Origin of the sequence: Pseudomonas sp. ANT_J28 (assembly GCF_008370005.1) — a bacterium.
Taxonomy (GTDB): domain Bacteria; phylum Pseudomonadota; class Gammaproteobacteria; order Pseudomonadales; family Pseudomonadaceae; genus Aquipseudomonas; species Aquipseudomonas frigoris.
Genome location: NZ_VOBM01000019.1, coordinates 1 through 110,872, shown reverse-complemented (window position 1 = coordinate 110,872; position 110,872 = coordinate 1). Strand labels below are relative to the sequence as shown.

Sequence of the window (110,872 nt, the reverse complement as noted above, 5' to 3'; positions counted from 1 at the left end):
AAGCCGAAGACGGCTTCTTCGAATAGGCCTGATACATAGATGCAACGGGGCGGCGGTTTTTCAAAAGCGGGTAGACAGTGGGGGCGAGTCCATACATAGCAGCTGCCGAGCCTGCGAGGCTGCGTTCGGCTGCGAAGCAGTCGTGAAATCATGCACCGCGGTCCGTCAGTTACACCGTGCATTCAGGGTTTACGACTGCTTCGCAGCCGAACGCAGGCTTCGCCAGCTGCTACAGGGATCGTTTACCGGAACAAAATCAGTGTCAGCCCCACAACAGTCGCCAACACCAGCGCCCAGCTCAACATCAAGCGGCGCCACAGTCGCGGTGCGTGGCGCATCTCCATGAAGCCATCGGTGATCAGCCACGCCTTGCCGACTGCCACCAGCAAGATGGCAATCGACAACAACCACGTCGCACCGGCCTGGGCCAGCAACACCGTGCACACGCTTAACGTGGCAAGCGCTGCCCAACAGACGAGCAAAACCCTGGAAACAGTCATGAGAACCTCGTCAACTCAGCACGTAGACCAGCGGAAAAAGCATGACCCAGATCAGATCGACCATGTGCCAATAGAGCACGCCGGATTCAAAGCCACTGCGCTTACTGACGTCATACAGGCCACGGCGACAGCGCTCGGCCAGCCATCCGAGAATGACCATACCGAGCACTACGTGGAGAAAATGAAAACCGGTGAGGATCCAGTAGAGGGTGAAAAAGGTGTTGTGCTCCATGCCCAGCCCCGAGGCCAGCAAGTGCCGGTATTCCTTGAGTTTCAGCCCCACGTAGAGACTGGCGGCGAGCAACGCCATCAGCAGGAAGACGGCGCCGTAACGGGATCGTGAGCGCCTGACTTGCTCCTGCGCCAGCGCGGCGAATAGGCCCGCGGTGAGCAGGCTCAGGGTCATCGCCAGCCCGGTTGAGGTGTTCAGCAACAGACGGCTTTCACTGAACATCTGCGGCTTGAGCGCTTGGGTCACGGCGAACGCCAGAATCAGGATGGCGAACACCGACAGCTCGGCCAAAATGAAAAACCACATCGCCAGATCGCCCGGCAAGTGGCGTTGCGAAACGCCCTTGGACTCAGCCGAAGTGGACATCAACCACGTCCATCAGCGCGGCAACGGTCAGCGGATCATCACTCAGCGGCTCGGCCAGGCAGGCCATGCACGCCTCGCGGGGGCTCATGCCGGAGCGGATCATCCGCGCGGTGAAAATCAGCAGTCGCGTTGAGGCGACCTCCTCCAGATCATGTTGATCGAGCCGGCGCAGCGCCTGGCCCAGCCGCACTACTTGCGCTGCCAGCGCGCTGTCCACCTGAGCCTCGCGGGCAACGATGCGTTCCTCATCGGCCACCGGCGGATAGCCGAAACGCATCGCCACGAAGCGTTGGCGAGTGCTGGGTTTCATGCCTTTGAGCAGGTTCTGGTAACCGGGGTTGTAAGACACCACAAGCATGAATGACGGCGGCGCCTTCAGTACTTCGCCGGTGCGTTCCAGGAACAGCTCCCGACGATCATCGGCCAGTGGATGCAGTACGACCACGGTGTCCTGACGCGCCTCCACCACTTCGTCGAGGTAACAGATGCCGCCTTCACGCACCGCGCGGGTCAGTGGCCCGTCCTGCCACCAGGTGCCCTGGGCACCGATCAGGTGACGGCCGATCAGGTCGGCCGCGCTCAGATCATCGTGGCAAGCCACGGTGTACAGCGGCAGTTTCAGCCGATGGGCCATGTGCTGGACGAAACGAGTTTTGCCGCAGCCCGTCGGGCCTTTGATCAGCACCGGCATGCCATGTCTCCAGGCTTGTTCGAACAGCGCCTCCTCATTATTCAGCGGTTGGTAGAAGGGTTCGATCGGGTGTTTGCAAGACTGGGTACGGTCCATGAGCTGCCTGTTCCAAAAGCGGATTCAAGGAACACGCTACGGGCCCCTGCGACAACCTGGCAAGTGAGATGGCCGGCAAACTTGATCTTCGTCAAGCGAACATTGGCCTGCTCGGGCATAGCCTTGCACGGCACTAAGAACCTGCGTTCTGCGCTGCCGTTTCAGCACATCGCAAAGGTCTTGCCTGAGGAGAAATGGAATGCTGATCAGCAATAGAAAAACGTTTGCCCTGACCCTGACCACGCTGTGTTCGGCACTGGCCCTGGCGGTGAGTCATGCCGCCAGCGCTGAAGAGCCCGCCGCCGCTGCGGCCAACCCGCCCATGGTCAAAACCGTGGGTGCTCCCGACATGAGCCAGGCCGAGTTCGACTCGTCCAAGGAAATCTACTTCCAGCGCTGTGCAGGCTGCCACGGTGTGCTGCGCAAAGGCGCGACCGGCAAACCGTTGACACAGGACATCACCCAGAGCCGCGGGCAACCGTATCTGGAGGCCTTGATTACCTACGGTTCTCCGGCGGGCATGCCGAACTGGGGGACGTCCAATGCGCTGACCAAGGATCAGATCACGTCAATGGCCAAGTTCATTCAACATTCGCCTCCGACGCCACCGGAATGGGGCATGGCCGAGACGCTGAAAACGTGGAAAGTGTTGGTCAAACCCGAGGACCGTCCGAAGAAACAGCTGAGCAAACTCAACCTGCCGAACCTGTTTTCGGTGACGTTGCGCGATGACGGCAAGATTGCCCTGATTGATGGGGACAGCAAGAAAATCGTCAAACTCATCGAGACCGGTTACGCGGTGCACATCTCGCGGATCTCTGCCTCGGGTCGCTACCTGCTGGTGATTGGTCGAGACGCACGGATCGACATGATCGACCTGTGGCCGGTCGAGCCGACCAAGGTCGCCGAAGTCAAAGTGGGCATCGAGGCGCGCTCGGTCGAGACCTCCAAGTTCAAGGGCTACGAGGACAAATACACCATCGCCGGTTCTTATTGGCCGCCGCAATTCACCATCATGGATGGCGAAACCCTGGAGCCGAAGCAGATAGTCTCGACCCGTGGCATGACCGTCGACAAGCAGGAATACCACCCGGAGCCTCGGGTCGCGGCGATTATCGCCTCCCACGAATGGCCGGAGTTCATCGTCAACGTCAAGGAAACCGGCAAGGTGATGCTGGTCAATTACCAGGACATCAAAAACCTCACTGTCACTTACATCGATGCCGCGCCCTTCCTGCATGACGGCGGTTGGGACAGCACGCATCGCTACTTCATGACCGCCGCCAACAACTCCAACAAGGTCGCCGTGATCGACTCCAAGGAGCGCAAGTTGACGGCGTTGGTGGACGTCGGCAAAACCCCTCATCCGGGTCGCGGCGCCAACTTCAACCACCCGACCTACGGCCCGGTCTGGGCCACCAGCCACCTGGGTGATGACGGCATCTCGCTGATCGGCACCGACCCGACCAAACACCCGCAATACGCCTGGAAACAGGTCGCCTCGCTCAAGGGCCAGGGCGGCGGATCGCTGTTTATCAAAACCCACCCCAACTCCCGTCACCTGTACGTCGACACCACCCTCAACCCGGACGCCAAGCTCAGCCAGTCGGTCGCGGTGTTCGACATCGACATACTCGATGCCGGCTACACCGTGCTGCCCATCGCCGAATACGCCGGCATCAAGCAAGGCGCGATGCGCGTCGTGCAACCGGAATTCAACAAGGCCGGCGATGAAGTCTGGTTCTCCGTGTGGAGCGGCCAGGCAGACGAGTCGGCGCTGGTGGTGATCGACGACAAAACACTGAAGCTCAAGTCAGTCATCAAGGACAAACGACTGATCACACCCACCGGGAAGTTCAATGTCTACAACACCCAACACGACATCTATTGAGCTCCATCAATGCAAGGAAACACCATGAAAAATACTCTGTTCTCACTGTTCGCCCTGACCGCTGCGCTGAGCGTGCAGCCGGCCATGGCCCAAGACGCGCTGGAGCTGTTCAAAAGCAAACCCTGCACAGCCTGTCACTCCATCGACACCAAGATTGTCGGCCCGGCGCTCAAGGATGTAGCGGCCAAGAACGCTGGCGTACCCGGGGCCGTGGACACCTTGGCTGGCCACATCAAGAACGGTACACAAGGCAATTGGGGCCCGATGCCAATGCCGGCCAACCCGGTGACTGAAGAGGAAGCGAAGATTCTCGCGACCTGGGTCCTGACACTCAAATAACCGCCTGGAGGGCGTCAAGATGGTTTATCGACACGCTGTGATTCTGGCGGCCCTCCTCCTCATTTGCGCAACTGCGGTTGCGGCGCCGGACGCCCAGCGGCAGGCGCAACTCGAACACCTGCTGACCCAGGACTGCGGCGCCTGCCATGGGCTGCACCTCACCGGTGGGCTGGGCCCCGAACTGACCCGCGCAGCGCTGGCCGGCAAGTCACGGGACAGCCTGATTGCCACCGTCTCCCAAGGCCGGCCCGGCACCGCGATGCCCGGTTGGGCCCCGTTGCTCAACCCCGGCGACATCCAGTGGCTAGTCGATCTTCTACTCCAGGGATATCCCGCACCATGATCCGTTCAATCCTGCTGTCAGCGGCGACCGGGCTGTTGTTGTCCGCTTGCGTTCAACCACCGTTGCGCGGCACTGGCGATCTGGGTGTGGTCGTGGAGCGCGCCACCGGTAGCGTGCAAATCATCGAAAGCGATACCCACACCGCGCTGGCCCGACTCGAGGGTTTCGGCGACCTGTCCCATGCCTCGGTGGTGTTCTCGCGTGACCAGCGCTACGCCTATGTGTTCGGGCGCGACGGCGGGTTGAGCAAAATCGATTTGCTGACCCGGCGTATCGACCATCGCGTCATCCAGGGCGGCAACAGCATTGGCGGGGCCATCAGTCAGGACGGCAAGTTGATCGCGGTGTCCAACTACGTGCCCGGCGGGGTCAAGGTGTTCGATGCCGACACCCTGCAGCAGGTGGCCGATATTCCGGCCACGCCGCTCGCCGACGGCACCAAGCGCTCCCGGGTGGTTGGCCTGGTCGACGCACCGGGGCAACGTTTTGTGTTCAGCCTGTTCGATACCGGCGAGATCTGGACCGCCGATTTCAGTCAGGGCAACACACCGCAGATCAGCCGTTTCACCGGCATCGGTGAGCAACCTTACGACGCCCTGATTACCCCCGATGGGCGCTATTACATGGCCGGCCTGTTCGGTGAAGACGGCATGGCGCAACTCGACCTCTGGCATCCAGAACGCGGCGTGCAGCGGGTACTCGGCGACTACGGACGCGGCCAGGCGAAACTCCCGGTCTACAAGATGCCGCATCTGGAAGGCTGGGCCGTCGCCGACAATCAGGCCTTCGTACCCGCCGTCGGCCGTCATCAGGTGCTGGTGATGGATTCGCGCACCTGGCAGCAGACCGCTGTGATCCCCGTCGCCGGCCAACCGGTGTTCGTCACGTCGCGCCCGGACGGTCGGCAGCTATGGGTCAACTTCGCCTACCCGGACAACGATCGGGTTCAGGTCATCGACACCGAAACTCACGCCGTGGTCGCCGATCTGCACCCGGGGCCAGCGGTGCTGCACATGGAATTCACCGCACGCGGCGACCAGCTGTGGCTGTCGTTACGCGACGGCGATCAGGTTCAGGTCTGGGATCCATACAGCCTGAAGCTGCTGAGTACCCTGCCAGCCTCCGCGCCAAGCGGCATCTTCTTCAGCAGTCGCGCGCAGAAAATGGGGTATTGAAATGGACCTTGAACTGCTCAGCCGCCAACTCATCGACCGCTTCCAGCACGGCATGCCGCTGTGTCCGGCACCGTACAAAGAGATGGCGCGGATTCTCGGGTGCCGCGAATCGCAAGTGATGGACTGCCTGCAAGAAATGGATCAGGCCGGCACCCTCTCACGGATCGGCCCGGTGTTCGAACACAGCCGCGCCGGGGCCAGCACCCTCGCCGCCCTCGCCGTGCCCGCCGAACGCCTGCAACAGGTGGCCGATCGCGTCAGTCAGTACCCGGAGGTCAATCACAATTACGCACGGGAGCATTTCTACAACCTGTGGTTTGTGCTGACCGGCCCTGATCGCCAACACATCGACCGTGTGCTCAAGGAACTGGAGGACGACACCGGCCTCATGCCGCTGGACCTGCCGATGTTGACCGCCTACCGCATCGACCTCGGTTTTGCCCTGGGAGAAAACTCATGAAGCCTGGATTGAGCCCCAAACAAGCGCTGGCGCTGCGCCGGCACCTCGAAGGTGGGTTGCCGTTGGTAGCGCGCCCTTATCAGGAACTCGCCGAACGGATAAACACCGACGAAAACCAGGTGCTCGAACAAATGCGCCAGTGGAGCGAGCAAGGGCTGTTTCGCCGTATCGGCCTGGTGCTGCACCATCGCGCGCTGGGTTTTACCGCCAACGCCATGCTGGTGCTGGATATTCCCGATGCGCTGATCGACGAAGTCGGCCAGCGCCTGGGGCGAGCGCCCGGCATTAACCTCTGCTATCAGCGGCCCCGGCGCTTGCCGCAGTGGCGGTACAACCTGTTTTGCATGGTGCACGGACGTCAACGTGGCCAAGTGGAGGCGCAGATCCACGCGTTGCTGGAAGAGCATCTGCTGAGCGACCTGCCCCATCAATTGCTGTTCAGCACCCAGGTCTTCAAACAGTGCGGCGGCCGATTTGCGCCCTCGCGCACAGGAGCACCGACCCATGGATGACCTCGACCGTCGCCTGATCAACCGCTTGCAACTGGGCCTGCCGCTGGTGCGCCACCCCTGGCGGGTATTGGCTGCCGAACTGCAGAGCAGCAGCACAGAACTGCTCGACCGACTGCATGCCCTGCTCGATGACGGCGTGCTCACACGCTTCGGCCCGATGTTCGACATTGAACGGCTGGGCGGCGCCTTCACCCTCGCCGCACTGGCTGTCCCGGAAGAGCGTTTCGACGACGTCGCCGAGCAACTGCATGGCCTGCCTGAAGTGGCGCACAACTACCGACGCGAACACGCCTGGAACATGTGGTTCGTGCTCGGCTGCGCGACCGAACACGCCATCGCCGAGACCCTGCACCGCATCGAAACCCTGACCGGCCTGCCGCTGCTCAACCTGCCCAAAGAGGAGACCTACCATGTCGGTCTGTATTTCCCGGCCTGAAGACACCCTCGTCCAGCGTCTGATCGTGTTGACCCAGGCCGGTCTGCCGCTGCTGGACGACCCGTGGGCGTGGCTCGCCGAACAGCTGGGGCTGAACATCGAAGCCACCCTGGATCTGCTCAAGCGCTTGCAAGCCGAGGGCGCGATTCGGCGGATTGCCGCCGTGCCCAATCACTACCGACTGGGCTATCGCCACAACGGCATGACGGTCTGGGATGTGCGCGACACCGAGATGCCGCGCCTTGGCGCGCTGATCGGCGCGCAACCCTTCGTCAGCCACTGCTATCGCCGCCCACGCCGAACCGACTGGCGCTACAACCTGTTCGCCATGGTGCATGGCCGCAGCAGCGATGAAATCAACAGCTACCGCGAGCACCTGCGCTACTTGCTGGGCGACGCCTGTGGGGCCGACGAGATGCTGGTGAGCAGCCGCATCCTGAAAAAAACCGGCTTGCGTTTAATTCCGGTCAGTTCAACGCATACCTTGTAGCAGCCGGCGAAGCCTGCGTTCGGCTGCGCAGCAGTCGTGAAATCAGGCAGTGCGGTATGTCAGACACACCACGCACACAGGTTTTACGACTGCTTCGCAGCCGAACGCAGCCTCGCAAGCTCGACAGCTGCTACGGGCATCAGGCTTGCGTTTGCCTATTGCTTCCCGCTGAACACGCCCTGACTCAAGGAGAGTTGCATGTTGAGGATCAGCCAATACCTGCGCGCGCTGGACGGCCAGGCACCTGCGCCCAGAACCAGTCCACCAGGCACCCACCGGCCGCCGGTGGTGATCTGGAACTTGCTCAGGCGCTGCAACCTGACCTGCAAACATTGCTACGCCACCTCGGCCGACAGTGTCTTTCGCGATGAACTGGATACGGCCGCTGCGCTGACCGTGATCGACGACCTGCACGATGCCGGGGTGAAGGTGTTGATTCTTTCCGGTGGCGAACCGCTGTTGCGCGAGGATCTGTTTGTGCTCAGCGCCTACGCCCGGGCCAAGGGTTTCTTTGTGGCGTTGTCCACCAACGGCACGCTGATCGATAAGCAGAACATCGCACAGATCAGTGCAGCGAATTTCGACTACGTCGGGATCAGCATCGATGGCCTGGAAGCCACCCATGACGCCTTCCGCCAACTCAAGGGCAGCTTCGCCCGTTCCATGCAGGCGATCCGGCTCTGTCGCGAACAGGGCATTCGCGTCGGCCTGCGCACCACCCTGACCCAGGAAAACCATGCGCAACTGCCCCAATTACTCGCGCTGATGCGCGAGTACGACGTGCAAAAGTTTTATCTGTCGCACCTCAACTACAGCGGTCGCGGCAAACGCAGTCGCAAACTCGACGCGCACCAGCAGATGAGCCGCGAGGCCATGACGTTGATCTTCGAGCGAGCCTGGGCAGACATCCAACAGGGTCGCGACAGCGATTTTGTCAGCGGCAACAACGATGCCGACGCCATTCTCCTGCTGCAATGGGCAGGCCTTCGTCTGCCAGAGCATTACCCGCGCCTGGAAAACATGCTCCGCGCCTGGGGCGGCAACGCGTCGGGCAGCGGCATTGCCAACATCGACAACACCGGCGAAGTGCACCCGGACACCTACTGGTGGCAGCACTCGGTGGGCAATGTCCGGCGCACGTCGTTTCGCACGCTGTGGCTGGATCAGCCGGATACCCTGCTGCTGCGCCTGCGTGAGCATCCTCGCGCCGTCGGTGGACGTTGCGCGCAATGCCGCTGGTTGCCCATCTGCAACGGCAACACCCGCACCCGCGCCTGGGCCGAGGGAGATCTGTGGGGCCAGGACCCCGGCTGCCACCTCAGCGATGACGAAATCGGTATGCCACCGTCAACGACCATCCCTTGCATCACCCACTGAATAGCCCGTCCGGCCAACCACCTGACAAAGGCTGGGGCCGGCCAACCTGATGAAGCACCAAGGACGTCCCATGCCTCCATCAATTGCTATACCGACCTCACTTGAGTCCCCGTTCCGACCGGGCGAAGTTGCCCTGGTCGGCGCCGGCCCCGGCGATCCACGCCTGCTGACCCTGCGCGCCTGGAGCCTGCTGATGCAGGCCGACGCCGTGGTCTATGACAGGCTGATCAGCCCCGAACTGCTGTCGTTGATCCCCCTCACCTGCGCCCGCCATTACGTCGGCAAGGCCAGCGGCTGCCACAGCCTGCCCCAGGAACAGATCAACGAACTGCTGGCCGACCTCGCCGATCAAGGGCAGCGCGTGGTCCGGCTCAAGGGCGGCGACCCGTTCATTTTTGGTCGCGGCGCCGAGGAGCTGGAGTACCTGCTGCAACGCGGAGTTGACTGCCAGGTGGTGCCGGGCATTACCGCCGCTTCGGGCTGCAGCGCTTACGCGGGCATACCGTTGACCCACCGCGACCTGGTCAACTCCTGCCGCTTCATCACCGGCCATTTGCAACGCGATGGCGAGTTATCGCTGCCCTGGAGCAGCCTCGCCGACAGTAGCCAGACCTTGGTGTTTTACATGGGGTTATCGAACCTGGGGATCATCGCTCAACGCTTGATCGAAGCCGGGATGTCAGCCGATACGCCGGCGGCCTTGATCAGCAACGGCACGCGTCCCGACCAGCACGTCGCCCGTGGCAAGCTGCACCAATTACCGACCCTGGCGCTGGATTGTCCACCGGGCATTCCGACACTGACGGTGATCGGCACAGTGGTCGATCTGTTTGGCGCAGAACAACTGGAATACCCGGCGCGGCTTTACCCGGCCCAAGCACTGCAACGCCACGCCAAGGTGGCGATATGAGGCGAATGATCTTAGCCCACGTTTTATGGGTCAGTGCGGCCCATGCTGGCGCATCAGTTCCGGCACTTGAGCAAGCCGCGGAAAACTATCAGCAGCATTGCCAGCGCTGCCACGGCGCCAACCGTTTCGGCGCTGCGGGGCCGGCGTTGTTGCCGGAGAGTCTCAGCCGAATCAAACCTGATGAAATCCGCAGCGTGATTCAGAACGGCCGCCCCGCGAGCCAAATGGCCGGCTATGCCACTGTGTTCAGCCCCACGCAGATCGACGCGCTGGTGGATTACCTTCAGCAACCGCCCGCCACCCCGCCCACCTGGAGCAATGACGACATTCTCGGCAGTCACTCGATGCTCGCGGATCTCAGCAAATTGCCCACCACGCCCCAGCATGGCGCCGACCCGCTGAACCTGTTCGTGGTGGTGGAAGCCGGTGACCATCACATCGACATCCTCGACGGTGACCGCTTTGAGGTGCTGGCGCGGTTTGCTTCGCACTTTGCCGTGCATGGCGGGCCGAAGTTCTCACCCGATGGGCGCTTCGTCTACTTCGCCTCCCGTGACGGCTGGATCAGCCTGTATGACTTGCACAACCTGAAGCTGATCGCCGAGGTCCGCGCTGGTCTCAACACCCGCAACCTGGCGGTGAGCAAGGATGGACGCTGGGTGCTGGTGGGCAACTATTTACCCGGCAATCTTGTAGTGCTCGATGCCCGCGATCTGTCGCTGGTCAAAACCATTCCCGCCATCGGTCAGGACGGTACCGCGTCACGGGTCAGCGCGGTCTACTCCGCCCCGCCACGCGACAGTTTCATCGTGGCGCTCAAGGACGTGAAGGAAGTCTGGGAACTGTCCTGGGCCGGCACACCGGATTTCAAACCACGGCGGATCCCTGCCGGGGATTTCCTCGACGACTTCTCCTTTTCACCGGACTACAAACAGCTGCTGGCCACGTCGCGCAAGGCCCAGGGCGGTCAAGTGATCGACCTCGACAGCGGCAAGGTGGTCACCGACATACCGCTGCCAGGCATGCCGCATTTGGGCTCGGGGACCTATTGGAAACGCAACGGCGAGTGGGTGTTCGCCACGCCGAATATCAGCAAGGGGCTGATCTCGGTCATCGACTTCAAGACCTGGAAACTGATCAAGGAAATCCCGACCCTGGGGCCGGGTTTCTTCATGCGCAGTCACGTCAATTCACGGTATGCCTGGAGCGACGTGTTCTTCGGGCCCGACAACGATGCGATCCACCTGATCGACAAACAGACGCTGGAGATTGCCCACACCTTGCGCCCGATGCCCTGGAAAACCGCCGCTCATGTTGAGTTCACCCGTGACGGCCGTTATCTGCTGCTGAGCATCTGGGCCACCGACGGTGCGCTGATCGTTTACGACAGCAACACCCTCAAGGAGATCAAACGTATTCCGATGAACAAGCCTTCGGGCAAGTACAACGTGGGCAACAAGATCGAGTTTGCTGAGGGGACTTCGCACTAGGCCTTGGGTGTATATCCGTTTCTTCGGTAACGGCGGCTGACGGTTTCGCTTTTACAGCGAGTCACTTGGAAGAGCCCCAAGTAACCAAGGGCTTTTGCCCCTTTCGTTCGGTGCCTCGCCTAGGCTCGCCATGCCCTCGCTCCGGTCCTGCTCCGTGGGCCCGCCGCCATCGGCCATCCATGGCCGGGGGCGGCTAACCCGGCCGGCCTATCCTTCAAGCACACGCATTCCCCCTGTGGGAGCGGGCTTGCTCGCGAAGGGGCCGTGTCAATCGACATCAATGGCGGATGCCAGTCCGCCTTCGCGAGCAAGCCCGCTCCCACATTTGGATTTTTGCCTGGTGCGGGTTGGGTGTACGCCGCCGATGATCTGCGGGAGCGGGCTCGAAGGATAGGCCGGCCGGGTGGGCCGCCTCGCTTTTGATTTTGATCTTGATCTTGATCTGCCCCGTCGGAAGGCCGAGTGCAGGTTCTGCGCAGTGGGCACCGCGGCAAGGATGCCGCGGTAGCCGCCCCCGGCCATGGATGGCCGATGGCGGCCGGCCCACGGAGCAGGACCGGAGCGAGGGCATGCCGAGCCTAGGCGAGGCACCGTACGTCAGGGGCAAGAGCGTTTGGTTACTTGGCGCTTTTCCAAGTGACCCGCCGTAAGGGCGGAACCCTAAGTCGCCGTTACCGCAGCAACGGATATGTACTCCGAACGTAAATATTTCCCCTTCAGCCCAAGGTGTACCCGTTATCGACCTTCCAGTCCTGACCGTAGACACCTCGGGCGCCTTGAGACAGCTGAAAGATAATCACGTTAGCCACTGCTGCTGCATCGAGGAAATGACCAGGCAACAGACGTTTACCAAGAGTGTCAGCAACATCGCCAAGCTCCCCCTCGCTCAACCCCAGGTTGTCCCACATCGAGGTAGCAGTCGGTCCCGGAGAGACCAGATTAATACGCACATCAAAGCTCGCAAATTCCACCGCCAGCGTCCGCGCCTGAGCCGCGAGCGCAGCCTTGCTGGCAATGCAGGCGGCCAACCCGGGGAAGCTCGAACCGGTCAGAAAACTCCCGACAAACACCACCGAAGCAGGGCTCGCCAATTCACCCCGCAACGCCGCCAGCGTATTCAACGCCCCGGCACCGTTGACCGCCCACTGGCGCTGGAAGGCCTGCATGTCCAGGCTGTCGGCCATTTCGGCGACACCCGCGTTGGGCACCAGATAGTCCACGGGACCCAACGCCGCAGCGCGCTCGGACAGCTCGCGCAGGTCTTGCTGGCTCGTGACGTCCCCGGCAAACCACTGCAATCGCTCGCCGTAGATCTGCTGCAAGGCCGGCAATTCACCGAGGGTCCGTGACATCGCCAGCACCTTGACCCCGCGCGGTAACAGCGCGGCACACAGTGCCAGGCCAATCCCGGAGCTGGCACCCGTGACCACCGCCAAACGATCCTGAAACTCGGTTTTCATCATTTACTCCTGGGCATCACGGATGCCAAGCACTGGGGACATAGCGAGTCCCTATCTTTGAACAGGAGAAGAAAAAACGACTTGACGGCGATCAGATTTTTTCGACGTCGTTAGTGTTGCTGCAAAAGCGCCGGAGTGATCTCGCTGAACCGCAGCAAGCGACCGCCCTGTTCAGCAGCAAGCTTTTCAGCGGCCTCGCGACTGGAGAACGACGCCAGCACCACACCCATGGCGCCTTTGAGTTGGGTGCCAACCACGTAAAACGCGTCTTTGGCATCGATCAGGTGGGCGTCATCCGGCGCGTTCCAAGGGCTGCGGCCCATGTCGTGGACATACAGTTTTGCATCGCCATGATGATTTTCCGGCTGCAACCACCAACCGATCATTTCCGCCGTGGAGCAGAACTTCTTGACCCCGGCCCGCTCGACGACCTCGCCCTTGGGCCCGGGGAATCCGTTGATGATCATCCCGCAGACGTGGCATTCATCACTGGGATGAAAGGCTGCGGCGGCGTTGCTATAGGTGGCTTGTGCCGGGTTGTCACAGGCCGTCAGCAACAGACACATCATCAGGCCCACCACAGCGCGGACTGTCGCCAGATAAAACGTACTCATCGTCAACTGCTCCAAAACTATCAAAGTGGAAATTCATGTCGCCCGGCGACGAAACAACAGCCAGGCCGAGCCCAATGGCAGCGCCACCCAGAGCGACAGGCACAGCCAGAGCATCGAGCCCGGCATCGGCAAATCGCTGCCCAGCGTCAGCACACCCGTGGTGCCCCCGCCGGGCTCAAAACCGGAGAGGTTGATCAGGCGGTAGATGTCAGCGGGGTTGAGCAGCAGCAACCAAGGCAGCACTTTCGGGTTGAACTGCCCTTCGCTGAGCACCAACAGCGCCAGCAATGCCAGATCGAACACCAGCACGAAGAAGAACCAGACACCCAACGCCAGCCCGGCCGCCGTGGATTTCTCGGCGGACACACTGCTCAGCACATAGGCCAGCCCCAGAAACCCCCAACCCAGCAACGTCGACGACGCCATGAACCGGCCAAAAGCCCAGAGCAGCAGGCTCAGTTCGACATCGTCCACCAGCACGGCGATGGCCAGCATGGCGCAGCCGAAACCGATCAGTGTCGCCAGCGCCAGGATCAACCCGTGGCCGACGAACTTGCCGAGCAGAATCTGCCCGCGACCCAACGGGTACGTCAGCAACAGCAGTAAAGTGCCGCTCTCGTCCTCGCCGACGATGGCGTCATAGGCCAACAGCAACGCAATCAACGGCATCAAAAACGTCGCCAGACTGGCGAGGCTGGCGATGGTGGCCGGCACCGAGGTGAATCCCAATTGCCCAGAGGCCGCGGCGCCCAGCCAGGCGATGCCGATGGCCAGCACCGCGAACAACACACTGATCGCCAGCAACCAGCGATTGCGCAAACCGTCGCTGAATTCCTTGCGGGCCATGTTCCAGACAGCGTTCATACGGCCTCCCCGATCGGCGCCGCACCGGCCCGGCTCATGTAGTAGCGGTAAATATCTTCCAGAGACGGCTGATGGATTTCCACGTCGGCCGGTTCGTCTTCATTGAGCAGTTGGCGCAACAGCCCAAGCTTGCTGCCATTGAGCGCGGCGACTTCAAGACCTTCGACGCCCCAGCGCTCGGTGACGTGCCCGGCGTTGTTCCAGCGTTGCTGCAAGGGCCCGGCGTGCTTCAGGCCGTTGGCGCGAATCAGCGTCGGCAACCCGGCTTCCTCGCGCAAACTGTGCAGACTGCCCAGAGCCAGCAGGCGGCCCTGGGTCAGAATCGCTGCGCGGTTGATGTGCGCCTCGACACCCGGCAACACGTGAGAACAGAGAATGATGCTGGTGCCCTGGCTGCGCAGGCGATCGAGCAAGCGATAAAGATCCTGGGTGGCGATGGGATCGAGGCCGACGGTCGGCTCGTCTAGCAGCAACAAACGCGGCTCGCCGAGCAGCGCTTGCGCCAGCCCCAGGCGTTGGCGCATGCCTTTGGAGTAGGTCTTGACCCGTCGATGCGCCGCACCGGCCAGGCCGACCTCCTCAAGCAGCACCTCCACCTGAGCGAACGCGGCACCTTTGAGTCGTGCGAAATGACGCAAGGTCTCACGACCGCTCAGTTGCGGGTAAAACGTCACGTTCTCCGGCAGATAACCGAGCAGGCGTCGCACGTGGGGATCACTGGGCAAACGGCCGAACACCCTGACCTGCCCTTCGCTGGGCTGGAGCAGGCCAAGCACCAGTTTCATGCTGGTGGTCTTGCCCGCGCCGTTGTGCCCGAACAAGCCCAGCACTTCCCCTTCCGCCAGGCTGAGGTTGAGCTTATGCAACACCGTAGTGGAGCCATAGCGCTGGCTGACGCCTTCGATATCGATGACGTTCATGAGGTGGGCTCCTGGGTCAGGGTTTGAGTGGATGACTTCATCAGCGGATGGCTGTCCAGCACCCCCGGCGACTTCATCACCGGAAAGGCCCGTTGCACCCAGCGCAGCAACTCGATACCGGGGCTGTTCATCAACAGCCGCACTTGCGGGTACAGCCACAGCAAACGGTCGACGTTGTCATTGGGTTCGTAGACGATATCGCCGAGGCCGTCGTTGTTGCGGTCCCAGCCCAGGTAGTCGCTCCAGTAATTGCCCCGGCCATCCGCCGACCATTCCTGCAAGCGGGTGGCGACATACTTGACCTGTCGCTGGTTGCCGACGAAAGCGTTGTCGGCGATGCGGTTGTCCTCCGAGCCGGCGGTGAGGTGGATGCCCACGGCGCTGTGCTCGAAGTGGTTGTGTTCGATGCTGTTGAACAGCGAGTTGTAGATGAACAACGCCTTGCCCTCGGCGCCGCTGATCATGCTGTCGCCGGTCGAGCCGTCGCGCACGTCAGTGACGAAGTTGTCACGCAAGGTTGAATAGGTGATGTAGTTCATCAGGATCCCGTAGTTCTGATCCTGTTCGGAACGATTGCCAATCACCGTGAGCTTGCGGCTTTGCATCAAGGCGTAGCCGGTACGGGTACGGCGGGTGATGTTGCCGATCAGTTGGTTATCGTTGGCGAACATGTAATGCACGCCGTAGCGCAGGTCTTCCAGGGTATTGCCTTGCAGCAGGTTGCCGTTGGAGGTGTCGATGTAAATGCCGTCACGGGTGTCGCGCACCTGATTGCCAATGACCTTGGCGCCATGCACGGCATACAGATGAATGCCGTTGCCGCGATCCTGCGAGCGCATCGTCGGATCACCCTGAATGCGGTTGTCGATCAGGCTCACATCCTGAGTACCATCGACCCAGATACCGAACCCCTGGCCTTGCAGGCGATTGCCTTTAATCACCGCCCCATGGGCCTGGGGCTGGATAAACAGCGCTGCATTCATGGCCGTGAGGTCGTGCCCCCAATTCAGAAAGGTGCAGCCCTCGATGCCGACATCCGGCGCACTGATGATCAGACCGTTGCCCTGCCCCTCGCCCTGAAATACCGCACCCGGCTCGCAGACAATCTGCATCGGTTGATCGACGCTGAACGAGCCACGGTATTCCCCCGCCGGCAGGTGCCAGCGCTGCTCGGCGTCCACCGTCAACGGCAGCGTGGTGATGGGTTGCACCGCCAGCGCACTGCCGGACATCAGCAGGAGCGCAAACGCAATGACCTTCACCGGGTTTCCCTTGCTATCAGTCATTGCTTGGCTCCTGTCGATGGGCAATGCTCAGGCCTTCTCGACCTTCATGCGGCCGACCATTTCCATGTGCAGCGCATGACAGAACCAGCTGCAGTAGTACCAATGCAGGCCAGCCTTGTCGGCGGTGAAGGTGATCGATGAGGTCTGCTGCGGGCTGATTTCCATGCTCACGCCATGGTTGGTCATCACGAAGCCGTGGGTCACATCTTCGATCTGGTCGATGTTGGTGATGGTCACGGTGACTTCGTTGCCCTGCTTGACGGTGAACTCCGGCAGGCCATAGGCCGGGGCCATCGAGGTCATGTAGACGCGGACTTTGTTACCGTCGTGGATGACCTTGTTGTCGGTCTCCAGCTTGATGCCGTCCTTCGCGGCGATTGCCACGGTCTCGGCGAAAAACGGGTCGTTGCGGTCCCAGATCTTCTTGGTCTTGATCTGGTCGCGACGAGCCATGACGCAGTCGTGGGGTTCGGCGAAGGCCGGGCCGTCGTGCACCAGTTTCATTTCTTCGCCAGAGATATCGATCAACTGATCGTTTTCCGGGTGCAGCGGGCCGGTCGGCAGGAAGCGGTCCTTGGAAAACTTGCTGAGCACCACCAGCCACTGGCCGTCGGCCTCACGGGTTTCGGTCAGCGACGCATGGTTGTGGCCCGGCTGATACTGCACGTCGAGTTTCTGCTTGATGTAGTTGACCTTCTCGCCGGTGTAGGAGCGAACGGCCTCCTCCACGTTCCACTTCACCACCTGGCTGTCGATGAACAAGGTGGTGTAGGCATTACCGCGGCCGTCGTAGGTGGTGTGCAGCGGGCCCAGACCCAGTTCCGGCTCGCCGACCACCGCGTCACGCGGGTCCTTGAGTTTGTCGTCGAACAGATCATCCAGCTTCGCAGTGGCGATGATCGTGCAAGTGGGCGAGAGTTTGCCGGCGGCAATGAAGTACTTGCCATCGGGCGTCATATTGATGCCGTGTGGGTTCTTCGGCACCGGGATGTAACGGGTGAACGCGCTGTCCTTGCCGTCGTTTTTACGGCCGTCGACCACCGGCACCTTGGAGTCGCCGACAGTGATGAACTTGCCGGCCTTGATCGCCGCTTCGATGCGCTGGATGTTGAACACCACCACCCAGTCGCGCTCGTTACGCATCATGCCGCCCAGGTCGTAGGCCTTCTCCGAGTTGTAGCAGGTAGAAGCCGCGTACTTGCCGGTGTAGTCGGCGTCGGTGTTATCGAGGTTACCGTCAACGATGACCTGGAACGCCATCTCCATTTTCTCGGCATCAATGGCGTTGAACATGGTGTAGCTGTTCTTGTCCTGCAGGTCGAAGGTGCTGCCGTCATTGGGGTGCGGAATGATGAACTCGGCATTGGCGAACACGTACTTGGTGTGCGGGACTTTTTGCAGGCGCAGCCCGTGAACGGCCTGCACATTGGGCACGGTGAGCATCTTGTCGCACTTCATGATGTCCAGACGGATACGCGCAACGCGGCTGTTGGCCTTGTCGTTGATGAACAGGTACTTGCCGTCGTACTTGCCATCGGTCATCGACAAATGCGGGTGGTGGCAGTCGCCATTCCGGAAATGCGCGCTGTCGCCCATGACCCGTTTGCTTTCGTTGGTCAGGCCCCAGCCAGTGGCGGAATCGACGTTGAACACCGGGATGCGCAACAACTCACGCATCGACGGAACGCCCATGATCCGCACTTCCCCCTGATGGCCGCCGCTCCAGAAACCGTAGTACTGATCCAGTTCGCCCGGCCCGACGTGGGTTTTCAGTTGTGCGTCCTTGGCCGCTGCCGCCCATGTCTCACGGGTGAAGACCGCGCCACCGATGGCCGAGGCACCGGCCAGTACCGCCCCGGTCACCGCGCTGGTGCCCAGGAAGCCGCGACGACTGAGGCCTGTCGGTTCCGGCACTTCAGTGGTTTTTTTGGATTCTGTGTCGTTCATCAGGTGTTTTCCTTGAAGGGATAAAAACGGTCACTGCGCACAGGCGCTCGCGGGGTTCATTCCAGAGCGGTCACTTCCACGACAGGTATCAGTTGCACAGCAGCGGGTGCCGGTTTGCCGCGCTTCTTGCGCTTGTTGATCAGCGGCGGGCATTTGTTGTCGTTCTGGTACGTCATCTGGCAATCGAGGCAGTAGTGGCACTCGTTGGCATTGATGTGGCCATCCGGGTGAATCGCCTGGATCTCGCATTCCTTGGCGCACAGTTGGCAGGGTGTGCCGCAGTCCTTGCGGCGTTTGAGCCAGTCGAACAGGCGAAATTTGCTCGGAATCGCCAGCGCCGCCCCCAAGGGGCAGATGTAGCGGCAATAGACTTTGCGCGTGAAGATGTTGATGACCAGCAGCGCCACCGCGTAGAGCACGAACCACCACTGGCGGTCGAACCTGAGGGTGATGGCGGTCTTGAACGGTTCCACTTCGGCGAACAGTTCGGCGGTGGACATCGACTCCAGGGAGATGCCGAACAGCAGCAGCAAAATGATGTATTTGATCGCCCACAGCCGCTCATGGACCGCGAACGGCAATTCGTATTGGGGGATTTTCAGCTTGCGCGCGGCTTCGTTGATCAACTCTTGCAAGGCCCCGAACGGACACAGCCAGCCGCAGAACACACCGCGGCCCCACAGCAGAATGCTCGCAGCGGCGAAGACCCAGAGCATGAAGATCAGCGGATCGGTGAGAAACAGCTCCCAGCGAAAATGCTCGAACAGCGCATGCACAAAGGTCAGGACATTGACCACCGACAACTGCCCCAGCGTGTACCAACCGAGAAACACCACGGTAAAGAACAGGTAACCGCGGCGCAGCCAGTGCAGAAAATGCGGCCGGCGGGTGAACTTGTCTTGCAGGAACAGGATGGCCGTCAGCAGCAGCAACGCGGTCCCGAGTACGCCGATCTGGAAGTGTTTCTGGTACCAGATGGTCAACCACATTGGCCGACCGGCTTCCTCGATGGCGGCCAGTTCTTCGGCGCTGGGCAGTGGCCGTTCAAGGTACGGCTCGGGCAGTTGATAAGGCAGTTCGAAGCTGCTGAACGTGCCACTGACCGGCCCGGTCTGACGACGCACCAGCAACTCCAGGGACCAGGGCGATCCCGGATCGAACTTCGCCGGTTCGCGCACAATGAAAATCGACATCTCAGTGAATTCCGGCATGCCCTTGGCAAACACGTCGGAGAGCCGCTGATGGTCCATGTCGCGAAAACTGATGACGTTGCCGAACTGGCGCAATTGCACCCGATCGAAAATCCCGCCGCGCACATACCCCGAGCCTTTATAGGAAAACAGCCCACGACCCAGCACCGCGATGGCCTGTTCGCCAGGCTTGAGGTCTTGCATGAGGAATCGATATTGATTGTCGCCCAGCAGCGCGCGGCCGATGGTCGGCGGATTCAGGTCGGCGGTGTAGAGCTCGATAAAGGTCTCATCCACCTGATCGGCGGCGGCGTTTTCCACGCCTTCGGCGTCGGTGCCCTTGAAGGCGGCGTCGACCTGGCCACGAGTCAGGTTCAAGCGGCGGATGGCGCCGTTGCCGGTCAGTTGTTCCCAGGTGGCAGGCTCGAAAAAGTCCTGGCGTACGGTGGCGGGCTTGTGCGCCACACGGGCAGTGTCCTCGACCAGCTTGAGTGATACGGCCACGTCGTGTGCGGCGCGCATGATGATCTCGTTGACTACCATCGCCGTGACGGTAGCCCCTGCAATCGCATCGACGGTGACCGCGTTCGGGTCACTGGAATGGCCGACGACGACCCGCTGGCTGACCTTGACGCCTTTGTATTTGGCGCTGAAGCCGTGCAGTTTTGCCTCAGGGATGCCTATCAGCAGAATCGGCTCGTGGTGCTCCAGCACATAGGCATCCTGAATCATGCCGGTCGTGTCGAGAATCACTTGGGTGTTGATCGGTTTGCCCGAGTAGGCCGGAATATCCACCACGTCCAGGCTCTGGAACACATAACCGAGCACCTTGCCGGCGGCGGACAGTGTGCGCACCTTGACCCGGCCTTCGGGGGCGGAAACGGAATCGGTCTGAGGGAAGGTTTTCTCGATGCGCTGCTGCTCGATGTCGCCGTACTGCTTGGCCTGCACCCCGTCGAAGGTGGCGAGCATCAGCATCAGCAGGACCACCAGCCCGACGCCCCAGGCGCGCAGGTTGCCGTGTATCGAAGGCTGATGGATTGTCATGGGTTCGCTGATTTCAAAAGGGCTTTCGGTCATGTTAGGGAGCGTTGCGCCCCCTGCCCTTGATTGAAATCAACTTGAGTCCATAGAGGACACGCAGTCTCAAACCGTGCGTGAAAACTGTCCTTTTTGCTCACCCCCCAGATAGGCGTCAAACGCCATTGCGGCACTGCGCATCATCAAATGCCCTTGTGGCAGCAGCACCAATTCGTCGCGGTGAATCTGCAGCAACCCATCACGCACATGCTCGCCCAGCTGCGCCAGCGCCTCGGCAAAATACTCGGTGAAGCGAATGCCATGACGCGCCTCATACTTGTCGAACGCGATACGGCCATGGCACATCAGGTCGCTGATCACCTCGCGGCGCAGCAGGTCGTCGGCGTTCAAGCGATAACCCCGATGCACTGGCAACAACCCTTGATCGATACGGGCGTAGTACTGCGAAAGCTCCTTGACGCTCTGGCTGTAGCTGTCGCCGACCTTGCCGATCGACGACACCCCAAGGCCGATCAAATCGCAGTCGGCATGGGTGGAATAGCCCTGAAAGTTACGCTGCAAGGTGCCATTGGCCCGGGCCAGCGCCAGCTCGTCCTCCGGCAAGGCGAAATGATCCATGCCGATGTAGACGTAACCAGCCTCGGTCAGACGGCGGATGGTCAGCTCGAGCAATTCCAGCTTGCGCTCCGGTGGCGGCATGTCGGCGGGGCGAATCAGCCGTTGCGCGCGGACCATTTCCGGCAAATGCGCGTAGCTGTAGGCGGCAATCCGGTCTGGACGCAGCGCGATGATCTTGCTGAGGGTGACGTCGAAACTCTGCACGGTTTGCAGTGGCAGACCGTAGATAAGGTCGACGCTGATCGACTTGAATTGCGCCTCGCGCGCCGCAGCGACCAGCGCATAAATCTGCTCTTCACTTTGCAGGCGATTGACCGCTGCCTGCACGTCGGGGTCAAAGTCCTGCACGCCGAAGCTCAGGCGATTGAAGCCCAACTGGCGCAACGACTGAATCTGCTCGGTGCTGATGGTGCGCGGGTCGACCTCGATGGAAAACTCATGGTCATCGCTGTCATCCATGTTGAACGCCTGGTGCAGGCAGTCCATCAGGTCCGCCAGCTGTTCGCTAGTCAGATAGGTCGGCGTGCCGCCCCCCAGGTGCAACTGGGTGAGTTTGCGGGTGTTGTCGAACAAGGCCGCCTGCATCGCGATTTCACGCTTGAGGTACTTCAGGTACTCGACGGCGCGATGGGTTTTCTGGGTAATGATTTTGTTGCAGGCGCAGTAGTAACAAAGGCTTTTGCAGAACGGGATGTGGATATACACCGACAACGGTTTCGGCGCGGCCACCTGATTGCTGTCGCGGGCGGCACGCTGATAGTCGTCAACGGCAAACGCCTGGTGAAACTGCGGTGCCGTGGGGTAAGAGGTATAGCGCGGCCCCGGGTGGTCGTACTTTTCGACCAGGGCGCGATTGAAATCAAATGTCGTGTTCATGATCGATCAACTCGCAATGGGCCCGCCCAAATCCTTTTCAAACAGGTTGCAGATGGCATCCACTTCCGGCCGACCGGCGGGAAGGATGCTGATGAAACGGTCTGACAACTCAATCAACCCATCCCGGCTCAATTGCTCCAGCACCGGCCAGACAGAGGAAAAGTACTTGGAAAAAACCAGACCGTAGCGCCTCTCGATAGCGCGGATATCCAGTTCCTGATCACAGGCCAGACGCTCCATGACCATGTGCCTGATCTGATCCCCCGCCTCGAAGCGCCAGCCTCGATACGTCGGCAATTGCCGCATGTCCAGTTGCTGTTGATAGCGTTCAATCTCGTCGGTGTTTTGCGTATACAAATCGTCGATCTGGCTGATCGCACCCAAACCGAATCCGACATGATCGCAATAGCCGTGACGGGAGAAACCCTCACAGGTACGGCGCAACCGGCCGCGCTCCTGGGCGACCGCCAAATCATCATCAGGCCGGACAAACTGCCCCAGACCGATGTAGTGATAACCCGCACAAAGCAGTTGCTCGAAGCAGATCTGGCGCATCGCGCCTTTATCGTCCGGGCTACACAGTTCCCTGATTTTGTCACCGAGTGCCGGCCGATAGCGGCGTGGTGGCCGGGCATAATCGAACACCATCAGCCGGTCCGGCTCCAGCTCGATAATGGTCGCCAGCTTCAGCGCAAAACTGTCTGGCGTCTGCCAGGCGTGGCCAAAACCCAGATCGACGTTGATGGATCGAAAGCCAAAGGTGCGCGCGGCATCCATGAGCGACTGAATCGGCGCCGGGTTCTGGTAGCAGGCCACCGACCTGTCACAGTCGGCGTCGATATCCGGAACGCCGATGCTCACATGATTGAAACCTTGGTCGCGCAACAACCTCATGGTCGACCAGTCGGTATGGTGAAGGTCCACCTCGACGCTGTAGTCGCCTACTTCATGTTCGAGAAAGTTGAACCGGCCACGCAGGTGACTCATGAGCCGCTCCAGATTGGCAGGCGCGGGTGTTCCGCCCCCCAGATGAAACTGCTCGACCCGTTGCTCTGCACCGAGGTGACAACCGACGAGGTCGATTTCCCGCTCCAGATGCTGAAGGCACTGCTCGATACCGTTGTACTCGCTGGCGATATCACGTGGGGCACAGGAAGACGGCTTGAGGCTGGAAGGCAGTTGCACGTTCAGGGACAGCGGACGGCACTTCTGGCGGCTGACGCGCAGTGCACGAAGCAGATCCAGAGAGCCAACACCGTCATGAAATTTTTGCGTGTCGGCATGACAGTTAGGGTCAAGCACGCCTTGATCGCACCGATCGATCTCGCCTGGGTTGTGAAATAAATCGAGCATGACCGTCTCCGAGACTGGCTGCGGATTTTCAGTCTCCCGGTTTAACCATCCATGCTCCTTGATTTGCATCAAGCGCAAGCCAAGTGTCTGCACAACGGACCACCGGTCAAACCCGATTACCACGTCAGGTAAAACATGCCCTTGGCCAGCAGCACGATGACGATCATGTGGCAGAACAGGCTGCCATGGATGAAGTGCAGGTATCGCGGGCTCATCCGGCCGCTTTTGAACAACAACATGGCGCCCAGGAAATGCAGCAGCACACTCACGGCCACCGCGATTTTCAACGCCAACAATGTGCCGAACGATGAGGCCAGTGGTGAGGCAAGGGCTGGCAAGTAGCGCAACCAGACCATGCCCAGCCCCGCACCGAACAACACCAGCAGCACCCACGGCATCAGCGAGCGGGCCCGGCGACCGATACCCTGCTCTACCAGCAGCATCACTCTGGCGGGTAACTGTTTGCGGATGCTTTCCAGGAACAGGACTTCGAAGAACACCGTGCCGATGAAGATCAGCGCGGCAAACAGGTGCAAGGTCAGAATCAGCGGATAGATCATGGTGTTTTCGCCTTGGGTCAAGGCAACCCGCGCTACGGCGAACATTGGGGTGAGCGCACTGGCTGTCGGTCTCTTGAGACTACAGAGACTGCCTGGGTATTCGGTTGATACCGATCAAGAAAGCCGCAAAACACTCAAGCTTGTGTGCATATCCATTTCTGCGGTGATGGCTGATTACGGTTTCGCTTTTACAGCGAGTCACTTTCGAAAAGCGCGAAAGTAACCAAAGCGCTTCTGCCCCTTTCGTTCGGTGCCTCGCCTAGGCTCGGCACCGAACGAAAGGGGCAAGAGCCCTTGGTTACTTGGGGCTTTTCCAAGTGACTCGCTGTAAAAGCGAAACCGCCAGCCGCCGTTACCGCAGAAACGGATATGTCCCCCAACCTTAACTGAACAGCGTGGCGCCGACCCGTTCAGTGCCCACGAATGTAATGCTCCAGTTGCCGAATCAGATCCGCCTGTTCGACGATGGCTTCCTTGACCAGATCCCCAATCGATAACAGCCCGATCAGTTCTCCATCGTCCACCACCGGCAGATGTCGCAAATGACTGTCGGTCATGACCGCCATGCAACGCTCGATGCTCTGCTGACTGTCAGCGGTCACCACGGGCGCGCTCATGATGTCGCGCACCGGCGTACCGACCGAAGAGCGCCCCTGCAGCACGACCTTGCGCGCATAGTCGCGCTCGCTGATCACGCCGACCACCTGCCCGGCCTCGATCACCGGAAGCGCGCCCACGTTCTTTTCGGCCATGATCCTCAGGGCTTCAAGCACCATTTCATCGGGCGCGATGCTATGCACCTGGCGGTTTTGCACGACCTTGAGTTTCAGCAACTGTGCGGCTGTTTTCATCAGTGCCTCCGATACCGTTGCGCGATCCTGTTGACCATCTTCAAGCCACCCCGACTTGCACCGCACCGGCGTTCAAGCGCACAGGCCAGACACGCAGACGCTGTTGTGGGTACTCCAGGCAGCTACCGTCCTCAAGGCGGAAATGCTGTTTGTAGATTGGCGATGCAACGACCAGATCACCCTTGATGCTGCCGACCAACCCGCGACCGATCACATTCGCCCCGGATTGCGGGTCATGGTTGTCGATGGCGTAAAGGGTCTTGCCGTGAACATTCGGCAGGTAGAACAGCGCCACTTGCGCGCCGTCGAGCCAGACGACAACGCCGGAGTTGCTGACCAGATCCTGTTGCTCGCACACCGTTTGCCAGGCCTTGGGGTTTTCCAGGGAATCGATGCGTTGGGTATTGGACTGGCTCATCAGGCAATCTCCTCGATAACAGGGATAAGGTTGAGTTCGGCGGCCATGATCGGGCGCCGCTGGCCGCGTTCCTGGACAAAATGGATGTCCGGGTCCGGGCGTTTGTCGTTGACGAAGGTACGGAAACGCTTGAGTTTTTCCGGGTCTTTGAGGGCGTTGGCCCACTCGCACTCATAGCGATTGACCACCAGTTCCATCTGCGATTCGAGCTCTTCACCCAGCCCGAGGCTGTCGTGGATGATCACGTCCTTGAGGTAATCGAGGCCGCCCTCCAGGCTTTCGCGCCACACCGAGGTACGCTGCAATTTGTCGGCGGTGCGGATGTAGAACATCAGGAAGCGGTCGATGTAGCGGATCAGGGTTGCATCGTCGAGGTCGGTTGCGAACAGTTCGGCATGGCGCGGGCGCATGCCGCCGTTGCCGGCGATGTAAAGGTTCCAGCCTTTCTCGGTGGCGATCACGCCAACGTCTTTGCTCTGGGCCTCGGCGCATTCACGGGTGCAACCGGACACCGCGAATTTGAGTTTGTGCGGCGAGCGCAGGCCCTTGTAGCGGTCCTCGATGGTCAGGGCCATTTGCACGCTGTCCTGCACGCCGTAACGGCACCAGGTGCTGCCGACGCAGGACTTCACCGTCCGGGTCGATTTGCCATAGGCATGCCCGGTTTCGAAACCCGCTTCAATCAGATCGGCCCAGATGTCCGGCAGTTCATGCAACTGCGCGCCAAACAGGTCGATACGCTGGCCGCCGGTGATTTTGGTGTAGAGGTCGTATTTCTTCGCCACCACACCGATCGCGATCAGTTTGTCGGCGGTGATCTCGCCACCGGGGATGCGTGGCACCACCGAATAGGTGCCGTTTTTCTGCATGTTGGCCATGAAGGTGTCGTTGGTGTCCTGCAACGGCACCAGCGACGCGTCCATGATCGGCTGGTTCCAGCACGACGCGAGGATCGAGCCCACCGCCGGTTTGCACACGTCGCAACCGGTGTGGCCACGACCATGCTTGGCCAGCAGTTCTTCGAAGGTGATCACCCCTTCTACCCGCACCAGCGCATAAAGCTCCTGACGGGTATAGGCGAAGTGTTCGCACAGGCTTTTGTCGACGCTGACGCCACGGGCAATCAACTCGTGCTCGAAGACCTGCTTGAGCAGCCCGGCACAACCACCGCAACCGGTGCACGCCTTGGTCTGCGACTTGAGCAGGCCGAGGTCAGTGCAGCCACCGTCGATGGCCGAGCAAATGGAACCCTTGGTGACGTTGTGGCACGAGCACACCGTGGCCGATTCGGGCAAGGCGCCTGGGCCCAGGGTCGGCGCGCCTTCGGACGACGGCAGAATCAGGCTGGCGGGTTCCGCCGGCAGCGCAATCGCGTTCTGCATGTATTGCAGCAGCGTGTCGTAATAGCTGTTGTCACCGACCAGCACCGCACCGAGTACGTGCTTGCCGGTCGCGTCCACCACCAAACGTCGATAGCTGGCCGTGGTTTCGTCGATGAACTGATAGCTGCGCGCGCCCGGTGTGCTGCCATGCGCGTCGCCGATGGAGCCGACATCGACGCCCAGCAGTTTGAGCTTGGTCGACATGTCCGCGCCCATGAACGGCTCGGCGGTTTCGTTGCACAACAATGCGGCAACACCGCGCGCCATTTGGTAGCCCGGGGCGACCAGGCCAAAAATGCTGCCATTCCACGCGGCACACTCGCCGATGGCATAGATGTTCGGATCGCTGCTCTGGCATTGGTCGTCAATCACGACGCCGCCGCGCGGGCCGACTTCCAGCGAGCATTGACGGGCCAGTGCGTCTTGCGCACGGATGCCGGCGGAGAACACGATCAGGTCGGTTTCAAGGAATTCGTCATTGGCGAAGTTCATCCGGTAGCGGTATTCCTCGCCTGCGCTGATCGATTGCGTGCCGCGCGACAGGTGCACACCGACGCCAAGCCGCTCGATCTGCGCCTTGAGCGCCAGGCCACCGTACTCGTCCAGCTGCACCGGCATCAGGCGCGGGGCGAATTCCACTACATGAGCTTCCAGACCCAGGGTTTTCAGCGCGTTGGCGGCTTCCAGACCCAGCAAACCACCGCCAACCACCACACCGCGTCGGGCGTTGCTTGCCGCGGCACGAATGGCGTCGAGGTCTTCGAGGGTGCGATACACCAGGCGCGAATCGCCCTCGGCGCCTTCGATCGGCGGCACAAACGGATAGGACCCGGTGGCCAGCACCAATTTGTCGTAGGAGACACAGCCTTGCTCGGTGATCACCTGGCGACGGGCACGGTCGATTTCCAGGACCGGCACCCCCAGATGCAGGGTTACGCCCGGGGTCTGGTACAGCGAGGCTTCACCGAGGGCCAGCGACTCGGCATCGCGGCCGGAGAAATACTCGGAAAGGTGCACGCGGTCGTAGGCACGCATCGGCTCCTCGCTGAACACGTGCAGCCGATAGTGATCAAGGGCACCGCGTTCGATCAGCTGTTCGACACAATGATGTCCGACCATGCCATTGCCGATCACGATCAGCGTTTGCAGCTTGTTCAAAGTGGCAACATTGGAATTCATAAGAGACACCCGTCGATAGCTGTTCAAAAAGCAAAAAAAAACGCCTGAAACCTTGCGGTTCCAGGCGTCTTTGCCTGTTCATTTACGGTGCCAGGTCAGGCATCTATGCCGGATCCACCGATGTTGCCCACGACCTGATCGGCCAATCGATCGTCGTTGACCGAGGGGGCTGCCCACTCGACTGCGTTCACAGTGGGCCTGAACAGTGTCTTGCAGACTTTGTGCCAGTCGGCCATTGGCAGTCCTTGCGCCAGTAAACGTTGACCACAGGCGCCCATCAAAGCCTGATATTTGCCTTCGTATAGTGCAGCGCGGGGGTGCGCGGCCTTATAAAAGTGCACAAAGGCTATCCCGTTCCGGATCAGAATTTGCCACCCAGCGGGTATTCGATCGCCAGGCGGATCTGATTGGCGTCCAGCTCCGCTTGCGCCGCATTCCCGCGATGAACCGCATGGCGCAGGCTGAACGCGAGGTTTTTCGCGACGCCCGACTGCACCACGTATTTGGCCTGCAGATCACGCTCCCAGTGCTTGCCGCCCTGCCCGTAACCCAGCCATTTGTAGCCGCCGTTCGGGTCCATGTGCGTACCGTCGATGCCGCTGCCGCGCACGTACAGGGCGCCGAAGGTCAGGCCGGGAATGCCATAACCGGCCATGTTCAGATCGTAGCGCGCTTGCCAGGAAGCCTCCCGGGGCGCGTTGAAATCGGACAGCGCCACGGCGTTGCTCAGGTAGATCGCGCCACGGGTCACGTAATCGAAGGGTGTGTCGCCATCGACCTTTTGATAGCCCAGGCCGAAGCTGTGGGCACCGAGCTTGTAGGTCGACAGCAAACTCCAGGTGCGCATTGACATTCCGGCAGACAGCGGCCTGGCCGAATGTCTGGAGTCGGCGGGTTTGAAGCAGGTCGATACCGTGGCGCAAATGGCCAAGGGCACGCCGCCGCAAACAGCCAATGGAGTTCAGCAGTTCGCTGTGGTGACTCAAGCCATTGGCTGATCGCTATCCCTCACAGTCTTTTTTATGGAGCGTCACCCGTATGTCTGAACCTACCGTTCTGCTGTTGGCTCGCGCCGACGGCAGCCGCGTTACCACGTCTTTTACAGCAGCGTCTTTGGGTGCTTTCGATCCGTTCAAGGACGGTCGCCAACTGGCCTACAACGGCCCGGATGGCGTGTCAGCGGGCATCGTGCACATCAGCGGAACGCTCGATAGCGATGACTTTCCGCACACCGAAGTGATCGTGATCCACGCCGGCCACGTCGTGCTGCAATCCGAAGCGCAGACGCTGGAACTGGGTGTCGGCGCCAGCGCCGTGATCGGTCGCGGCACAGCGCTGCGACTCCAGGCTCATGCTGATACGTGCTGGGCATTTTGTGCCGTCACCAGCCCCACCGCACAGCCGACACCCGGCCTGACCGCGCTCGATCCGCTGGACATACTCTCGCCTTCGCTCGCACCGGAACCGCAGATTTTGATCGGACCGACGCCGCAGTGCCGCTCACACAATGCCTTCGAAGACGACGCCACCCACCTGCGCGTCGGTGTTTGGGATTCGACACCGTATGAGCGTCACGGCCGGCCCCACAAACTCCATGAGCTGATGAACCTGATCGAAGGCAGCGTCACCCTGCTGACGCCTGATGGAACGAGCGTGGAGGTCAGCACCGGCGACAGTGTGTTTGTGCCGCTAGGGGCACCGTGCGCGTGGAAAAGTACGCGGTATGTGCGCAAGTTCTATGCAGTGAAGTAGTGGCGTAGTACTTGACGGTCTCTACCTGTGGATCAGGCCCAACACCGCCAACTTGATTGCCCGAAAGGCCTATGACTTGATTCGCGCGAGCCAGGGCTTGTCCTTTTCTTGACGTGAGAGGCTCCGCGGATTCAAGCCGTAGCCATTTCAGAGCTTGGCGATCGAGACTTCGGTGGATTTGACGAAGGCAATCACCTCGCTCCCCACTTTCAATTCAAGATCGCGCACTGAACGGGTGGTAATCACCGATGTGACGATACCGGAGGCGGTTTGCACATCGATTTCGGAGACCACTTCGCCTGTCACAATTTCCTTGATGACACCCTTGAACTGGTTGCGGACGTTGATCGCTTTGATGGTCATGATGAAGCTTCCTGTCTGATGTCGAATACATCCGCACGGATGTGCAGGCCTTCAAAATGAACCTCCCGGATCAATATTAAAAGGAATATATATTGATTCACTTATTCCTGAATAGAATATAAAGTCCGCCCAGCATCTGCCACAACGCCACGGTGCTTTGTAAAGGCTTGGGTGTGCTTGAGTTCAGTGGATTGTGCCGAAGCCTTGTAAAACCACTCAATGTAGTCAACGATGCGATTGGCCTTCGTTCCTTGTTTTGTGCCATGGACCCTGCCCCATTTCCTGAATGTTCAGGACTAAAGTTCGCGCACATTACCCACAAAAGACCGGATGACAGCAGAACCGACTATCCTTTCGGAAAGTGAACGCTGCACTCTTGGCAAAAAGGGACGCCATGCCAGACCATGATCGCGCCATCGGCTCCAGACCCGGCATCACAGGCGTTGATCGAACCTGTCTGATCAAGCCCAGGCTACTCTGGATGGCTTCAATTTCGGTTTTCTGTCTTTTCACGGCAACTCCCGGATATGGCCAGAACCTGCCCACCGCAGTGGGTGTCGAAAACGCCACGGTTACGGTGATTCAAGCGCAGGAAATCGTTTCCAGGGCCACCCTCGAAGCCGTTCGCTGGAGCGGCCCTGAATCCGGCCCGCAAGCCTTGCGGGGCAAGAGCATCGCCTTTGTCGCAGAAGATTTGCGTAACGGAGGAATTGTCGGTGTCGCGCAGGGCGCTCGCGAGGCAGCCAAGGCGATGGGCTGGACGCTGAAGATATTCGATGGCGCGGGATCATCGGCCGGGCGCGCGAAGGCCTTTTCCGATGCCCTGGCAGCGAAACCCGACGGCCTCATTCTGTGCGGCTCCGATGCCCTTGAGAACAATGCGGCGCTGATCCTCTTCGCCAACAAAGAGGTGCCGGTGGTTGGCTGGCACGCCGGGGCACGACCCGGGCCGATTGACGGCACGCCGGTGGCCATGAACGTCACGACCGACCCGCTCGAAGTGGCTCGCCTCACGGCCATGGCGGCAGTGGCACAGTCAAACGGACACGCCGGCGTGGTCATCCTGACCGACTCCAAGTACAGCATCGCCATGGCGAAAGCCAAGGCCATGGAAAACGTCATTCGGGCCTGTCGGGAATGTACGTTGCTGGAAGTGCGCGATGTCGCGATCTCCGAAAGTAGCGAGAAGATGCCAGCGATCACCAAGGAGCTGCTTCAGCGCTATGGCAAACGCTGGACCCACACGCTGGCCATCAACGATATCTATTTCGATTACTCGATTTCCTCATTGACCAACGCCGCAATACCCAGTGACGGCATCAGTCTGTTGTCTGCCGGTGATGGCAGCGCTTCGGCTTTCTTGCGCATACAGGCAAAAACCTACCAGACCGTCACCGTGGCCGAGCCGCTCAACCTACATGGCTGGCAAGTGATGGATGAATTGAACCGGCTGTTTGCAGGTCAGCCGGTGAGCGGCTTCGTCGCGCCGATTCACCTGGTCAATGCCGACAATATCGCCTTCGACGGCGGGAAGAAATTCCAGTACGACCCTGACAATGGCTATCGAGACATCTATCGCCACCAATGGAATCCCTGATATTGGACGTTACTTCCCGGCTCGGACGCCAGCTATTGCCGCAATCGCTACGCGCACAGTTCACACTGGCGTTTCTGACGCTGGCGCTGCTGATCCTGGCGAGTGGTGCAACGGCGGTCTACGCCTTGCGCACGTCAAACAACGCCACCCGCCAGCTGACGGATGAACGACTGGTCCGCATGCAAGATGGGCAAGACATGCTGCAGCGTACCTTGCTGATCGAACGCCAGACCGATCAGCTTCTGACAACCCGCTCCCCCGACACCCTGCGTTCAAGCTATGTGGCGACCGTCGAACAGCTTGAAGCCCTTGATCAACTGGTGCAGCAGCTGACTGCCGCGAACAGTGGCGTGGCGATACTCGACATGCATCAGTCGAGTCAGATGTTCCGCAATACCGCCAACATCGTTGCGCAGCTGCGAGAAAGCCTGCTGCAAATCGAGGTCACCTTCGAGCAAACCATGGAGGATCACACCGCCCGGTTAACCGCGACGCAGACCCGGGCCAGCCTGGAACTGGCAGTGTTACTTTTCGATCTGCCGCAGACTGTTGACAATGATGCTGTGCAACGGCTGCGGATCCGCTATGAGCGACTGTCACGCACCGCAGGCAAGTTACCCGACGCTAATGTGGAGACACCCGATCTCTTCTCCCTGCGCCTGAGGCTCATCAATCAGCACAACGTCATACAGCGCTTCAATGAGGAACTGAAGAATGAGGCCGGGGTTCTGGTCGCGGTGGCCCGTGCGCAATCCAGTGCTTACACCGAAGACTATCGCGAAGCCCTGCAGCGCCTGGTCGAGGCCTCAAATCGTAGCCAGCAATGGGTGCTGATCATGTTGGGCGCCAGCCTGGTGTTCGCCTGGTTCGTGACCCGGGTCTTCATGGGCCGTCATGTGCTCGTGCGTCTGAATGAAATAAGCCGGCAATTGCGTCAGGAACACACTGACAAAACGCATTTGATGATGGCGGAACAGGGGAAGGACGAGATCGGCAACATGGCTCGCGCGGTGAATCAATTCCTCAAAGACCGACTTCAGCTGGAAAAAAGAACGGTCCAATTGAGTATCGCCACAGAGCGGCTCGCCCTGCAAAACAGCCGATTAGAGCAAGAAGCCGTCATCCGTGCCGGACAAGGTCATGTCCTGGAGCTGATCGCCAGGAGCACCGAGCTTGCAGAAGTCCTCGACAGCCTGGCTCACCTGGTGGAGTCCCAGCTGAAGGGGATGATGGTGTCCATCCTGGTGCTGGATGAGGATGGCAAGCACCTGCTGCACGGGGCCGCCCCCAGTTTGCCGACAGCCTATAACCAGCTCATTGACGGGATTTCGATCGGTCCGAACGTCGGTTCATGCGGCACTGCGGTGTATCGACGAGAACCGGTCATCGTCACGGATATCGAGCTGGATCCGCTGTGGGAGCAGTACCGTTCAGCCGCTGCGCCCTATGGGTTTCGCGCCTGCTGGTCGACGCCGATTCTGTCCCATGAGCGAAAGGTATTGGGTACGTTTGCCTTGTATTCCAACACCGCACGCAGCCCCAGCTCGACCGAGACGCGACTGATCGACATGGCGACACCTCTTGCCGGCATTGCGATAGAACGCCAACTGACCGAAAAACGTATTCGCTATATGGGGGACCATGACGCACTGACCGGGCTGCCGAATCGCACACTGCTCGAAGACCGTCTCAAGCAGGCAATACTTTATGCTCAGCGCTACAACCGCCTGGTGACGGTGGTGTTTCTCGATCTGGACAAATTCAAACTGGTGAATGACAGCCTTGGGCACAGTGCTGGAGACGAACTGCTGAAAACCGTCGCCCAGCGCATGCTGGAGTGTGTACGCCGCACCGACACCGTCGTGCGACTGGGTGGCGACGAGTTTGTGATCATCCTGTTCGACCAGCCCTCAGACCTCGACGGCGTTACTCCAGCCCTGCACAAAATCCAGGAAGCCATCCTGCGGCCGATTCAGCTCAGCGGACATACACTCCACGTCACCTGCAGCATGGGGTTGGCCACCTACCCTGCCGACGGCAGCGATACCGACACGTTGCTCAGCAATGCGGACGCCGCCATGTACCGGGCCAAGGAGCTGGGTCGCAACAGTTATCAGTTCTATACGAGCGAGATGAATAACAAGGTTCAGGGCAAGCTCGCCATGCAAGACGGGCTTCGAAACGCACTCAACCATGACGAGTTCCTGCTGCTGTACCAGCCACAGGTGGATTTGCAGTCAGGTCAGATTATCGGCGTAGAGGCACTGATCCGCTGGCAGCACCCCGAACTCGGCATCGTGTCTCCAATCAAATTCATTCCGCAGGCCGAAGAGACCGGGTTGATCGTGCCCATCGGCGACTGGGTGGTCCATACCGCGTGCAGACAGAACAAGGCCTGGCAGGACGCGGGCTGGCCCCCGATCACCATGTCGGTGAATATTTCAGCACGCCAGTTCATCGAAAGGGACCTGATCGATCGGGTGAGGCATGCCTTGCAAGAAACTGGACTGGACCCGATGTACCTTGAGCTGGAGCTGACCGAAAGTCTGATCATGCAAGACCTTCAGCAAGCCATCAGCAAAATGAAGGAACTGCAATCTATGGGGATCAGTCTCTCGATCGACGACTTCGGCACCGGCTACTCCAGCCTCGCAGCATTGAAAAGCTTCCCGATCGCGAGACTCAAGATCGACCAGTCTTTCGTGCGCGATCTGCCCGACAACGAGAACGACAAAGCCATCGCCACCGCAGTGATTTCGTTGGGGCACAAACTGAACCTCAAGGTCATTGCCGAAGGTGTCGAAACCGAAGAGCAGCAAACCTTCCTGCGTGAAAACGGCTGCGATGAAATTCAGGGCCACTTTTTCAGCAAAGCAGTAAGCGCAGAGGAAATCAGTGTGTTACTGCGTACGCCCCGGTTGCCTCAACCGAGCCGCATTGCGAGCCCTGACTCGGTAAGGCGAAAACGCGATGTAAAACGCCCACGCAGTCCAATGCCCGGGCATTAATACTGCGCAGGGCCCATACCCAATCTTTCAACAGTAAAGTCGCGACGTTACCGATCGGCGACAGCCCGCATAGCTGCCGTTAGTGACGGGCAGCTATCGGCCACTAGGGACTGTGTCTACCATTCACGACTGGCAGCAATCGGCTGTGTCAGATACACAGTTAGCCTGATCGAGAGCTACGCTAATGCCTAGTGAGGCCCCGTCCATCCAAATCAGCAGTGGCGCACGAACATGGTTTTCTCTTTACTGATGGCGTTGGTATTAGCGTTCCTGATTGGCTGGGTTTCGCAGCGTATGGGTATGTGTCTTGTCAAAGCGAGCGAACAATTGCTGGCGGGGCGCCCGACGTTGTTTGTGGCACTGACATCGTGTGGATTGTTCGGGTTGATGCTGGCCCCGCTCTATCGTTTCTCCGAGGTCAGCCTGCCGCTGTACTCGCCTGGTATTTCCTATCCTTCACTGGTTTCGGGAGGCTTGTTGTTCGGGGTGGCATCGGTGCTGAACAACGGTTGCAGCGTAGGCACGCTGACCAAGTTTGCCTGTGGCAATTTCAATAAACTGTTCACGATGATCGGTTGGGTCCTGGGGATCGTGCTCTGGTATTACATGCGCATGATGCCCGAGCAGAAGACCATTCTGATGCCGGAAATTTCCAGCCGCCATTACTGGCTGTTGATCGGTGTAGTGGCGCTGGTGCTGATATTTTTGGTCGGCATACATGGTAATAAACACCTGGTGCTCTCCAGTATGCTGCTGGGTGCGTTGACGAGTGCGCTCTATACGTTCGAGCCGTTATGGACACCTAGTGTGTTCTTTTACAATGTTTCGCAGATGTTCTGGCAAGCCGATATGGCAATCAGCGCCCGGCGTATTGCGGTGTTTGTTATGTTGCTGGCAGGCATGCTGAGTTTTACCCTGTACAGGAAAACGTTCCGTTTCGAGGCCTTTACCCCATCAAAGGCTGGCGTTCATTTGTTGGCGGGTATTTTGATGGGGATTGGGGCTTCGATGATGCTCGGCGGTAACGACTCGCAAATACTGTTGGTGTTTCCAACACTGGGCGTTGCTTCAAGCATTCCACTGGTGTCGATTGCCACAGGCATTCTGGTGTCATTGTGGTACAAAAAACGCCGTAAGAGTTGAACACCCTCAAGATGGCTCCAGAGGTGTGCCGTATTTTTTGTGCAACAGCCAATCCAACTGAAGTGATTCTCGCTGAGACGGAACAAGGGCGAGCGATCCTGGGCGTAGGGGATGGCTTCTGTGCTAATGACGTTGAAGGCGATGAAGACATCCTGTGGCGCAAGAACTTGTTGCGGCAGATTGGCTACAAGCTGTGAATTGCAGAGCGAACATTTCGTGGGAAAGGGACTGGTTTGATTTCGCCTGGCTGAACATCTGCAAAGTGTCGATTGGAGCTGGTCGCTGACAGCCACTTTCGACTCAATATAGACGGTGACGACAGACAGAAATCGATTGCTGCCCTTCGCCACAGACGGCAATCGGCAATCGGCAATCGGCCCAGAAGCGGACCATCAGTGCCCCGGTGTCGCTTGGGACTCTTCAAAATGATGCCGTAACAATGGCACTCCTCGCTAATAGCCAGCGTAGACACCTACTCGCCCATAAAAACCCTCTTGAAAAACGCGATAAATAGCTAGCTATTTGTTGACGAAAGTCTGAAGTATTCATTTGAATTTTCAGATTCTTCCACCCCGCCGCCTATGCCTAACATCGGCTCCACAGCGAACTAACCTCGGCAGCGCTTAGTGGGACCCATCAGGCAGAGACCCGGCTCAAAAATCCTCTGCCGTTGCTGACCCTTGATCGCCGACTGGCTTTGTCGAAGTGCTTTTGCAGTAGGCCTAAGGATTTTTGAGGATCACCGATGAAGCTGGAAATTTTCCGCACGTTGTGGGGTTACACCGCCAGCAAGGCCCAGGCGCTTGAAGAGCTGCTACAGGCGGGCTTTGATGGAATGGAAGCACGTCTGCCACTGGACGCCCGTGAACGGGCTGAGTTCGCCGCCTTTCTCCAGGCCAATCGGCTGGGTTATATCAGCACAGTCTTCACGGCGTACGATGTGCTGCCGGACCAGTCGGCGACCGCTGATGTTCACCTCAATGACCTCGATCAGAAACTCGCCTGGGCCGCCGAGCTCGGCCCACGTTTCGTCAACGTGCTGGCGGGCAATGACCGTTGGTCCTTGCCGCAACAAGTGGAGTTTTTTGGCCAGGCTCTGGAACTGGCGCGCAAGCACGGCCAGGTCTGCAGTTTCGAAACTCACCGCTCGCGTTCACTGTTCAACCCCTGGGTGACCCTGGAGTTGATCCGGCAACTGCCCGATCTGTTGTTCACCAGTGACATCAGCCATTGGGTCGTAACCTGCGAGCGCCTGTTGAATGACCCGGCCGATGATCTGAGCGCTTTCATCGAGCGGGTTCACCATATCCAGGCACGGGTCGGTTACGACCAGGGCCCGCAGGTTCCGCACCCGGCGGCTCCCGAATATGCACAAGAACTGGCTTTCCATCAGCAGCACTGGGAAAGCATTTGGCGCTCGCAGCAAGCCCGCGGTTACCAGGTCAGCACCCTGACCCCGGAATTCGGCGCCGACGGCTACCTGCATCATTTGCCCTTCACCAATGTACCGGTCGCCGACCTATGGTCATTGAACGTGTGGATGGGCCAGACCGAGCGCGAACACTTCGAGCGTTTCCACCACTCAAGCAATCCTTAGGGAGCCGATGCGTCATGCCTGACAATAAAAACAACAGCGCCAGCACTGACACAAACAAAGCCAACTTCAATAGCATCCCGGTGGTCAACATCGCCGGTCTGTTCAGCTTCGAACTGGAACACCGCCTGACCGTGGCCGAACAATTGGGGCGCGCCGCCCGCGAAGTCGGGTTCCTCTATATCACCAATCACGGTATCGACCCGCAACTGATCGCCAACCTGCGCAAGGCTGCCAAGGACTTTTTCGACCAGCCCTTCGACACCAAGATGCGGCACTACATCGGCACCTCGCAAACCCACAAGGGCTTTGTACCCGAAGGCGAAGAGGTCTATTCCAAAGGCAAGCCGGACCACAAGGAAGCCTTCGACGTCGGCTTCGAAGTCCCGGCCGATGACCCGCTGGTGCTGGCCAACACGCCGTTGCTGGGGCCCAACGACTGGCCGCAGCTGCCGGGTTTCAAGGCGTCGGTGCAGGCCTACTATGAAGCGATCTTCGCCTTGGGCCGGCGCCTGTTCGGCGGCTTTGCCCTGACCCTGGGCCTGGAAGAAAACTATTTCGACAGCCTGGTCACCCGACCGCCGTCCAAGCTGCGCCTGATCCACTACCCCTTCGACGGTGCCGCCCATGACGCACCGGGTCTTGGAGCCCATACTGATTATGAGTGCTTCACCATCCTCCTGGCCGACAAACCAGGCCTTGAGGTGATGAACAACCTTGGACAATGGATCGATGCACCACCGATTGCCGATGCCTTTGTGGTCAACATCGGCGACATGTTGGAAGTGATGACGGCAGGCGCATTCGTTGCCACTGCGCACCGGGTGCGGAGCGTGAAGGAGGAGCGTTATTCCTTTCCGCTGTTTTATGCCTGCGACTATCACACCCAGATCAAACCGCTGCCCGGGTTCGCCCAGGCAGGCAACGACTACGAAGAAATCACGATCGGCGAACACATGTATGGCCAGGCACTGCAGACCTATCAGTATCTGCGCCAGAGGGTGGCCAATGGGGAAGTTCAACTGCCAGGCAAGGCACGCAAGCCCGCCAGTTTCGGACATTTGAAAAATCAGGTTCAACCGTCCTGATTGAAGTTTTCAGTTACCCCTTACCTACGCCGGAGTCAGTAAAAAATGAAAAACAATAAAAAAAACCTGTTGAGCTTGGCTGTATTGGCAGCCGGTATGCTCGGTGCCTCGGTGAGCATGGCCGCATCAGACACGTTCAAGGTCGGCATGGAAATCACCTACCCGCCCTTCGAGTCCTATGACAAAGACAAAAACGTGGTGGGTTCGGACCCGGAACTGGCAACGGCCCTGGCCAAGCACATGAACACGAAGGTGGAGTTCGTCGACACCAAGTTCCCGAGCCTGATCCTGGGCCTGAACTCCGCCAAATACGACGCGGTCATTTCCGGCATGTACATCACACCGGAGCGCCAGACTCAGGCCCAAACCATCGCCTATGCCAACACCGGTGCCGCGGTCATGGTGCCCAAGGGCAGCGAGATCAATGCGAAAAAACCTGAAGACCTGTGCGGCTTGAAACTGGGCCTGGAACAGGGCACTACCTGGGTCAAGGAATTCAAGAAGCTCTCCGATGAGTACTGCGTGCCGAACAACAAAGGCGCCATCACCGTCAGCGAATACCCCTCCGCGCCCGAAGTGACCCAGGCCCTGTTGTCCAAGAACATTCAGGCCCAGGTTGAAATCGCTGGCGCTGCAAAAATGATCGCGGAAAAGACCAATGGCCGGGTAGTGATCACCACCGAACACCCGATCTATCAGCAAACCCTGGGTATCTTCGTCAAAAAAGGTAACGACGAAACATTCCAGGCCGTGCAAAAAGCCTTCGAGGAGACCAAAAAGAGCGGTGAATACGCCGCTATTCTTAAGAAATATGGCTTGGAAGAACCGACTGCCAACTAAGAACGTGTCCTTGTAGTCTGGTCATCTGCCGCCCCTGCACCGGGGCGGCAGATCGAGGTGCCCTATGCAATTCGATTGGTCGTATTTCTTCTCCCTGTTCTCCCTGCCGGACTTCTGGAAGGCCTGCGTCACGGTGGTCCAGCTCAGTGCCCTGGCCTGGTTCCTCGGCATGCTGCTGGGCTTTGGCCTGGCCACGGCCAAGCTGTCCCAGTCGCCCTTACTGCGCATTCCCGCGGCGGTCTACATCTGGTTCTTCCGCAGCATCCCGTTGCTGGTGCTGGTGGTCTTCGTCTACAACTTGCCGCAATTGTTTCCCGGAAGCGGGCCGATACTGTCAAACCCCTTCTACTCCGGCTTGCTGGCCCTGGTGGTCACGGAAGCGGCTTACATGGCAGAGATCCACCGTGGTGGCCTGATCTCCGTGGCCAAGGGCCAGAAGGAAGCAGGCCGCGCGCTGGGTGTCGGCCTGTTTGGCATGCAGCGCTTGATCGTGATCCCCCAGGCTTTCCGTATCTCGCTGCCTACGTTGATCAATGAGTACATCACCGTGGTCAAGCTGACGTCGCTGGTCTCGGTCATCTCCCTGACCGAAATCCTCACGGTCGGCCAACGCCTCTATGCCACCAACTTCCTGGTCATGGAAACCCTGGCTGCGGTAGGCGTGTACTACGTGCTGATCGTCACCGTGTTCGGCTATTTCCTGCAGCGTCTGGAGCGCTACCTGGACCTGAACTTCCGCAAGCCGCATACACTCGATGCCGCCGCGGTGGTCAAGCTCAAGGCGTGCGCCGAAGCCTTGCCCGACAATGCGCGTAAAGCCGCGGGCAGCAACGCGACGCCAATCCTGCAACTGAAGAACATCCAGAAGACCTATGGCACGCACCAAGTGCTGATGGGTATCGATCTGAATGTCGAATACGGCCAGGTGATCTCGATCATTGGCCCATCCGGTTCCGGCAAAACTTCGCTGATCCGCACGGTCAACGGTCTGGAAAGCATCGATACAGGCGACATTCTGTTGTTCGGTGAAAAATTCATCGAAGCGTCGGACAAACCCAACAGCGCCCGTCTGCGCAAAGGCGTGCGGCACATTGGCATGGTGTTCCAGAACTTCAATCTTTTCCCGCACCGCACCATTCTCGACAACGTCACGCTGGCGCCGCGTTACCACGGCATCCCGGGCGAGCTGAGCGAACACCGTGCTTATGCGCTGTTGGACAAGGTCGGCCTGCTCGCCCACGCCCACAAGTACCCGCACCAGCTCTCCGGCGGGCAGCAACAGCGCGTGGCAATTGCTCGTGCTTTGGCCATGGAGCCGGACATCATGCTGTTCGATGAGCCTACGTCAGCGCTCGATCCAGAACTGGTGGGCGATGTGCTGAACGTCATACGCGACCTTGCCAGTGAAGGCATGACCATGATTATTGTCACCCACGAAATGGACTTTGCCATGTCGATATCCGACAGGGTCGTCTTCATGGAGAACGGTAATATCCAACTGGATGCTGCACCTGAAACCATCCGCTGCGATGCCGAAGGAGAGAGAGTGCGGCGCTTCATGGGAATCAGTACTCGATCGCCAACCCTGTCTACAACTGCGAATCAAGCGTGAGCAGGGTGCTGCAGTAGGCAACCACTTTCTTTGAACTTCCTTCTTTCAGGAAACACGCATGAATCTTGGAATAGCAGGACGCTGGGCGCTGGTGTGCGCGGCCAGCAAAGGCCTGGGTAAAGCCTGCGCACAGGCACTCGTCAGCGAAGGCGTGAACGTGGTGATCACCGCCCGAGGCGAACAGACGCTGGATGAAACAGCCCGTAAGCTCAAAGCGATAAATCCTGGAGTGACTGTCATCGCCGTCGGATGCCGTAGCTAAATTCCTGCTAAACGCTTCGGCTCACCCGAGGAGTTCGGCGCTCTGTGCGCTTTCGTTTGCAGCAGTCATGCGGGCTACCTGACCGGGCAGAACTTGTTGATTGATGGAGGGGCCATTCGCTCCAGCCAATAAAGACGGCAGGCGCAAGTGGAGCGGATGGCATAGGGGCTTTCGCCATTCGCCTCCTGTGTACGACGTGGTGGATTGTGCGGTTGCTATATCTGTTTAAGTCGTGAGTCGCGTTTGCAAATCCGATGCCCCGCAGCAACTTTTAAACCATCGCTATCTATCCGTGAATGAAGCACCCCATCGGTTGCATCCAGCCTTTGAGGTGCAATTCATCAAACCATCAAGAACGCCCTACGGAACCTGTGACCGGTAGATTCCCCAGCAAGTTGAGCCCGGTACTCTTCACGAAAGCGTCATAGTCCATCGGTCTCTCGATACGGGTTTCAGCGTTGGGTAGTACGTAAGCCCACGCACGCTTGGACGATGCGTCGTAAACCAGCTTGAACAGGCGGGTCGGCACCCAGACCTTGTTGTCGCCGATGGTAGTGTGGCCTGAGTCAAAGAGCGGGCCGGTAAAGACAAAAACATTACCATCGGCTCGCTTGGCAAATTTTCTGACATCCGCCTCGACCTTACTCCAGATCTTCCGGTTGTTGGTTGGGTCTTGCGGCACCATGTTCGACAGCGCAAAGGATTGGGCCATTGCATTGGGGTTCGGTGCATCGGCTGCCGGGGATTGATGGCCACGGTCCACGGCCGGATGTTGGCTACGATAGTCGCTCAACTCTGCCCGCCCACTCTTGGGGATGCGTGGGTCCGGGTAAAACTGGTTGGTGCGCTCCTCCCCTTTGGCATCCTGCAGCTGGGCGGCATTAAGGCGTTCGACCACTACCAACGGTGTCTTGCTGGTTTGCGAGTACAGCACCGCAAAGTTGTCAGAGCACAGGGCCAGGGGTTTCATGGTCGCAGGCACAGTGGCCATGTTGATCGGTTTCGCAGCCGGGAACAGATCTGCGCAGCCGTCAAACGATGCCTGTTTCTGTTTGTTTGAATAGAGGTCCAGGGCCGCGTTCTGGTTGATCGAGCCCGAGCGGGACAGGTGTTCCTGATGCTGGGTGGGCGGCTTGATGAGATCCAGCAGACTGCGGGCTTCTGCCCCGGTCGAGAGCAAAACAAGGGCCGACAGCCCAACTGCAATTTTGCGTAGGTGCATGCTTTTAATCTTCGATTTGGATTGAGGGGTAAACGTACGGCGAGTCCCGATTCACGGAACCAGGTGGAGGCGGTTGCTGATTATCTTGCGGCGAGCATGCTTTCACTGTCCTTGATCAAAATGCCGATGCGGATCCGGTCGGCTCCGAGCAGTACGACCGCTGACGGTCGTGCGGGATTTATTGACCATGACAACTCACATAAGTGCTGAGCAGCGTTTACATTTTACTGACTCAAATGAATCAGCAACCCGCTCTAGCAAGCTCATGACCATTAGGCATGCCTAAGCAGGCTCGTTAACTGGCGCGAAGCGTTGCGCGTACTCCTTTGGACTCACCCCCATGCGGCGCACGAAGGCTTTTCTGAGCACGTCGACACTGTGGTAGCCGCATCGGCGCGCAACATTGCAGTCGCAGTCGATTACCAGAACGGAATCTTTAGCGGTGAGGAAGGGGTTATCGGCCAAATCACCGGACAAGCGCCTCAAACGGTGGGTGACTTCGTACGCGCAAACCGGCAAGCGTACGGACAATAAATGCAGCTAACGCCAGAAAAAAAATGCATTGGGCGGGTGACCAGACCTTCCCAATGCAAAACGACCTGATTAGATGTTCCTTAAATCGATTAGCCCAGCGTGTTCAGGCACACCACCTTGGGTTGAGTCATTTCCTCATAGGCGAAGCGCACCCCTTCCCGGCCCAGGCTGCCGTACTTGGAGCCACCAAACGGCATCGCATCGAAGCGGTAGTCGGAGGAATCGTTGATCATCACCCCCCCAGCTTCGATTCTTCGTGCGGCACTCATCGCCGTTGCCAGATCATTGGTGAAGATCCCCGCATGCAGGCTGTATTCGGGCTCGTTGGCCAATGCGATGGCCTCATCGAAGGTTTCGAAAAGCTGCAAAACCACTACCGGCGCGAAGACTTCTGTGCGCCACAGCCGACTGCAATGATCAACGTTTTCCAATACCGTAGCGGCGTAGCACGAGCCTTGGCGCCGATGGCCGCAGAGCAATGTCGCGCCCTCTTGCAACGCGTCGTTCACCACTTGCTCGGCATTCTGCGCGGCCTGCAGGGTAATCATCGGTCCGATATCAGTGTCGGCACGCATAGGGTCGCCGCTCACAAGCGCCTTGGCCCGGCTGACAAAACGCTCACGGAACGCTTCATAGATCGACGCCTGAATCAGCAAACGCTGAGTGCCTATGCAGTTCTGCCCTGCTGCCCAGAAGGCCCCTGACAGGCAACTCTCGACGGCGGCCTCAAGGTCGCAGTCGCCCATGACGATAACCGGTGCATTGCCGCCCAAGTCCATGGCGAGTTTCTTCAGGCCGGCCGTGCGAGCGATCTGCTCCCCGGTGACGAAGCCGCCAGTAAAAGAGATCATCCGCACCTCACGGGACGCGACTAAGGCCTTGCCCAGTTCCGCCCCCCCGGTCGCAACCGTGACCACCGATTCGGGTAGCCCTGCCATGACCAGATACGACACCAGTTTGATGGCCGACAACGGTGCGAGCTCAGACGGTTTGAGAATCACTGCGTTACCACCCGCAATGGCCGGGCCGAGTTTGTGCGCCACCAGATTCAACGGATCGTTGTACGGGGTGATCGCGACAATCAGGCCCAAGGGTTCGCGGGAAAACCAGCCTTGGCGCGACTCGGAGCCCTCATAGGCGTCGAAAGGCACCACTTCTCCGGCATTACGCTTGGCCTCTTCGGCAGAAAGCTTGAGGGTGTTGATGCAGCGTTTGACCTCTTTTTCGGCCTGCTTGAGGGTCTTGCCGGCTTCATCGACGATCAACCGGGCGAACGCTTGGGCATCACGCTCGATGTTCAATGCAGCCTGTTCGAGAATGCGTGCCCGACGATGACGCGGTAACCCGGCACACACTCGCGCACCGCTGCGCCCGGTCTCCAGCAACTGCGGCACTTGCGACGCACAGACATCCGCGACGGTCCCGATGACGGTACCGTCAAAGGGGTTTAAGACTTCGATTTGCGGCTCCACAACAGCCAGGGCCAGACGCGATAGGTTCACAGGCATTCTCCTAGTTGTGTGCAACAGACTGATGGATGCTGATGATGTCAGACAGCAGCGCAAACGCTGTTTCCATGCGCCCTGCCCCCGGCCCCGAAACCGTCACTGCGCCGAGCAGATCGGTAGTAAACGACACGGCATTGGTGGCGCCGGAAATACCGGACAGCGGATGATCGTGTTTCAACAGACGCGGTTCGACACTCGCACTGATCGAACCATCGGCATGCCGCATGGCCGCTCCGATAAGCTTCCAGCGAGCCCCGTCCTGCCGGGCTTTTTCGATGTCGCCAAGGTCGAGTGAGGAAATACCGCTGCAGGTGACATCGCTGACCTTCAGCTTGGCGCCCAGAAGTTCGTTGGCCAGGATCACCACCTTGAGACGCACGTCATGCCCCTCAACATCCGCCGTCGGATCAGCTTCGGCGTACCCCAGTTCCTGAGCCTTGCTGACTGCTTCAGCAAACCCCAGCCCGCCTTCCATGCGGGTAAGAACGAAGTTGGACGTACCGTTGAGAATCCCCTCGAAACCGACAATCGAACTGCCCGCCAGCGACTGCTTGGCCAGGCGAATAACCGGCGTGCCACTCATCACCGACCCTTCGTATTCAAAGGTGACGTTGTTGCTTCGGGCCAGTGCTTTGAGCGCGGCGCCGTGCAAGGCAATGGGTCCCTTATTTGTAGTGACTACATGCTTGCCGCGTTCCAGCGCCCAGCGACAGAACGAGGTGGCCGGCTCACCGTCCACCGGGTTGGTGAAGGTGGCTTCGACAATGATGTCTGCGCCGGAGTCCTTGATCACCGCTTCGTTGAGGGCATCTGCTTCGCCACCCGCAAGCTGCGCCATTGCACCTTTGACTGCTGGCAACTTGGCCAGCAACGCAGCATCCAGCCCTTCGCGGCCAATCACCGAACCAAGAAACAGGTCGGTCACGCCAACGATTTTCAGAGTGAAACCCAGTTCGGTTTTCCAGTTTTCGTTACGTTCGGCAATCAGCTGAGCCAATGCCCGGTTCACACCGCCGAAGCCGACCAGCGCCAGTTTGTATTCAGTCATTTTTATGCCCTTGATCCGGGTGATGGGTTGTTGGGCTCTAGGTTAGGGGTGCGGCCAGGGCAGTGAAATAGGCCAAATTGCTCTATTTTATGGGCGTTTTGACCAGTGTCCGGGCAAAGCGCCAGGCATAAAAAAAGCCAACACACGTTGGCTTTTTCAGTACGAGAAAGAGGCTAGACGACGGACGACAGCACGAATGAAGTCACGGTGTTTTCCACCCCCGGCAACGCGGAGATTTCATTCCAGACTTTATGCACCCGCTCCGGACTGGCAGCGCCGACCCGCAACATCAGATCGAACTCGCCACTCATCACATCGCACTGGATGATTTCCGGTATTGCCCGCAGGGCCAGCAGCACTTCCGCGCCGCGCATGCGGTCGTAGCGATAGACGAAAATCACCGCATTGATGTTCGAGGACGCTTGCCGCCCTTCCCCCGTGCGCACCGTATAACCCTGTATCGCACCGTCGCGCTCAAGCCGTTCAATACGCTGACGCACGGCATTGCGCGACAGGTTGACCTTGGCTGCCAGCTCGGCGTGTGCAACCCGGGCATTGAGCCGCAGTTCCGCGATGATGTGTTCATCGAGCGGGTCCAGAATTCGCTTCACTTGGCCTCCTGTTGCAACGCTTTCAGAGCGTGCCGAACAGCTGATGGATGGTGTCGAGGTCGTCCGGTTGAATCCGGTAACGCTGCGCCGGCCCTTGCTCCGCGACCGGGCCGTGATGTGCCGGCGTGCTGATCCCCAGGTCGCCAAGCAGCACCGCCGATTTGGCCGGTGAGATTTCCCCCAGAGTCACCATCGGCGCCACCAGGCTTCGGCGGTACAACCTGGCGGCGAGGATGCCGGTGGCGGTATGCGGGTCGATGACGTAACCGGTGTCGCGATACAGCGAGGTGATTTCTTGCAGCGTCTGCTCATCACTGACGGCGTAAGAGTCGATGATCATCCGCGCCTGTAACCAGAACTCGTTGGCGATGGTCATCTCGCCGCTGGATTCGAACTCTGCCATTAGGCTGCTCACCGCTTGGTCATCATGCCCATAGAGTTCCCAGAGAAAACGTTCCAGGTTAGAAAAGATCGACAGGTCCATGGCCGGCGACAAGGTCTTGTTGGCTCGCAACCGGGAGTAGTGGTTCTTCAGAAACAACTGATGCAACGCGTCATTCTGGTTGGTCGCAACGATCATCTGGGTGATCGGCAAGCCCATTTTCTGCGCGATGTAACCGGCATAGACCTCGGCAAAACTCGCGGCTGGCACGCTGAAACCGATCGGACGCTGACCGCCACCCAGTTGCAGCACCGCGTGGAAATAAAACACCAGTTGCGCCAACACACTGACCCAGTTGCTGGAGTTGAAACTGATCGCCTCGTGCTGCGTGCACGGCCACTGCCGGAACAGCCGGGTGACGATCGTCTGGCACTCGTCGAAGCTGCCATTGACTGCGAACTGATGAACCTTGGGATGCGCTACTGCTTGCAGATGCTGGAGCTGATCTTGCGGTACACCTGCCGCCGGGTAAAACACCACCACGTCCGTTTCGTCGCAGTGCTTGAATGCCTCGATGGCCGCCAGCCCGGTATCGCCGTTGGTGGCACCGATCACCACCCCGCGACGCCCGCGCTTTTGCAAAAAATATTGCACCAGCCGCGCCTGCAACTGGGCGGCAAAATCCTTCGAGGAACGGGTCGGCCCGTGGAACAGCTCCAACACCCATTCGTTGCGATCTACCTGATGCAACGGTGCCAGGGACCGATGGCTGAATTGGCCGCCAGCCTCCTTGAGCATGCGCTTGAGGTCTGCCTCGGGGATCGCATCGCCCACGAACGGACTCATTACTCGATAGGCCAGTTCGTCATAGGGCAGGGTCGACCAATTGGCGATGTCCTGTGGTTCGAACAGCGGCAGTTCGAGCGGTACGAACAGCCCGCCATCCTCGGCAATTCCAGACAACACGACCTTTTCGAAATCGACCTGAACGGCCGAATTTCGGGTACTTACATAGCGCATGGTTGGCTCCGGCCATTCATTTGAAACGATGTGCCTGCTCGACCAGCCAGGTGGAAAACATGACCGCGTCGGGGTGCTGGTCGGCCCCGGAACCGCGTACGAGGTAAAAAGACTCGCTGGCTTCGATGCGCTGGTCGAAGGGTTCGACCAGTCTTCCGTCCTGAAGCATCTCTTCAACCATCGAGGACCGGGCCAGGGCAATCCCCTGCCCCAACTCGGCCATGCGCAAGGTGGAAATCAGTGTGTCGAACTGCATGCCGGTCGACGAATCGACGGTGTCCGCACCGACCATGTTTAACCAGTAACCCCAGCCCTCTTCGTAACCCAGAACATGTAACAGCGGATGGTGCGCGACATCCGCCGGCACCCTCAGCGACGAGTTCGCCATCAGGGCTGGCGAGCAGACCGGAAACAAGGTGTCCCAGGTCAGGCGCTGCGACACCAGGCCGGGCCATTGACCATGGCCCCAGCGAATCTCCATGTCGTCCTCGCCATCCAGTTCCTTGACCCAGATGTTGCTGATGTAGCGGATGTCGACAAGTGGATGAGCCTGGCGAAAGCCCACCAGCTTGGGCGCCAGCCAGTGCACGAAAAATGCCAGGCTGCCACGCACCTTGATCGGCCGGCGTTTGTGCTGGCCAAAAATCTCGTTGGTCCCCACCGCCAGTCGAGTGATCGCATCCTGCACGACCGGCAGATAGGCCTGCCCTTCCTCCGTCAGCCCCAGGCCACGGGGCAAGCGCTTGAACAGTGCCACCCCCAGGTGGCTTTCCAATTGGCGGATCTGCTGGCTGACGGCGCCCTGAGTCAAAAACAGCTCTTCGGCGGCGTGGGTGAAGTTCAGGCAGCGGGCGGATACCTCGAATGCCCGCAGCCAGTTCAATGGCGGTAACGTCTTTTGCTTCATGGTCTGAACCTCATTGACGCCCCCTCCACCGAGCACTTTGCCCACCCCGTCGACGGCGGCTAGAACGCATCGGACGGTTGTGCCAAGGGGGCAACCGACAAGCGTCGCTCGCGGCTTTTGCGCGTAATGTAATACACGAAATAGCACCAGGCGATGAATGGCAAACCGAAGTACAGAGCCACCCGCTGTTCAGGGTCGAACGCGATCCCCACACATGCCAGGCTGCAGCAGACCAGCGCCCCCAGTGGCACCCATGGATAACCCCGGACGCGGAACTTGAGGTTGCGGACATCGCCGCCGTTGGCCACATAGTGACGGCGAAAAGCGATCTGGCTCGCGGCGATGCTCATCCACACCACCACCACTGCCAACCCGGAGATCGACACCAGCGCCAGGTAGACGGTGTCGGCGGCGAACACGCTACTGAGCAACGAGGCGCCACCGCCGACCATGCTCAACACGATGGCATTCAGCGGCGTCCCCATGCGGGTCAGGTTAGAGAACTGCTTGGGCAGGTGACCCTGGTCGCTCAAGGTCCAGAGCATCCGCGAGGCGGCGTACAACCCGGAGTTGGCCGCAGACAACAGCGCAGTGATGATCACGAAGTTCATGATGTCGGCGGAGTAAGGAATGCCGATGTAGGTGAACACGGTGACGAACGGACTCTCCACCAAACCAGCCTGCTCGCGGGGCAACAGGGTTGCCAGGACGAAAATAGTGCCGACGAAAAAGATCGCCAGACGCAGCACGGTGGTGCGAATGGCCCGCGGCACATTGCGCTGCGGGTCCTTGGTTTCACCGGCGGCAATACCGATCAACTCAGTACCGGAGAAGGCGAAGGACACCGCCAACAAGGTCATGGCAATTGACATGAAACCGGTGGGGAACAAGCCTTCGCGGGTGAAGTTGCCCAGGCCAATGCTGTGGGCCTGATCGATATGCAACAGGCCGAGAATCTCCCCGCCGCCGATCATCAGGAACACCACCACCGTCACTACTTTGATCAAGGACAACCAGAACTCGGTCTCGGCGAACAAACGCACCGAGATCACGTTGGTCAGGAACACCACGCCTGCGAACAGCGCACTCCAAATCCATACCGGTGTATCCGGAAACCAACGCGCCATCAAAATCCCGGCGGCGGTGAATTCAGAGCCGATTGCCACAGTCCAGGTCAGCCAATACAGCCACGCCACGGTATAGCCGGTGCCGGGTCCGAGAAAACGTGTGGCGTAAGTACTGAACGAACCGGTTTCCGGCATCTGCACCGCCAATTCGCCCGAGCACATCATGACCATGTAAACCATGAGCGCACCGATGATGTAGGCGATAACCGCCCCCAAGGGTCCAGCCTGGTTAACGGTGTACCCGGACGTGAGAAACAGCCCGGTACCAATGACGCCACCCAATGCCAACATGACAATATGGCGTGTCTGCATTTCCTGTTTAAAACCGGCACGCGTAGTAAGTTGTTCTTCTTTTATGGACATGGTTGTTCTCATGAAAGTTGTTAGGGCGCGCATTAACGTCTGCGATCAGTTACTGGGCAGAGTAAAAACAGGTCGCCACTAAGTTTTATTATTATTCCACTTCATGAACGCCTCACTAACGGCCTTGTCGTGAGGTACTAACGTTAAAACTTCAGCTTGCTGCCTCGATGCACGTTTTGTTGTTTGAGTGCTGTGTGTTTGCCTGTGCCAGCTCATCGCGCGAACACCTGACAAAAGCGAACGCCTGCTTCAAATCGTCGAGCAGATCGTCAGTGTCTTCAATGCCGACCGAGACCCGCACCAGTCCTTCGGAGATACCCAGAGCCAGTCGTTCCTCCAGCGTGTTCTCAACATGGCTGGTGGTCCGGGCCGGGCCGTAAATGGTTTCCACTGCACCGAGATTGCCTGCGCAGTGGGCAAATCGCAGTCGTGGCAAGAGCACCTTGACCGTGTCCATTCCACCGACCAGAACAAAGCTGACGATGGCACCGAAGCCGGACATTTGCGCGCACGCCACAACATGGTTCGGGTGGCTGGGCAAGCCAGGATAATTGACCGACTCCACCAATGGTTCGGTGCATAGGAAATCCGCCAGGGCACGGGCACTGCGCTGCTGCTGACGCATGCGCAGCACCAGCGTTTTCATGCCACGGATGATCATATAGGCCGAAAACGGGTCGAGCGTCGCACCGTTGATTTCCCGGTAATGACGAACCTTGGCCATCAAGGATTCGTTGCCGCACACCAGACCGCCGAGCACATCGCCATGGCCACTGAGGAACTTGGTCGCGCTGTGGATGACCACGTCCACACCTAACGCCAGGGGGTTCTGATTCAGTGGCGTGGCAAAGGTGTTGTCCGCCACCACCACGGCACCGACGCGCTTAGCTGCAGCTACCAGTCGGTGGATATCGAGTATTTTCAGGGTCGGGTTGGTCGGCGTCTCCAAGTACACCAATTGGCAGCCTTTGGCGATTTCACGCTCGATCTCCTCGTGATCGAACGTCTCGCACAAGGTCACCTCCACACCCGTACGCGGCAGGAATTCTTCGAAAATCTTGTTGGTGCCACCGTAGCTGTCCTTGGTCGACACCACACGATCGCCATTGGCCAGGAAGGTGAAAAGCACACTGCTGATCGCAGCCATGCCGCTGCTGAAGGCCACGGCGGACTCGGCCATTTCCAACTCGCGAATTTTTGCTTCGAGCGTCTCGACCGTCGGGTTGCTCATGCGGCTGTAGATAAAGCCCGGCGTCTTGCCCAACGCAACGTCGTACCAGACGTCGATGTCGTCGTAACCGTAAGCGGCGCTAACCACGATCGGTGTTTGAGTGGCGTTGTAGGGGTGCCTGACTTGCTCCCCGCCCCAGACCGCTCGGGTCCCCGCTCCGGCGTTATCAAGCCCTGCGTTGTCAGGTTTATTGTTCATTAAGACTACTCGCACTGAGGGTGGTGAGTGTTGAGTCATTCACCAGATCTGGCGGCCAATATATTGAAAAGCGGTGCGCCCGAGAAACGATGTTATCGGTGCCAAAGGGCTGCTTTTTTTAATGGCTGTGTAGTCCTGAAATAGGTTTACACCTTCTGATCCGCTTTTCAGGAGGACATGATTGTTCAGCAGCTGTCGCCCAATGTTGCCTGGATCATCGTCGGGGCTCCGGACTACCTCAATCGTTTTACCCCCTGCTGGATTTGGGTATCGCTATACGGCTACTGGTCTTGACCTCGCGTAACGACAAACTGGACTGGATGGATGCAATACCCACCTGACGCCTGAGCACCTGCTCGATAAAGTCACTGTAGCTATCAAGATCCTCTGCCAGTACTTGCAGCACGTAATCGGCATCCCCGGTGATCTTGTGACAGGACAACACTTCGGGCAATTGCGCAATCACCGCCTCGAAGGCGTCCGGAGCGTGATCGGCGTGGGTGGAAAAACGGATGTGCACGAACGCCAGGATGTCCAGCCCCAGCATTCGTCGATCAAGGTTGGCCTGGTAGCCCTTTATCACGCCCGCCTCCTCCATTCTCTTACGCCGCCGCCAGCAAGGCGTAAGGCTTAACGACAGCCGCTCACTGAGCTCGGCGTTGGAAATACTCGCGTCCTCCTGCAGCAACGCGAGAATCGCCAGATCGGTGTCGTCGAGACCGATGCGCTTGGATGATTTTTTCTGCATTACGCCATTCCTGAGTAAAAATTCCCGAATAATCTAGTAAACCACGAAAACAAAGCAAAGAAAGCGCATCCCAGCCGGAACAGAATATTTGCACTGGCTCACATCAACGGATGCGCACAATGTTTACAGTTTTCAGTGATTCCCACCGTTTGCACCACGGGACCGAATTGAAAGACGGCGTGCTCAAACCGTCCTTCGAACAGCCCAGTCGGGCCGATACCGTCCATCATCGGGTCAAACAGGTAGGGCTTGGCCAGGTCATCGAACCGCGAGTATTTGACAGGGCGTGCTATGTCAACGCACACAGCGAGCGCTATGTAGCCTTTCTGGAAACCGCCTGGTCTGAATGGTGCGCAACCGGACGCACCCACGATGCCTTGCCGCTGGTATGGCCAGTGCGCGACCTGGCCAACGAGCAAGTGCCGACTTTCATCGACGGCAAACTGGGTTTCTACGCCATGGACGCCGGCTCGCCCATTACCGCCACCACATGGCAAGCGGTAAAAACCAGTGCCGATATCGCGCTGACCGGACTGGCGCTGATCGATGAAGGCCACGACAGTGCCTTTGCCCTATGCCGACCACCTGGCCATCACGCAGCGCGTGAATACATGGGCGGCTACTGCTATCTGAACAACGCAGCCATTGCCGCACAGCAGGCGATTACCCAAGGCGCCAAACGTGTCGCGGTACTGGACGTCGACTTTCATCATGGCAACGGTACCCAGAACATTTTCTACGGGCGCAGTGACGTCATGTTTGTCTCGCTGCACGGCGAACCGACGGTGTCCTATCCGTACTACTCAGGCTACAGCCACGAAGTCGGCGCTGGCCACGGCGAAGGTTACAACCTGAACTATCCGCTGCCGAAGAACACCACTTGGGAAAGCTACCGCAACGCCTTGCTCCACGCCTGCAAGAAACTCCAGCAATTTGCCCCTGAAGTGCTGGTTATTTCACTGGGCGTCGACACGTTCAAGGACGACCCCATCAGCCACTTCTTGCTGGAAAGCGAAGACTTCATCGGTATCGGCGAGCTGATAGCGGGCGTGGGCTGCCCCACCCTGTTTGTGATGGAAGGCGGCTACATGGTCGATGAAATCGGGATCAATGCGGTCAACGTGCTGCATGGCTACGAGAGTAAACGCGCCTGAGTCATCCCCTGAATCGCAGCGCTTGAACTATTGAATCGGAGAATAAAAACATGACTCTTTTTATAGACGTCGATCATGCCGCACGCCTGTTCGCCACGGTGGGAATCCGCCGCGCAATCCGCGAAATGGCGGCTTACATCGAAGCTGACTATTCACGCTGGGCGCAGTTTGATAAGTCGCCTCGCACCGCCAATCATTCGGCCGCCGGTGTGATCGAGTTGATGCCGACCGACGATGGCCAACAGTACTCGTTCAAATACGTGAATGGCCACCCGGACAACGGTCAAAGAGACTTGCTGACGGTCATGGCCTTCGGTGTCCTGGCCGATGTCCACAGTGGCTATCCAACCTTGCTCAGTGAACTGACGCTGACCACAGCCGTGCGCACTGCCGCGACCTCTGCCTTGGTCGCGAAGTCTCTGGCGCGCCCCGGTGCAAGCATCATGGCAATCATCGGCAATGGCGCTCAGAGCGAGTTTCAGGCCCTCGCCTTCCACGAAATGCTGTCCATCAAGGAAATACGCATTTTCGATATCGATCGCGACGCTTCACTCAAGTTGAAGCACAACCTGTGCGCATTCCCGGATATTGAGGTGATTCTGGCCAACTCGGTACAGGAAGCGGTCAAGGGCGCGCACATCGTCACCACAGTTACCGCAGACAAAGCCTATGCGACGATTCTGACGCCCGAGATGATCGAGCCCGGCATGCATATCAATGCCGTCGGCGGTGACTGCCCGGGGAAAACCGAACTGCACGCCGACATTCTGCGCAATGCCCGGGTCATCGTTGAGTTTGAACCTCAAACCCGGATTGAAGGCGATATTCAACAACTGGAGCCTGACTTTCCCGTCGTGGAGTTTTTCCGGATTGTTCAGGGCGAAGTCCCGGGCCGCGAGAACGACGCACAGGTCACCGTTTTCGATTCGGTGGGGTTTGCCCTGGAAGACTTTTCGTCACTGCGCTACGTGCACGACCTGGCGCGAGAGCATGCCATCGGTGAGCGCATCCATCTGGTACCGACACCTGCCAATATAAAAAATCTCTACCAACTGCTTGATCAGCAGCCAGCAATCGTCCCCTCGCGCTTACGCACGGCCAGCTGATAGCCATAGTAGCCGTTGCATCTCTAACAAGAACGCTAGACACCCCACTTTCTGCCAAAACTCAAAAACATAAAATCAAGAGGTTTTGTAATGAAATCGACTCCATCCGGGCGGGTTGAACAGCCCGCGCTGCAGCGCACGCTCAGCAATCGTCACATTCAATTAATGGCCATGGGAGGTGCCATCGGTACAGGCCTGTTCATGGGTTCTGGGAAGATCATTGCCCTCTCAGGCACGTCGATCATTCTCATTTATATGATCATCGGGATGTTCGTCTACTTCGTCATGCGCGCCATGGGCGAACTGTTGCTGTCCAACTTGAACTTCAAAAGCTTCGCGGATTTTGCCGGTGCTTACCTCGGCCCCCGTGCGGCATTTTTCCTCGGTTGGTCGTACTGGCTGAGTTGGAGCGTCGCGGTGGTGGGCGATGCCGTGGTGGTCGGCGGATTCTTTCAGTACTGGTTCCCCGATGTACCCGCCTGGATACCGGCCATCGGTATGCTAATGACGCTGTTTGCCTTGAACGTGCTGACCGTGAGGCTTTTCGGTGAAGTGGAGTTCTGGTTCGCAATCATCAAGATCATTGCCGTCGTCACCCTGATTGGCGTCAGCATGGTGCTGATTGCCAGCTCCTTTGTCTCACCCAATGGCGTCACAGCATCCCTGAGCCACCTGCTGGATAAACAGGCAACCTTCCCTAACGGCTTGTTCGGTTTCTTCGCCGGTTTCCAGATGGCCATCTTCTCCTTTGCCGGCACCGAGCTGATCGGCATCGCAGCCGCCGAAACCCGTTCCCCCGAGAAGACCCTGCCAAAAGCCATCAACTCGATTCCGCTGAGAATCATCCTGTTTTATGTGTTGGCACTGGCCTGCATTATTGCGGTGACTTCCTGGCAACAGGTTTCGCCCAGCAAGAGTCCCTTCGTCGAACTGTTTCTGGTTGCAGGGTTTCCCGCAGCAGCAGGTATCGTCAACTTTGTGGTGCTGACATCTGCCGCTTCATCGGCCAACAGTGGCGTATTTTCATCCAGTCGTATGCTGTTGGGATTGGCTAATCACGACAATGCTCCGGGGATTTTTCGGCGCCTGTCGAGCAGTAGCGTGCCCTTGCTAAGCCTGGCGTTCACGACACTGTTGATGCTGGTGGGTGTACTGCTGCTGTTCATCGTTCCGGAAGTCATGACAGCGTTCACCATCGTCTCTACCGTGTCGGCAATCCTGGTGATTTTCACTTGGTCGACCATCCTCGCGTCGTACATTGCCTATCGCAAAAGCCGACCCGACCTGCATGCGCAATCGGCCTACAAGATGCCTGGCGGCGTGCCGATGGCCTGGTCCTCCCTGGTGTTCCTGGGATTTGTTCTCTGCCTGCTGGCATTAAGACCTGACACTCGTATTGCCTTGCTGGCCATGCCAGGGTGGTTCATTTGGTTGGCAATTGCTTATCAGCTGACCCATTCCAGAAAGCTAAAATCCGCTGCTGGTTCGGCAAATCAGTACAGCTGATGTTCACCTGCCGCCTCTAGGTGCCGATGCAGTGAAACGCGCTTGAGCAACGTGGCGTTTGTGGGGCGCCTGGAGGTTGAAGAGCGGCAAGCGAAGGCCGTCAAATTTTACTGACGTCCCCAATCCGGTGCGCCCAGATCGACCTCGTACCTACCGCCACATCACTCACAGCTGTCGATCACGTGCTGGACGGCGATTGCGGAGTATCGGGGTCGAGTTGCTGGCGTCTGAATTGCCCGGGTGGCTGGCCATGTATCTGGCGAAAGCGTCGGGAGAAATAAGCCTCGTCAGCGAAACCGCACAACCTTGCCACCTCCCCCACCTGTCGTGTCCCATTGAGCAAATAATTGCGTGCCGCGTGCATCCTGCGCTCGAGCACCAGCTCAGTGAAGGTCTGCCGATTCCCTTGCGCAACCAGTGCGTCTCGGGCATGCGCATCGGCATCGTCGGCATGGGTCGGGTCGGCCGTGCAGTGGCGACCCGAGCCGCGGCTTTCGGCTGCGCGATCAGCTACACCGATCTGCAGCCGATGAGCGATGTGAACCACACTTTCATCGCCAATCTGAAGCAGTTGGCCAGCAACAGTGATGCGCTGATTCTCGCCGCCGCTGCCGACAAGGCTGAAGCCATCATCAATGCCGAGGTGCAGCAGGCACTGGGCAAGGACGGGTATCTGATCAACGTGGCGCTCGGCAAGCTGGTCAACGAGGTCGATCTGGTGGCGGCGCTTGCCGCTGGTGAGATCGCGGGTGCGGCGCTGGATGTGTTTGTCGATGAACCGAACGTCCCCGAGACACTGTTTGCCAACGAGAAAGTGGTACTGCAGCCCCATCGCGCCAGTGCGACGCTGCAGACCCGCACGCGGATGGGAGAGATGGTGGTGGCGAGCCTGGTGGACAGTTTCGCCGGGAGAAAACCGCAGGGGTCTGTGACTGACTGAACGTTGGCCGCCGAGGAGACGTTGCGTCCCCTCGGCGGCTCGATGTCAGGAAAACAGATCGACGCCCAACTGGAAGGCGACCCACAGCGCGAGGCCAGTGGCAAACAGCAGCGCAACGCTCTCAAACAGATTGTTGCGGTATTTCTTGTCCAGCAACGATTTCTGGTTGGACATGATCAACAGGCCCAGGGAAATGACCGGCAAGCCAATGATGTTCAACGCGCTGACACCAATGGTCAGGGTCACGTAAACACTGCGCCTGAGCCACGACGTATCTTTCTAACCTGAGAAAAACAGCGATTGATGTCGCCTACGGACAGTCATAGGATGACCGACCACAACCATAAAAATAAGGGATCATCTGTGAAAAAACCCCTCCTCATGGCCGCTGCAGTTGTCTACGGCCTCAGCCTGCAAGCCAATGCCGCCACGTTTGCCTATATCTCCAGCCCGGGAGACGGTCTGATTTCCCAGTATCGCCTTGACCAGAACAACGGCGCGCTGCGCCTGATTGAACAGGTCAACGCTGGTGATCAGGTCAACCCCTTGGCCATCACCCCTGACGGCAAAGTGTTGTTTGCCGCCTTGCGGGTCAAGCCGTTTCAGGTGCTGGGCTACAGCATAGATCCCAAGAGCGGACATCTGACTCCGCTGTCCAAAGCGCCACTGGCAGAAAGCATGGCGTACTTGTCTACCGATAGAAAAGGACACTATCTGCTCGGTGCATCCTACGGTGCCGACACAGTCAGCGTTCAGGCCATCGACAAGGCCTATCAGCCTTCTGCCAGCATCCTGAGCTACAAGACAGGCCCGCATGCACATTCGGTTCGTACCGACCCGAGCAACCGTTTTGCCTACGCGGGCAATCTTGGCGCGGACCAGGTGCTGCAATATCACCTTGATGCCAAAACCGGCGTGCTCACCCCCATCGGCAGCGGCTACATCAGTGTCCCGGACAATACCGGGCCTCGGCACCTGGCCTTTTCCCCGAACGGCAAATACCTGTACGTGGTCGGTGAAATGAGCGGCACGGTCACAGCGTTTTCAATCGATGACAGCACCGGCGCATTGACTCAGATTGCCGTTGCCAATGGTATTCCCGAGCGTTTGAAACTGGCTCACGGCGAAGTGCGTGATGCACGTAACAACGACTTGAAGGACGACCCCACACCACGTATCTGGGCGGCGGACCTGCGGATCTCGCCCGATGGCAAGCTACTGTTGATGACCGAACGCACCAGCAGTTCGGTTTCGGCATTCGCGGTTGACCCCTCAACAGGCGGCTTGAGCTTTCTCGAGAACTATCCGGTGGAAGAGAAGCAGCCACGCAATATCGCTTTTTCACCCAACGGGCGCTGGTTGCTAGTGACGGGCGAGAAAAGCGAAAAAGTCGGCACTTACGCGGTCAGCAACAACGGCGCCTTGAAACGTGTCGGTGAAGCGGCGTCGGGCAAAGGCGCGTTATGGATTGAGGTACTGCAAACGTCGGTGGAGTAATCGTCGGGCGGGGAAAAGACGCGACGCAATGCCGTGCAGACCATGGAGAGCGGTCATCGTCAGGCCCAGGAAGGTGTGATCTGGGTACTTGAGGCAGACGCAGTACTCATTGGTTGAGCGGTTTAACCGATAACCGATCAATCCTCATGGAGAGGCCCGCCTTACGCGGACTTTTGCCCGCACTTTCGTATCCGCCCTGTCATGCCTTCGTCACACCCACCAAGCACAATGCGGTCAGCCAAAAGGATTTGGCCCCATCGACAGAGAGCCCGACTAAGTGTCGGGTTTTTTCGTTCCAGCGACATGCTTTTCACGAAGTGCTCACAGAACGGAGCGCAGATTGATCGGACAAAAGGATTTGACCCCATACAGAGAGCCCGCAATACGCGGGCTTTTTGTTGTCTGCCATTCCAGCGACTAAGCTCCCCACTCTCTCGAATGGAGTCGAAGCTATGCCCTCCCCCGAATACTCTCTCTCCGATGTTCTTGAACGCTTGGATCACAACCAACTCGCCCTGGAGGCTGCGCTGATAGAGCTGACCTTATTGGTTGAGAGCCAGGGTCATGCCGAGACTGGCGACAATGTCCGCTGCGCGCTTCACACGATCGGTGAGAACGCCGGACACATCAAGCAGGGCTTGGCCAAGCTAAGGGCCCAAGGCCCACACTAATAAAGCTGTCCCCGACGTCCGCCTGCAACACCCTTTTTTGGACTCTGTGCACATGCAGTCCGGAACCAGCACACGCTGTTCGGCGCGAAGGTGTGCAGCTGCACTTGCCTAATGACTGATCACCGACCTGGCCCAAAGGTTAACTGGCCATGAACAGCGAAGGTAAGGCGCCCCCTCTACATCTCAATCTGAGCGCCCTCGCTGTCAGCCGACTCGCCGCCAATTGAAGCGGGAGGTTCTGAGTCCGACCGGACTATCGAGACCCACGACCAGAAACACGATGTTCAACTTTGCGCACACTCCGTCTCGTATGAATGGAGGAAATTTGTACGGTTTGCGGTGAGACTGGCACCACGAAAAAACCGATCTGCCGAGCACCAGATTGATGTACTGGAAAATGTACCCATTGGGGCTGGATATGAGTGTTCTCTGGGGGGCGCAGCAAAAGTCAAAGACTCTGGACGAAAAAAATGGACCTCTTTTCAGAGATCCATTTTTTAATGCTTGGAGCGGGAAACGAGACTCGAACTCGCGACCCCGACCTTGGCAAGGTCGTGCTCTACCAACTGAGCTATTCCCGCGTCTTGGTGAGGCGCATTCTATAGAATCCAGAAGCCTCGTCAACACCTTGATTCAAAAAAGTTTATTTCTTTTCCACGTCGGTCTTCAGATGCGGCCAGGCAGCCCGCAAATATTGGACCATGGACCACAACGTCAGGCCCGCGGATATCAGCAGCAAGGCGTAACCCAGCAGCACCCAGAACGTGAAATCCGACGGATTCGCCAGCAGAATTACCAAGGCCAGCATTTGCGCGGCGGTTTTCCATTTACCCAGGTTCGACACGGCGACGTGAGCGCGGGCGCCGAGTTCGGCCATCCATTCGCGAAGTGCCGAGACGACAATCTCGCGACCGATGATCACGGCAGCCGGCAGCGTGAGCCAAAGGTTGCCATGTTCTTGCACCAGCAAAACCAGCGCAACGGCGACCATCAGCTTGTCAGCCACGGGATCGAGGAAAGCCCCGAACGGTGTGCTTTGTTCCAGTCGGCGGGCCAGATACCCATCCAGCCAGTCTGTGGCGGCGGCAAATGCGAACACCGAGGCGGACGCCAGGTAGCTCCATTGATACGGCAGGTAGAACAGTAAAATGAAGATCGGAATGAGCAGGACGCGTAGTACGGTAATCAGATTAGGGATATTCATCGGCACAACTGGCTACGAGGTGAGGGGGCATTCTACTCGCTGTGCAGATTGGCATAAATCAACTCTGCGAGCTTTTTACTGATCCCGGGTGCTTTGGCGATCTCTTCGATGCTGGCACGAGACAGCTCCTGCAATCCACCAAAATGTTTCAACAAATCGCGGCGACGGGTCGGTCCGACACCGGCAACGCCCTCCAGTGTAGACGTGCGGCGAGTTTTCCCACGACGGGCGCGGTGTCCGGTAATCGCGAAACGGTGAGCCTCGTCTCGTATCTGCTGGATCAAATGCAGCGCGGGGGAATCGCCACGCAAGGTGAATTCGTGGGCAGCATCGTTCAGGTACAGGGTTTCGAAACCGGCCTTTCGCGTGGCGCCCTTGGCTACGCCCAGCAGAATCAGATCAGGCACGGCCAGCTCGTTGAGCACGTCGCGGGCCATGGACAGCTGCCCCTTGCCACCGTCCACCAGCAAAATGTCCGGTAGCTTTCCCTCCCCGTCCTTCAGTTTGCTGAATCGTCGGGTCAGGGCCTGATGCATCGCGGCGTAGTCATCGCCCGGGGTGACGCCTTCAATGTTGTAGCGACGGTAGTCGGACTTGATCGGACCTTCGGGGCCGAACACCACGCAGGATGCCACGGTCGCTTCGCCGCTGGAGTGACTGATGTCGTAACACTCCAGGCGCTGTGGCGGTTCGTCCAGGTTCAGCACTTCTGCCAGCGCATCGAAACGTGCAGCAACGTGTTGACGGTTGGCCAGTCGCGCTCCCAGGGCCTGCTCGGCATTGGTGACCGCCAACTGTTGCCAGCGTGCCCGCGTACCACGAACCCTATGACTGATGGTCAATTCGCGACCACGCAGCTCATCGATGGCCGCGATCAGGGTCGGGAAGTCTTCGTGAACCACGTTGACGATCAGTTCGCTCGGCAAGTCGCGCTCAGGACTGCTGATGAAGTACTGGCCGAGAAACGCCGCCATGACTTCAGAAACGTCCTCTTCAATACCCACCTGAGGAAAGAAGTTCTTGCTCCCCAGCACCCGCCCACCACGCACACTGATCAAATGAACGCAGGCCCCACCCGGATTGACAAACGCTGCGATCACGTCGACATCGCCCGTCCCGCCTTCCATGCTTTGCTGGTCCTGGACCCGGCGCAGTAATGAAATCTGATCCCGCAACTCGGCCGCACGCTCGAATTCGAGGTTGATCGCCGCCTCTTCCATTCCTGCGGACAACTCGTCCGTCAGCGCATTGCTGCGCCCTTCAAGGAACATCACCGAGTGCCGTACGTCTTCAGCGTATACCTCAGGTTCCACCAGCCCGACACAGGGCGCCTTGCAGCGTTTGATCTGATACTGCAGGCAAGGACGGGTGCGGTTCTTGTAATAGCTGTCTTCGCACTGACGAACAAAAAACGTCTTCTGCAGCAGGCTCAGGCTTTCGCGAATGGCGCCGGCGCTGGGATAAGGGCCGAAATACTTGCCCTTGGCCTTTTTTGCACCGCGATGGATGCTCAAGCGTGGAAACTGACCATCCGAGAGAAAGACGTAGGGGTAGGATTTATCGTCGCGCAGCAGGATGTTGTAGGGCGGACGCCACTCCTTGATCAGCGTCTGCTCAAGCAACAAGGCTTCGGTTTCATTGGCTGTAATCGTCGTTTCGACCTGAGCGATACGCGCGACCAGTGCCGCGGTCTTGGGCGCAAGACCGGATTTGCGGAAATAACTCGACAGACGATTCTTGAGGTTCTTGGCCTTGCCGACGTAGAGCAGGCGTGCCTCGCTGTCGAACATGCGATACACACCGGGACGCCCACTGACCGTCGACAGAAAGGCGCTTGGATCGAAGACTTCAGTCATTTTCAGAGGCTGGCATCGACCATGCCATGACGAACCGCCAACAGCGTCAACTCGACATCGCTGCTGATCGAAAGCTTTTCGAAAATGCGGTAACGGTAAGTGTTCACGGTTTTTGGCGACAGACACAGTTTGTCGGAAATGATCTGGACCTTCTGACAGCCGACAATCATCAACGCGATCTGGATTTCCCGCTCCGACAAGGTGTCGAAAGGCGAATCATTGGTCGGCTGGAAGGATTTGATCGCCAGTTGCTGTGCAATTTGCGGGCTGATGTAGCGCTGCCCGGCAAACACCAGGCGGATAGCCTGGACCATTTCCGGGAGCCCGGCACCCTTGGTCAGATAACCCGCGGCACCAGCCTGCAACAACCTTGTAGGAAACGGATCTTCTTCGCACACGGTGACCGCGACGACTTTGATATCCGGATGACTTCGCAATAATTTGCGCGTGGCTTCAAGACCGCCGATACCGGGCATCTTGACGTCCATCAGGACCACATCGGGTTTCAACTCACGCGCCTTGAGCAGGGATTCTTCCCCGGACTCAGCCTGGCCGACTACTTGCAGGCCATCGATGTCAGCCAGCATTCGTGTAATGCCTGTACGAACGAGATCATGGTCATCGACTACTAGCACCCTAATCAAGCAGACACCTCGCGATATGGTCTTATTGGGTTGCCGACACCTTAGCAAAAAGCAACTGGCAGACCTAGCGGCAAGCGTCATATAAAAAGTTTCAATACATCTTGAAAGGCTTGTCGCATGCGTGTTTCAGCCGGGCGAGGCATCGGTATCGCGCTGCATTCTCAGGAAACACGCGTCTGTGCCGACCACCTTCAGGCCCTTTCGCTCATACAACGCTTGCGCGGGATTATTTTCAAAAACCGTCAAACGCAAAGCCGGACGCCGTTCCTTGCACGCCGTGGCGAATACCTGATCAATCGTCCAGGCACCGGCGCCCTGCCCTCGAAACGCTTCGAGGACGTGCAGTTCGCGGATGTACAGGGCTTTGGCGTCACGACTCAGACTGAAAAAGCCCAACACGGTACTGCCACTCACAATCAACCAGTTCTCGCGCCCTGCCCAACCAACATCGAAACCTTCGTCCTGCCACAGCAGATCGTGCTGAATGTAATAGCGGAGCATGTTGTTGCGGGTCAGTTCACGAGCGAAGTCGAGGTCCCGGGATGTCGCGGGACGTAATTCAAATACCATCACCTCGATGCAACCTCCACAAATTGCCCCTTCCAGCCATCAGCATCGCGGCGAGCCACAACCATCAGGTTGCCTGTACCCGGTGCGGCTGCAACCAGCGAGCCGTCCGACGCCCAGATCGCGCTGCGTCCTGCCGATTCCCAGCCACCCGTTGCACCGCCATGGTTGGCCATCAGGACAGTCATCGAATGAGCGCTGGCGTAGCCTTGCAACAAGGCGGTATCCGGGGCGTAGCCGTTTTCCGTGATCAGCACGCCCGCCGCATAGAGATCGGCGCCTTGCTGCGCCGCTGCAGCGGCATGATTGGCGTGAGAGAAATCCGCGCACACCGCCAACGCGACCGTATCGGCACCTATGGTCAGGGTCGAACCGCCGGTTCCCGGTGCAAATGCCACCTCCTCGCCTGGATGCAAATGCTGCTTGCTATAGACCCCTAGAGAGCCATCGACACCCAACACCAGCGCCCCAATCAATACTGGCGAATCTTCCGACAGCCGAATCGGCATCCCGACGACAGTCGCCACACCGACTTCCCGCGCGAAATCCCGTAGCGGTTGCAGCACCTCGGCGCTTGGCGAAATGGCCAATTCAGCCGCAAGTCCACGCTCGTACCCGGTCAGTGATAACTCCGGGAACACCAGTAATTGCACGCCCTGCTCAGCGGCAACTTGCATGAAGCGCTGATGCCACACAATGTTTGCGGCAAGGTCGCCGGCGATGGAGATCGATTGAGCAGCGGCGATGATCAGTGGCGTCATGGTTCGTCCCTGTGGCGTTGTACGTAAGTGGAACACAAAGTGTGTCACAACCGGCGACGCACTCAAGCGATAGAAAATGCCGTCGGTGATCGATAGCATTTTCTGATTGAATCCACGTACCGGCCTCGAGTAAGCTCGGCGCACTCATCGGAGACAAACCATGTCCAGCACCCTCTCACAGCTTCGTACCGTCAGCGCCCTGCGCTCGGTAGCGGCTGCCCGGGTGAATGACGTTTGTGCTCCGGTCAGCTTTTATTTTGGGTATTGGTTTAGCCACTGGCGCGCCTGATACCCACACGGCGCCCACTTTAAACGGGTCGCCACCAGAGAATTCTCAACCCCCGGTCGGCTTCCCGACCGGGGGTTTTGTTTTTTCAGCCCCGCACATTTTTAGCGACACACCAGACAACCAGAGGATTAAAAAATGAACTACGCCACTTACTACCGTTACGACAGTTTTACCGCCTGGCGATTTAGCAGCCTCCGCTCGGGACAGCCTGCCGCCTCCGATCGGTCACCCACAGGTGGCAAGCACACACACGCAGCCAATCCGGCCAATTGTCGAACACCCCAGTAGGGCCGAGTGCGCGGGAACGAACCCGCCGCCAGCCCAGGAAACCCGAATATGAACTCGTTCGTCTCTGCTCTGCCGCTGTCCACCTTGAGCCCTGCCAATGAAGCGCTGACCCTGCGTCTGCCCAGCTCATTGCAACTCAAACAGCAACTGCCACTCAGCAACCCCCTGACCCAGCAAGTCGCCGCCCACCGCCAGGCGGTTCGCGCGATCCTCAACGGTGAAGACTCCCGTCTGCTGGTCATCGTCGGTCCCTGCTCGATTCACGACCCTCAGTCCGCCCTCGAATACGCCGGCAACCTCGCCCGCCTCGCCGCCGAGGTCAGTGATGAAATGCTGCTGGTGATGCGCGCCTACGTCGAAAAACCCCGCACCACGGTCGGCTGGAAAGGCCTGGCCTACGATCCCCACCTGGATGGCAGCGATGACATGGCCGGCGGCTTGACCCTGTCCCGCGAGTTGATGCGCGAAATGCTCCGCCTGGGACTGCCGATTGCCACCGAACTGCTGCAACCGATGGCTGCCGGCTACTTCGACGATCTGCTGAGCTGGGTCGCCATTGGCGCTCGCACCACCGAGTCGCAGATCCACCGTGAAATGGCCAGCGGCCTGAGCATGCCGGTCGGCTTCAAGAACGGCACCGATGGTGGTGTCGGTGTGGCCAGCGACGCCATGCGCTCTGCCGCCCATCCGCATCGCCATTTCGGTGTCGACAGCCAGGGTCATCCGGCAATCATTCAAACGCCGGGCAATCCCGACACCCACCTGGTGCTGCGTGGCGGACACAGCGGGCCGAACTACGACCGCGACAGCGTCGCCCGGGTGAACAGCGATTTGACCAACCTGAAGATCCCGGCCCGGATCATGGTCGACTGCAGCCATGCCAACAGCGGCAAAGACCCGTTGCGTCAGCCAGCGGTGTTTAACGATGTGCTTGAACAGCGACTGCAAGGTGATCGATCACTGATCGGCATGATGATCGAGAGTCATCTGTTCGAAGGCTGCCAATCGCTGGGCCCGTCAATGCGCTATGGCGTGTCAGTCACGGACGGCTGCCTTGGCTGGAACGGGACGGAATTATTGTTACGCCAGGCAGCCGATCGGCTCAGAGCGCAAAGCAGGGATCAACAATCGGCGTGAGCCACACCCAACGTCCAGTCCTCCCAGCGAGGACTGGACGTCGGAATCGAGACACTATTAACAGGCAAAGGGTGTTCCCGAAGTAGGCCATCGCAGGAAAACGCTCTGTTACAGATAAAAAGATGTCCAAATATTCCGACCAAGACCTCATGTACTTTCGAACTTTCTTACATTTTCTATTCCGTTTTCATCAGGTTACAGCGGCTTTTTCATACAACGCCGAACAGCGGGTGTGCTTTAGAGTGAGCCCATCAACACACTTCTGAACGACTGCGAAAAAGGAAAGAACATGCTACGGAATGCAACTACTCAGTATCCGATCCTGTTGGTCCACGGGCTCTTCGGCTTCGATCGCATCGGCAAGGTCGAACTCTTTCATGACGTCAAGCAGGCCCTCAGGAGTGCAGGCGCAAGAGTGTTTATCCCGCATTTGTCGGCTACCCATAGCAATGAAGTCCGCGGCGACCAACTTCTGGCGCAGATCGAACGGGTACTGGAAGGAACCGGTGCAAACAAAGTCAACCTGATCGGCCACAGCCAAGGTGCACTCGCTGCACGCTATGCGGCAGCGACAGCGCCGGAAGCAATCGCTTCGGTGACGTCCGTCAGCGGACCGAATCACGGCTCGGAACTGGCCGACTTCTTGCGCAAGGCGCTCACGCCCGGGCGACTGCCGGAACACGTCGCCGCGACTGTTGCAACGTTGTTTGCAGACTTTCTATCGTTGCTCAGCGGCCACCGTCACCTGCCGCAGAACGCCATCGCCGCGCTGAATGCCCTGACCACCGAAGGCGTAGGCGCGTTCAACGACAAGTACCCCCAGGGGTTGCCGAAAACCTGGGGTGGCAAGGGTCGAGAACTGGTCGACGGCGTACGTTATTACTCCTGGAGCGGCACCCTGCAGGGCGACATCCTCGACAAAGGGCTTGATGCTCTGAGTCCGATGCACGGGTTCCTCCGCGCCTTTTCCCACTACTTCACCACCGAACCCGAGCAGAACGACGGCCTGGTTGGCCGCTACAGCTCCCATTTGGGCAAAGTCATCCGGTCCGACTATCCGCTGGATCATCTGGACAGCCTCAGCCAGACCGCCGGTCCGTTGCGCAAGGGCATCGACCCGATTGCCCTGTATGTGCAGCATGCGGAGCGTCTGAGAAATGCCGGTCTATAAAGGATTGCCATACGGGCCTGCATGGCCCGGACGGAACTTTGAGGAGAAATAGACCACTGAATCCGGTAGGATCCGCACTTTACTGAACATTGAAAGGAGTATTTCACCATGGCTAAAGCCACTGCCCGTCACATCCTCGTTGCCAGCGAAGCCAAGTGCAACGAATTGAAAGCCCAAATCGAAGGCGGCGCTGATTTCGCCGAAGTCGCCAAAGCCAACTCCACTTGCCCATCCAGCCGCCAGGGCGGTGATCTGGGTTCGTTCGGTCCAGGCCAGATGGTCAAGGAATTCGACACCGTGGTCTTCAGCGCACCGATCAACGTGGTGCAAGGCCCGGTCAAGACCCAGTTCGGTTACCACCTGCTGGAAGTGACCAGCCGTCAGGACTGATCTACCCTTAAGTTTTCTGCACAACGGCCCGCCTTTTGGTGGGCCGTTGTGTTTCGGATACGTGATACGAGTGGCGAGGGATGCGCCGCTAGCGTACAAATTGCGGTTACTGACCACCCGGCTCTAAGGCTGACAATGCGACTGGCTTTCCCTACTTTATTGTTCACGGCCGTGGCCCTGTTGTTGAGCGTCACCGGTGTGAATGCAACACCGCAGCATGCTTTGACCGTGTACGGTGAACCGGCGAAGTATCCTGCCGGCTTTAGTCATTTTGCCTACACAAACCCGCAAGCCCCCAAGGGTGGCACGATGCGCCGCTCGGCCGTCGAAATCGGTCATTTCGATCATATGTTGCCCTACATCGATAAAGGCATTGGCGTCACACAGATCGACGGCCTGCTTTACTCGCCCCTCGCCCAGCGTTCGCTGGACGAGCCTTACACCGTGTACGGCCTGGTGGCGCAGCAGATGGAGCGCTCGGACGACGGTTTGTTCCTGCGCTTCTACCTGAACCCCAAGGCCCGTTTCGCGGACGGCAAACCGATCACGGCCGAAGACGTGCGCTACACCTTCGACCTGTTGATGACCCAGGGTAGCCTGCGTTATCGCACCCAATTTACCGACGTAAAAGGCGTCGAAGTGGAATCACCTCTGACAGTTCGGTTCGACTTGAAAAGCAATGAGAACCGTACCCTGCCCCTCGATATCGCGACCCTGCCGGTGTTTCCCGAGCATTGGTGGAAGAGTCGCGACTTCGCCAATGGAGGCGGTTACGAGCCGCCTTTGGGCAGCGGCCCTTACAGAGTGAGCAAGGTCGACTCCGGCCGCAGCATCACCTTCACGCGCAATGCCGAATGGTGGGGCAAGGATCTACCGGTCAGCCGCGGCCTCTACAACTTCGATCTTTTCAGCATCGAGTACTTCGGCGATACCGACGTCGCCCGCCAGGTTCTGCGCGGCGGTGCCTACGACTACAACCGCGAATTTTCCGCCACCGGTTACTCCATCGGCTACGACGGCCCGGCCCTGAGTGACGGGCGCCTGCAAAAGGCGCACCTGGCAACGCAAGCTCCCCAAACGGCTCAGGGTTTTGTGTTCAACCTGCAAAACCCGCTGTTCCAGGACCGTCGAGTGCGTCAGGCGCTGGCCATGCTCTGGGATTTCGAGTGGAGCAACCGGCAGATGATGCGCGACATGTACATCCGCCAGCAGAGCTACTTTTCCAACACCGACCTCGCCGCCCGACACCTGCCGGACGCCGGCGAACTGGCGATTCTCGAACCGTTGCGCGGGCAGATCCCCGACGAAGTTTTCACCCAGGTTTTCCAAGCGCCGAAAACCGATGGCAGTGGCGTGATACGCGACAAACAGTTGCAGGCACTCGATTTGCTCGAACAGGCCGGCTGGAAACCCGGTGGCGATCAACTGGTCAATGCCGAAGGCAAGTCATTGAGTTTCACTTTCCTGGTCAGCCAGAACGGCATGGATCGATTGCTGCTGCCTTATAAGCGCACCCTGAAACAGATCGGCATCGACATGAACATCCGCCGCATCGACTCGTCCCAATACGTGAATCGCCTGATGAGCCGCGACTACGACATGATCGTGACCGGCTACCCGGTCACGACGTCGCCCGGGGGTGAACTGCTCAATTACTTCGGCTCGGTCTCGGCCAACGACCCTGGCGCCAACAACTACATGGTCTTGAAAAATCCGGCGGTCGACACACTGATCGCCGGGCTGGTTCGCGCCACCACCCAACCCGAAATGCTGCACTACGCCCACGCCCTGGACCGGGTGCTGCAATGGAACTACTACTGGATTCCCAACTACTACCCGCCGGGCAGCTCCACCGTGTGGTGGAATCGTTTCGGCAGGCCCAACGAACAAGCGAGCAATGACGAAGCCATCGAGAGCTGGTGGGAAATCAGCACCACGCCGCTGACCAACCAACAGATGACCGCTGAGCAAATCAGCCGTGGCAAACCCGGAGGGCCGCACTGATGTGGGCTTACATACTGCGGCGTCTGCTGCTGATCATTCCGACGTTGGTGATTATTCTTCTGGTCAACTTCATCATCGTCCAGGCCGCGCCGGGTGGCCCGGTAGAACAGGCCATCGCACACTTGCAAGGCATCGGCGGCGCGAGTGTCGGCGGCGGTTCCGGCGAACGCATGTCCGGCACCTCCCGATCCAGTCGCGGCCTCGACCCGCAACTGATCAAGGACATCGAAAAGCAATACGGCTTCGATAAGCCGGCGCACGAACGTCTGTGGCTGATGCTCACCAGTTACGCGCACCTGGACTTCGGCAAGAGCTTTTTCCGCGGCGCGACCGTCACCGACCTGATCCTGGAAAAAATGCCGGTGACCATTTCCCTTGGGCTCTGGGCAACGCTGATCACCTACCTGGTGTCGATTCCTTTGGGCATCCGCAAGGCCGTGCACCACGGCAGCCATTTCGATATCTGGAGCAGCACCGCGATCGTCATCGGCTACGCCATGCCGGCGTTCCTGTTCGCGATGTTCCTGATCGTGATCTTCGCCGGTGGCACCTCGCTGAACTGGTTCCCGGTGCGCGGCCTGGTCTCGGACAACTTCGAATCGCTGTCGACCGTGGGCAAAATCGCCGATTACTTCTGGCACCTGGTATTGCCGGTGACGGCACTGGTGATCGGCGGGTTCGCCACGCTGACCATTCTGACCAAGAACTCCTTCCTCAATGAAATCACACGCCAGTACGTGGTCACTGCCCGCGCCAAGGGGTTGAGCGAACGCCGAGTGCTCTACGGCCACGTGTTTCGCAACGCCATGCTGCTGGTGGTCTCGGGGATTCCCCAGGCGTTCATCAGCGTATTTTTCGCCGGCTCCCTGCTGATCGAAGTGATCTTCTCCCTCGACGGCCTGGGTCGCATGAGTTACGAGGCCGCGGTTTCACGGGACTACCCGGTGGTATTCGGTTCGCTGTTCATCTTCACGCTGTTCGGTCTCTTGATAAAACTGGTCGGCGACCTCTGCTACACCCTCGTTGACCCGCGCATCGACTTCGCATCGAGGAACGCCTGATGTTCAAGCTCTCGCCGTTAGGTCGTCGTCGTTTCGAGCGATTCAAGAAAAACCGGCGCGGCTGGTGGTCGCTGTGGTTGTTTGTCGGCCTGTTCCTGCTGACTCTCGGCGGCGAACTGATCGCCAACGACAAACCGCTGATCGTCAGTTATCAGGGCTCACTCTACTTCCCGGCCCTGAAGCGTCATACCGAGCAGGAATTTGGCGGGCAGCTGCCGTTCCAGGCGGACTACCGCAGCGATTATGTGCAGCAGCTGATTCACCAGGACGGTGGCTGGATGCTGTTCCCTCCAATCCCCTTCAGCGACGACACGCCGAACTATGACCTCAATCAACCAGCGCCTAGCCCGCCGACGAAGGTCAACTGGCTGGGCACCGACGACCAGGCGCGAGACGTGTTGGCCCGAGTGATTTTCGGTGCTCGGGTGTCGATCCTGTTTGCCTTGATGCTGACTTTTGTCAGTGCACTGATCGGCATCGCTGCCGGCGCCCTGCAAGGTTATTACGGCGGCTGGGTCGACCTGATCGGTCAACGGTTGCTGGAGGTTTGGTCGGGGCTGCCGGTGCTGTACCTGCTGATCATCCTGTCGGGTTTCGTCGAGCCCAATTTCTGGTGGCTGCTGGGGATCATGGCGCTGTTTTCCTGGCTGGCCCTGGTGGACGTGGTGCGCGCCGAGTTTCTGCGCGGACGCAACCTGGAATACGTCAAAGCCGCCCGGGCGTTGGGCCTGACCGACCGCAAGGTTATCGTCCGGCACATCCTGCCCAACGCGATGAACGCGACCCTGAGCTACTTGCCGTTCATTCTGACCGGGGCGATTTCCACCCTCACCGCGCTGGACTTCCTCGGCTTCGGCATGCCCGCTGGCAGTGCATCGCTGGGCGAATTGATTGGTCAGGGCAAGCAGAACCTGCAAGCGCCGTGGCTGGGATTAACGGCATTTTTTACCCTGGCGCTGATTCTTTCTTTACTGGTGTTTATCGGGGAGGCGTTACGTGACGCTTTCGATCCACGATCTTGATCCTTGGCCATGACGCGGACTGTTGATATGAGTAACAACCTGATCGAAATCCGTGACCTCAGCGTGGCCTTCAGCGGCCAGACCGTGGTGCGCAATCTGTGCCTGGACATCCGCCCTGGCGAATGCCTGGCGCTGGTGGGTGAGTCGGGCTGCGGCAAGTCGGTGACCGCTCACTCGATCCTGCAACTGCTGCCCGAGACCGATACCGAAACCACAGGCAGCATTCGCTATCGCGGCAAGGAACTGGTCGGCGCGCCGACCAAGGTGTTGCGAGAACTGCGGGGTAACCGCATCGCGATGATCTTCCAGGAGCCCATGACCTCGCTCAACCCATTGCACAGCATCGAAAAGCAGATCGGCGAAACCCTGCTGCTGCACAAGGGCCTGGCCGGTAAAGCGGCGCAAGCGCGGATCCTCGAGTTGCTACATTTGGTCGGCATTCAGAAGCCCAAAGAGCGGCTCAAGGCCTACCCCCATCAATTGTCCGGCGGCCAGCGGCAACGGGTGATGATCGCCATGGCCCTGGCCTGCGAACCGGAGTTGCTGATCGCCGACGAGCCGACCACAGCGCTGGACGTGACGGTGCAGCGCAAGATCCTGCTGCTGCTCAAATCCCTGCAACAGCGCCTCGGCATGTCGCTGCTGCTGATCAGCCACGACCTCAATCTGGTGCGCAGCATTGCCCAACGCGTCTGCGTGATGAAGGCCGGGGAAATCGTCGAGCAGGCACCTTGCGAAACGCTGTTTACCGAACCGAAACATCCTTACAGCTGCGTCTTGCTGAATGCCGAACCTGAAGGTGAAGCACTGCCCCGGGACGAGCGCGAGAACGTGCTGGAAGTGGACAATCTGCGGGTGCAGTTCGCCCTTGGCGGCGGGCTGTTTCAACGCAAGACCTACCTGAAGGCCGTGGACGGCATCAGCCTGAACATTCAGCGCGGCAAAACGCTGGGCATTGTGGGCGAATCCGGTTCCGGCAAGTCGACGCTGGGGCAGGCGATCCTGCGCTTGCTCGACTCCGAAGGCAGCATTCGCTTTCAAGGTGAAGCGCTGGACAGCCTGACGCAAAAACAGCTGCGGCCGTGGCGCAAGAAAATGCAGGTGGTGTTCCAGGACCCGTTCGGCAGCCTCAGCCCGCGGATGTCCGTGGCGCAGATCATCAGTGAAGGCCTTGAGGTGCATAGCCAGTTGACGGCTGACGAATGCAAAGCCGAAGTGATTCGGGCATTGGTGGAAGTCGGACTTGATCCGCAAAGCCGTCATCGCTACCCGCACGAGTTTTCCGGCGGCCAACGCCAACGCATCGCCATCGCCCGGGCGCTGGTGCTGAAACCGGCGCTGATCCTGCTAGACGAACCAACCTCGGCGCTGGATCGCACGGTGCAAAAACAAGTGGTCGCCCTGCTCCGCCAACTTCAGGAAAAACACGGCCTGACCTACCTGTTCATCAGCCACGACCTGGCAGTGGTCCGTGCCCTGGCTCATGACATGATCGTGATCAAGGACGGCAAAGTGGTGGAAAGCGGTGCCAGCCACGACGTGTTCGATTCGCCGCAGCATCCGTATACCAAAGAGCTGTTGGCGGCGGCGCATCCTGGAGCCGTTCGATGAACACCACCGAAAGCCTCAAGGACTACCAGCGTGTTCGCTTGCTGGCCATCCGTTCGTTGTTCGAGATCATCGAGCAGTCCAGCGAAGGCACGGTGATTGTCGACCGCGACGCCAACATCGTCTGGATGAACGAGCGCTATGCCCGGCGCTTCGGCCTGGAATCGGCGGAAGTGGCGATCGGCAAGGCCTGCGAAAGTGTGATCCCCGGCAGTCTGTTGCGCGAGGTGGTGCGCACGGGACGGCCGATCTTGCTCGATATGCAGGACACCCCCAAAGAACCACTGGTGGTGATGCGCCTGCCGATTCATGACGATGCCGGTGTGGTGATCGGTGCCATCGGGTTTGCGCTGTTCGATGAATTGCGCAGCCTTTCACCGATGCTCAAGCGCTACATGAGCATGCAGGCAGAACTGGCGTCCACCCGCTCGCTGCTGCGAGCGCGGCAGACCAAGTACAACTTCGCGCACTTTATCGGCACCAGCGCCGCCAGCCTCGAAGTCAAACGCCGTGCCCGACGCAGCGCGAGCGCGGAATCCCCGGTGTTGCTGCTCGGTGAAACCGGTACCGGCAAAGAGCTGCTGGCTCAGGCGATCCATGGCGCTTCGCCGCGCGCGCATAAAGCCTTTGTCAGCATCAACAGCGCGGCGATTCCCGAATCGTTGCTGGAAGCGGAATTCTTTGGCACCGCGCCCGGCGCGTTTACCGGCGCCGATCGCAAGGGTCGCGCTGGCAAGTTACAGATCGCCCAGGGCGGCACACTGTTTCTCGATGAAATCGGCGACATGCCGTTGCCACTGCAAAGCAAACTGCTGCGGGTACTGCAGGAGAAAGAATTCGAGCCGGTGGGTTCCAACGAAGTGATCCAGAGCGATGTGCGGGTGATTGCCGCGACCTCCACGGATCTGGAAGCCGCGATCAAACGCGGCGAATTTCGCGCCGACCTGTATTACCGCCTCAACGTGCTGCCCATCCAGGTTCCGCCGCTACGTGATCGACTCGATGACCTGCCAGCCCTCAGTGAAGCGATTCTGGAGGAGCTGCGCAGTCAGCACGAATTAAACCGCGAAGCCCTGGAACTGCTGGGTCAACATGCCTGGCCGGGTAATATTCGTGAACTGCGCAACGTGCTGGAGCGGGCGGCACTGCTCAGTGATGACTTGATGCTGAATGCCGCAGATATCCGCGCGGCGATTGGTACGTTCACACCGGTAGAGCGCGTGGTGCCTGTGACGATTGAACCGGTTGCGCATGAGACTTTCAGTGAGGCTCGGGAGCGGTTTGATCGACAGTTGATTGAGGCCACCCTCGCGCAATGCGGCGGGAAGGTTGTTGAAGCGGCGGCACGATTGGGGCTGGGGCGGTCGACGTTGTACAAGAAAATGGTGGCTCTGGGGATTGCAGAGTCTCTATAAAGAGACATGCATCTCCACTTGTAGACAGAGCATCGTCGGAACGCCGCCCGGAGCAAGCTCGCTCCCACATTTGACCGCATTCTTGTGCGCAACTCGGTCAACCTGTGGGAGCGAGCTTGCTCGCGATGAGGCCGGCATTACCGATACAAGTCTCAAACCAGAGACACCCAACTGAAACTCAACTCAAACACTCTCCATATGTCCTTATATTTCAACAGCTTGCGTGTCTGGCACGAAACCCGCTAAAGCCCTTTCCCACAACAGATCCACCCTACAAAAATAACAATCCAGGAGACACACCATGAGTGTGATCATTGCCTTGGCAGCTCTCACGCTGCTAATGCTCGCGGCCTACCGTGGCTACAGCGTTATCCTCTTTGCCCCGATTGCCGCCCTCGGCGCCGTCCTGCTCACCGACCCTTCCGCCGTCGCCCCCGCCTTCACCGGGGTGTTCATGGAGAAAATGGTCGGCTTCATCAAACTGTATTTCCCGGTGTTCCTGCTCGGTGCAGTGTTTGGCAAGCTGATCGAGCTGTCGGGCTTCTCGCGCTCCATCGTCGCCGCGGCGATTCGCCTCCTCGGCACCCGTCAGGCGATGCTGGTGATCGTGCTGGTCTGCGCCCTGCTGACCTACGGCGGCGTGTCGCTGTTCGTGGTGGTGTTCGCGGTCTACCCGTTTGCCGCTGAAATGTTCCGCCAGAGCAATATTCCCAAGCGACTCATCCCGGCGACCATCGCCCTCGGTGCCTTCTCGTTCACCATGGACGCCCTGCCCGGCACCCCGCAAATCCAGAACATCATCCCCAGCACCTTCTTCAACACCACCGCCTGGGCCGCGCCCTGGCTGGGCTTGATCGGCGCGATCTTCGTGGTCTGCGCCGGCATGCTGTTTCTGCAGCGCCAGCGCAACAAGGCTCAGCGCGCCGGTGAGGGGTATGGCACCGAACTGCGCAACGAACCGGAAACCGCTGCCGACATCAAACTGCCAAACCCATGGATTGCACTGTCGCCGCTGCTGGCGGTAGGCATCATGAACCTGCTGTTTACCCAGTGGATTCCCCAGTGGTACGGCAAGACTCACAGCCTCGCGCTGCCGGGCATGGCCGCGCCGGTGACCACCGACATCGCCAAACTCACGGCGATCTGGGCCGTTCAGGCAGCCTTGCTGGTCGGCATCATCATGGTGCTGGTATTCGGCTTCCAGGCGATTCGCGGCAAACTCGCCGAGGGCAGTAGAAGTGCGGTCAGCGGTTCGTTGCTGGCGGCGATGAACACCGCGTCGGAGTACGGCTTTGGCGCAGTCATCGCCTCGCTGCCAGGCTTCCTGGTGCTGGCCGACTGGCTCAAAAGCATTCCCAATCCGCTGGTCAACGAAGCGATCACCGTGACCTTGCTGGCCGGCATCACCGGTTCGGCGTCGGGCGGTATGAGCATTGCGCTGGCGGCCATGGCCAATGACTTCATCGCAGCGGCCCATGCCGCCAACATCCCGCTGGAAGTGCTGCACCGCGTGGCTGCAATGGCCAGTGGCGGCATGGACACCCTGCCGCACAACGGCGCGGTGATTACCTTGCTGGCGGTCACTGGCCTGACCCACCGCGAAGCCTACAAAGACATTTTCTGTATTACGCTGATCAAGACCCTGGCGGTTTTTGTGGTGATCGGTACTTTCTACGCCACTGGCATTGTGTGAGGTATTCATGACGACTCTTTCCGGCAAGACTGCACTGGTCACCGGTTCCACCAGCGGCATCGGCCTGGGCATCGCCCTCAGCCTGGCCAAGGCTGGCGCCAACCTGATCCTCAACGGTTTCGGTGATGCGTCTCAAGTGATTGCCGAAGTCGAGCAATTCGGTGGCAAGGTCGGCCATCACCCGGCCGACGTCAGCAACCCGGCGCAGATCGCCGACATGATCGCCTACGCCGAGCGCGAGTTTGGCGGCGTGGACATCCTCGTCAACAACGCCGGTATTCAGCATGTGGCGTCGGTGGAGGATTTTCCGGTGGAGCGCTGGGATTCGATCATTGCGATCAACCTGTCGTCGGTATTCCACAGCACCCGCTTGAGCCTGCCGGGCATGCGCGCCAAGGGTTGGGGACGGATCATCAACATTGCTTCGGTGCATGGCCAGGTCGGGTCGGTGGGCAAGGCGGCTTACGTGGCGGCCAAGCATGGGGTGATCGGTTTGACCAAGGTGGTCGGGCTGGAAACCGCCACTACCAATGTCACCTGCAACGCCATCTGCCCGGGCTGGGTGCTGACGCCACTGGTGCAGAAGCAGATTGATGACCGCATCGCCAAAGGGATCGACCCGCAACAGGCGCAGCATGATTTGCTGGCCGAGAAGCAGCCTTCCCTGGAGTTTGTGACGCCGCCACAATTGGGCGAACTGGTGCTGTTTTTGTGCAGTGAAGCCGGCAGCCAGGTGCGTGGCGCGGCGTGGAATATTGATGGTGGGTGGTTGGCGCAGTAACCCACAGATAATCGTTCCCACGTCGAGGCGTCGAACCGTCCGCGTGGGAACGATCTGAACAACAAGAAGAGGCAAGCCATGTCCGACATCCTCTGGCAACCCAGCGCCAAGCGCATCGGCAAGACCCGCATGGAGGCCTTTCGGCGCTTCATCAATCAGCGACACAACCTCCACGTCGACGACTACCCTGCCCTGCATCAATGGTCCATCGATCAGCGGGTCACGTTCTGGCAGGCCATCGTCGATTTCTTCGACATCCGTTTCCACGATCAACCGGACGCTGTATTGGTTGAAGGCGCGCAAATGCCCAGCGCCCAATGGTTTCCCGGCGCCACCCTGAACTTCGCCGAACACCTGCTGCGCCGTCGCGACGATGCCGTGGCGGTCATTGCCATCGGCGAGAACGGCCAGCGTGAACACCTGACCTGGGCAGAACTGGCCGAACATGTCGCCGGCTTCCAAAACAGTTTGAAAGCCGCCGGTGTCGGCCTCGGTGACCGCGTCGCGGCGTGCATGCCCAATACCTGGCAAACCCTGGTGGCGATGCTCGGCACCACCAGTTTGGGAGCGATCTGGTCCTGCTCCTCCCCGGACTTCGGCACCCAGGGCGTAATCGATCGCTTCGGCCAGATCGAGCCCAAAGTGCTGATCACCTGCGCCGGTTACCGCTATGCCGGCAAGGACATCGACCAGACCGTCAAGGTCAATGAAATCCTCGAACGCTTGCCATCCTTGCAGCAGTTGATTGTTGTGCCTTACGCCCGACCGCAAGCGCACATCGAACACTTCCACACCCGGGCCAACGTGACGCTCTGGGATGATTTCTACGACGCTGGCGGCGAGCCGGATTTCGTTGCCGTGCCCTTCGCTCATCCGCTGTATATCCTTTATTCCAGCGGCACCACCGGCGTGCCGAAATGCATCATTCACAGCACCGGTGGCGTGTTGCTGCAACACGTCAAGGAACACGGATTGCATTGCGACCTCGGCCCCGGCGACCGGTTGTTCTACTACACCACGTGCGGCTGGATGATGTGGAACTGGCTGGTCTCGGCGCTGGCCGTAGACAGCGCGGTGGTGCTGTACGACGGCTCGCCGTTTCATCCCGCCCCCGAGCGCCTGATCGACCTGATCGACGACGAACGCATCAGTGTCTTCGGCACCAGCCCCAAGTACCTCGCGACCCTGGAAAGCAGCGGAATCAAACCTCGCGAAAGCCATGACCTGGGCAGCCTCAAAACCCTGCTGTGCACCGGTTCCGCGTTGTCGCCGCAGAGTTACGATTATGTCTACCGCGACCTCAAGCCTGACCTGTGCCTGGCCTCGATGTCCGGCGGCACTGACATCGTTTCGTGCTTTGTGAACAGCAACCCGCTGCAACCGGTGCGCCGTGGCGAGATACAGGGCAAAAGCCTGGGCATGGCAGTGGAAGTCTGGAACGACGACGGCCAGCCGGTGATCGGCGAAAAAGGTGAGCTGGTGTGCACCCGTCACTTTCCGGCAATCCCCATCGGGTTCTGGAATGACCCTCAGCAGGAAAAGCTTCGCGCCTCGTATTTCAGTCAGTTCCCCGGTGTCTGGGCCCAAGGCGATTACGCCGAACAATTACCCCATGGTTCGATGATGATCCACGGACGCTCCGACGCCGTACTCAACCCCGGAGGCGTGCGCATTGGTACCGCGGAAATCTACCGTCAGGTGGAGAAAGTCCCGCAGGTTCTCGACAGCGTGGCCATCGGTCAGCAGTGGCAGGATGACGTTCGGGTGGTGCTGTTCGTGCGATTGCGCGAGGGTGTCGATCTGGACGAAGCGCTGCAACAACAGATCCGCCAGGTCATCCGCGCCAACACCACGCCACGGCATGTGCCGGCGAAGATTGTCGCGGTGACCGATATACCGCGCACCATCAGCGGCAAAATCGTGGAACTGGCGGTGCGCAACGTGGTGCATGGTGAGAAGGTAAAAAACACCGATGCCTTGGCCAATCCCGATGCGCTTGAGCAGTTTCGGGATCGGCCGGAACTCGGAACTTAAACGATCATGCGTGTGTGTTAATCCATGTGCGAACCAGGTGGGCGCCTTCCACTGGCAGGATTCGGCGCAATAGAGTTGTTCAGAGTGATCAGGACCGGCTCGTCAATCGCGCTACCGGGGTTTGCTTCAAGCGCGCCGCGCAGGGTGGACATATTGAGTTCATAACTATCTTTGTCCGTATACAGCTGGCTCAGTAGCGAGGTGGTCACAGCCAGTGAGTCCGCATTTTCAAAGGCTTTGGAACTGGCGTGACAAGCACGGCCTTCATCCGTAACCGGCAGACGTCCCGACGCCAAGTTCAGCAGCGAAACCACATCCAGCAATTGCCCTCTTTCGCCGGTGCGCCCTGCATCGCGCGCATAGCTGACATCTTCGGTCTGTGAAACACCGTGGAACACCTCATGAATCAAGTCGTCTGCCACGACGTCATGGTTGAAGCCCAGACCGATGAAGTGCTTGTTGAGATTGGGCGTATAGATTTCGATGAATTTCGTGTCGGATTGGTCTTTTGCATCTTTCCATTGCTTGTAAGCGTCCATGTTGAAAGCAGCAATATTGTTAGTGTTCTTGAGCGGATCGAGAAAAATATTACTGATGGAAAGACCTGCAAAGTCTGCCCTGACCAATCTCAGATAGTTCAACAACCGTTCGAATGCATCGCTCGAGTTGCTTCCCATCAGTACCTTGATGATTGCGTTGCGTTCCTTCGTTAAGTCAAGACGGGTAAAGACGTTGATCGCGTTTTCGATTTTTGTACGCGCCAGCGGCAAACTTTGCTCAATGAACTGTCGGGTATAGCTGACGGGCAATGTCTTACTGAATTGCGGCAACCTGATAGGTGCCTGAAAGGTGAAGTTGTTCAGTTTTGGTCCCCAGGGTTTGCCCAGTCGATCAAGGGCATACCATTGTTGGGCGCTACGCTCTGCCACCACCGTTAGCGTGTCACCGGTTGCACCACGGGGTCGCCAGGTACCCTGTCCGGTGGCATCGGCGCTTTTGGCTGCGCAAATCAGATCGTAGGTTTTATGACGGCCATTGAGTTTGTGCAACTGGGATCGCGCCAGTCCGAGCATCTCGTGAGCCTGCCTGGTAAATCGCAGCGCCCCCTTATGGACAAGTTTCCCGACTCCGAACAATGCCGTAGGTACGCCATCCACGGGATTGAAGAGGGAAACAGATGTGACGAAAGCGAGCTTGGTCAGGCGGGCGGCTTTGGAAGCCGTGGAGATAGCCTTCGCCGAGATGCTCAGTGCTTTGGCACCAGCCCCCACAAACGCTCCACCCACTGCAATGACATCCATAACGCAGCCATACATCCCATCGACCATCTTATTGTGTTCCCCGGAAGATAGATCCTCGATGCACTTTTTAAAGGGAACGACCAGATCGACAATATACGTCGCGTTTTCTTCGCCTTTTTTGCGCTGGCTTTCAAGCACTGTTGGCACAGTGGTGACTGCTTCAAGTTCGTCAAACGTCATCATCGGACGATTGTTGACGATGAACCTAGCAATTCGAACAATCTGCGAATTATCAAAATTTTGATAAACGCTCTGCTTCCGCTCCGACGGCGTAGCGGGCGCGGAAAGTTCACCCAACTTGTCAATTATCGCCACGCTACTGCTGGCCGAACTGGCCTCTAGAAGACCATGGGTGTATTCACTAAGGATAATCGGTAATCGTTCTGGATTCGTCGGCACCTGTTGCGTTTTTAGATCACCTTTAAAATCTACTCTGGCGGCGCCCTGCAATTTCCCTGTGTTGGCGATCAACGCACCAAGCGTGTTGTTTCTACGTAGTTCACCACGTAAGGTAAACAGTTCATAGCACGTAACAGTGTTTCCATGAGAAGCGCACATGACAATACCAAAACGCCCCGTGACAGCATCTTTGCCTTGTTGGGTTTCATAGTCTGCTTCAAGTATCAACGGCCCCCCAAAACGGTTGGAAGATGTCTCTATCGCCGCTCCGCGAAGGGTGAAGAAGGTGATCTTACCTTTCAGAAAAGTTTCCAGATCGAAGGGAGGCATGTGTGAAAGGGCCATCTTCACATTTCTGACCACCGCATTATTCAAATTGCCGAGGTAACCCCGAAGTTGGCGGTGATACTTATGATCATTAGGCTCCAGCCGCTGCAGCCTCGGATAGCTTTTGTGAATGCTTACTATGGATGGATCGTAGTAACCTTTATGTTTTTGATTGGTAATACTTGAAAGTAAATCGGGCGCACCGTAAGCGTGTTCGTCGGGGAAAACCCCAAGCAGATCCCACTCGCCACCCACCAGGTCACCAGACATATGCAGGTCGACCATAGACATGGCGGTAGGTGAGGCATACAGGCCGGGTCGCTGATAGAGCGTTTTATCTTCCAGGGCACAAGTTGGCTCGACGCCCATAATCGCCGCCCGTGCGAAGTCTTTTCTGCTTGGAATGGGGCTGGTGTAGGCTCGGGCAAGGTGCGTGCCGTCCACGTACTCCTCGAACACAGTGATTGCCCGCTCCGTCGTTTCCTTTTCCGCTTGCTTAAGTTCCGTTGTCGTCACCACGCCATTAATCAGGGCCCAGTCAACGATTGGATCGATCATTGTCAAACCCCGCAGACGTGCCAGTGGATCACTGACTGGCTCCAGTTCGGCATACGCCATAATCTGCGTATACGTCAAAACCCGCGATGCTCCCTTGGTGACCGCTTCCACCAGGGCAACTCCAACGCAGAAGGACACCCAGCCAACCGAACCCATCATCAGCGACGAAGGGACACCCTTGACCAGAAATTCTGGCGCGATTTCCGCCAGCAGCAGGTTCGATGCCAATGGCGCCACAACAGGATTCACCCAGCCTTTGCTGTGTAGAAAGGTTTCCAGCTCCTTGCGCACGACCGACGAAGATCGTTCGACATTGGTCGGTGCATACAAATCGAGCCCGCCGATACTCTTTCTGGCTTGAGCGTTACCAATGTGCGGATACAGCTCCAGCAAAATAGCCGTTATCAATAGTTGCCCAAGATCCTGTGCATAGACGTCTTGCCCGGATTTTGCACCGAACCAGTCCAGTTCCTTCAGGAGTTTCCTGGCGCAGGCTTGGGCCGCCGGATGCTTGACCAACTGAACGATACGTTCGGCGGCGTTATCGTGCGTTGCAATAGTGCCACCCGTTTCGCGGTACAGTTTATCCAGCAGCTTTTCGTCTGGAGCTATAAGTTTTGCAGTGGCCTGACGAATATCATTAAGTTGCTCGGCAGACAATACGATCAACGATTGATCATCGGTGATGATCTGCCCCCAATAACTGCCAAAATGATCGACTTCAGGAAAGTCAAACTCGAAGTAGCCGATCAGGTTTCTGAGCTGCGCAACGGACGTTGGCACATCAAAGCCATAAAATTGAAGCCACTGATCAATAATTACAATGTTGTCCGCCCAAAGACAACCTCCGACCTCTTTGGCAATATCCGCCAAGACCTCCATTGAAGCTCGGACAGCCTCACGATGGGCAAAATATCCCAGTGCGACGAGATCTCTCCAACCATGGCCGTCATACACTTCCAGCTTGCCAGAATCGGTAACACGAATAAGTTCGGCGTCATTCAAATTTTCCTGGGTTAGTGCGCTTCTTATTGCAACCGTACTGAGCAATTCGTTCAACAGAACGCTTCCAGGCACATAGACCTCATACAAAGATGAGCCCTTCTGCAACTCCATCTCGTAGTCAAACCAGTCTATTGGTTCGTCGCCACTGTAATTTGCCAGACAATCTTTCAGTTTGTCCAAAATCAATTTCCGCTCAGCTGCATCCGCGTCTTGACGCAACGACTCCTCTCTGCCGAAATTACCCAGAGACTTATAAAGCTTACCCCTTAATTCGAAATGCATAGCCCAACCCTTAGTAAATTAACTGACTGACTCATTCAGCCCAGGCAGATCTTACTTACTCAGGCCGAGCAATCCACCGCCAATCTATTAAGTAACATTTCCGACAGACCAAACATAGCACAACTAGCCAGCCAATAATCAGCCCATCAAGTCCTGCGCATAGAACATCAAGTAACTTACAGAAGCGCCCCCTAAAGTTTCAGATGCAACTTCAGGCTATTAGTCAACAATCAGCATGCTTTAATTCTTCTCACCGATAACACCTGCGACAACCAACTTGTTACAGGAGCTGCCGAAGGCAACTCCTGTGATGTCAGTCCATCAGCCCCCATTCACCCGGTGGTGTATGGGGGCCGGGCGTGGCCTCGGCGTGCATTTTCAGCCGCAGGCGCAGGTTGTTTAATGAATCCGCATGTTTCAACGCTTCTGCCTCATCGATCGCACCCTCGACAAACAGTTCGAACAGCGCCCCATCGAAGGTCTGCATCCCCGCCTCTGAAGACTTCTCCATGATCCCCTTCAGTTCTGAAAACTCATTGCGCCGAATCAGGTCGCCGATGGTTGGCGTGCCAATCATCACTTCCACCGCCGCCCGTCGCTGACCGTCACGGGTATGCACCAACCGTTGGGACACGAACGCCTTGAGGTTGTTGCCCAGATCATGAAGCAACTGCGACCGGCGCTCTTCGGGAAAGAAATTGATGATGCGGTCCAGCGCCTGATGGGCGTTGTGGGCATGCAGGGTGGAGATCACCAGATGACCGGTATCGGCAAACGCCAGTGCATGCTCCATAGTTTCGCGGTCACGGATTTCGCCGATCAGCACCACGTCAGGTGCCTGGCGCAGGGTATTTTTCAATGCGGCGTGAAAACTGCGGGTATCGACGCCGACCTCTCGCTGGTTGATGATCGACTGCTTGTGCCGATGGATGTACTCGACCGGGTCTTCGATGGTGATGATGTGGCCACTGCTGTGGCGATTGCGGTAGTCGATCAATGCTGCCAGCGAAGTCGACTTGCCCGAGTCGGTGGCGCCGACGAACAGCATCAGTCCTTGTTTGAGCATCACCGTTTCGAGCAGTACCGACGGCAGTTTGAGGTCTTCGAAACGCGGAATGTCGAGTTTGATATTGCGCGCCACGATCGACACATCGTTGCGTTGTTTGAAGACATTGACCCGAAAGCGCCCGACACCGGTCAAAGAGATCGCCAGGTTCATCTCCAGCTCCCGATCGAACTCCAGACGCTGTTCGGCGTCCATGATGGACGCGGCAATGGCCGCGACTTCTCCCGGTTTGAACGGCTGATCGGCCAAGGGTTTGAGCACTCCCTCGAACCGTGCGCTGGGTGGCGCACCGGTAGACAGATAAAGATCGGAGCCATTCTGGCTGGCCAGGAGCCTTAACAGTGCATCGATTTCCATGGCAAAAAACACCCGCGAAGCATTCAATGAATAAAAATGACCCAAATTGGGTCATCCAGCGTCTACTGCGGTACAAGGATAGTTGACACCGCTACACCGACTTAAGTGCAGGACATCTTGATGAACGCATCACCGACCGGCAGCGATGCCCAGGCCTTGATTGCCCGACTGGACTGGAGACGCAGCCCGCTGGGCGCTGCCAGTACCTGGCCGCAAAGCCTGCGAACCGCCGTGGATATCGTGATTCATTCGCCGATGCCGATGCTGTTGCTGTGGGGCCCGCAGCTCACGCAGATCTACAACGACGGCTTCGCCCTGTTGGCCGGCAGCAAGCATCCACACGCATTCGGACAGCCGACACACCTGATCTGGCCTGAGTTAAAAGACTTTACCGACCCCATTTACAGCGCCGTCCTACAAGGACAGGTACGGACCTACAGCGAACAGCGCTTCACCTTGCAGCGTAATGGCCATGATTCCGACTTCTGGCTGGACCTGACCTATAGCCCCATCCGCGATGAAAGCGCCCAGGTCGCCGGGATTCTGGTCACGGCCATCGAAACCAACGAACGCCGACGCATCGCCCTCGAACTCGAGCAGCGTTCGGCCGCCAGCCTCAAGGCCCAGCACGAAACCGAGGAGCGCCTGCAACTGGCCCTCGCTGCCACCGACGCCGTCGGCACCTGGGACTGGGACATCGGCGAAGACCGCTTCATTGCCGACACCCACTTCGCCCAATTACATGGCATCGACCCGCTGCTCGCCAATCAGTTGCCCATCAGCGCCTATCTTCAGGGCGTGCATCCGGAAGACCGCGCCATGGTCGCCCGCAGCATCAAACACTCCATCACCCACGGCACCGAGTACGCCGAGGAATATCGCCTGCTGCAACCCGACGGCCAACTGCGCTGGGTGTTTGCCCGGGGTCGCTGCTACAAGGACCACCATGGCCGGCCGATCCGCTTCCTCGGCGCAGTCCTGGACCTGACCGAACGTAAACACACAGAACAAGCCTTGCGGCAAAGTCAGACAGAGCTGCAACTGATCATCAACGCCATGCCGATCCTGATCAGCTACGTGGACCGCGAGGAACGCTTTCGCCTGAACAATGCAGCCTACCTCGACTGGTACGGGCTGACGCCTCAGGAGCTCTTTGGCAAAACCATCCATGAAGTACTGGGTGAAGAAGCCTATGCCTTGCGCGCCGAGTACATCGCCCAGGCACTGTCCGGCAAGCCTTGTTGTTTCAGCATCAGCACCCCGCACCGTGACGGCAGCATCCGCCATGCCCTGATGAACTACTTGCCGCGCCACGGCGCGGATGGTGCGGTCAATGGTTTCTACATCTTTGTGATTGACGAAACCGAGCGCAAACAGACCGAAGAAGCCCTGCGCTACCTCAACGAGACCCTTGAGGAACGAGTCGCCGCCCGCACCCAACAACTGGCCGAAGCCAACCAGCGACTGCAGAACGAGATGTTCGAACGCGAGCGCGCCGAAGAGGCGTTGCGCCATGCGCAGCTGATGGAAGCGCTCGGCCAGCTCACCGGCGGCATCGCCCATGACTTCAACAATATGCTCACCGGGATCATCGGCAGCCTCGATTTGATGCAGCGCTACATCGCCGACGGGCGCGCCGCCGAGGTGGGCCGTTTCACCGAGGCGGCCGTGTCCTCGGCCAACCGCGCCGCCGCCCTGACCCATCGCCTGCTGGCGTTTTCCCGGCGTCAGTCCCTGGACCGCAAACCGCTGAACGCCAATGATCTGATCCATTCCCTGGAAGATCTGCTCAGTCGGACCAAGGGCGACCACATCGAGCTCAAACTGCAACTGGCCGATGATGTCTGGCCGGTCAGCACCGACGTCAGCCAGCTGGAAAACGCCCTGCTCAATCTGGTGATCAACGCCCGGGACGCCATGCCCGATGGCGGCGAGTTGCGGATCGAAACCGCCAACGTTTACCTCGACAGCAGTGACATCAACACCCTGGAACCGGTCAAGGCCGGGGATTACCTGATGATTGCCGTCAGCGACAACGGCACCGGCATGACGCCGTCGGTGCTGGCCAAGGCTTTCGACCCGTTCTTCACCACCAAACCCATCGGCCAGGGCACCGGTCTTGGGCTGTCGATGATTTATGGTTTTGCCCAGCAGTCGGGCGGTCATGTCAGCCTTTTCAGCTTGCCAGGCCAGGGCACCAGCGTGCGTCTGTACCTGCCACGGCTAGACGCTGGCGAGCCGGAAAATATCCTGATGCCGGTCACCGGCGAGGCGCCCGCCGCGATTGCCGGTGAAACCGTGGTGTTGGTGGAGGATGATCCGGCGGTGCGCATGCTGGTGCTCGACTTGCTCAACGAGCTGGGTTACCACGCCCATGAAGCCGAAGACGCGAAGACCGCCCTGCCCCTGCTGGAATCCAACCTGCGGGTCGATTTGCTGGTCACCGATGTCGGCCTGCCTGGGATGAACGGTCGGCAACTGGCGGAGATTGCGCGTCAGCACCGCCCCGAACTCAAAGTGCTGTTCATGACCGGTTACGCGGAAAAAGCCGCCGAGCGCCAGGGCTTTCTGGAGGAAGGCATGGACATGGTGGCCAAGCCCTTTTCCATTGACCTGTTGGCCAACAAGATTCGCGCGATGATCGGTCAACCGGACTGAGTTAAGGCATAATCGCGCCCCCCCGCTGGCACCAACATAGCCACCACCGTTGCAAGGTACTGCCCATGAAAGCTCAAGCCCGCCATATTCTGGTGAAAACCTCGGAAGAAGCCGAGCAGCTCAAACAACGCATTGCCAAGGGCGAAGCCTTCGATGTGCTGGCCAAGAAGTATTCCACCTGCCCGTCTGGCAAGCGCGGCGGCGACCTGGGTGAAGTGCGGCCCGGGCAGATGGTTGGAGTTATCGATGCCGTGATTTTCAAAAAACCGTTGCGCGTGGTGCACGGACCGATCAAGAGCAAGTTCGGCTATCACCTGGTGCAGGTGTTTTACCGGGATTGATGGATCGTATTTCAGGTTCGGGGGATCAATGCTCCCGGCACCTGAATCACCCGACTCGCCAAACGATGCCCCGCTTCAGCAGCCTCAACCGGGCTGCCTCCTTTCAGGCGACTGGCCAAATACGCCGCGCTAAATGAATCCCCCGCCGCCGTGGTGTCCACCACTCGCTCGACCACCTGCGCCGGCACTTCAAACGACTCTCCATCACAACGAATCAGACACGCCTCGGCGCCACGCTTGAGTACCACTTCGGGCGTGCCTATCTGCTCGTAAGCGGCAAACACCGCCTCGCAATCGGAAAAATGAAACAGCGACTGTTCGTCATCGACAGTCAGCAACGCCAGGTCGACATAGGGCAAAACGCTGCGATAGGCCGCTCGTGCGTCCTCGATCGACGCCCACAACCGTGGCCGGTAGTTGTTGTCGAACACAATCCGCGCATCCCGCTGCCGGGCTTCGACAAGGGTTTCCAGTAACTTCTCCCGACCTTGCACGCCGAGCACCGCCAGAGTGATGCCACTGAAATACAGCACGTCGTAATCCGGCAGTGCCGCCAGGATCGGCGCGGCGGCGGGGGTGGTGAAACAATCGCGGACTGCCGCTTCATTGCGCCAGTAGAGAAAACGCCGTTCGCCGGCGGCGTCAGTCTGGATGCAATACAAGCCAGGCAATCGGCCGGACAAGCGTTGGACCCTACCGAGCCCGATGTTTTCGTCAGCCCAGCTCTGGCACATCGCATCGCTAAAACTGTCGTCGCCCAGGGCAGTGACGTAATCCACCGTGCCGCCCTCGCCCAACTCTCGGGACAGGTAGACCGCCGTGTTCAAGGTATCGCCACCGAAACTCTGTTGCAGGCTGCCGTCGGCGCGTTGCTGCAACTCGATCATGCATTCGCCGATCAGGGCGATGCGCGGGGTGTTGGGGCCGAGGTTGCTGATGGTGTTCATTGTTCTTGGGCTCTATGGTGTTTCTGTGTTGTCTGGTAGGGCCGTTTCGCGAGCAGGCTCGCGAAGGCCGCGCCTCGGTCTGGAGCCTTAGAAACAGGTTTCCATGGTTTCGATGACATTCAGCTGCTCATCCACCAGACACCCGATACGCCACTTGTCGAACGTCAGACACGGGTGCGAAGTACCAAAGGAAATAATGTCCCCCACCCGCAACTCAACCCCCGGCGCCACGGTCATGAACGCATGTTGGTCCATCACCGCCGTCACCTTGCAGGCGCTGACATCATCGCCCGTCGCCGGCACCACACCGGCCTTGTAACGCAGCAACGGCACGGGCAGACCCGCGTCGTAGGCCACGTCGCGTTTACCCAGGGCGATCACCGCAAAGCCCGGTTCCGGCAACGACTGCACGTGAGCCCATACTTCCAGCGCCGGGCGCAGGCCTTCGTGCAGGTCGCTGCGGCGGTCGAGCACGCAGCATTGCGCTTCTTTGTAGATGCCGTGATCGTGGGCCACATAGCTGCCGGGACGCAGCACACTGAGGAAACGCCCGCCGGCGTTCTGCGCTTCGAAGGATTCAGCGATCAGGTCATACCAGGCCGAACCCGACGCAGTGATGATCGGTTTGGCAATGGCGAACGCGCCGCTGTCCTGCAACTGCACGGCCAGGCGCACCAAAGAATCTGCGAACGCACAGATGCCGCTCACCGCGTGATCGCCGTGAATCACCCCTTCGTATCCTTCGATCCCGGTCAGCGCCAGGGCCGGTTGTGCAGCAATGGCCTTGGCCAGCGCGACCACTTCGTCTTCCGTGCGGCAACCGCAACGACCGCCGACCACGCCGTACTCGATCATCACGTTCAAGCACACACCGCGAGAGGCAAAATACGCTCCGAGGTCAGCGACGTTGTCCGGGTGATCGACCATGCAATGGAAGTCGAAAGCCGGATCCGTCAGCAGGTCGGCGATCAACGCCATGTTCGGCGTGCCGACCAATTGGTTGGCCATCAGCACCCGATGCACGCCATGGGCGTAAGCCGCGCGGGTTTGCGTGGCGCTGGCCAGGGTGATGCCCCAGGCACCGGCGTCCAGTTGGCGGCGAAATAGCGCCGGGGTCATGCTGGTTTTGCCGTGGGGGGCGAGTTCGGCACCGCTGTTGCTGACAAAAGTCTGCATCCAGCGAATGTTGTGTTCCAGCGCTTCGCGGTGCAGCACCATCGCAGGCAGGCTGACGTCACGCACCAGATTGGCACCTATGTGGGCAAAGCCCTTTTCCACGGTGGCAGTATTTTTGGCAGAAAACATGGTCGAACTCCTCACATTCGCGTCCGCAGGCAGCCGCTGTTATTCATTGATCCGACGGGCCAGGCTGTTGGCGCTGTCGATCAGCACCCGGCGGTAGTCGTTGTAATTGTTCTTGGCATCGGCCCGTGGGGCGACGATGCACAGGGTCGCAATGGCCACGCCGTTCGGGTCTTTGACCGGGGCGGCGAAACAATGGGTAAAGGTGTCGGCAACGCTATCGAAGGAGAAGAAGCCATCGATAGCGGCCTGACGGATTTCACCGAGAAACTGTTCAAGTGGCAGGCATTCACCGTTGGGCAGGATGAAGTCGTCGTGGTCGATCAGGTCGACGATTTCCTGGTCGCTCAAGTGCGCCAGCAGCAGGCGCCCGGAAGCCGTCCAGGGGATCGGCGCGTTCTCGCCGATGTCCGAGGAAATGCGGAAATGCCGCTCGCCCTCTTTCATCAAGGCCACGGTGTATTTTCGTCCGTTGAGCAGGCACATCTGCGCGGTTTCGCGGGTCTGGCTGACGATCTCCTGCAAGGCATGATCGGCCTCGCGGGTCAGGTCGAAATGGCGTAAATGCGCTTGCCCGAGGAAGTACAGCTGACGGCCGAGGTAGACGTGACCGTCCTTGCCCACCGCCTCCAGAATCCGTCGCTCCAGCAGGGAGGCAACCAATTCGTAGACCGTGGATTTCGGGCTGCCGATGCCGCTGGCGATTTCGTTCGGGCGCAGGGGCTTGCCGATTTCCTTGAGGAAATCGAGGATATCGAACGCCCGGTCCAGACCGCGAGCCCGGCGCTTGATGGTGTCTTCGGTCATGTCTTCAGGTTCCCATTCAAAGTGGCCGGGAGTTTACCGCCAATGATCGTTCCCACGCGTGGGAACGATCAGTGCTCAGGTTCAGGCCTTTTTCTTGTACGCGATGCAGTCAATCTCGACCTTGCAATCGACCATCATGTTCGCCTGCACACAGGCACGGGCCGGTGCATGCTCGCTTTTGAAGTACTCGGAGAACACCTTATTGAAACTCCAGAAATCCCGCGGATCTTCCAGCCACACACCCGTGCGCACTACATCTTCGAGGCCATAACCAGCCTCTTCGAGAATCGCGATCAGGTTTTTCATGGTCTGGTGAGTCTGTTCGACGATGCCACCCACAATGATTTCGCCATCCAGCGCCGGTACTTGTCCGGACACGTGCAGCCAGCCATCGGCTTCAACGGCGCGGGCGAAAGGACGGGGCTGGCCGCCACCGGCGGAGCTGCCGGTGCCGTAACGAGTAATGCTCATGAGTGTTTCTCCTGATTGATAAGTAAAATTCTTTGAAAAAATTAGAACCGCGTGTTCTTGAGAAACTCCGCCAGTCGTGGCGATTGCGGGCGTTCGAACAGTTCCTTGGGTGACCCCTGCTCTTCGATCCGCCCCTGATTCATGAAGACGATCTTGTCTGAGACTTCGAAGGCGAAGCGCATTTCGTGGGTCACCAGCAGCATAGTCATGCCGTCCTCGGCCAGGCCTTTGATCACACTCAGCACTTCACCCACCAGTTCCGGATCGAGGGCCGAAGTGACTTCGTCGAACAGCATCAGGCTCGGGTTCATCGCAATCGCCCGGGCAATCGCCACGCGCTGTTGCTGACCGCCGGACAACTGACCGGGGAAGTGATCGCGGCGTTCCAGCAAGCCGACCCGCTCCAGCCATTTTTCCGCCAGGGCCACCGCTTCATCCTTGTGCAGCTTTTTGACCTTGAGCAAACCGAGGGTGACGTTCTGCAACGCCGTAAGGTGCGGAAACAGGTTGAACTGCTGGAATGCCATGCCGGTCATGGCCCGATGCCGGGCGATGACTTTTTCCGGGTGACGCACGCGCTTGCCGTTGACCTCGTCATAACCGATGGACTCGCCATCGAGCATGATCTGCCCGCCCTGGAATTCTTCGAGCATGTTCACGCAGCGCAGCAGCGTGGTCTTGCCCGAGCCGCTGGAACCGATCAGCGTCACGACGTTGCCGCGCTGCATGGTCAGGTCGACCCCCTTGAGCACTTCGAGCTGGCCGTACTTTTTGTGTAACCCGCGAATGTCCAGCAGGGGCTGACCGTTTTGAGCATCTTTTACGTTAGAGAGCGAAGATTGAGTCATGGCAAGGCCACCCGCTTTTCAATGTGCCGGCCGAGTAATTCGATGGCGTAGTTGATGACGAAAAACAGAAATCCGGCGAACAGGTAAAACTCCAGCGTCATGAAGGTCCGGGCGATGATCTGCTGCGTGCTGAGCAACAATTCAGCCACACCGATCACCGACAACAGCGTCGAAGCCTTGACGATCTCGGTGGACGAGTTGACCCAGGTCGGCAAGATCTGCCGCAACGCCTGAGGCAACAACACGTAACCGAGGGATTGATAAAACGTCAGGCCGATGGCCTTGCTCGCTTCCATCTGACCACTGGGCAGTGCTTGCAACGCGCCGCGAACAATCTCGGCCACGTGGGAGCCGCAAAACAGCGTCAGCCCTAACGCACCGGCCTGAAAGGCGCTGATCTGCCAACCTAGTGCGGGCGCCATGTAGAAGCAGGCCAGCACCAGCACAAACACCGGCGTGCCACGAATCAGGTCGACGTAAAACCGAAACGGCGCACGCATCCAGAACTTGCCATAGGTCAACACCAGGCCGGCGACGATACCGACCATCGTGCCCAGCAGAATCGCCAGGGCCGAGACCTGCACACTGGTCAAAAAGCCTTGCCACAACACTTCACGGGCAACCCATAACTCATGTAACCAACTAGGGGATTCGTACATGTGGGCCTCCTATCGGCGAATCGCCAGGCGCTGCTCGAGGTAACGCAGCATCATGGCAATGAGGTAACAGGCCGCCACATACAGCGCTGTGGTCACCAGCCAGGTTTCAATCACCCGGTAGCTCTCGACATTGATTTTGCGTGCGTAATAGGTCAGCTCCGGCACGGCAATCGCCGCGGCCAGCGAGGTGTCCTTGAACAGCGAGATGAAGTTGTTCGACAGGGCCGGCAGCACATTGCGCAGCATCACCGGCACGGTGACGTACGCCTTGACCTGCCACTCGCCCAGACCGATTGCCAACCCGGCTTCGCGCTGCCCCTTGGGAATGCTCAACAACCCGCCGCGGAACACTTCGGTCAGATACGCCCCGGCATACAGCGACAAGGTGATGATGAACGACGGGATCTTGTCCAGACGGATCCCCAGGCTCGGCAAGGCGAAGTAGATCAACAGAATCAACACCAGAATCGGCGTGTTACGGATCACCGTCACATACACCGACGCCAGCACCCGTAACGCGCGGTGCTTTGACAGCAAAGCAAACGCCATCATCAGGCCGATCACGCAACCGATGGCGATCGACACCAGCGCCAGTTCGAGGCCCAGACCGAGCCCCGCCAGCAAGGTGTCGAAATCGCGCCACACGGCGGCAAAGTTCAACTGATAGTTCATGGTCAGCAGTACCTTGAACGGGGCGATCGGAACCGCCCCGCTCTCACGGGATCATTTGAATTCGACAGGGAAACCGATGGCTGGAGTCGGGAGATCGACACCGAACCACTGCTTGAAGGAGGCCGCGTAGGTCGGGAATTCAACGCCGGTCATGGCTTCATGCAGAGTGGTGTTGACGAAGTTCAGCCAGTCCTGATCGCCGCGCTTGACCGCGCACGCGTAGGTTTGCGGGCTCCAGGCATAAGCCGGGCTGCGATAGCGCCCCTGGTTCTGCACCATCAGGTATTTCACCGACGACTGATCGGTCGCAGCGGCGTCGGCACGGCCGGAGTTCACCGCCTGATACATCAGGTCCACGCTGTCGTACTGATCGACCTTGGCCTTGGGCAAGGCCTGATGCACCAGTTCTTCGGCGTACACGTTCTGCAGCACCGCCACGGTCACGCCGTCGCCGGCAGCTTTCAGGTCTTCGATTTCCTTGTACTTGCTGTTGGCCGGCAACAGCAGGCCGACGCCTTCGCGGTAGTACGGCAGCGTGAATGCCACCTGCTGGGCACGGCTGGCGGTGACGGTAATGAACTGACAGCTCATGTCGACCTTATCGGTCAGCAGGTTAGGAATCCGCGCATCGGACGACTGCACCACGAACTCGACCTTGCTCGGGTCGTTGAACAACCCTTTGGCCACCATCCGCGCAATATCGATATCAAAACCCTGCAACTTGCCGTCCGCTCCCTGGAAGTGCCACGGCGCATTGGTACTGCCCGTGCCCACAATCAATTTCCCGCGGGCCAGCACGCTATCGAGCTTGCTGTCCGCCGCCTGGGCCACACCCATGACAGCAGCCGAAGCCGCGAGAACAAAAACACACGCTTTAAACAAGGAAGGTCGGCGATGCATGGCAAGCACTCCAGGGTGATGTTATTCCGTTATACCGGACGTTGGTATGTAACAACGGAATAGACAGCAGAAAGTGTGCCACAGGATCGGCAGAAAATCCTGGCGTATGAAAATCCAATTGATTCAGTTGGTTAGAAAAACCGACTTGGACTATCTCGCATGGCTCTCGGCATCCGTTCGCTACTGAACGCAACCCATTGGGAAGTAACGACACATCCTGGCGCATCTGTGCACCCTGTGCCGGATACAGACGGCCGCGCGACTCTTGACTGCAAGTGACCGCTCATCGGATTTACTGACTCACCTGTCAGAAGTGACAGTTGTGGAATGCCTATTCGAATTGCGTAATTACTCAGCACCTCAATGCGATGCAAGCCACTAAAAACGAACGATTCCGAAAAGGATTTTTGCAATGGCTAATTTGATCAAGAACGGTGACTTTTCTCAGCAAGGCAATGAGTGGACGGCGACCAATCCAGATAACGTAAGTTATGTAACCGGTCATTGCATTATCGGTGCCCCGGATTCAATCAGTCAGGACGTCCCCACCGGTGCTGGCGCCGGCGGACAGTTCATGCTGTCCGCAAGAATGAAAACTCTCCCCTCCTCTGCTGCCCGGATTCAAGTGCAGCCGCTTCCCACCGGCGAGCCGGTTTACCTTGACCTCCATGGCGGTCAAGACTGGACCGTGTTATCCAAAAAATTCGAAGTCCAGATCTCCACGATCAAGTTCAAAGTCACGCTGGAAGCTAATGATGGTCCGTTCGGCACTTTGGGCTCTTATTTCGGCGATGTGACGCTATCGAAGCTTCTCTAGTGCACCGCTGAGGCCTGACACGCGAGTTATCGCATGGCGAAGACTCGCGTTTTGTTTCGCCTGAACACGCCGCCGATGTATCCCGAGAGAAAGGAGTTTTTGAATGAACTCGACAGCACCCCACTCAACATTGCCCCCCACCTACCGCAAGGCCCTGAAAACCTGGCGCCCGGTGATTCTGTATTTCGGCAATGAACACTGCCCGGCCTGCGATTGGGCGGAACCGGTCTTTCGCCAGGTTGCCGAGCGATACCGTCATCACGCGAACATCTATGTGTTGAACACCTCCGAATCCCCCCGCCACCCGCACGTCACCGGCACACCCACCGTGTTGTTTTACAAGGATGGGAAGTTGCTGAAGAAGCTCAAGGGAATTGGCACTGAGCAAACCCTGCAAGAAGACTTCGCCAGGCACATTGGCAAGGTGAAGCCGACAACGGTGAAGCGTAAACCGGTTCACGATCTGGCGTGGTTGCGCCAGACCCTGCGAAGGTTGCGCACTGTGCCTCGCGCAAACCGGCAGTTGAATCGGCGGATTTACTGTTAATCCGTGGTATTTCCAGTGTCTTACGAATCACTTTTGCGCTTAGCGATTTTTGACCTGTTCGATATACCTGACTACCGCCGCGGACTTCTCAAAGCGCCGATGGATCAACGACAACCTGGAACTCGCCTCGCAACCTTTGATTGTCCGGTACAACACGCCGGGCAACCCCACATGCCCGACCACCGACTCTGGCACGACCGCAACGCCCTGCCCCAACGATACCAACGCAATCACCGCCACCAACCCACCCGGTTGCGCCCCCAGTTTCGGCGCAAATCCGCCCTCGGCGGCGACTTGCAAGGTGCCGCTGATTTGCTCCGGCAGGATGAACGTCTCGTTCTGCAAATGTTCCGGACCAATCTCTGGCAATCGGCACAGCCAGGACTCGGCCGACAGCGCCAGCACAAAACCCTCTGCTTCCAGGCGAATGGCATCCAGGCCTTCAGGCAAGTTAGTCGGCGGGCTGATCAGCGGCGCTCTGTTGCTGGGGCTGTTCGTGGTGATTGAACGGGTGTGCCGCGGGAGCGTACCGGCATGGCTTCAGGCATGAGCACCACCATGCGTTTCAGCGCCATCGTGCTGGCCATCGGCGTGTTTGGCGCGTTGCTGTCCAGTCATACCGAGCTGTTGTTGCGTACCAGCCTGACGGCGCAGGGTGCGCAATGGCTCGGCCAAACCCAGGGCATCGCCTCGCGGGTGGTGGCCGGTGACATGACGGCGATGAGTCTGTTACCGGAAACCGCGCGCACGGTGGTCGCACCGTTGGCCCGGCAAGCCTTCGTCGGTGGTTTCAGTCTGTTGCTGTGGGTCGCGGGATTGTTGGCACTACTGGGGACGCTGGTGGTGGGCACGCTGATGCGCAATCCGATCCCCGCCCCGTTGGCCGCAGCTATCGGCGCTAAGGCTTGAACGACGCCAATACCCGCTGGGCATTCGCTTCGCAGCCCATGCCCTCGGGTCGCGACTGAATGTTGCCGATCACCTCCAACAGCTGCGCCTTGCTCTGCGCCAAGTGCAGCTGCATCTCTTCGATCTGTTCGACTTTGCGCGTTAGACCCGCCAGCAATTCGTCTTGCTTGAACTCACCGGTCGTGCTGTCCGGCAACAACTGCTTCAACTCTTCCAGGCTGAATCCGGCCTGCTGGGCGCAAAGGATGATCTTCAGGGTTTGCACCGCTTGGTCGGGATAATGCCGGTAACCGTTGGCCCGGCGTTCCACCTGCCGAATCAAACCCTGAGCCTCGTAGAACCGGATGCGTGACGCGTTCAACCCGCTCAATTGCGCCAATTCACCAATCTTCATCTCAGCCCCATTTGCCTGCTTGACATTAAAGTTAACTTTAAGCTTAGCCTCTACTCATCACTGATGAGGAGTCAAGCATGTCGCCCTTCCAAGCGTTGAATTTGCCCAACGGCCAGACCATCGGCAACCGCATCGCCAAAGCCGCGATGGAAGAGAACCTCGCTGACAGCGGGCAGGCACCTGCGGAGGCCTTGTTCCGGCTGTATCAGGCGTGGGCCGAAGGCGAATCCGGCCTGTTGCTGACCGGCAACGTGATGATCGACCGCCGCGCCATGACCGGCCCCGGTGGCGTGGTGCTGGAAGATGAGCGCCACCTTGAACGCTTTCGCCAGTGGGCAACTATTGGCCGGGCCGGTGGCGCGCAGTTCTGGATGCAGCTCAATCATCCCGGCCGTCAGACCATGGCCAACCTCGGCCAGCAAGCGTTGGCGCCTTCGGCGGTGGCGCTGGACCTGGGCGCGTTCTCGAAGATGTTTGCCGAACCCAAACCCATGAGCGAGCGCGACATCGAAGACGTCATCCAACGCTTCGCCACCAGCGCTGCCCTGGCAGAAAAGGCCGGCTTCACCGGGGTGCAGATTCATGCCGCGCACGGTTATCTGATCAGCCAGTTCCTCTCGCCGTTGACCAACCGCCGAACCGACCGCTGGGGTGGTTCTCTGGAAAATCGCGCTCGCTTGTTGCTGGCGGTAGTCAGCGCCGTGCGCAAGGCCGTGTCGCCGACATTTTGCGTGGCGGTGAAGCTCAACTCGGCGGATTTCCAGCGCGGCGGTTTCGATGCCGAGGACGCCCGGCAAGTGATTCAGTGGCTCAACGATCAACCGATCGATCTGCTGGAACTCTCCGGCGGCAGCTACGAAGCCCCGGCCATGCAAGGCGAGGCCCGGGATGGTCGGACCCTGGCGCGTGAAGCGTACTTTCTGGAAATGGCCGGAGAATTGGCCCGTGTGGCGAACATGCCGGTGATGGTCACAGGCGGAATTCGACGCCTGGCGATTGTCGAACAGGTACTCGACAGCGGCATCGCCATGGCCGGGATCGGCACAGCGCTGGCGCTCGAACCTCAACTGGTCAAACGCTGGCGCGAAGGTCAGAACAGTCACCCGCAACTGCCGCCGATTCGCTGGAAGCGCAAACCCCTGGCGGCACTGGCGAGCATGGCCGTCGTGAAATTCCAGCTCAATCGCCTGAGCCGTGGGCGCAAGACCCGTCCCGACGTTTCGGCGCTATGGGCGTTGATTCTTGACCGCTTGTACATCGCCCGGCGGACTCGCCAGTACCGGCAGGCTATGGGAATGAAGTGATTAAGTTGTCGAAAATCCAATGTGTGCGGGCTTGCCCCGCGAGTGTGTTTACCGTCCGGAAAAACGCAATCTGGATAGCTGACGCAAATCCCCGTCGAGGTAATAGTCATCGGTCCAGCTGTCGTCCGCCGCCAACGGGTGGACCTGCTTGAGCGCGAGTTTCCTGGCGAAGTAGCGAAAGCGGTAATGCTCGTAGAACCGCAGCAGCTCCAGACCATAACGGTCTGCCAGATCGGTATCGCCGCGAATGATCAGGTAGTTCTCGTCATTGCCATTGCTGGCCGCAGCACTGAGGTTATGGCTGCCGCTGATGATCGTCGGTGCATCGCTGGTGAAGTCCGTCACCACGGCTTTGGTGTGCACCAGCAGGTTGCCCTTCTGGCCTTTCATGCTCTCGCGTAGCCAGCCTTCCAGCCCGGTGTTGAGCAGCGCGGTGGCGGCGAATTCGGCGGTGCGGTCGGCGTGGAAACCGGTGATACGGCTGGCGGTGTTTTGCAGGCCGTAACGCAAAATGTCGTCATTGGGCAGGCCGAGCAAGGCGTTCAGGATGTCGTCGGGCAAGGCGAACGCGGTGGCGAACAGCACGTCCTTTTTCGCGGCGTTGATGATCTCGACAAACTCATCCAGATCCCCTTTGCCCGAACGCGGTGAGAACCCGGCGAACATCGGTTGCAGCGGATCCATCGGGTTGTTTTGTGTGAGCCAGTCTCGGGTGGCACCGACATCCGCAGGGTTAGCCCAGACCTGCTCGAAGGTGTGCAGATAGCTGGCGCTGACGCGTGTGTCGTCCAGCACATGCACCACGTTGGCCTGGCGGTAAACGCCGTTGGGCGTGAAATTGGTGCTGCCGCAAAGCACCGCTTCGGGTTGACGCTGCCCCGCTGTGTCGAGCCGGCTCAGCACCATGAATTTGTTGTGGAAGATATTGTGGGTGACCCGCCCGCGCTTGTTCTCTGCCGGGATCTTTTCCAGGCTGGCCTCGTTCAGGGTGGTGTCCTCATCGCCCGGTTGGGCGTGATAGAGCACCCGAACGTTTACCCCACGCTCGAACGCTGCATTGACCGCATCGACAACGGCCTGCAATTCATACTCGTAGATGGCAATGTCCAGCGCCCACTGGCCATCCACCGCACGCTCGATAAACCCCAGCAAACGCCCGAGCAAACCGTTTTCCAGCCACTGCCGCGGGACATCCGGCCAGGCTTCGATGGGCAGGTTCTTGTTGGCGCTGATCAGCGCGTCGAGCTCGGGAAACTTGCGCTGGAACGCCTGGCTGGCGGCCACTGCGCGATTGAAGATCACGCTTTGGTTATTCGGCTGACCATTGTCGGAGGTGACCGTCACTTCCAGGAATTCACCCAGTTGCGGCGCATCAACGCTGCCGTATGCCAGGTGGATTCGGTAATGGATCGTCATCCCCGGATTGACCGCGTAATCGGCCCAGCGAAATTTCTGCAACGGTGCGATATCGCTGGGGGTCGCGTGAAACTGGGGAAACGTATGCAACTTGCCGGGGAAGGTCAGGCTGTTGAACAGGAACAGCCAGGGCTTGGGGCCTTGCTGTTTTTCGATGGCGAAACCCAAGAGACCTTTGCGGCGGGGTTCGGCCAGGTCCATGGCCAACAGCACACCATTGGTGCCGGCATAGGCCTTGACGCGGAAATCATTCTGGTGGTTGACGGCTAGAACGCGCATGACTCACTCCTGTGATCTTTCCAGTTAACTCCATATCGTCGATATGCCGATACTCAGCCTGCAACTCGGTAGCCATCACCTTAGCCCGCCCAAGGCGAATCGGCCCGCGCTCGATGTCGATCAGCAGCCCCGGACAATCAAGCACCGGCAACATCGACCAGTCCTTCAATCGGCCATCGGTCACCAACAACAAGCGCTGTTGTTCCGCCGGAAAGCGTTTTTGCCGTGCCGTCAGCCAGCGCCCCGCCTCACTCAGCGCCGCCAGCAACGGCGTACCACCTCCCGCTCCCAACCCATCAAGCCAGTTGCGCAAACCCGCGGAGGCTTTCAAGCCTTGCACTTGCCATTTCGGCACATGACCACTGGCAGTGAGCAACGCCAGGCGTGCACGCTGGCGATAGGCATCGTCGAACAGTTGCGCCAGCAAGCCCTTGGCATCGCTCAACGCCTGATGACGGCGCGTCGAGGCCGAGGCATCGACGATCACCAACAACAGTTCATGAGGCGAACGGGTGCGCAGGTGAAACAAGACATCGTCGCGTTGACGCGGGCGGCCGTTCAGCAATGTGCCCGGCCAATTGATCGAGCCGCTGCGCGCCGCGTGACGTTTACCCTGTTTGCCATTGTCCAGCCGTCCGGCGCGGGGTCTGGCATTCGCCCCCGCGTCAGATCGAGGGCGAATGCCTAGGGCTTTTTTGGCCAGCTCGGCACTTCACGGCGTGCGCCGACCGGTAACGCCTGGGCGGGCATTCCCCCCCATTGGCCCTCGCCTTCGCTCGGATTGGACTGCTGGGTAGAAGGTGGCTGACTTTGTTGCGGCGCCGGTGGCGATGGCTCGCGGCGGCGATGGCGCAAGGCAAACTCGGCGACGGCGTCGATGTCTTCCTCGGCGATGGCGCCCGCCCCGCGCCACGCTGTGTGGGCACGCGCCGCGCGCAACCAGACCAGGTCGGCACGCAAGCCATCGACCCCGGCGGCAAAGCAGCGCTCGGTAATCTGCGCCAGCGCATGATCGTCGAGCGGGATGCTTGCCAATGCGCTGCGCGCCTTCTGGCAACGTTCGCGCAGCGACTGTTGTTGGCTTTCCCATTCAGCGCAGAAGCTGTGGGGATCGCTGTCGAAATCCAGCCGGCGCCGGATAATCTGGCCGCGCTCGGTCGGCGCTGTGTGGCCACTGAGGGCGACGTTCAGGCCAAAGCGGTCGAGTAGTTGCGGACGCAGCTCACCCTCTTCCGGGTTCATGGTGCCGATCAGCACGAACTTCGCCGAATGCCGATGGGAAATGCCGTCGCGTTCGATCAGGTTGGTGCCACTGGCGGCCACATCCAGCAGCAGGTCCACCAGGTGATCGGGCAGCAGGTTGACTTCATCGACGTAGAGTACGCCGCCGTCAGCCTTGGCCAGCACACCGGGGGAAAACTGTGCGCGCCCCTCGCTCAGGGCGGCGTCCAGGTCGAGGGTGCCGACCAGCCGTTCTTCGGTGGCGCCAAGCGGCAATGTCACGAACTGGCCGCTGGCTAGCAAGTCCGCCAGGCCACGGGCCAGCGTTGACTTGGCCATGCCGCGGGGGCCTTCGATGAGTACGCCGCCGATTTTCGGGTCGATGGCGGTCAGGTAGAGGGCGAGTTTGAGATCGTCGGCGCCGACCACGGCGGAGAGGGGGAAATGCGGGGTGTCGGTCATCTTTAATACTCGGTCATGGTCGGTAGCAGGTACACCTTGTACCTGTGGGAGCGGTGCCGCAGAGTCAGCCATCTTCTTCTATATCCAGCAGCAAATTCTCCAGCGCCTGGCGATACTCACCCGGCTCCTTCCACATCCCCCGCTGCTGTGCTTCCAGCATCCGCTCGGTCATGTCGCGCAACGCATGCGGATTATGCTCACGAACAAAATCACGGGTCGCCGGATCCAGCAAATACGCATCCGCCAGCAACGCATACTGGTGATCGTCGATCAGCTGCGTTGTAGCGTCGAAGGCAAACAGGTTATCGACCGTCGCCGCCAGTTCAAACGCACCTTTATAGCCGTGGCGCTTCACGCCGTCGATCCACTTCGGATTGGCTGCCCGCGAGCGAATCACCCGGTTCAGCTCTTCCTTCAATGTGCGGATCTTCGGCAGATCCGGCTGACTGTGATCGCCATGGTAACTGGCCGCCGCTTCGCCACTGAGGCTTTCCACGGCCGCGAGCATGCCGCCCTGGAACTGGTAATAGTCGTTGGAATCGAGCAAGTCGTGTTCGCGGTTGTCCTGGTTTTGCAGCACAGCCTGAACCTGGCTCAGGCGCTGAGCGAACTGCTCTCGCGCCGCAGTGCCTTCATCAGAACCGCCGTAAGCGTAGCCGCCCCAGTTCAGGTAAACCTCGGCCAGGTCGTCGCGGCTTTGCCACAGACGACCATCGATGGCGCCCTGCACGCCCGCGCCATAAGCACCGGGTTTGGCGCCAAAGATGCGCCAACCGGCCTGACGCTTGGCCGCCTCTTCATCCAGCCCCGATTGCATCAACGCTTCGCGCTCGGCACGCACCTTGGCGGCCAGGGGGTTGAGATCGTCCGGCTCGTCGAGGGCGGCGACCGCTTGCACGGCGGCGTCGAACAGGCGGATCAGATTGGCAAAGGCATCGCGGAAGAATCCGGAGACGCGCAACGTCACGTCCACGCGCGGACGGTCCAGTAGGCTCAGCGGCAGAATTTCGAAGTCGTCGACTCGCTGACTGCCCGTCGCCCAGACCGGGCGCACGCCCATCAGCGCCATGGCCTGAGCGATGTCGTCGCCGCCGGTGCGCATGGTCGCGGTGCCCCACACCGACAGGCCGAGCTGGCGCAGGTGATCGCCTTGGTCTTGCAAGTGTCGTTCAAGAATCAGGTTGGCCGACTGGAAACCGATACGCCACGCGGTGGTGGTCGGCAGGTTACGCACGTCCACCGAGTAGAAGTTGCGCCCGGTCGGCAGCACGTCGAGCCGTCCGCGACTCGGCGCACCGCTGGGGCCGGCCGGCACGAAGCGGCCGCTGAGGGCGTCGAGCAGACCGCGCATTTCCGCCGGGCCGCAGGCATCCAGCCTTGGCGCGACGACTTCGCGCAGGCTGTCGATGATGGCTTTCACCTCTGACCAGCCTGGCGCGTTCAGCGGCTCAACCTCAGTGATCAAGGCTTGCTCGATCAGTTGGGCGGCGAACAGCTCGAGGCGTTCGCGGGTATCACCTGCTGTGCGCCAGACTTCATCGGTGAGGGATTGCAGTTCAATCGGACGCGGCCCGGTCCAAGGTTCGGCGAGCGCACAATCCAGCGGATCGAAGCCCAACGTGAACGCCTTGGCCAAGGCCCGCAGCAGACTCGATTGCGCACCCCGCCCATCGCCACGCGGAATGCGCAACAACGCCAACAACGTATCGATACGCAAACGCCCGGTCGGCGACTCGCCAAACACATGCAGGCCGTCGCGGATCTGTGACTCTTTCAAGTCGCACAAATAGGTGTCCAGACGCGGCAACCAGATCGCCGCATCGGCATCACTGTCCAGCTTCTCGTCCAGTTGCAGTTCGCGGTCGATGTGCGTCTCGCGCACCAGTTGCAGGATGTCGCGCTGCAATTCCCGGGCTCGGCGCGGATCGAGCAATTGCGCTTCGTAATACTCGTCGGCGAGTAATTCGAGGTTGCGCAACGGGCCGTACGTTTCAGCGCGGGTCAGTGGCGGCATCAAGTGATCGATGATCACCGCCTGAGTGCGGCGCTTGGCCTGGGCGCCTTCGCCCGGATCGTTGACGATAAATGGATAGATGTTCGGCAGCGGACCGAGCAGCGCATCCGGCCAGCAATTCTCGGACAGCCCGACGCCTTTGCCCGGCAACCATTCGATATTGCCGTGCTTGCCGACGTGGATCACACCGTGGGCGCCGTAGGTGTTGCGCAACCAGAAATAGAACGCCAAGTAACCGTGAGGAGGCACCAGGTCCGGGTCGTGATACACCGCGCTCGGGTCCACCTGATAACCCCGCGCCGGTTGAATGCCGACGAAGGTCAGGCCAAAGCGCAGCCCGGCGATCATCATTCGCCCGCCACGGCACATCGGATCGCTTTGCGGCGAGCCCCAACGTTCCAGCACGGATTGCCGATTGGACTCGGGCAAGGCGCTGAACATCAGGTTGTAGTCATCCAGCGCGAGGCTTTGCATACACGGGCGCTGGTCGAGGGTGTCGAGGTCGTTGCTGACACCACCGAGCAACTGCTGGATCAACGCGGTGCCAGTGTCGGGCAATTCGGCGGGTAGCGGATAACCTTCTGTATGCAGCGCGCGCAGGATGTTCAGCGCGGCGGCCGGGGTGTCGAGGCCCACGCCATTGCCGATGCGCCCATCGCGCGTCGGGTAGTTGGCGAGGATCAGTGCGATGTGTTTTTCAGCGTTGGGCACCCGCGCCAGATCAATCCAGCGCCGCGCCAGTTCGGCGACAAAATCCATGCGCTCCGGTTGTGGTCGATAGCAGACCACATCGGATTGGCTGCGCTCGCTGCGCCAGGCCAGGTCTTTGAAGCTGATCGGTCGGCTGATGATCCGCCCGTCCAGTTCCGGCAGCGCAATGTGCATCGCCAGATCGCGTGGACCGAGGCCCTGTTCACTGGCGCGCCAACCGGGTTCGTTGTCCTGTGCGCAAATTGCCTGGATCACAGGGATGTTGCGACGAAACGGTCGCAAATGCGGCGCTTCAGGGCTGGACTGCGCGAAACCGGTGGTGTTGAGAATCACGCCGGCTTCGACTTCATCCAGCCAATCCTCGACCACCGTCAGGCAGCCGGGCTCTTTCAAACTGGCCACGGCAATCGGCAACGGGTTCAACCCCGCGGCCTGCAACCGCTGGCAGAAAACATCGATGAAGCCTGTGTTGGCCGCCTGCAAATGCGAGCGGTAGAACAGCACCGCCGCGACCGGTTGACCGGCCTGCCAGTCGGCTTGCCAATCCTTCAGTTCGGCGGGACTTTTTTGCGGGTGGTAAATCGCCGTGCGTGGCAGGGTTTGCGGCTCGGCCCAGGCGTAGTCGCGGTCCAGCCAACGATTGGCGAGGCAGCGAAAAAAATCCAGGGCATTGCTCATGCCGCCCTGACGCAGAAACTGCCAGAGCCGGTCGCGGTCACAGGCAGCCACCGTGCTCAGCTCGCTGAGTTCCGGGTCCGGGCGGTCATCGCCTGGCACCAGAATCAGTCGCACGCCGCGCTGTGACAATTCCACCAGACGCTCGACGCCGTAACGCCAATAGCCAATGCCACCGTGCAGCGAAATCAGAATCACCTTGGCGTGGCGCAGCACTTCGTCGACATACAGGTCGACCGAGGCGTGATTCTGCACCTGCATCGGATTGGCCAGACGCACGCTGGGGTAATCGTCAGGCAGCTGCTGCGTCGCCTCGGCGAGCAGCGCCAGGCTGGAGTCGCCGCTGCAAAGGATCACCAGCTCGGCGGGGGTTTGTCCAAGGTCGGCAATGTTGTCATCCGACACGAAACCGCCGGGCTGGGTCCTGAGCAGGTGCATGGCTTAAACGCTGAGCGCAGCGCGCAATTGCGCTTCAAGCAGAGTGGCGTCCAGCTCCTGACCGATCAACACCAGTCGCGTGGTGCGCGCTTCGTCGGCGCCCCACTGACGGTCGAAATGCTTGTCGAAACGTGTGCCCACGCCCTGAATCAGCAAGCGCATCGGTTTGTTCGGAATCGCCGCGAAACCTTTGACGCGCAGGATGCCGTGCTGGACCACCAATTGGGTCAACGCGTCCAGCAGCAGGCTTTCGTCGGCTTGCGGCAGTTCGATGGAGATGGAGTCGAAGGCATCGTGGTCGTGATCGTCTTCGCCTTCATGGTGATGATCGTGATGGCTGTGACGGCTGTCGATGTGTTCTTCAGAACCGGCGCCGAGGCCGATCAGCACGTCCAGTGGCAGACGACCGCTGCTGGCTTCGATGACTTTCACCGCGGGCGGCAGTTCTTCAGCGACTTCCAGGCGTACACGGGCCAGGTCTTCAGGGCTGATCAGGTCGGCCTTGTTGAGGATCACCAGGTCGGCGCTGGCCAATTGGTCGGCGAACAGCTCGTGCAGCGGCGATTCGTGGTCCAGGTTCGGGTCGAGTTTGCGCTGGGCATCGACCTGGTCCGGGAAAGCCGCGAAGGTGCCGGCGGCGACCGCTGGGCTGTCGACCACGGTGATCACCGCATCAACGGTGCAGGCGCTGCGGATTTCCGGCCACTGGAAGGCTTGTACCAGCGGTTTTGGCAGGGCCAGGCCCGAGGTTTCGATGAGGATATGGTCGAGGTCGCCGCGACGGGCGACCAATTCGCGCATCACCGGGAAGAACTCTTCCTGAACGGTGCAGCAAAGGCAGCCGTTGGCCAGCTCGTAGACGCGGCCGTTGGCTTCTTCTTCCGTGCAGCCGATGGAGCACTGCTTGAGGATTTCGCCGTCGATGCCCAGCTCGCCGAACTCGTTGACGATCACCGCAATGCGACGGCCCTGAGCGTTGTCGAGCATGTGCCGCAGCAAGGTGGTTTTGCCCGAGCCGAGGAAGCCGGTAACGATGGTGACGGGGAGTTTGGCCAGTGTTTTCATCGGATGCCCTTTGGCAAGGTGGCGGGCATACGGGACGACAATCGCTGCGACGGATGCGCGCACGGAAGAGTTCGCCACCGGATCACCCCGCCCGGTTGTAGTGAAAATCTGTGTCGAGGCAGGTCTCCTGGCTGATGGTGTGCCGGGCTTGTGGGCCTGGCATTCGCTGCGCCTTCCCGCGAACCCGTTGCACAGGGTTTGCAGTGGCGTGGCAGCGAACATCACCGTTCACAGTTGCGGGGGCAGCCGCGGCATCGACCGCGTTCCCTTCTTAGCTTCGGCAAACGCCGAAGAACCTCGAAAGCGCAAGGCTACGCATCGTGTGGGGGCGGGTCAATGTTCACCTGACTTCTGTGGCGCTCCCTTCGCGAGCAAGCCCGCTCCCACAGGGGGCCGCATTTCAATGTGGGAGCGGGCTTGCTCGCGAAGGGAGCGACTCGATATCCAAGTGAGAACCCTTGCCAATTGACGCCCAACCCCCGCCCATGCTCTCCTACACGCCTTGTTACGGGTGCCCTTCACAGGGTGAAACGGGAAACCGGTGAATCATGTGCTTTACTCTAAAGTCATGTCAGTCCGGTGCTGCCCCCGCAACGGTAAGCGAGCGAAGCGTCAGATCCACTGTGCCAGCAGTTCGGCATGGGAAGGTGATGCTTGCAGGTCAAGGCGAAAGCCAGTGCCCCTCGTGAGCCCGGAGACCGGCCCGCAACACAAAGTGACCATTACGTTCACTGAATAACAAACCCGCGGTGGGCGGGCGCTGTTTGAACCTCTGCGTACCCGACTCGCAGGGGTCTTCCATGCGCTCTAATTCACCCGCTGACAGACCAGAGGGAAGCGCCATGTCGATCATCAGCAGCACCGGCAGCAACACCGATAAGAGCACCGCCAGCACCACCAATACCCTGACTCAACGCCTGACCGGCGCCGTGTGTGCGTCGATCCTTGGCGCGTGCCTGGTGTATTTCGCCGGTTTCTCGCACATCGAAGCGGTGCACAATGCCGCGCACGATACCCGCCACAGCTCTGCATTCCCGTGCCATTGAGACCTGCCGAAATGATCAAGCGTATTGCGCAAACCGCAGGGTTCACCGGGCTGCTGGCCGCCTTGCTGCTGACCTTGCTGCAAAGCTTCTGGGTGGCTCCGCTGATTCTGCAGGCCGAGACTTACGAAAAATCCGAGCCCGCCGCTGTTGAAGTTCACGAACACGGCGCAGGTGCTGTCGCCGCTCACACTCACGATGCTGAAGCCTGGGAACCGGAAGACGGCTGGCAGCGCGTGCTGTCCACCACCGGCGGCAACCTGGTGGTAGCTGTCGGTTTCGCGCTGATGCTCGCCGGCCTCTACACCTTGCGCGCTCCGACCAAAACCTCCCAAGGCCTGCTCTGGGGCCTGGCCGGTTACGCGACGTTCGTGCTGGCACCGACCCTCGGACTGCCGCCTGAGTTGCCGGGCACTGCCGCGGCTGATTTGGCGCAACGGCAAATCTGGTGGATCGGCACAGCGGCCTCCACTGCGGTCGGCATCGCATTGATCGTGTTCAGCCGTCACTGGCTGATGAAAGTGCTCGGCGTGGCAATCCTGGCCGTTCCTCACGTGATCGGCGCACCACAACCGGAAGTCCACTCGATGCTGGCTCCAGAAGCCCTGGAAGCTCAGTTCAAAATCGCTTCGCAGCTGACCAACGTGGCATTCTGGCTGGCCCTGGGCCTGATCAGTGCCTGGTTGTTCCGCCGCAAAAGCGTTGGTCAATACCACGCATGACTGAGATCCGCACAGCGCCGACTTTAGTGGTCGGCCTGGGCTGCCAGCGCGGCTGCCCCGTCAGCACGCTGCGGGCGCTGCTCGATCAGGCGTTACAGGCTCATAAAATCGAACTTCACCAGATCAAGGCCCTCGCCAGCATCGACCTGAAGCGCGAAGAGCCGGGCTTGATCGAATTGGCCGAACAACTCGCGCTGCCCCTGATGTACTTCAGCAGCGAACAATTGGCCGGCTATCAACCGCAACTCAGCCACCGTTCGGACATCGCGTTCGAACGCACCGGTTGCTACGGCGTCGCGGAAAGTGCCGCCCTGGCCCTGGCCGAGCAGCTGGCCCAGGCACCGGCGAAATTGCTTATTCCACGACAAAAATATGCCCAGGCAACCCTGGCGTTGGCCGGCGCTGCATAAAACCCCCGATAATCCCCGTCTTTGATCATGAGCAATCTTCATCTGAAGCCTTGCCCACCCCCTTTTTCTCACAGGAACCGACGATGACCGTCTACTTCATTGGCGCAGGTCCCGGCGACCCGGAACTGATCACCGTCAAAGGCCAACGGCTGATTCGCAGCTGCCCGGTGATCATCTATGCCGGCTCCCTGGTGCCCGCCGCTGTGCTGGAAGGCCATCGTGCCGAACAGGTGGTCAACAGCGCCGAACTGCACCTGGAACAGATCATCGAGCTGATCAAATCCGCCCACACCAAGGGCCAGGACGTGGCCAGGGTACACTCCGGCGATCCGAGTCTTTATGGTGCGATTGGCGAGCAGATCCGCTACCTGCGCGAACTCGACATCCCGTTTGAAATCATTCCCGGCGTCACGGCCACGGCGGCCTGCGCGGCATTGTTGGGCGCGGAACTGACGTTACCCGACGTGTCGCAAAGCGTGATCCTGACCCGCTATGCCGACAAAACCGCAATGCCCGCCGGCGAAGAGCTCGGCAGCCTGGCGCAGCACGGGGCGACCATGGCGATTCATCTGGGGGTCAATCATCTGAAGAAGATCCTGGCCGAATTGCTGCCGCATTACGGCGCGGATTGCCCGATCGCGGTGATTCACCGGGCGACCTGGCCGGATCAGGATTGGGTGGTGGGGACGTTGGCGGATATTGCCGAGAAGGTTGAGGCCAAGGGGTTTCGGCGCACGGCGTTGATTTTGGTGGGTCGGGTTTTGGGCAGTGATCACTTCAGTGAGTCATCGCTGTATCGCGCGGGGCATGCGCATTTGTATCGTCCATAGGGCCCCTTCGCGAGCAGGCTCGCGAAGGGTTCGGTGAATTTTTCCCATAAAAAAACGGCGCTCACGGGGCGCCGTTTTTTATGTTTGCAGCGAACACCTTACTTAGTAGTAGGCGTTTTCTTTCTGCGTGTGGTCGGTGACGTCACGAACGCCCTTGAGCTCGGGAATGCGCTCGAGCAAGGTACGCTCGATGCCTTCGCGAAGGGTGACGTCTGCCTGGCCGCAGCCCTGGCAACCGCCGCCGAACTTCAGCACGGCGATGCCGTCTTCGACCACATCGATCAGGCTCACCTGACCGCCGTGGCTGGCCAGCCCCGGGTTGATCTCGGTTTGCAGGTAATAGTTGATACGCTCATTGACCGGACTGTCGGCGCTGACCATCGGTACTTTGGCGTTTGGCGCCTTGATGGTGAGCTGGCCGCCCATACGGTCGGTGGCGTAGTCGACTACCGCATCATCCAGGAAGGCTTCGCTGAACGAGTCGATGTAAGCGGTGAAGCTTTTGAGCCCCAGCGCCGTGTCTTCAGGTTTTTCTTCGCCCGGCTTGCAATAAGCAATGCAGGTTTCGGCGTACTGGGTGCCAGGCTGGGTGATAAAGACGCGGATGCCGATGCCTGGGGTGTTCTGCTTGGAGAGCAGATCAGCCAGATAATCGTGGGCGGCGTCGGTAATGGTAATAGCGGTCATGGAAACTCCTCGCAGGCTTGGGCGCAGTTTACGCCAATCATCGCGCCGTACAAAGTCCTAGTATTTTTGTCGGGAAAGAGCTGGAACAGCCTCGATAGCCAAATCGCCGTCTATTCGGCCTTTAAGCCACTGATAGCTGCATTTTTCCACCCATTCGTAACTTGCCCACGAGCCCAGACCGATTGTCGCGGCGCAAACGGCGAACATTACGTAGGGATTGATGCCATAACGCTTTGCGACAAAACCACCCGCAGACAGCACCAACACGTGCATCAGGTACACCGAGTAGGAGCAATCGCCCAGCAGTTTGAGCACCCGGCTGTGCTCGAAATAGCGCTCCAGGGCCATGCACGACATTACGAGCACCGCACTCGGCAGGCCCCAGGCTAGCAGCCGTGGCTGCGGCGCCAGGTGATAAATCGCCAGCAACGCGCCGACAATGCCCAGCAACGGTAGCCAGAATCCGGGCTTGATCCAGCCGCGACGGTAGATCATGCCGATGGCGATCCCCAGCAGAAACTCATAAACAATGTCCGAGCGGTAGAACTCGCTGATCCAGCCATAGCCGGTCCAGGCTTGACACACGGCAAACAGCAGTGCCGCGACGATCAGCAGCCGAACCTGCAAGCGGAACAACAGCGCCCAGGCAAAGAGCACGTAGAAGAGCATTTCGTAGTTGAGGGTCCAGCCGACGTTGAGGGTCGGATAAATCCCGTAACCACCTGGGTTTTCAGTCGGAATGAACAACAGCGACAGCAGGAAATGCGACCAGTCGACTGCCTGATCCGGCAACACGGGCTGAGCGAACACCACCAGCAGCGCCATCAACACGGTATAGAGCCAGTACGCCGGAACGATTCGGCACAAGCGATACAGCAGGAAGCGCCCCGGCGGCAACGACTTGCCTTCGGTAGACAAGAAAATCACCAGGCCGCTGATGACGAAGAAGATGTCGACACCCACCGCGCCCTTGTCGATGAACATCTGACCGATCGGCCCATGGGCCCGGAAGTCGAAGAATATCTGCATGAAGTGGTGGCAGACCACCGCCCAGGCCGCGAGCGCGCGCAGTGCCTGTATTGAAATCAACATCGACGGCCCTCCCGATCGCATTCCCCCAAATCACCACAGATCCCCTGTGGGAGCGGGCTTGCTCGCGAAGGCGGTGTGTCAGTCGACATCAATATTGACTGATACACCGACT

95 protein-coding genes, 1 tRNA gene, 11 pseudogenes and 2 riboswitches are annotated in these 110,872 nt (G+C 59.1%); of the genes and pseudogenes, 51 read left to right on the top strand and 56 right to left on the bottom strand.

Going from position 1 to position 110,872, the window contains the following annotated elements; all coding sequences use genetic code 11:
* Positions 1-242 precede the first annotated feature (242 nt).
* Genes FQ187_RS15600 through FQ187_RS15590 form a run of 3 tightly spaced genes read right to left on the bottom strand, consistent with a single transcriptional unit; the run spans position 243 to position 1,885 of the window.
* Positions 243-500 (bottom strand): cytochrome C oxidase subunit IV family protein, encoded by a 258-nt coding sequence (locus tag FQ187_RS15600; protein ID WP_149630174.1) that lies wholly within the window; start codon positions 498-500, stop codon positions 243-245.
* Positions 501-510: 10 nt separating this feature from the next.
* Positions 511-1,098, bottom strand: a complete 588-nt coding sequence (locus FQ187_RS15595; protein ID WP_149630173.1) for a cytochrome c oxidase subunit 3 — start codon at positions 1,096-1,098, stop codon at positions 511-513.
* On the bottom strand, positions 1,082-1,885 hold the full coding sequence (locus tag FQ187_RS15590; RefSeq protein WP_149630172.1) for a CbbQ/NirQ/NorQ/GpvN family protein: 804 nt from the start codon (positions 1,883-1,885) through the stop codon (positions 1,082-1,084). The genes FQ187_RS15595 and FQ187_RS15590 overlap by 17 nt, the downstream gene beginning before the upstream one ends.
* A 199-nt stretch (positions 1,886-2,084) precedes the next feature.
* On the opposite strand from FQ187_RS15590, the gene FQ187_RS15585 reads away from it, so the two are divergent.
* The 11 genes from FQ187_RS15585 to FQ187_RS15535 all read left to right on the top strand — a co-directional run bounded on the left by FQ187_RS15585 (position 2,085) and on the right by FQ187_RS15535 (position 11,308).
* Positions 2,085-3,776: a nitrite reductase gene (locus tag FQ187_RS15585; protein WP_149630171.1), complete on the top strand. Its 1,692-nt coding sequence runs from the start codon at positions 2,085-2,087 to the stop codon at positions 3,774-3,776.
* A 24-nt stretch (positions 3,777-3,800) separates the two neighbouring features.
* The gene (locus FQ187_RS15580; RefSeq protein ID WP_149630170.1) at positions 3,801-4,115 is read left to right on the top strand and encodes a c-type cytochrome; all 315 of its coding nucleotides are present in this window, start codon (positions 3,801-3,803) and stop codon (positions 4,113-4,115) included.
* A gap of 19 nt (positions 4,116-4,134) precedes the next feature.
* Complete coding sequence (locus tag FQ187_RS15575; RefSeq protein WP_149630169.1) at positions 4,135-4,458, top strand: cytochrome c; 324 nt, start codon at positions 4,135-4,137, stop codon at positions 4,456-4,458.
* Complete coding sequence (locus tag FQ187_RS15570; RefSeq protein WP_149630168.1) at positions 4,455-5,633, top strand: cytochrome D1 domain-containing protein; 1,179 nt, start codon at positions 4,455-4,457, stop codon at positions 5,631-5,633. The genes FQ187_RS15575 and FQ187_RS15570 overlap by 4 nt, the downstream gene beginning before the upstream one ends.
* Before the next feature lies 1 nt (position 5,634).
* Entirely contained in the window at positions 5,635-6,093 is a 459-nt protein-coding gene (locus FQ187_RS15565; RefSeq protein WP_149630167.1) for an Lrp/AsnC family transcriptional regulator, read from the top strand.
* Positions 6,090-6,605, top strand: coding sequence for an Lrp/AsnC family transcriptional regulator (locus tag FQ187_RS15560; RefSeq protein WP_149630166.1), 516 nt, complete (start codon positions 6,090-6,092; stop codon positions 6,603-6,605). Before FQ187_RS15565 ends, FQ187_RS15560 begins: the two co-directional genes overlap by 4 nt.
* Positions 6,598-7,041: an Lrp/AsnC family transcriptional regulator gene (locus tag FQ187_RS15555; RefSeq protein ID WP_149630165.1), complete on the top strand. Its 444-nt coding sequence runs from the start codon at positions 6,598-6,600 to the stop codon at positions 7,039-7,041. Before FQ187_RS15560 ends, FQ187_RS15555 begins: the two co-directional genes overlap by 8 nt.
* On the top strand, positions 7,016-7,531 hold the full coding sequence (locus FQ187_RS15550) for an Lrp/AsnC family transcriptional regulator (protein ID WP_149630164.1): 516 nt from the start codon (positions 7,016-7,018) through the stop codon (positions 7,529-7,531). Before FQ187_RS15555 ends, FQ187_RS15550 begins: the two co-directional genes overlap by 26 nt.
* A 198-nt stretch (positions 7,532-7,729) precedes the next feature.
* Positions 7,730-8,908, top strand: a complete 1,179-nt coding sequence (gene nirJ / locus FQ187_RS15545) for a heme d1 biosynthesis radical SAM protein NirJ (RefSeq protein ID WP_149630163.1) — start codon at positions 7,730-7,732, stop codon at positions 8,906-8,908.
* Between the two features lie 70 nt (positions 8,909-8,978).
* Positions 8,979-9,818: a uroporphyrinogen-III C-methyltransferase gene (gene cobA, locus FQ187_RS15540; protein WP_149630162.1), complete on the top strand. Its 840-nt coding sequence runs from the start codon at positions 8,979-8,981 to the stop codon at positions 9,816-9,818.
* Complete coding sequence (locus FQ187_RS15535; protein ID WP_149630161.1) at positions 9,815-11,308, top strand: nitrite reductase; 1,494 nt, start codon at positions 9,815-9,817, stop codon at positions 11,306-11,308. The genes cobA and FQ187_RS15535 overlap by 4 nt, the downstream gene beginning before the upstream one ends.
* 716 nt (positions 11,309-12,024) lie before the next feature.
* Here the strand turns inward: FQ187_RS15535 and FQ187_RS15525 are convergent.
* The 15 genes and pseudogenes from FQ187_RS15525 to FQ187_RS15460 all read right to left on the bottom strand — a co-directional run.
* Complete coding sequence (locus tag FQ187_RS15525) at positions 12,025-12,768, bottom strand: SDR family NAD(P)-dependent oxidoreductase (protein ID WP_149630160.1); 744 nt, start codon at positions 12,766-12,768, stop codon at positions 12,025-12,027.
* A 110-nt stretch (positions 12,769-12,878) separates the two neighbouring features.
* The gene (locus FQ187_RS15520) at positions 12,879-13,382 is read right to left on the bottom strand and encodes a nitrous oxide reductase accessory protein NosL (RefSeq protein WP_149630159.1); all 504 of its coding nucleotides are present in this window, start codon (positions 13,380-13,382) and stop codon (positions 12,879-12,881) included.
* Between the two features lie 33 nt (positions 13,383-13,415).
* Complete coding sequence (locus FQ187_RS15515) at positions 13,416-14,246, bottom strand: ABC transporter permease (protein WP_149630158.1); 831 nt, start codon at positions 14,244-14,246, stop codon at positions 13,416-13,418.
* Positions 14,243-15,166, bottom strand: a complete 924-nt coding sequence (locus FQ187_RS15510) for an ABC transporter ATP-binding protein (protein WP_149630157.1) — start codon at positions 15,164-15,166, stop codon at positions 14,243-14,245. The genes FQ187_RS15515 and FQ187_RS15510 overlap by 4 nt, the downstream gene beginning before the upstream one ends.
* Positions 15,163-16,452: a nitrous oxide reductase family maturation protein NosD gene (locus FQ187_RS15505; RefSeq protein WP_149630156.1), complete on the bottom strand. Its 1,290-nt coding sequence runs from the start codon at positions 16,450-16,452 to the stop codon at positions 15,163-15,165. Before FQ187_RS15505 ends, FQ187_RS15510 begins: the two co-directional genes overlap by 4 nt.
* Before the next feature lie 27 nt (positions 16,453-16,479).
* Positions 16,480-18,402, bottom strand: coding sequence for a TAT-dependent nitrous-oxide reductase (nosZ, locus tag FQ187_RS15500; protein WP_371925545.1), 1,923 nt, complete (start codon positions 18,400-18,402; stop codon positions 16,480-16,482).
* Between the two features lie 53 nt (positions 18,403-18,455).
* Positions 18,456-20,669 (bottom strand): transcriptional regulator NosR, encoded by a 2,214-nt coding sequence (nosR, locus tag FQ187_RS15495; protein WP_149630154.1) that lies wholly within the window; start codon positions 20,667-20,669, stop codon positions 18,456-18,458.
* Positions 20,670-20,735: 66 nt separating this feature from the next.
* On the bottom strand, positions 20,736-22,124 hold the full coding sequence (gene hemN / locus FQ187_RS15490; protein WP_149630153.1) for an oxygen-independent coproporphyrinogen III oxidase: 1,389 nt from the start codon (positions 22,122-22,124) through the stop codon (positions 20,736-20,738).
* A gap of 6 nt (positions 22,125-22,130) precedes the next feature.
* Positions 22,131-23,477: a coproporphyrinogen III oxidase gene (locus FQ187_RS15485; protein WP_149630177.1), complete on the bottom strand. Its 1,347-nt coding sequence runs from the start codon at positions 23,475-23,477 to the stop codon at positions 22,131-22,133.
* 116 nt (positions 23,478-23,593) lie between these two features.
* A complete protein-coding gene (locus FQ187_RS15480) occupies positions 23,594-24,037 on the bottom strand; it encodes a CopD family copper resistance protein (RefSeq protein WP_134420404.1) in 444 nt (147 codons plus the stop codon).
* A gap of 410 nt (positions 24,038-24,447) precedes the next feature.
* A complete protein-coding gene (locus tag FQ187_RS15475; protein WP_149630152.1) occupies positions 24,448-24,888 on the bottom strand; it encodes a CBS domain-containing protein in 441 nt (146 codons plus the stop codon).
* Between the two features lie 40 nt (positions 24,889-24,928).
* The gene (nirD, locus tag FQ187_RS15470) at positions 24,929-25,306 is read right to left on the bottom strand and encodes a nitrite reductase small subunit NirD (RefSeq protein ID WP_149630151.1); all 378 of its coding nucleotides are present in this window, start codon (positions 25,304-25,306) and stop codon (positions 24,929-24,931) included.
* On the bottom strand, positions 25,306-27,867 hold the full coding sequence (gene nirB / locus FQ187_RS15465) for a nitrite reductase large subunit NirB (protein ID WP_149630150.1): 2,562 nt from the start codon (positions 27,865-27,867) through the stop codon (positions 25,306-25,308). Before nirB ends, nirD begins: the two co-directional genes overlap by 1 nt.
* A 95-nt stretch (positions 27,868-27,962) precedes the next feature.
* A complete protein-coding gene (locus tag FQ187_RS29975) occupies positions 27,963-28,103 on the bottom strand; it encodes a hypothetical protein (RefSeq protein ID WP_178122725.1) in 141 nt (46 codons plus the stop codon).
* A 125-nt stretch (positions 28,104-28,228) separates the two neighbouring features.
* Positions 28,229-28,711 (bottom strand): annotated as a pseudogene (locus FQ187_RS15460) (OprD family outer membrane porin); the annotation flags it as partial.
* Here FQ187_RS15460 and FQ187_RS15455 point away from each other — a divergent pair.
* From FQ187_RS15455 to FQ187_RS30740, 3 genes and pseudogenes are all read left to right on the top strand, one after another.
* Positions 28,707-28,865, top strand: a pseudogene (locus tag FQ187_RS15455) (GNAT family N-acetyltransferase); the annotation flags it as partial. The pseudogenes FQ187_RS15460 and FQ187_RS15455 sit on opposite strands and share 5 nt — an antisense overlap.
* Positions 28,866-28,905: 40 nt before the next feature.
* Positions 28,906-29,619 (top strand): cupin domain-containing protein, encoded by a 714-nt coding sequence (locus FQ187_RS15450; RefSeq protein ID WP_149630149.1) that lies wholly within the window; start codon positions 28,906-28,908, stop codon positions 29,617-29,619.
* Between the two features lie 22 nt (positions 29,620-29,641).
* A pseudogene (locus tag FQ187_RS30740) lies at positions 29,642-29,731 on the top strand (LysR family transcriptional regulator); the annotation flags it as partial.
* Between the two features lie 35 nt (positions 29,732-29,766).
* Here the strand turns inward: FQ187_RS30740 and FQ187_RS15440 are convergent.
* Positions 29,767-29,982, bottom strand: coding sequence for a molybdopterin-binding protein (locus FQ187_RS15440; protein WP_008145745.1), 216 nt, complete (start codon positions 29,980-29,982; stop codon positions 29,767-29,769).
* Between the two features lie 577 nt (positions 29,983-30,559).
* On the opposite strand from FQ187_RS15440, the gene FQ187_RS15435 reads away from it, so the two are divergent.
* The 10 genes and pseudogenes from FQ187_RS15435 (at position 30,560) to FQ187_RS30925 (ending at position 41,258) form a co-directional block, all read left to right on the top strand.
* Complete coding sequence (locus tag FQ187_RS15435) at positions 30,560-31,579, top strand: substrate-binding domain-containing protein (protein WP_149630176.1); 1,020 nt, start codon at positions 30,560-30,562, stop codon at positions 31,577-31,579.
* Positions 31,567-34,587, top strand: a complete 3,021-nt coding sequence (locus FQ187_RS15430; RefSeq protein WP_149630148.1) for an EAL domain-containing protein — start codon at positions 31,567-31,569, stop codon at positions 34,585-34,587. The genes FQ187_RS15435 and FQ187_RS15430 overlap by 13 nt, the downstream gene beginning before the upstream one ends.
* Positions 34,588-34,818: 231 nt before the next feature.
* On the top strand, positions 34,819-35,730 hold the full coding sequence (locus tag FQ187_RS15425) for a YeeE/YedE thiosulfate transporter family protein (RefSeq protein WP_149630147.1): 912 nt from the start codon (positions 34,819-34,821) through the stop codon (positions 35,728-35,730).
* Positions 35,727-35,927, top strand: a pseudogene (locus FQ187_RS15420) (adenosine-specific kinase); the annotation flags it as partial. The gene FQ187_RS15425 and the pseudogene FQ187_RS15420, both read left to right, overlap by 4 nt.
* Before the next feature lie 548 nt (positions 35,928-36,475).
* Positions 36,476-37,327, top strand: coding sequence for a sugar phosphate isomerase/epimerase (locus tag FQ187_RS15415; protein ID WP_149630146.1), 852 nt, complete (start codon positions 36,476-36,478; stop codon positions 37,325-37,327).
* Positions 37,328-37,341: 14 nt separating this feature from the next.
* Positions 37,342-38,412, top strand: coding sequence for an isopenicillin N synthase family oxygenase (locus tag FQ187_RS15410; protein WP_149630145.1), 1,071 nt, complete (start codon positions 37,342-37,344; stop codon positions 38,410-38,412).
* Between the two features lie 45 nt (positions 38,413-38,457).
* Positions 38,458-39,252, top strand: a complete 795-nt coding sequence (locus tag FQ187_RS15405) for an ABC transporter substrate-binding protein (RefSeq protein WP_149630144.1) — start codon at positions 38,458-38,460, stop codon at positions 39,250-39,252.
* Positions 39,253-39,316: 64 nt separating this feature from the next.
* Entirely contained in the window at positions 39,317-40,864 is a 1,548-nt protein-coding gene (locus tag FQ187_RS15400; protein ID WP_149630143.1) for an amino acid ABC transporter permease/ATP-binding protein, read from the top strand.
* Positions 40,865-40,922: 58 nt separating this feature from the next.
* Positions 40,923-41,111: pseudogene (locus FQ187_RS30930) on the top strand (SDR family NAD(P)-dependent oxidoreductase); the annotation flags it as partial.
* Between the two features lie 15 nt (positions 41,112-41,126).
* Complete coding sequence (locus FQ187_RS30925; protein ID WP_371925544.1) at positions 41,127-41,258, top strand: SDR family oxidoreductase; 132 nt, start codon at positions 41,127-41,129, stop codon at positions 41,256-41,258.
* A 217-nt stretch (positions 41,259-41,475) separates the two neighbouring features.
* Here FQ187_RS30925 and FQ187_RS15390 read toward each other — a convergent pair whose 3' ends face one another.
* The 10 genes and pseudogenes from FQ187_RS15390 to FQ187_RS15340 form a co-directional block, all read right to left on the bottom strand.
* Positions 41,476-42,348: a DNA/RNA non-specific endonuclease gene (locus tag FQ187_RS15390; RefSeq protein WP_149630142.1), complete on the bottom strand. Its 873-nt coding sequence runs from the start codon at positions 42,346-42,348 to the stop codon at positions 41,476-41,478.
* Between the two features lie 282 nt (positions 42,349-42,630).
* Positions 42,631-42,750: pseudogene (locus FQ187_RS30400) on the bottom strand (AraC family transcriptional regulator); the annotation flags it as partial.
* Positions 42,751-42,971: 221 nt separating this feature from the next.
* Positions 42,972-44,384, bottom strand: a complete 1,413-nt coding sequence (locus FQ187_RS15375; RefSeq protein ID WP_149630141.1) for an aldehyde dehydrogenase family protein — start codon at positions 44,382-44,384, stop codon at positions 42,972-42,974.
* A 10-nt stretch (positions 44,385-44,394) separates the two neighbouring features.
* Positions 44,395-45,438 carry a homoserine dehydrogenase gene (locus FQ187_RS15370; RefSeq protein WP_149630140.1) on the bottom strand — a complete coding sequence of 348 codons (1,044 nt, stop codon included), beginning with the start codon at positions 45,436-45,438 and terminating at the stop codon, positions 44,395-44,397.
* 173 nt (positions 45,439-45,611) lie between these two features.
* Positions 45,612-46,049, bottom strand: coding sequence for an Lrp/AsnC family transcriptional regulator (locus tag FQ187_RS15365; RefSeq protein WP_149630139.1), 438 nt, complete (start codon positions 46,047-46,049; stop codon positions 45,612-45,614).
* A 22-nt stretch (positions 46,050-46,071) separates the two neighbouring features.
* Positions 46,072-47,451 (bottom strand): threonine synthase, encoded by a 1,380-nt coding sequence (thrC, locus tag FQ187_RS15360; protein ID WP_149630138.1) that lies wholly within the window; start codon positions 47,449-47,451, stop codon positions 46,072-46,074.
* Between the two features lie 16 nt (positions 47,452-47,467).
* Positions 47,468-48,358, bottom strand: a complete 891-nt coding sequence (locus FQ187_RS15355; protein WP_149630137.1) for a LysR substrate-binding domain-containing protein — start codon at positions 48,356-48,358, stop codon at positions 47,468-47,470.
* Positions 48,359-48,417: 59 nt separating this feature from the next.
* Positions 48,418-49,848 carry an amino acid permease gene (locus FQ187_RS15350; RefSeq protein ID WP_149630136.1) on the bottom strand — a complete coding sequence of 477 codons (1,431 nt, stop codon included), beginning with the start codon at positions 49,846-49,848 and terminating at the stop codon, positions 48,418-48,420.
* A 151-nt stretch (positions 49,849-49,999) separates the two neighbouring features.
* The gene (locus FQ187_RS15345; RefSeq protein WP_149630135.1) at positions 50,000-51,277 is read right to left on the bottom strand and encodes a cystathionine gamma-synthase family protein; all 1,278 of its coding nucleotides are present in this window, start codon (positions 51,275-51,277) and stop codon (positions 50,000-50,002) included.
* 247 nt (positions 51,278-51,524) lie between these two features.
* Positions 51,525-52,025: an Lrp/AsnC family transcriptional regulator gene (locus FQ187_RS15340; protein WP_149630134.1), complete on the bottom strand. Its 501-nt coding sequence runs from the start codon at positions 52,023-52,025 to the stop codon at positions 51,525-51,527.
* A gap of 119 nt (positions 52,026-52,144) precedes the next feature.
* On the opposite strand from FQ187_RS15340, the gene FQ187_RS15335 reads away from it, so the two are divergent.
* The 3 genes from FQ187_RS15335 (at position 52,145) to FQ187_RS15325 (ending at position 55,791) form a co-directional block, all read left to right on the top strand.
* Entirely contained in the window at positions 52,145-53,179 is a 1,035-nt protein-coding gene (locus tag FQ187_RS15335; protein ID WP_149630133.1) for a histone deacetylase family protein, read from the top strand.
* 50 nt (positions 53,180-53,229) lie between these two features.
* The gene (locus FQ187_RS15330) at positions 53,230-54,285 is read left to right on the top strand and encodes an ornithine cyclodeaminase (protein WP_149630132.1); all 1,056 of its coding nucleotides are present in this window, start codon (positions 53,230-53,232) and stop codon (positions 54,283-54,285) included.
* 90 nt (positions 54,286-54,375) lie between these two features.
* Entirely contained in the window at positions 54,376-55,791 is a 1,416-nt protein-coding gene (locus FQ187_RS15325; protein WP_149630131.1) for an amino acid permease, read from the top strand.
* 178 nt (positions 55,792-55,969) lie between these two features.
* On the opposite strand, the pseudogene FQ187_RS15320 reads toward FQ187_RS15325, so the two are convergent.
* Positions 55,970-56,214, bottom strand: a pseudogene (locus FQ187_RS15320) (helix-turn-helix transcriptional regulator); the annotation flags it as partial.
* On the opposite strand from FQ187_RS15320, the pseudogene FQ187_RS15315 reads away from it, so the two are divergent.
* A pseudogene (locus tag FQ187_RS15315) lies at positions 56,189-56,731 on the top strand (NAD(P)-dependent oxidoreductase); the annotation flags it as partial. The pseudogenes FQ187_RS15320 and FQ187_RS15315 overlap by 26 nt on opposite strands.
* Before the next feature lie 45 nt (positions 56,732-56,776).
* Here FQ187_RS15315 and FQ187_RS15310 read toward each other — a convergent pair.
* A pseudogene (locus FQ187_RS15310) lies at positions 56,777-56,980 on the bottom strand (Mn2+/Fe2+ transporter); the annotation flags it as partial.
* 114 nt (positions 56,981-57,094) lie between these two features.
* On the opposite strand from FQ187_RS15310, the gene FQ187_RS15305 reads away from it, so the two are divergent.
* Both FQ187_RS15305 and FQ187_RS15300 read left to right on the top strand, forming a co-directional pair.
* Positions 57,095-58,228, top strand: coding sequence for a lactonase family protein (locus FQ187_RS15305; RefSeq protein WP_149630130.1), 1,134 nt, complete (start codon positions 57,095-57,097; stop codon positions 58,226-58,228).
* A gap of 452 nt (positions 58,229-58,680) precedes the next feature.
* Positions 58,681-58,899 (top strand): hypothetical protein, encoded by a 219-nt coding sequence (locus FQ187_RS15300; protein ID WP_149630129.1) that lies wholly within the window; start codon positions 58,681-58,683, stop codon positions 58,897-58,899.
* 505 nt (positions 58,900-59,404) lie between these two features.
* On the opposite strand, the gene FQ187_RS15295 is transcribed toward FQ187_RS15300, so the two are convergent.
* The 6 genes from FQ187_RS15295 to FQ187_RS15270 form a co-directional block, all read right to left on the bottom strand.
* Positions 59,405-59,480, bottom strand: a tRNA-Gly gene (locus FQ187_RS15295).
* A 62-nt stretch (positions 59,481-59,542) separates the two neighbouring features.
* Positions 59,543-60,103, bottom strand: a complete 561-nt coding sequence (gene pgsA, locus FQ187_RS15290) for a CDP-diacylglycerol--glycerol-3-phosphate 3-phosphatidyltransferase (protein WP_008150904.1) — start codon at positions 60,101-60,103, stop codon at positions 59,543-59,545.
* Between the two features lie 32 nt (positions 60,104-60,135).
* Positions 60,136-61,959, bottom strand: a complete 1,824-nt coding sequence (uvrC, locus tag FQ187_RS15285; protein ID WP_056741535.1) for an excinuclease ABC subunit UvrC — start codon at positions 61,957-61,959, stop codon at positions 60,136-60,138.
* Between the two features lie 2 nt (positions 61,960-61,961).
* Positions 61,962-62,603 (bottom strand): UvrY/SirA/GacA family response regulator transcription factor, encoded by a 642-nt coding sequence (gene uvrY, locus FQ187_RS15280; protein WP_123368181.1) that lies wholly within the window; start codon positions 62,601-62,603, stop codon positions 61,962-61,964.
* A 126-nt stretch (positions 62,604-62,729) separates the two neighbouring features.
* On the bottom strand, positions 62,730-63,173 hold the full coding sequence (locus FQ187_RS15275; RefSeq protein ID WP_149630128.1) for an N-acetyltransferase: 444 nt from the start codon (positions 63,171-63,173) through the stop codon (positions 62,730-62,732).
* The gene (locus FQ187_RS15270) at positions 63,173-63,931 is read right to left on the bottom strand and encodes a carbon-nitrogen hydrolase family protein (RefSeq protein WP_149630127.1); all 759 of its coding nucleotides are present in this window, start codon (positions 63,929-63,931) and stop codon (positions 63,173-63,175) included. The genes FQ187_RS15275 and FQ187_RS15270 overlap by 1 nt, the downstream gene beginning before the upstream one ends.
* A 625-nt stretch (positions 63,932-64,556) precedes the next feature.
* Here FQ187_RS15270 and FQ187_RS15265 point away from each other — a divergent pair.
* The 11 genes from FQ187_RS15265 to FQ187_RS15215 all read left to right on the top strand — a co-directional run bounded on the left by FQ187_RS15265 (position 64,557) and on the right by FQ187_RS15215 (position 78,824).
* On the top strand, positions 64,557-65,645 hold the full coding sequence (locus FQ187_RS15265; protein WP_149630126.1) for a 3-deoxy-7-phosphoheptulonate synthase: 1,089 nt from the start codon (positions 64,557-64,559) through the stop codon (positions 65,643-65,645).
* Positions 65,646-65,934: 289 nt separating this feature from the next.
* Entirely contained in the window at positions 65,935-66,816 is an 882-nt protein-coding gene (locus FQ187_RS15260; RefSeq protein WP_149630125.1) for a triacylglycerol lipase, read from the top strand.
* A gap of 108 nt (positions 66,817-66,924) precedes the next feature.
* Complete coding sequence (locus tag FQ187_RS15255) at positions 66,925-67,206, top strand: peptidylprolyl isomerase (RefSeq protein WP_008150918.1); 282 nt, start codon at positions 66,925-66,927, stop codon at positions 67,204-67,206.
* 135 nt (positions 67,207-67,341) lie between these two features.
* Positions 67,342-69,210 carry an extracellular solute-binding protein gene (locus FQ187_RS15250; RefSeq protein WP_149630124.1) on the top strand — a complete coding sequence of 623 codons (1,869 nt, stop codon included), beginning with the start codon at positions 67,342-67,344 and terminating at the stop codon, positions 69,208-69,210.
* Complete coding sequence (locus FQ187_RS15245) at positions 69,210-70,271, top strand: microcin C ABC transporter permease YejB (RefSeq protein ID WP_149630123.1); 1,062 nt, start codon at positions 69,210-69,212, stop codon at positions 70,269-70,271. The genes FQ187_RS15250 and FQ187_RS15245 overlap by 1 nt, the downstream gene beginning before the upstream one ends.
* Positions 70,271-71,293, top strand: a complete 1,023-nt coding sequence (locus tag FQ187_RS15240) for an ABC transporter permease (RefSeq protein WP_149630122.1) — start codon at positions 70,271-70,273, stop codon at positions 71,291-71,293. The genes FQ187_RS15245 and FQ187_RS15240 overlap by 1 nt, the downstream gene beginning before the upstream one ends.
* 27 nt (positions 71,294-71,320) lie before the next feature.
* Positions 71,321-72,904, top strand: a complete 1,584-nt coding sequence (locus FQ187_RS15235; RefSeq protein ID WP_149630121.1) for an ABC transporter ATP-binding protein — start codon at positions 71,321-71,323, stop codon at positions 72,902-72,904.
* The gene (locus FQ187_RS15230) at positions 72,901-74,316 is read left to right on the top strand and encodes a sigma-54-dependent Fis family transcriptional regulator (protein ID WP_149630120.1); all 1,416 of its coding nucleotides are present in this window, start codon (positions 72,901-72,903) and stop codon (positions 74,314-74,316) included. Before FQ187_RS15235 ends, FQ187_RS15230 begins: the two co-directional genes overlap by 4 nt.
* 301 nt (positions 74,317-74,617) lie before the next feature.
* Positions 74,618-76,009 (top strand): GntP family permease, encoded by a 1,392-nt coding sequence (locus tag FQ187_RS15225; RefSeq protein ID WP_008150931.1) that lies wholly within the window; start codon positions 74,618-74,620, stop codon positions 76,007-76,009.
* Between the two features lie 7 nt (positions 76,010-76,016).
* Positions 76,017-76,790: a 3-hydroxybutyrate dehydrogenase gene (hbdH, locus tag FQ187_RS15220; RefSeq protein ID WP_149630119.1), complete on the top strand. Its 774-nt coding sequence runs from the start codon at positions 76,017-76,019 to the stop codon at positions 76,788-76,790.
* 78 nt (positions 76,791-76,868) lie between these two features.
* Entirely contained in the window at positions 76,869-78,824 is a 1,956-nt protein-coding gene (locus FQ187_RS15215) for an acetoacetate--CoA ligase (RefSeq protein WP_149630118.1), read from the top strand.
* 17 nt (positions 78,825-78,841) lie between these two features.
* Here FQ187_RS15215 and FQ187_RS15210 read toward each other — a convergent pair whose 3' ends face one another.
* Together FQ187_RS15210 and FQ187_RS15205 are read right to left on the bottom strand one after the other, a co-directional pair.
* Entirely contained in the window at positions 78,842-82,696 is a 3,855-nt protein-coding gene (locus FQ187_RS15210) for a hypothetical protein (protein WP_149630117.1), read from the bottom strand.
* A 313-nt stretch (positions 82,697-83,009) separates the two neighbouring features.
* Positions 83,010-84,119 carry a PilT/PilU family type 4a pilus ATPase gene (locus FQ187_RS15205; protein WP_149630116.1) on the bottom strand — a complete coding sequence of 370 codons (1,110 nt, stop codon included), beginning with the start codon at positions 84,117-84,119 and terminating at the stop codon, positions 83,010-83,012.
* Positions 84,120-84,239: 120 nt separating this feature from the next.
* Between FQ187_RS15205 and FQ187_RS15200 the strand changes: the two genes are divergently transcribed.
* Together FQ187_RS15200 and FQ187_RS15195 are read left to right on the top strand one after the other, a co-directional pair.
* Positions 84,240-86,777, top strand: coding sequence for a PAS domain S-box protein (locus FQ187_RS15200; RefSeq protein ID WP_149630115.1), 2,538 nt, complete (start codon positions 84,240-84,242; stop codon positions 86,775-86,777).
* Positions 86,778-86,842: 65 nt separating this feature from the next.
* On the top strand, positions 86,843-87,118 hold the full coding sequence (locus tag FQ187_RS15195) for a peptidylprolyl isomerase (protein ID WP_007898282.1): 276 nt from the start codon (positions 86,843-86,845) through the stop codon (positions 87,116-87,118).
* Positions 87,119-87,129: 11 nt separating this feature from the next.
* Here the strand turns inward: FQ187_RS15195 and FQ187_RS15190 are convergent, their stop codons facing one another.
* From FQ187_RS15190 to FQ187_RS15155, 8 genes are all read right to left on the bottom strand, one after another.
* Positions 87,130-88,065: a sugar kinase gene (locus tag FQ187_RS15190; protein ID WP_149630114.1), complete on the bottom strand. Its 936-nt coding sequence runs from the start codon at positions 88,063-88,065 to the stop codon at positions 87,130-87,132.
* Between the two features lie 87 nt (positions 88,066-88,152).
* Positions 88,153-89,370: an amino acid deaminase gene (locus FQ187_RS15185; RefSeq protein ID WP_149630113.1), complete on the bottom strand. Its 1,218-nt coding sequence runs from the start codon at positions 89,368-89,370 to the stop codon at positions 88,153-88,155.
* Positions 89,371-89,409: 39 nt separating this feature from the next.
* Positions 89,410-90,174, bottom strand: coding sequence for an IclR family transcriptional regulator (locus FQ187_RS15180; protein WP_149630112.1), 765 nt, complete (start codon positions 90,172-90,174; stop codon positions 89,410-89,412).
* Between the two features lie 81 nt (positions 90,175-90,255).
* On the bottom strand, positions 90,256-90,645 hold the full coding sequence (locus FQ187_RS15175; RefSeq protein ID WP_134418370.1) for a RidA family protein: 390 nt from the start codon (positions 90,643-90,645) through the stop codon (positions 90,256-90,258).
* Between the two features lie 41 nt (positions 90,646-90,686).
* Positions 90,687-91,493, bottom strand: a complete 807-nt coding sequence (locus tag FQ187_RS15170) for an amino acid ABC transporter ATP-binding protein (protein ID WP_149630111.1) — start codon at positions 91,491-91,493, stop codon at positions 90,687-90,689.
* Positions 91,490-92,152 (bottom strand): amino acid ABC transporter permease, encoded by a 663-nt coding sequence (locus FQ187_RS15165; protein ID WP_149630110.1) that lies wholly within the window; start codon positions 92,150-92,152, stop codon positions 91,490-91,492. The genes FQ187_RS15170 and FQ187_RS15165 overlap by 4 nt, the downstream gene beginning before the upstream one ends.
* A 9-nt stretch (positions 92,153-92,161) precedes the next feature.
* Positions 92,162-92,824, bottom strand: a complete 663-nt coding sequence (locus FQ187_RS15160) for an amino acid ABC transporter permease (RefSeq protein ID WP_008015908.1) — start codon at positions 92,822-92,824, stop codon at positions 92,162-92,164.
* Between the two features lie 51 nt (positions 92,825-92,875).
* Positions 92,876-93,724 carry a transporter substrate-binding domain-containing protein gene (locus FQ187_RS15155; RefSeq protein WP_149630109.1) on the bottom strand — a complete coding sequence of 283 codons (849 nt, stop codon included), beginning with the start codon at positions 93,722-93,724 and terminating at the stop codon, positions 92,876-92,878.
* 412 nt (positions 93,725-94,136) lie between these two features.
* On the opposite strand from FQ187_RS15155, the gene FQ187_RS15150 reads away from it, so the two are divergent.
* Entirely contained in the window at positions 94,137-94,541 is a 405-nt protein-coding gene (locus tag FQ187_RS15150; RefSeq protein ID WP_149630108.1) for a hypothetical protein, read from the top strand.
* A 103-nt stretch (positions 94,542-94,644) separates the two neighbouring features.
* The gene (locus FQ187_RS15145) at positions 94,645-95,088 is read left to right on the top strand and encodes a thioredoxin family protein (RefSeq protein WP_149630107.1); all 444 of its coding nucleotides are present in this window, start codon (positions 94,645-94,647) and stop codon (positions 95,086-95,088) included.
* 39 nt (positions 95,089-95,127) lie between these two features.
* Here FQ187_RS15145 and FQ187_RS15140 read toward each other — a convergent pair.
* A pseudogene (locus FQ187_RS15140) lies at positions 95,128-95,547 on the bottom strand (LysR family substrate-binding domain-containing protein); the annotation flags it as partial.
* A gap of 54 nt (positions 95,548-95,601) precedes the next feature.
* Here FQ187_RS15140 and FQ187_RS15135 point away from each other — a divergent pair.
* Positions 95,602-95,997 (top strand): annotated as a pseudogene (locus FQ187_RS15135) (MFS transporter); the annotation flags it as partial.
* Here FQ187_RS15135 and FQ187_RS15130 read toward each other — a convergent pair.
* Complete coding sequence (locus tag FQ187_RS15130; RefSeq protein WP_149630106.1) at positions 95,987-96,391, bottom strand: MerR family transcriptional regulator; 405 nt, start codon at positions 96,389-96,391, stop codon at positions 95,987-95,989. The pseudogene FQ187_RS15135 and the gene FQ187_RS15130 overlap by 11 nt on opposite strands.
* A 77-nt stretch (positions 96,392-96,468) precedes the next feature.
* Here FQ187_RS15130 and FQ187_RS15125 point away from each other — a divergent pair, with 77 nt between their 5' ends.
* Positions 96,469-97,695: an NADH:flavin oxidoreductase/NADH oxidase family protein gene (locus FQ187_RS15125; protein ID WP_149630105.1), complete on the top strand. Its 1,227-nt coding sequence runs from the start codon at positions 96,469-96,471 to the stop codon at positions 97,693-97,695.
* 48 nt (positions 97,696-97,743) lie between these two features.
* Here FQ187_RS15125 and FQ187_RS15120 read toward each other — a convergent pair whose 3' ends face one another.
* From FQ187_RS15120 to cobW, 5 genes are all read right to left on the bottom strand, one after another.
* Complete coding sequence (locus FQ187_RS15120; RefSeq protein ID WP_149630104.1) at positions 97,744-99,390, bottom strand: phospholipase D-like domain-containing protein; 1,647 nt, start codon at positions 99,388-99,390, stop codon at positions 97,744-97,746.
* A complete protein-coding gene (locus FQ187_RS15115; protein WP_178122724.1) occupies positions 99,359-99,955 on the bottom strand; it encodes a VWA domain-containing protein in 597 nt (198 codons plus the stop codon). Before FQ187_RS15115 ends, FQ187_RS15120 begins: the two co-directional genes overlap by 32 nt.
* A gap of 119 nt (positions 99,956-100,074) precedes the next feature.
* Positions 100,075-101,073, bottom strand: coding sequence for an ATP-binding protein (locus FQ187_RS15110; protein WP_149630102.1), 999 nt, complete (start codon positions 101,071-101,073; stop codon positions 100,075-100,077).
* 64 nt (positions 101,074-101,137) lie between these two features.
* Positions 101,138-104,911, bottom strand: coding sequence for a cobaltochelatase subunit CobN (gene cobN / locus FQ187_RS15105; protein ID WP_149630101.1), 3,774 nt, complete (start codon positions 104,909-104,911; stop codon positions 101,138-101,140).
* Between the two features lie 3 nt (positions 104,912-104,914).
* A complete protein-coding gene (cobW, locus tag FQ187_RS15100) occupies positions 104,915-105,976 on the bottom strand; it encodes a cobalamin biosynthesis protein CobW (protein WP_149630175.1) in 1,062 nt (353 codons plus the stop codon).
* A gap of 99 nt (positions 105,977-106,075) precedes the next feature.
* Positions 106,076-106,291: riboswitch (cobalamin riboswitch) on the bottom strand.
* 177 nt (positions 106,292-106,468) lie between these two features.
* Positions 106,469-106,698: riboswitch (cobalamin riboswitch) on the top strand.
* Between the two features lie 120 nt (positions 106,699-106,818).
* Between cobW and FQ187_RS15095 the strand changes: the two genes are divergently transcribed.
* From FQ187_RS15095 to cobM, 4 genes are all read left to right on the top strand, one after another.
* On the top strand, positions 106,819-107,022 hold the full coding sequence (locus FQ187_RS15095; protein WP_149630100.1) for a CbtB domain-containing protein: 204 nt from the start codon (positions 106,819-106,821) through the stop codon (positions 107,020-107,022).
* Positions 107,023-107,033: 11 nt separating this feature from the next.
* Positions 107,034-107,741, top strand: a complete 708-nt coding sequence (locus tag FQ187_RS15090) for a CbtA family protein (protein WP_149630099.1) — start codon at positions 107,034-107,036, stop codon at positions 107,739-107,741.
* Positions 107,738-108,151, top strand: coding sequence for a cobalamin biosynthesis protein (locus FQ187_RS15085; RefSeq protein WP_149630098.1), 414 nt, complete (start codon positions 107,738-107,740; stop codon positions 108,149-108,151). Before FQ187_RS15090 ends, FQ187_RS15085 begins: the two co-directional genes overlap by 4 nt.
* An 83-nt stretch (positions 108,152-108,234) precedes the next feature.
* Positions 108,235-108,981 carry a precorrin-4 C(11)-methyltransferase gene (gene cobM, locus FQ187_RS15080; RefSeq protein WP_149630097.1) on the top strand — a complete coding sequence of 249 codons (747 nt, stop codon included), beginning with the start codon at positions 108,235-108,237 and terminating at the stop codon, positions 108,979-108,981.
* A gap of 102 nt (positions 108,982-109,083) precedes the next feature.
* Here cobM and nfuA read toward each other — a convergent pair whose 3' ends face one another.
* Both nfuA and FQ187_RS15070 read right to left on the bottom strand, forming a co-directional pair.
* On the bottom strand, positions 109,084-109,668 hold the full coding sequence (gene nfuA / locus FQ187_RS15075; protein ID WP_008150988.1) for a Fe-S biogenesis protein NfuA: 585 nt from the start codon (positions 109,666-109,668) through the stop codon (positions 109,084-109,086).
* 57 nt (positions 109,669-109,725) lie between these two features.
* A complete protein-coding gene (locus FQ187_RS15070) occupies positions 109,726-110,760 on the bottom strand; it encodes an acyltransferase (protein ID WP_149630096.1) in 1,035 nt (344 codons plus the stop codon).
* Positions 110,761-110,872 lie beyond the last annotated feature (112 nt).

Coding starts and splice junctions, on each gene's coding strand:
- FQ187_RS15600 (WP_149630174.1), bottom strand. CDS start 500: ATGACTGTTTCCAGGGTTTTGCTCGTCTGTTGGGCAGCGCTTGCCACG.
- FQ187_RS15595 (WP_149630173.1), bottom strand. CDS start 1,098: ATGTCCACTTCGGCTGAGTCCAAGGGCGTTTCGCAACGCCACTTGCCG.
- FQ187_RS15590 (WP_149630172.1), bottom strand. CDS start 1,885: ATGGACCGTACCCAGTCTTGCAAACACCCGATCGAACCCTTCTACCAA.
- FQ187_RS15585 (WP_149630171.1), top strand. CDS start 2,085: ATGCTGATCAGCAATAGAAAAACGTTTGCCCTGACCCTGACCACGCTG.
- FQ187_RS15580 (WP_149630170.1), top strand. CDS start 3,801: ATGAAAAATACTCTGTTCTCACTGTTCGCCCTGACCGCTGCGCTGAGC.
- FQ187_RS15575 (WP_149630169.1), top strand. CDS start 4,135: ATGGTTTATCGACACGCTGTGATTCTGGCGGCCCTCCTCCTCATTTGC.
- FQ187_RS15570 (WP_149630168.1), top strand. CDS start 4,455: ATGATCCGTTCAATCCTGCTGTCAGCGGCGACCGGGCTGTTGTTGTCC.
- FQ187_RS15565 (WP_149630167.1), top strand. CDS start 5,635: ATGGACCTTGAACTGCTCAGCCGCCAACTCATCGACCGCTTCCAGCAC.
- FQ187_RS15560 (WP_149630166.1), top strand. CDS start 6,090: ATGAAGCCTGGATTGAGCCCCAAACAAGCGCTGGCGCTGCGCCGGCAC.
- FQ187_RS15555 (WP_149630165.1), top strand. CDS start 6,598: ATGGATGACCTCGACCGTCGCCTGATCAACCGCTTGCAACTGGGCCTG.
- FQ187_RS15550 (WP_149630164.1), top strand. CDS start 7,016: ATGTCGGTCTGTATTTCCCGGCCTGAAGACACCCTCGTCCAGCGTCTG.
- nirJ (WP_149630163.1), top strand. CDS start 7,730: ATGTTGAGGATCAGCCAATACCTGCGCGCGCTGGACGGCCAGGCACCT.
- cobA (WP_149630162.1), top strand. CDS start 8,979: ATGCCTCCATCAATTGCTATACCGACCTCACTTGAGTCCCCGTTCCGA.
- FQ187_RS15535 (WP_149630161.1), top strand. CDS start 9,815: ATGAGGCGAATGATCTTAGCCCACGTTTTATGGGTCAGTGCGGCCCAT.
- FQ187_RS15525 (WP_149630160.1), bottom strand. CDS start 12,768: ATGAAAACCGAGTTTCAGGATCGTTTGGCGGTGGTCACGGGTGCCAGC.
- FQ187_RS15520 (WP_149630159.1), bottom strand. CDS start 13,382: ATGAGTACGTTTTATCTGGCGACAGTCCGCGCTGTGGTGGGCCTGATG.
- FQ187_RS15515 (WP_149630158.1), bottom strand. CDS start 14,246: ATGAACGCTGTCTGGAACATGGCCCGCAAGGAATTCAGCGACGGTTTG.
- FQ187_RS15510 (WP_149630157.1), bottom strand. CDS start 15,166: ATGAACGTCATCGATATCGAAGGCGTCAGCCAGCGCTATGGCTCCACT.
- FQ187_RS15505 (WP_149630156.1), bottom strand. CDS start 16,452: ATGACTGATAGCAAGGGAAACCCGGTGAAGGTCATTGCGTTTGCGCTC.
- nosR (WP_149630154.1), bottom strand. CDS start 20,669: ATGACCGAAAGCCCTTTTGAAATCAGCGAACCCATGACAATCCATCAG.
- hemN (WP_149630153.1), bottom strand. CDS start 22,124: ATGAACACGACATTTGATTTCAATCGCGCCCTGGTCGAAAAGTACGAC.
- FQ187_RS15485 (WP_149630177.1), bottom strand. CDS start 23,477: ATGCTCGATTTATTTCACAACCCAGGCGAGATCGATCGGTGCGATCAA.
- FQ187_RS15480 (WP_134420404.1), bottom strand. CDS start 24,037: ATGATCTATCCGCTGATTCTGACCTTGCACCTGTTTGCCGCGCTGATC.
- FQ187_RS15475 (WP_149630152.1), bottom strand. CDS start 24,888: ATGAAAACAGCCGCACAGTTGCTGAAACTCAAGGTCGTGCAAAACCGC.
- nirD (WP_149630151.1), bottom strand. CDS start 25,306: ATGAGCCAGTCCAATACCCAACGCATCGATTCCCTGGAAAACCCCAAG.
- nirB (WP_149630150.1), bottom strand. CDS start 27,867: ATGAATTCCAATGTTGCCACTTTGAACAAGCTGCAAACGCTGATCGTG.
- FQ187_RS29975 (WP_178122725.1), bottom strand. CDS start 28,103: ATGGCCGACTGGCACAAAGTCTGCAAGACACTGTTCAGGCCCACTGTG.
- FQ187_RS15450 (WP_149630149.1), top strand. CDS start 28,906: ATGTCTGAACCTACCGTTCTGCTGTTGGCTCGCGCCGACGGCAGCCGC.
- FQ187_RS15440 (WP_008145745.1), bottom strand. CDS start 29,982: ATGACCATCAAAGCGATCAACGTCCGCAACCAGTTCAAGGGTGTCATC.
- FQ187_RS15430 (WP_149630148.1), top strand. CDS start 31,567: ATGGAATCCCTGATATTGGACGTTACTTCCCGGCTCGGACGCCAGCTA.
- FQ187_RS15425 (WP_149630147.1), top strand. CDS start 34,819: ATGGTTTTCTCTTTACTGATGGCGTTGGTATTAGCGTTCCTGATTGGC.
- FQ187_RS15415 (WP_149630146.1), top strand. CDS start 36,476: ATGAAGCTGGAAATTTTCCGCACGTTGTGGGGTTACACCGCCAGCAAG.
- FQ187_RS15410 (WP_149630145.1), top strand. CDS start 37,342: ATGCCTGACAATAAAAACAACAGCGCCAGCACTGACACAAACAAAGCC.
- FQ187_RS15405 (WP_149630144.1), top strand. CDS start 38,458: ATGAAAAACAATAAAAAAAACCTGTTGAGCTTGGCTGTATTGGCAGCC.
- FQ187_RS15400 (WP_149630143.1), top strand. CDS start 39,317: ATGCAATTCGATTGGTCGTATTTCTTCTCCCTGTTCTCCCTGCCGGAC.
- FQ187_RS15390 (WP_149630142.1), bottom strand. CDS start 42,348: ATGCACCTACGCAAAATTGCAGTTGGGCTGTCGGCCCTTGTTTTGCTC.
- FQ187_RS15370 (WP_149630140.1), bottom strand. CDS start 45,438: ATGACTGAATACAAACTGGCGCTGGTCGGCTTCGGCGGTGTGAACCGG.
- thrC (WP_149630138.1), bottom strand. CDS start 47,451: ATGCGCTATGTAAGTACCCGAAATTCGGCCGTTCAGGTCGATTTCGAA.
- FQ187_RS15355 (WP_149630137.1), bottom strand. CDS start 48,358: ATGAAGCAAAAGACGTTACCGCCATTGAACTGGCTGCGGGCATTCGAG.
- FQ187_RS15350 (WP_149630136.1), bottom strand. CDS start 49,848: ATGTCCATAAAAGAAGAACAACTTACTACGCGTGCCGGTTTTAAACAG.
- FQ187_RS15345 (WP_149630135.1), bottom strand. CDS start 51,277: ATGAACAATAAACCTGACAACGCAGGGCTTGATAACGCCGGAGCGGGG.
- FQ187_RS15340 (WP_149630134.1), bottom strand. CDS start 52,025: ATGCAGAAAAAATCATCCAAGCGCATCGGTCTCGACGACACCGATCTG.
- FQ187_RS15335 (WP_149630133.1), top strand. CDS start 52,145: ATGTTTACAGTTTTCAGTGATTCCCACCGTTTGCACCACGGGACCGAA.
- FQ187_RS15330 (WP_149630132.1), top strand. CDS start 53,230: ATGACTCTTTTTATAGACGTCGATCATGCCGCACGCCTGTTCGCCACG.
- FQ187_RS15325 (WP_149630131.1), top strand. CDS start 54,376: ATGAAATCGACTCCATCCGGGCGGGTTGAACAGCCCGCGCTGCAGCGC.
- FQ187_RS15300 (WP_149630129.1), top strand. CDS start 58,681: ATGCCCTCCCCCGAATACTCTCTCTCCGATGTTCTTGAACGCTTGGAT.
- pgsA (WP_008150904.1), bottom strand. CDS start 60,103: ATGAATATCCCTAATCTGATTACCGTACTACGCGTCCTGCTCATTCCG.
- uvrC (WP_056741535.1), bottom strand. CDS start 61,959: ATGACTGAAGTCTTCGATCCAAGCGCCTTTCTGTCGACGGTCAGTGGG.
- FQ187_RS15275 (WP_149630128.1), bottom strand. CDS start 63,173: ATGGTATTTGAATTACGTCCCGCGACATCCCGGGACCTCGACTTCGCT.
- FQ187_RS15270 (WP_149630127.1), bottom strand. CDS start 63,931: ATGACGCCACTGATCATCGCCGCTGCTCAATCGATCTCCATCGCCGGC.
- FQ187_RS15265 (WP_149630126.1), top strand. CDS start 64,557: ATGAACTCGTTCGTCTCTGCTCTGCCGCTGTCCACCTTGAGCCCTGCC.
- FQ187_RS15260 (WP_149630125.1), top strand. CDS start 65,935: ATGCTACGGAATGCAACTACTCAGTATCCGATCCTGTTGGTCCACGGG.
- FQ187_RS15255 (WP_008150918.1), top strand. CDS start 66,925: ATGGCTAAAGCCACTGCCCGTCACATCCTCGTTGCCAGCGAAGCCAAG.
- FQ187_RS15250 (WP_149630124.1), top strand. CDS start 67,342: ATGCGACTGGCTTTCCCTACTTTATTGTTCACGGCCGTGGCCCTGTTG.
- FQ187_RS15245 (WP_149630123.1), top strand. CDS start 69,210: ATGTGGGCTTACATACTGCGGCGTCTGCTGCTGATCATTCCGACGTTG.
- FQ187_RS15240 (WP_149630122.1), top strand. CDS start 70,271: ATGTTCAAGCTCTCGCCGTTAGGTCGTCGTCGTTTCGAGCGATTCAAG.
- FQ187_RS15235 (WP_149630121.1), top strand. CDS start 71,321: ATGAGTAACAACCTGATCGAAATCCGTGACCTCAGCGTGGCCTTCAGC.
- FQ187_RS15230 (WP_149630120.1), top strand. CDS start 72,901: ATGAACACCACCGAAAGCCTCAAGGACTACCAGCGTGTTCGCTTGCTG.
- FQ187_RS15225 (WP_008150931.1), top strand. CDS start 74,618: ATGAGTGTGATCATTGCCTTGGCAGCTCTCACGCTGCTAATGCTCGCG.
- hbdH (WP_149630119.1), top strand. CDS start 76,017: ATGACGACTCTTTCCGGCAAGACTGCACTGGTCACCGGTTCCACCAGC.
- FQ187_RS15215 (WP_149630118.1), top strand. CDS start 76,869: ATGTCCGACATCCTCTGGCAACCCAGCGCCAAGCGCATCGGCAAGACC.
- FQ187_RS15210 (WP_149630117.1), bottom strand. CDS start 82,696: ATGCATTTCGAATTAAGGGGTAAGCTTTATAAGTCTCTGGGTAATTTC.
- FQ187_RS15205 (WP_149630116.1), bottom strand. CDS start 84,119: ATGGAAATCGATGCACTGTTAAGGCTCCTGGCCAGCCAGAATGGCTCC.
- FQ187_RS15200 (WP_149630115.1), top strand. CDS start 84,240: ATGAACGCATCACCGACCGGCAGCGATGCCCAGGCCTTGATTGCCCGA.
- FQ187_RS15195 (WP_007898282.1), top strand. CDS start 86,843: ATGAAAGCTCAAGCCCGCCATATTCTGGTGAAAACCTCGGAAGAAGCC.
- FQ187_RS15190 (WP_149630114.1), bottom strand. CDS start 88,065: ATGAACACCATCAGCAACCTCGGCCCCAACACCCCGCGCATCGCCCTG.
- FQ187_RS15185 (WP_149630113.1), bottom strand. CDS start 89,370: ATGTTTTCTGCCAAAAATACTGCCACCGTGGAAAAGGGCTTTGCCCAC.
- FQ187_RS15180 (WP_149630112.1), bottom strand. CDS start 90,174: ATGACCGAAGACACCATCAAGCGCCGGGCTCGCGGTCTGGACCGGGCG.
- FQ187_RS15175 (WP_134418370.1), bottom strand. CDS start 90,645: ATGAGCATTACTCGTTACGGCACCGGCAGCTCCGCCGGTGGCGGCCAG.
- FQ187_RS15170 (WP_149630111.1), bottom strand. CDS start 91,493: ATGACTCAATCTTCGCTCTCTAACGTAAAAGATGCTCAAAACGGTCAG.
- FQ187_RS15165 (WP_149630110.1), bottom strand. CDS start 92,152: ATGTACGAATCCCCTAGTTGGTTACATGAGTTATGGGTTGCCCGTGAA.
- FQ187_RS15160 (WP_008015908.1), bottom strand. CDS start 92,824: ATGAACTATCAGTTGAACTTTGCCGCCGTGTGGCGCGATTTCGACACC.
- FQ187_RS15155 (WP_149630109.1), bottom strand. CDS start 93,724: ATGCATCGCCGACCTTCCTTGTTTAAAGCGTGTGTTTTTGTTCTCGCG.
- FQ187_RS15150 (WP_149630108.1), top strand. CDS start 94,137: ATGGCTAATTTGATCAAGAACGGTGACTTTTCTCAGCAAGGCAATGAG.
- FQ187_RS15145 (WP_149630107.1), top strand. CDS start 94,645: ATGAACTCGACAGCACCCCACTCAACATTGCCCCCCACCTACCGCAAG.
- FQ187_RS15130 (WP_149630106.1), bottom strand. CDS start 96,391: ATGAAGATTGGTGAATTGGCGCAATTGAGCGGGTTGAACGCGTCACGC.
- FQ187_RS15125 (WP_149630105.1), top strand. CDS start 96,469: ATGTCGCCCTTCCAAGCGTTGAATTTGCCCAACGGCCAGACCATCGGC.
- FQ187_RS15120 (WP_149630104.1), bottom strand. CDS start 99,390: ATGCGCGTTCTAGCCGTCAACCACCAGAATGATTTCCGCGTCAAGGCC.
- FQ187_RS15110 (WP_149630102.1), bottom strand. CDS start 101,073: ATGACCGACACCCCGCATTTCCCCCTCTCCGCCGTGGTCGGCGCCGAC.
- cobN (WP_149630101.1), bottom strand. CDS start 104,911: ATGCACCTGCTCAGGACCCAGCCCGGCGGTTTCGTGTCGGATGACAAC.
- cobW (WP_149630175.1), bottom strand. CDS start 105,976: ATGAAAACACTGGCCAAACTCCCCGTCACCATCGTTACCGGCTTCCTC.
- FQ187_RS15095 (WP_149630100.1), top strand. CDS start 106,819: ATGTCGATCATCAGCAGCACCGGCAGCAACACCGATAAGAGCACCGCC.
- FQ187_RS15090 (WP_149630099.1), top strand. CDS start 107,034: ATGATCAAGCGTATTGCGCAAACCGCAGGGTTCACCGGGCTGCTGGCC.
- FQ187_RS15085 (WP_149630098.1), top strand. CDS start 107,738: ATGACTGAGATCCGCACAGCGCCGACTTTAGTGGTCGGCCTGGGCTGC.
- cobM (WP_149630097.1), top strand. CDS start 108,235: ATGACCGTCTACTTCATTGGCGCAGGTCCCGGCGACCCGGAACTGATC.
- nfuA (WP_008150988.1), bottom strand. CDS start 109,668: ATGACCGCTATTACCATTACCGACGCCGCCCACGATTATCTGGCTGAT.
- FQ187_RS15070 (WP_149630096.1), bottom strand. CDS start 110,760: ATGTTGATTTCAATACAGGCACTGCGCGCGCTCGCGGCCTGGGCGGTG.